This is a genomic window from Pseudomonas sp. KCJK8993 (genome assembly GCF_046230915.1).
Lineage (GTDB): Bacteria > Pseudomonadota > Gammaproteobacteria > Pseudomonadales > Pseudomonadaceae > Aquipseudomonas > Aquipseudomonas piscis.
The window spans coordinates 1-113,801 of record NZ_JBJJLO010000002.1; the positions used below are offsets into that span (position 1 = coordinate 1).

General features: G+C 62.4%; 104 protein-coding genes, 4 tRNA genes and 1 pseudogene. 50 read left to right on the forward strand and 59 right to left on the reverse strand.

Annotated features, from left to right (window positions below; genetic code table 11):
- The 9 genes from ACK6AU_RS01045 to mrcB form a co-directional block, all read right to left on the reverse strand.
- Nucleotides 1-348, reverse strand: a 348-nt coding sequence (locus tag ACK6AU_RS01045) for a ferric reductase-like transmembrane domain-containing protein (RefSeq protein WP_409297288.1), incomplete at its 3' end; no start/stop codon positions are given.
- Nucleotides 348-1,361, reverse strand: coding sequence for a protein-methionine-sulfoxide reductase catalytic subunit MsrP (gene msrP / locus ACK6AU_RS01050; protein ID WP_409297290.1), 1,014 nt, complete (start codon nt 1,359-1,361; stop codon nt 348-350). The genes msrP and ACK6AU_RS01045, both read right to left, overlap by 1 nt.
- Before the next feature lie 63 nt (nt 1,362-1,424).
- Nucleotides 1,425-2,282, reverse strand: a complete 858-nt coding sequence (pssA, locus tag ACK6AU_RS01055) for a CDP-diacylglycerol--serine O-phosphatidyltransferase (RefSeq protein WP_053138721.1) — start codon at nt 2,280-2,282, stop codon at nt 1,425-1,427.
- Between the two features lie 146 nt (nt 2,283-2,428).
- Nucleotides 2,429-3,445: a ketol-acid reductoisomerase gene (gene ilvC / locus ACK6AU_RS01060; RefSeq protein WP_022641000.1), complete on the reverse strand. Its 1,017-nt coding sequence runs from the start codon at nt 3,443-3,445 to the stop codon at nt 2,429-2,431.
- 45 nt (nt 3,446-3,490) lie between these two features.
- Nucleotides 3,491-3,982: an acetolactate synthase small subunit gene (gene ilvN, locus ACK6AU_RS01065; RefSeq protein ID WP_011063488.1), complete on the reverse strand. Its 492-nt coding sequence runs from the start codon at nt 3,980-3,982 to the stop codon at nt 3,491-3,493.
- Nucleotide 3,983: 1 nt separating this feature from the next.
- Complete coding sequence (locus tag ACK6AU_RS01070) at nt 3,984-5,708, reverse strand: acetolactate synthase 3 large subunit (RefSeq protein ID WP_185701819.1); 1,725 nt, start codon at nt 5,706-5,708, stop codon at nt 3,984-3,986.
- A 577-nt stretch (nt 5,709-6,285) separates the two neighbouring features.
- Nucleotides 6,286-6,621, reverse strand: a complete 336-nt coding sequence (locus tag ACK6AU_RS01075; protein ID WP_185701818.1) for a YqcC family protein — start codon at nt 6,619-6,621, stop codon at nt 6,286-6,288.
- Nucleotides 6,621-7,367 carry a M48 family metallopeptidase gene (locus ACK6AU_RS01080; RefSeq protein WP_185701817.1) on the reverse strand — a complete coding sequence of 249 codons (747 nt, stop codon included), beginning with the start codon at nt 7,365-7,367 and terminating at the stop codon, nt 6,621-6,623. The genes ACK6AU_RS01075 and ACK6AU_RS01080 overlap by 1 nt, the downstream gene beginning before the upstream one ends.
- A 16-nt stretch (nt 7,368-7,383) precedes the next feature.
- Nucleotides 7,384-9,708 (reverse strand): penicillin-binding protein 1B, encoded by a 2,325-nt coding sequence (mrcB, locus tag ACK6AU_RS01085; protein WP_409297294.1) that lies wholly within the window; start codon nt 9,706-9,708, stop codon nt 7,384-7,386.
- 115 nt (nt 9,709-9,823) lie between these two features.
- Here mrcB and ACK6AU_RS01090 point away from each other — a divergent pair, with 115 nt between their 5' ends.
- The 4 genes from ACK6AU_RS01090 (at nt 9,824) to ACK6AU_RS01105 (ending at nt 13,126) form a co-directional block, all read left to right on the forward strand.
- Complete coding sequence (locus ACK6AU_RS01090) at nt 9,824-11,380, forward strand: AAA family ATPase (protein WP_409297296.1); 1,557 nt, start codon at nt 9,824-9,826, stop codon at nt 11,378-11,380.
- Between the two features lie 93 nt (nt 11,381-11,473).
- Nucleotides 11,474-11,818, forward strand: a complete 345-nt coding sequence (locus ACK6AU_RS01095) for a pentapeptide repeat-containing protein (RefSeq protein ID WP_185701814.1) — start codon at nt 11,474-11,476, stop codon at nt 11,816-11,818.
- 221 nt (nt 11,819-12,039) lie between these two features.
- Entirely contained in the window at nt 12,040-12,312 is a 273-nt protein-coding gene (locus ACK6AU_RS01100; protein ID WP_022641008.1) for a TfoX/Sxy family protein, read from the forward strand.
- 13 nt (nt 12,313-12,325) lie between these two features.
- Nucleotides 12,326-13,126 (forward strand): Crp/Fnr family transcriptional regulator, encoded by an 801-nt coding sequence (locus ACK6AU_RS01105; protein ID WP_409297298.1) that lies wholly within the window; start codon nt 12,326-12,328, stop codon nt 13,124-13,126.
- A gap of 232 nt (nt 13,127-13,358) precedes the next feature.
- On the opposite strand, the gene ACK6AU_RS01110 is transcribed toward ACK6AU_RS01105, so the two are convergent.
- The 4 genes from ACK6AU_RS01110 to ACK6AU_RS01125 are packed head-to-tail and all read right to left on the reverse strand — an operon-like array spanning nt 13,359 to nt 16,921.
- A complete protein-coding gene (locus ACK6AU_RS01110; RefSeq protein ID WP_409297300.1) occupies nt 13,359-14,222 on the reverse strand; it encodes a ChaN family lipoprotein in 864 nt (287 codons plus the stop codon).
- Nucleotides 14,223-14,244: 22 nt separating this feature from the next.
- Nucleotides 14,245-15,012: a heme ABC transporter ATP-binding protein gene (locus ACK6AU_RS01115; protein WP_409297302.1), complete on the reverse strand. Its 768-nt coding sequence runs from the start codon at nt 15,010-15,012 to the stop codon at nt 14,245-14,247.
- Complete coding sequence (locus tag ACK6AU_RS01120) at nt 15,012-15,995, reverse strand: FecCD family ABC transporter permease (protein ID WP_409297432.1); 984 nt, start codon at nt 15,993-15,995, stop codon at nt 15,012-15,014. Before ACK6AU_RS01120 ends, ACK6AU_RS01115 begins: the two co-directional genes overlap by 1 nt.
- 50 nt (nt 15,996-16,045) lie before the next feature.
- On the reverse strand, nt 16,046-16,921 hold the full coding sequence (locus ACK6AU_RS01125; RefSeq protein ID WP_409297304.1) for a hemin ABC transporter substrate-binding protein: 876 nt from the start codon (nt 16,919-16,921) through the stop codon (nt 16,046-16,048).
- Between the two features lie 218 nt (nt 16,922-17,139).
- Here ACK6AU_RS01125 and ACK6AU_RS01130 point away from each other — a divergent pair, with 218 nt between their 5' ends.
- Nucleotides 17,140-17,457 (forward strand): Rieske (2Fe-2S) protein, encoded by a 318-nt coding sequence (locus tag ACK6AU_RS01130; protein WP_185701809.1) that lies wholly within the window; start codon nt 17,140-17,142, stop codon nt 17,455-17,457.
- Here the strand turns inward: ACK6AU_RS01130 and sfsA are convergent.
- Both sfsA and ACK6AU_RS01140 read right to left on the reverse strand, forming a co-directional pair.
- A complete protein-coding gene (gene sfsA, locus ACK6AU_RS01135) occupies nt 17,454-18,161 on the reverse strand; it encodes a DNA/RNA nuclease SfsA (protein ID WP_185701808.1) in 708 nt (235 codons plus the stop codon). The genes ACK6AU_RS01130 and sfsA overlap by 4 nt on opposite strands.
- Nucleotides 18,161-19,333, reverse strand: coding sequence for a pyridoxal phosphate-dependent aminotransferase (locus tag ACK6AU_RS01140; RefSeq protein WP_409297307.1), 1,173 nt, complete (start codon nt 19,331-19,333; stop codon nt 18,161-18,163). Before ACK6AU_RS01140 ends, sfsA begins: the two co-directional genes overlap by 1 nt.
- Nucleotides 19,334-19,669: 336 nt before the next feature.
- On the opposite strand from ACK6AU_RS01140, the pseudogene dksA reads away from it, so the two are divergent.
- The 15 genes and pseudogenes from dksA to ACK6AU_RS01215 all read left to right on the forward strand — a co-directional run bounded on the left by dksA (nt 19,670) and on the right by ACK6AU_RS01215 (nt 40,111).
- Nucleotides 19,670-20,110 (forward strand): annotated as a pseudogene (dksA, locus tag ACK6AU_RS01145) (RNA polymerase-binding protein DksA).
- Between the two features lie 154 nt (nt 20,111-20,264).
- Nucleotides 20,265-21,152, forward strand: coding sequence for a tRNA glutamyl-Q(34) synthetase GluQRS (gluQRS, locus tag ACK6AU_RS01150; protein WP_409297309.1), 888 nt, complete (start codon nt 20,265-20,267; stop codon nt 21,150-21,152).
- Nucleotides 21,153-21,227: 75 nt separating this feature from the next.
- Nucleotides 21,228-21,404: a hypothetical protein gene (locus tag ACK6AU_RS01155; protein ID WP_003176118.1), complete on the forward strand. Its 177-nt coding sequence runs from the start codon at nt 21,228-21,230 to the stop codon at nt 21,402-21,404.
- Nucleotides 21,388-24,342, forward strand: a complete 2,955-nt coding sequence (locus tag ACK6AU_RS01160) for a sensor histidine kinase (RefSeq protein WP_185701805.1) — start codon at nt 21,388-21,390, stop codon at nt 24,340-24,342. The genes ACK6AU_RS01155 and ACK6AU_RS01160 overlap by 17 nt, the downstream gene beginning before the upstream one ends.
- A 22-nt stretch (nt 24,343-24,364) precedes the next feature.
- Nucleotides 24,365-25,783 carry a sigma-54 dependent transcriptional regulator gene (locus ACK6AU_RS01165; RefSeq protein ID WP_185701804.1) on the forward strand — a complete coding sequence of 473 codons (1,419 nt, stop codon included), beginning with the start codon at nt 24,365-24,367 and terminating at the stop codon, nt 25,781-25,783.
- A gap of 735 nt (nt 25,784-26,518) precedes the next feature.
- Complete coding sequence (locus tag ACK6AU_RS01170; protein ID WP_409297311.1) at nt 26,519-27,916, forward strand: polynucleotide adenylyltransferase PcnB; 1,398 nt, start codon at nt 26,519-26,521, stop codon at nt 27,914-27,916.
- A 3-nt stretch (nt 27,917-27,919) separates the two neighbouring features.
- A complete protein-coding gene (gene folK / locus ACK6AU_RS01175; protein WP_185701802.1) occupies nt 27,920-28,399 on the forward strand; it encodes a 2-amino-4-hydroxy-6-hydroxymethyldihydropteridine diphosphokinase in 480 nt (159 codons plus the stop codon).
- A 390-nt stretch (nt 28,400-28,789) separates the two neighbouring features.
- Nucleotides 28,790-29,590 carry a 3-methyl-2-oxobutanoate hydroxymethyltransferase gene (gene panB / locus ACK6AU_RS01180; protein WP_185701801.1) on the forward strand — a complete coding sequence of 267 codons (801 nt, stop codon included), beginning with the start codon at nt 28,790-28,792 and terminating at the stop codon, nt 29,588-29,590.
- Complete coding sequence (gene panC, locus ACK6AU_RS01185; protein ID WP_185701800.1) at nt 29,587-30,447, forward strand: pantoate--beta-alanine ligase; 861 nt, start codon at nt 29,587-29,589, stop codon at nt 30,445-30,447. The genes panB and panC overlap by 4 nt, the downstream gene beginning before the upstream one ends.
- 106 nt (nt 30,448-30,553) lie before the next feature.
- Complete coding sequence (panD, locus tag ACK6AU_RS01190) at nt 30,554-30,934, forward strand: aspartate 1-decarboxylase (RefSeq protein ID WP_058433573.1); 381 nt, start codon at nt 30,554-30,556, stop codon at nt 30,932-30,934.
- Nucleotides 30,935-31,165: 231 nt separating this feature from the next.
- Nucleotides 31,166-32,830, forward strand: coding sequence for a glucose-6-phosphate isomerase (gene pgi, locus ACK6AU_RS01195; protein WP_185701799.1), 1,665 nt, complete (start codon nt 31,166-31,168; stop codon nt 32,828-32,830).
- A 131-nt stretch (nt 32,831-32,961) separates the two neighbouring features.
- Complete coding sequence (gene acs / locus ACK6AU_RS01200; RefSeq protein ID WP_409297315.1) at nt 32,962-34,899, forward strand: acetate--CoA ligase; 1,938 nt, start codon at nt 32,962-32,964, stop codon at nt 34,897-34,899.
- Nucleotides 34,900-34,950: 51 nt separating this feature from the next.
- Nucleotides 34,951-35,817: an oxygenase MpaB family protein gene (locus tag ACK6AU_RS01205; protein WP_409297317.1), complete on the forward strand. Its 867-nt coding sequence runs from the start codon at nt 34,951-34,953 to the stop codon at nt 35,815-35,817.
- Between the two features lie 254 nt (nt 35,818-36,071).
- The gene (locus ACK6AU_RS01210) at nt 36,072-37,088 is read left to right on the forward strand and encodes a class I SAM-dependent rRNA methyltransferase (RefSeq protein WP_185701796.1); all 1,017 of its coding nucleotides are present in this window, start codon (nt 36,072-36,074) and stop codon (nt 37,086-37,088) included.
- 104 nt (nt 37,089-37,192) lie between these two features.
- Complete coding sequence (locus tag ACK6AU_RS01215) at nt 37,193-40,111, forward strand: DUF748 domain-containing protein (protein WP_409297319.1); 2,919 nt, start codon at nt 37,193-37,195, stop codon at nt 40,109-40,111.
- Nucleotides 40,112-40,313: 202 nt separating this feature from the next.
- Here the strand turns inward: ACK6AU_RS01215 and ACK6AU_RS01220 are convergent, their stop codons facing one another.
- Nucleotides 40,314-40,670, reverse strand: a complete 357-nt coding sequence (locus ACK6AU_RS01220; protein ID WP_185701794.1) for a BON domain-containing protein — start codon at nt 40,668-40,670, stop codon at nt 40,314-40,316.
- 215 nt (nt 40,671-40,885) lie between these two features.
- A complete protein-coding gene (locus ACK6AU_RS01225) occupies nt 40,886-41,302 on the reverse strand; it encodes a pilin (protein WP_185701793.1) in 417 nt (138 codons plus the stop codon).
- Nucleotides 41,303-41,588: 286 nt separating this feature from the next.
- Between ACK6AU_RS01225 and ACK6AU_RS01230 the strand changes: the two genes are divergently transcribed.
- The 4 genes from ACK6AU_RS01230 to yacG are packed head-to-tail and all read left to right on the forward strand — an operon-like array spanning nt 41,589 to nt 44,501.
- Nucleotides 41,589-42,806 (forward strand): type II secretion system F family protein, encoded by a 1,218-nt coding sequence (locus ACK6AU_RS01230; protein WP_409297322.1) that lies wholly within the window; start codon nt 41,589-41,591, stop codon nt 42,804-42,806.
- Nucleotides 42,807-42,808: 2 nt separating this feature from the next.
- The gene (locus ACK6AU_RS01235; RefSeq protein WP_185701791.1) at nt 42,809-43,681 is read left to right on the forward strand and encodes an A24 family peptidase; all 873 of its coding nucleotides are present in this window, start codon (nt 42,809-42,811) and stop codon (nt 43,679-43,681) included.
- Nucleotides 43,678-44,301, forward strand: a complete 624-nt coding sequence (gene coaE / locus ACK6AU_RS01240; RefSeq protein WP_185701790.1) for a dephospho-CoA kinase — start codon at nt 43,678-43,680, stop codon at nt 44,299-44,301. The genes ACK6AU_RS01235 and coaE overlap by 4 nt, the downstream gene beginning before the upstream one ends.
- Entirely contained in the window at nt 44,298-44,501 is a 204-nt protein-coding gene (gene yacG / locus ACK6AU_RS01245) for a DNA gyrase inhibitor YacG (protein ID WP_085597062.1), read from the forward strand. The genes coaE and yacG overlap by 4 nt, the downstream gene beginning before the upstream one ends.
- A 19-nt stretch (nt 44,502-44,520) precedes the next feature.
- Here the strand turns inward: yacG and ACK6AU_RS01250 are convergent, their stop codons facing one another.
- From ACK6AU_RS01250 to ACK6AU_RS01260, 3 genes are all read right to left on the reverse strand, one after another.
- A complete protein-coding gene (locus ACK6AU_RS01250) occupies nt 44,521-44,736 on the reverse strand; it encodes a hypothetical protein (RefSeq protein WP_185701789.1) in 216 nt (71 codons plus the stop codon).
- A gap of 63 nt (nt 44,737-44,799) precedes the next feature.
- The gene (locus ACK6AU_RS01255; RefSeq protein ID WP_185701788.1) at nt 44,800-45,489 is read right to left on the reverse strand and encodes an energy-coupling factor ABC transporter permease; all 690 of its coding nucleotides are present in this window, start codon (nt 45,487-45,489) and stop codon (nt 44,800-44,802) included.
- Nucleotides 45,486-45,953: an FAD/FMN-containing dehydrogenase gene (locus ACK6AU_RS01260; protein ID WP_409297326.1), complete on the reverse strand. Its 468-nt coding sequence runs from the start codon at nt 45,951-45,953 to the stop codon at nt 45,486-45,488. The genes ACK6AU_RS01255 and ACK6AU_RS01260 overlap by 4 nt, the downstream gene beginning before the upstream one ends.
- 141 nt (nt 45,954-46,094) lie before the next feature.
- Between ACK6AU_RS01260 and ACK6AU_RS01265 the strand changes: the two genes are divergently transcribed.
- The 3 genes from ACK6AU_RS01265 to ACK6AU_RS01275 all read left to right on the forward strand — a co-directional run bounded on the left by ACK6AU_RS01265 (nt 46,095) and on the right by ACK6AU_RS01275 (nt 48,443).
- Complete coding sequence (locus ACK6AU_RS01265; RefSeq protein WP_185701786.1) at nt 46,095-46,724, forward strand: DUF1780 domain-containing protein; 630 nt, start codon at nt 46,095-46,097, stop codon at nt 46,722-46,724.
- A 186-nt stretch (nt 46,725-46,910) separates the two neighbouring features.
- Nucleotides 46,911-47,084 (forward strand): DUF3094 family protein, encoded by a 174-nt coding sequence (locus ACK6AU_RS01270; RefSeq protein WP_022641066.1) that lies wholly within the window; start codon nt 46,911-46,913, stop codon nt 47,082-47,084.
- Nucleotides 47,085-47,144: 60 nt separating this feature from the next.
- Complete coding sequence (locus ACK6AU_RS01275; protein ID WP_185701785.1) at nt 47,145-48,443, forward strand: NAD(P)/FAD-dependent oxidoreductase; 1,299 nt, start codon at nt 47,145-47,147, stop codon at nt 48,441-48,443.
- 85 nt (nt 48,444-48,528) lie between these two features.
- On the opposite strand, the gene ACK6AU_RS01280 is transcribed toward ACK6AU_RS01275, so the two are convergent.
- Entirely contained in the window at nt 48,529-49,158 is a 630-nt protein-coding gene (locus ACK6AU_RS01280) for a response regulator transcription factor (protein ID WP_185701784.1), read from the reverse strand.
- A 315-nt stretch (nt 49,159-49,473) separates the two neighbouring features.
- Here ACK6AU_RS01280 and ACK6AU_RS01285 point away from each other — a divergent pair, with 315 nt between their 5' ends.
- Nucleotides 49,474-50,670 (forward strand): EAL domain-containing protein, encoded by a 1,197-nt coding sequence (locus ACK6AU_RS01285; protein ID WP_409297330.1) that lies wholly within the window; start codon nt 49,474-49,476, stop codon nt 50,668-50,670.
- Between the two features lie 105 nt (nt 50,671-50,775).
- Complete coding sequence (locus ACK6AU_RS01290; protein WP_409297332.1) at nt 50,776-54,408, forward strand: ATP-binding protein; 3,633 nt, start codon at nt 50,776-50,778, stop codon at nt 54,406-54,408.
- Nucleotides 54,409-54,498: 90 nt separating this feature from the next.
- Here ACK6AU_RS01290 and ACK6AU_RS01295 read toward each other — a convergent pair.
- The 7 genes from ACK6AU_RS01295 to rluD all read right to left on the reverse strand — a co-directional run bounded on the left by ACK6AU_RS01295 (nt 54,499) and on the right by rluD (nt 59,588).
- A tRNA-Pro gene (locus ACK6AU_RS01295) sits at nt 54,499-54,575 on the reverse strand.
- 93 nt (nt 54,576-54,668) lie between these two features.
- Nucleotides 54,669-54,744 (reverse strand) — tRNA-Lys (locus ACK6AU_RS01300).
- Between the two features lie 5 nt (nt 54,745-54,749).
- Nucleotides 54,750-54,826: transfer RNA gene (locus ACK6AU_RS01305), tRNA-Pro, on the reverse strand.
- Between the two features lie 9 nt (nt 54,827-54,835).
- A tRNA-Asn gene (locus tag ACK6AU_RS01310) sits at nt 54,836-54,911 on the reverse strand.
- A gap of 297 nt (nt 54,912-55,208) precedes the next feature.
- On the reverse strand, nt 55,209-57,773 hold the full coding sequence (gene clpB, locus ACK6AU_RS01315; RefSeq protein ID WP_185698382.1) for an ATP-dependent chaperone ClpB: 2,565 nt from the start codon (nt 57,771-57,773) through the stop codon (nt 55,209-55,211).
- Between the two features lie 130 nt (nt 57,774-57,903).
- Nucleotides 57,904-58,629 (reverse strand): peptidoglycan editing factor PgeF, encoded by a 726-nt coding sequence (gene pgeF, locus ACK6AU_RS01320; protein WP_409297334.1) that lies wholly within the window; start codon nt 58,627-58,629, stop codon nt 57,904-57,906.
- Nucleotides 58,626-59,588, reverse strand: a complete 963-nt coding sequence (rluD, locus tag ACK6AU_RS01325; RefSeq protein ID WP_409297336.1) for a 23S rRNA pseudouridine(1911/1915/1917) synthase RluD — start codon at nt 59,586-59,588, stop codon at nt 58,626-58,628. The genes pgeF and rluD overlap by 4 nt, the downstream gene beginning before the upstream one ends.
- 150 nt (nt 59,589-59,738) lie before the next feature.
- Here rluD and ACK6AU_RS01330 point away from each other — a divergent pair, with 150 nt between their 5' ends.
- The 3 genes from ACK6AU_RS01330 (at nt 59,739) to ACK6AU_RS01340 (ending at nt 62,721) form a co-directional block, all read left to right on the forward strand.
- Entirely contained in the window at nt 59,739-60,761 is a 1,023-nt protein-coding gene (locus ACK6AU_RS01330; RefSeq protein WP_185698379.1) for an outer membrane protein assembly factor BamD, read from the forward strand.
- Nucleotides 60,762-60,889: 128 nt separating this feature from the next.
- Nucleotides 60,890-61,123 carry a PP0621 family protein gene (locus ACK6AU_RS01335; protein WP_409297339.1) on the forward strand — a complete coding sequence of 78 codons (234 nt, stop codon included), beginning with the start codon at nt 60,890-60,892 and terminating at the stop codon, nt 61,121-61,123.
- Between the two features lie 266 nt (nt 61,124-61,389).
- Nucleotides 61,390-62,721: a sigma-54-dependent transcriptional regulator gene (locus ACK6AU_RS01340; protein ID WP_409297341.1), complete on the forward strand. Its 1,332-nt coding sequence runs from the start codon at nt 61,390-61,392 to the stop codon at nt 62,719-62,721.
- Here the strand turns inward: ACK6AU_RS01340 and thiO are convergent.
- Genes thiO through pilV form a run of 6 tightly spaced genes read right to left on the reverse strand, consistent with a single transcriptional unit; the run spans nt 62,718 to nt 66,261 of the window.
- Nucleotides 62,718-63,830: a glycine oxidase ThiO gene (thiO, locus tag ACK6AU_RS01345; RefSeq protein ID WP_185698376.1), complete on the reverse strand. Its 1,113-nt coding sequence runs from the start codon at nt 63,828-63,830 to the stop codon at nt 62,718-62,720. The two genes, ACK6AU_RS01340 and thiO, sit on opposite strands and share 4 nt — an antisense overlap.
- 56 nt (nt 63,831-63,886) lie before the next feature.
- The gene (locus tag ACK6AU_RS01350) at nt 63,887-64,288 is read right to left on the reverse strand and encodes a type IV pilin protein (RefSeq protein WP_185698375.1); all 402 of its coding nucleotides are present in this window, start codon (nt 64,286-64,288) and stop codon (nt 63,887-63,889) included.
- Between the two features lie 15 nt (nt 64,289-64,303).
- A complete protein-coding gene (locus ACK6AU_RS01355; RefSeq protein WP_185698374.1) occupies nt 64,304-64,651 on the reverse strand; it encodes a hypothetical protein in 348 nt (115 codons plus the stop codon).
- On the reverse strand, nt 64,638-65,111 hold the full coding sequence (locus ACK6AU_RS01360) for a PilX N-terminal domain-containing pilus assembly protein (RefSeq protein WP_260497940.1): 474 nt from the start codon (nt 65,109-65,111) through the stop codon (nt 64,638-64,640). The genes ACK6AU_RS01355 and ACK6AU_RS01360 overlap by 14 nt, the downstream gene beginning before the upstream one ends.
- Complete coding sequence (locus ACK6AU_RS01365; protein ID WP_185698373.1) at nt 65,111-65,821, reverse strand: PilW family protein; 711 nt, start codon at nt 65,819-65,821, stop codon at nt 65,111-65,113. The genes ACK6AU_RS01360 and ACK6AU_RS01365 overlap by 1 nt, the downstream gene beginning before the upstream one ends.
- On the reverse strand, nt 65,818-66,261 hold the full coding sequence (gene pilV, locus ACK6AU_RS01370) for a type IV pilus modification protein PilV (protein WP_409297344.1): 444 nt from the start codon (nt 66,259-66,261) through the stop codon (nt 65,818-65,820). The genes ACK6AU_RS01365 and pilV overlap by 4 nt, the downstream gene beginning before the upstream one ends.
- Nucleotides 66,262-66,537: 276 nt before the next feature.
- Between pilV and ACK6AU_RS01375 the strand changes: the two genes are divergently transcribed.
- Nucleotides 66,538-67,062, forward strand: coding sequence for a GspH/FimT family protein (locus ACK6AU_RS01375; protein ID WP_185698372.1), 525 nt, complete (start codon nt 66,538-66,540; stop codon nt 67,060-67,062).
- Here ACK6AU_RS01375 and ispH read toward each other — a convergent pair whose 3' ends face one another.
- From ispH to murJ, 6 genes are all read right to left on the reverse strand, one after another.
- On the reverse strand, nt 67,063-68,010 hold the full coding sequence (gene ispH / locus ACK6AU_RS01380; RefSeq protein WP_185698371.1) for a 4-hydroxy-3-methylbut-2-enyl diphosphate reductase: 948 nt from the start codon (nt 68,008-68,010) through the stop codon (nt 67,063-67,065). It abuts the gene before it with no gap.
- A 123-nt stretch (nt 68,011-68,133) separates the two neighbouring features.
- Nucleotides 68,134-68,586 (reverse strand): FKBP-type peptidyl-prolyl cis-trans isomerase, encoded by a 453-nt coding sequence (gene fkpB / locus ACK6AU_RS01385; protein ID WP_185698370.1) that lies wholly within the window; start codon nt 68,584-68,586, stop codon nt 68,134-68,136.
- Entirely contained in the window at nt 68,579-69,091 is a 513-nt protein-coding gene (gene lspA, locus ACK6AU_RS01390) for a signal peptidase II (protein ID WP_185698369.1), read from the reverse strand. The genes fkpB and lspA overlap by 8 nt, the downstream gene beginning before the upstream one ends.
- On the reverse strand, nt 69,084-71,915 hold the full coding sequence (gene ileS / locus ACK6AU_RS01395; protein ID WP_409297347.1) for an isoleucine--tRNA ligase: 2,832 nt from the start codon (nt 71,913-71,915) through the stop codon (nt 69,084-69,086). Before ileS ends, lspA begins: the two co-directional genes overlap by 8 nt.
- Nucleotides 71,916-71,928: 13 nt before the next feature.
- Nucleotides 71,929-72,873 carry a bifunctional riboflavin kinase/FAD synthetase gene (ribF, locus tag ACK6AU_RS01400; RefSeq protein WP_185698367.1) on the reverse strand — a complete coding sequence of 315 codons (945 nt, stop codon included), beginning with the start codon at nt 72,871-72,873 and terminating at the stop codon, nt 71,929-71,931.
- Nucleotides 72,874-73,002: 129 nt separating this feature from the next.
- A complete protein-coding gene (gene murJ, locus ACK6AU_RS01405) occupies nt 73,003-74,541 on the reverse strand; it encodes a murein biosynthesis integral membrane protein MurJ (RefSeq protein ID WP_409297349.1) in 1,539 nt (512 codons plus the stop codon).
- A gap of 251 nt (nt 74,542-74,792) precedes the next feature.
- On the opposite strand from murJ, the gene rpsT reads away from it, so the two are divergent.
- Entirely contained in the window at nt 74,793-75,071 is a 279-nt protein-coding gene (rpsT, locus tag ACK6AU_RS01410; RefSeq protein ID WP_009050949.1) for a 30S ribosomal protein S20, read from the forward strand.
- A gap of 111 nt (nt 75,072-75,182) precedes the next feature.
- On the opposite strand, the gene ACK6AU_RS01415 is transcribed toward rpsT, so the two are convergent.
- The 5 genes from ACK6AU_RS01415 to rplU all read right to left on the reverse strand — a co-directional run bounded on the left by ACK6AU_RS01415 (nt 75,183) and on the right by rplU (nt 78,991).
- Nucleotides 75,183-75,644 (reverse strand): CreA family protein, encoded by a 462-nt coding sequence (locus tag ACK6AU_RS01415; RefSeq protein WP_068581040.1) that lies wholly within the window; start codon nt 75,642-75,644, stop codon nt 75,183-75,185.
- 20 nt (nt 75,645-75,664) lie between these two features.
- Nucleotides 75,665-76,783 (reverse strand): glutamate 5-kinase, encoded by a 1,119-nt coding sequence (gene proB, locus ACK6AU_RS01420; protein ID WP_185698364.1) that lies wholly within the window; start codon nt 76,781-76,783, stop codon nt 75,665-75,667.
- 185 nt (nt 76,784-76,968) lie between these two features.
- Nucleotides 76,969-78,192 carry an Obg family GTPase CgtA gene (gene cgtA, locus ACK6AU_RS01425; protein WP_185698363.1) on the reverse strand — a complete coding sequence of 408 codons (1,224 nt, stop codon included), beginning with the start codon at nt 78,190-78,192 and terminating at the stop codon, nt 76,969-76,971.
- Between the two features lie 194 nt (nt 78,193-78,386).
- Entirely contained in the window at nt 78,387-78,644 is a 258-nt protein-coding gene (gene rpmA / locus ACK6AU_RS01430) for a 50S ribosomal protein L27 (RefSeq protein ID WP_003228360.1), read from the reverse strand.
- 35 nt (nt 78,645-78,679) lie between these two features.
- A complete protein-coding gene (gene rplU, locus ACK6AU_RS01435; protein ID WP_003228361.1) occupies nt 78,680-78,991 on the reverse strand; it encodes a 50S ribosomal protein L21 in 312 nt (103 codons plus the stop codon).
- Between the two features lie 381 nt (nt 78,992-79,372).
- On the opposite strand from rplU, the gene ACK6AU_RS01440 reads away from it, so the two are divergent.
- The 3 genes from ACK6AU_RS01440 (at nt 79,373) to ACK6AU_RS01450 (ending at nt 81,258) form a co-directional block, all read left to right on the forward strand.
- Complete coding sequence (locus tag ACK6AU_RS01440; protein ID WP_185698362.1) at nt 79,373-80,341, forward strand: polyprenyl synthetase family protein; 969 nt, start codon at nt 79,373-79,375, stop codon at nt 80,339-80,341.
- Nucleotides 80,342-80,459: 118 nt separating this feature from the next.
- Entirely contained in the window at nt 80,460-80,801 is a 342-nt protein-coding gene (locus ACK6AU_RS01445) for a zinc ribbon domain-containing protein YjdM (RefSeq protein WP_103326380.1), read from the forward strand.
- A gap of 187 nt (nt 80,802-80,988) precedes the next feature.
- Entirely contained in the window at nt 80,989-81,258 is a 270-nt protein-coding gene (locus ACK6AU_RS01450) for a hypothetical protein (RefSeq protein WP_185698361.1), read from the forward strand.
- A gap of 87 nt (nt 81,259-81,345) precedes the next feature.
- Here ACK6AU_RS01450 and ACK6AU_RS01455 read toward each other — a convergent pair whose 3' ends face one another.
- The 3 genes from ACK6AU_RS01455 to ACK6AU_RS01465 all read right to left on the reverse strand — a co-directional run bounded on the left by ACK6AU_RS01455 (nt 81,346) and on the right by ACK6AU_RS01465 (nt 83,012).
- Entirely contained in the window at nt 81,346-81,963 is a 618-nt protein-coding gene (locus ACK6AU_RS01455; RefSeq protein ID WP_185698360.1) for an FKBP-type peptidyl-prolyl cis-trans isomerase, read from the reverse strand.
- Between the two features lie 126 nt (nt 81,964-82,089).
- Entirely contained in the window at nt 82,090-82,395 is a 306-nt protein-coding gene (locus ACK6AU_RS01460) for a DUF6482 family protein (protein ID WP_022641097.1), read from the reverse strand.
- Between the two features lie 128 nt (nt 82,396-82,523).
- Nucleotides 82,524-83,012 carry a TIGR00645 family protein gene (locus ACK6AU_RS01465; RefSeq protein WP_031320561.1) on the reverse strand — a complete coding sequence of 163 codons (489 nt, stop codon included), beginning with the start codon at nt 83,010-83,012 and terminating at the stop codon, nt 82,524-82,526.
- Between the two features lie 152 nt (nt 83,013-83,164).
- On the opposite strand from ACK6AU_RS01465, the gene ACK6AU_RS01470 reads away from it, so the two are divergent.
- Nucleotides 83,165-84,997: a hypothetical protein gene (locus ACK6AU_RS01470; RefSeq protein ID WP_409297356.1), complete on the forward strand. Its 1,833-nt coding sequence runs from the start codon at nt 83,165-83,167 to the stop codon at nt 84,995-84,997.
- Between the two features lie 20 nt (nt 84,998-85,017).
- Here ACK6AU_RS01470 and ACK6AU_RS01475 read toward each other — a convergent pair whose 3' ends face one another.
- Both ACK6AU_RS01475 and ACK6AU_RS01480 read right to left on the reverse strand, forming a co-directional pair.
- On the reverse strand, nt 85,018-85,359 hold the full coding sequence (locus tag ACK6AU_RS01475) for a hypothetical protein (protein ID WP_185698358.1): 342 nt from the start codon (nt 85,357-85,359) through the stop codon (nt 85,018-85,020).
- Nucleotides 85,360-85,573: 214 nt separating this feature from the next.
- A complete protein-coding gene (locus ACK6AU_RS01480; protein WP_185698357.1) occupies nt 85,574-88,012 on the reverse strand; it encodes a Lon protease family protein in 2,439 nt (812 codons plus the stop codon).
- 278 nt (nt 88,013-88,290) lie between these two features.
- Between ACK6AU_RS01480 and ACK6AU_RS01485 the strand changes: the two genes are divergently transcribed.
- The 4 genes from ACK6AU_RS01485 (at nt 88,291) to ACK6AU_RS01500 (ending at nt 91,730) form a co-directional block, all read left to right on the forward strand.
- Entirely contained in the window at nt 88,291-88,779 is a 489-nt protein-coding gene (locus ACK6AU_RS01485) for a DUF3015 domain-containing protein (RefSeq protein ID WP_185698356.1), read from the forward strand.
- Nucleotides 88,780-88,871: 92 nt separating this feature from the next.
- Nucleotides 88,872-90,725 (forward strand): DUF4105 domain-containing protein, encoded by a 1,854-nt coding sequence (locus ACK6AU_RS01490; RefSeq protein ID WP_409297359.1) that lies wholly within the window; start codon nt 88,872-88,874, stop codon nt 90,723-90,725.
- 99 nt (nt 90,726-90,824) lie between these two features.
- Nucleotides 90,825-91,181, forward strand: a complete 357-nt coding sequence (locus ACK6AU_RS01495; protein WP_409297361.1) for a hypothetical protein — start codon at nt 90,825-90,827, stop codon at nt 91,179-91,181.
- Nucleotides 91,182-91,250: 69 nt separating this feature from the next.
- Nucleotides 91,251-91,730: a GreA/GreB family elongation factor gene (locus ACK6AU_RS01500; protein WP_409297363.1), complete on the forward strand. Its 480-nt coding sequence runs from the start codon at nt 91,251-91,253 to the stop codon at nt 91,728-91,730.
- A 6-nt stretch (nt 91,731-91,736) separates the two neighbouring features.
- Here the strand turns inward: ACK6AU_RS01500 and gdhA are convergent, their stop codons facing one another.
- Complete coding sequence (gene gdhA / locus ACK6AU_RS01505) at nt 91,737-93,074, reverse strand: NADP-specific glutamate dehydrogenase (RefSeq protein WP_409297365.1); 1,338 nt, start codon at nt 93,072-93,074, stop codon at nt 91,737-91,739.
- Nucleotides 93,075-93,364: 290 nt separating this feature from the next.
- Nucleotides 93,365-95,029, reverse strand: a complete 1,665-nt coding sequence (gene ettA, locus ACK6AU_RS01510; RefSeq protein WP_185698352.1) for an energy-dependent translational throttle protein EttA — start codon at nt 95,027-95,029, stop codon at nt 93,365-93,367.
- A 350-nt stretch (nt 95,030-95,379) separates the two neighbouring features.
- Between ettA and ACK6AU_RS01515 the strand changes: the two genes are divergently transcribed.
- From ACK6AU_RS01515 to ACK6AU_RS01545, 7 genes are all read left to right on the forward strand, one after another.
- A complete protein-coding gene (locus ACK6AU_RS01515; RefSeq protein WP_409297367.1) occupies nt 95,380-96,018 on the forward strand; it encodes an alanyl-tRNA editing protein in 639 nt (212 codons plus the stop codon).
- A 47-nt stretch (nt 96,019-96,065) separates the two neighbouring features.
- A complete protein-coding gene (locus ACK6AU_RS01520) occupies nt 96,066-96,677 on the forward strand; it encodes a LysE family translocator (protein WP_185698350.1) in 612 nt (203 codons plus the stop codon).
- Nucleotides 96,678-96,789: 112 nt separating this feature from the next.
- Complete coding sequence (locus ACK6AU_RS01525; RefSeq protein WP_409297369.1) at nt 96,790-100,638, forward strand: EAL domain-containing protein; 3,849 nt, start codon at nt 96,790-96,792, stop codon at nt 100,636-100,638.
- A 173-nt stretch (nt 100,639-100,811) separates the two neighbouring features.
- On the forward strand, nt 100,812-102,065 hold the full coding sequence (glyA, locus tag ACK6AU_RS01530; protein WP_185698348.1) for a serine hydroxymethyltransferase: 1,254 nt from the start codon (nt 100,812-100,814) through the stop codon (nt 102,063-102,065).
- 353 nt (nt 102,066-102,418) lie between these two features.
- Nucleotides 102,419-103,729 carry a C4-dicarboxylate transporter DctA gene (locus ACK6AU_RS01535; protein WP_409297372.1) on the forward strand — a complete coding sequence of 437 codons (1,311 nt, stop codon included), beginning with the start codon at nt 102,419-102,421 and terminating at the stop codon, nt 103,727-103,729.
- 75 nt (nt 103,730-103,804) lie between these two features.
- Complete coding sequence (locus ACK6AU_RS01540) at nt 103,805-104,518, forward strand: FCD domain-containing protein (RefSeq protein WP_185698346.1); 714 nt, start codon at nt 103,805-103,807, stop codon at nt 104,516-104,518.
- Nucleotides 104,519-104,554: 36 nt separating this feature from the next.
- The gene (locus tag ACK6AU_RS01545; RefSeq protein ID WP_185698345.1) at nt 104,555-105,331 is read left to right on the forward strand and encodes a GntR family transcriptional regulator; all 777 of its coding nucleotides are present in this window, start codon (nt 104,555-104,557) and stop codon (nt 105,329-105,331) included.
- On the opposite strand, the gene yjiA is transcribed toward ACK6AU_RS01545, so the two are convergent.
- From yjiA to ACK6AU_RS01560, 3 genes are all read right to left on the reverse strand, one after another.
- Complete coding sequence (yjiA, locus tag ACK6AU_RS01550) at nt 105,267-106,253, reverse strand: GTPase (RefSeq protein WP_409297375.1); 987 nt, start codon at nt 106,251-106,253, stop codon at nt 105,267-105,269. The two genes, ACK6AU_RS01545 and yjiA, sit on opposite strands and share 65 nt — an antisense overlap.
- 101 nt (nt 106,254-106,354) lie before the next feature.
- The gene (locus ACK6AU_RS01555) at nt 106,355-106,552 is read right to left on the reverse strand and encodes a YbdD/YjiX family protein (protein ID WP_007937254.1); all 198 of its coding nucleotides are present in this window, start codon (nt 106,550-106,552) and stop codon (nt 106,355-106,357) included.
- 16 nt (nt 106,553-106,568) lie between these two features.
- The gene (locus ACK6AU_RS01560; protein ID WP_185698343.1) at nt 106,569-108,635 is read right to left on the reverse strand and encodes a carbon starvation CstA family protein; all 2,067 of its coding nucleotides are present in this window, start codon (nt 108,633-108,635) and stop codon (nt 106,569-106,571) included.
- A 252-nt stretch (nt 108,636-108,887) separates the two neighbouring features.
- Between ACK6AU_RS01560 and ACK6AU_RS01565 the strand changes: the two genes are divergently transcribed.
- Nucleotides 108,888-109,256 (forward strand): PilZ domain-containing protein, encoded by a 369-nt coding sequence (locus tag ACK6AU_RS01565; RefSeq protein WP_185698342.1) that lies wholly within the window; start codon nt 108,888-108,890, stop codon nt 109,254-109,256.
- 14 nt (nt 109,257-109,270) lie between these two features.
- On the opposite strand, the gene ACK6AU_RS01570 is transcribed toward ACK6AU_RS01565, so the two are convergent.
- The 4 genes from ACK6AU_RS01570 to katB all read right to left on the reverse strand — a co-directional run bounded on the left by ACK6AU_RS01570 (nt 109,271) and on the right by katB (nt 113,714).
- Nucleotides 109,271-109,999, reverse strand: coding sequence for a hypothetical protein (locus ACK6AU_RS01570; RefSeq protein ID WP_409297378.1), 729 nt, complete (start codon nt 109,997-109,999; stop codon nt 109,271-109,273).
- A gap of 31 nt (nt 110,000-110,030) precedes the next feature.
- Nucleotides 110,031-111,398, reverse strand: a complete 1,368-nt coding sequence (radA, locus tag ACK6AU_RS01575) for a DNA repair protein RadA (RefSeq protein WP_022641120.1) — start codon at nt 111,396-111,398, stop codon at nt 110,031-110,033.
- A gap of 45 nt (nt 111,399-111,443) precedes the next feature.
- On the reverse strand, nt 111,444-111,992 hold the full coding sequence (locus ACK6AU_RS01580; RefSeq protein ID WP_185698340.1) for an ankyrin repeat domain-containing protein: 549 nt from the start codon (nt 111,990-111,992) through the stop codon (nt 111,444-111,446).
- A gap of 180 nt (nt 111,993-112,172) precedes the next feature.
- Nucleotides 112,173-113,714: a catalase KatB gene (katB, locus tag ACK6AU_RS01585; RefSeq protein WP_409297381.1), complete on the reverse strand. Its 1,542-nt coding sequence runs from the start codon at nt 113,712-113,714 to the stop codon at nt 112,173-112,175.
- Nucleotides 113,715-113,801: the final 87 nt, after the last annotated feature.

Here is a 113,801-nt window from a genome sequence, read left to right on the forward strand (position 1 = left end):
ACTACCCACAAGAATATAAGGCCGCTTGCGCAGCTCCACGCCAAGTTGCGACCAGTCCAACCCCAGTATGAAAACGCCATAGGCAGTCAAATGCAGCACCACATAAGCAAAGCACCATAATCCCAACTGCCGTCGCACAGTTATCCACCCCGACCAACCTGTCAGCTTCTGCAACGGCGTCATGCTCAACGTGAGCAACAGAAACACCAGGGCTCCCACCCCCAGCCGATCGACCAGGACCTTGCCTGGGTCGGGACCCAACAGCGAAGCCCAAGCCTCATACAACCAATACAAGGGCCATATCGCGCCAGCAATGAAGACGCCGATGCGCCAGAACGAATGACGCATCAGTAATCCTTCCCCAGATCCATGCCGCTATATAAATAAGCGACCTCTTCTCCATAGCCATTGAACATCTGCGTCTCGCGGACATTCGGACTGAATAGCCCGCTGGGCAGGCGCCGCTCCCGCGCCTGGGTCCAACGGGGATGGTCGACCGTGGGATTCACATTTGCATAAAAGCCGTATTCATTGGCAGCGATACTCTGCCAAGTCGTCTTGGGCTGCTCACTGACCAAACTGATGCGCACAATGGACTTCACGCTCTTGAAACCATACTTCCAGGGCACCACCAACCGTAGCGGCGCTCCGTTTTGGTTCGGCAACTCCCGTCCATACATGCCCACTGCCAGGATCGCCAGCGGGTTCATCGCCTCATCGAGTCGCAATCCTTCGACATAAGGCCAATCGATCAAGGCGAACCCGGAGCGCTGCCCCGGCATGTGCTCGGGGTCGCGCAAGGTTTCAAAGCGAATGAACTTGGCCTTGCTGGTGGGCTCGACCTGCTGGAGCAGCGCAGAAACGGGAAAGCCGATCCAGGGGATCACCATCGACCAGGCCTCGACACAACGCAGTCGATAGATACGCTCCTCCAACTGGTAAGGCTTGATGAAGTCCTCGAGCGCGTAACGACCCGGCTTGGCCACCTCGCCATCCACTACCACGCTCCACGGCTCAGTCTTCAGAGCTCCCGCATTGGCAGCGGGATCACCTTTATCAGTACCGAATTCGTAGAAGTTGTTGTAGTGGGTCGCATCCTTGAAGGGAGTGATCGCCTCCCCCCGGGCAACCACCGCTTGCCAGCGGGTGGTCGGCAATTTTTCCGTGAACCAGGAAGAAGTCCGTCCCGGGTCCACATCGGCATAGCGCCCCGCCTCCTCCGCCTTGCCCCAACGAGGCAACGCAGCCGCGACAAAGCCCGCAACGGTGCCACCCAGCAGGGCCCGACGCGACAGGTAAAAGGATTCGGGAGTGATCTCCGATGCTTTGCAGTCGGAAGACTTGGGGAACTTGAGCAGCATGGCAACTCCGCAGTATTGGAGGACAGATGCACCAATAGACTGCGGAGTATGGGGGAAATTACATCACTCGATGTGATTGCGTCGACGAAGATGCAGCAGGTACTGGATCGGACCGGAAGCCGCATAGGCCAGGAACACCAGCAGCAGCACCCGGGGCGGATCGCTGAACACCACCGCGAAGACCAAGACCACGGCCAGGATGGCCACGAACGGCACCCGCCCTTTGAGGTCGAGATCCTTGAAACTGTTGTACTTGATGTTGCTGACCATCAGCATGCCGGCGGCCGCCACCATCAGGGCCACCAGGAACGACATCTTCGACCCCTGGATGCCGTAGTCGCTGAAGGCCCAGACGATGCCTGCCACCACACCCGCCGCCGCCGGACTGGCCAGGCCGATGAAGTAACGCTTGTCGGCAGTCCCCACTTGAGTATTGAAACGTGCCAGGCGTAGCGCAGCACCGGCTACATAGATGAAGGCGACCATCCAGCCAACCTTGCCCATGTCACCCAATGCCCAGCCAAAGGCCAGCAATGCCGGGGCAACACCGAACGCCACCATGTCCGACAAGGAATCGTACTCGGCCCCGAACGCACTCTGAGTATTGGTCATCCGGGCTACGCGGCCATCCAGGCCATCAAGCACCATGGCAACGAAAATCGCGATGGCGGCAAAAGCGAAATACTTGCTCGCCCCGGCAGCGTCCCCGGCACTCAAGGCACTCTGAGCACTCATGGAACTGATGATGGAATAGAACCCCGCGAACAGGTTCGCAGTGGTGAACAGATTAGGCAGAAGATAGATACCACGATGCCGGACTTTACGGCCTTCAGCGTCATGCCCTTCTTCGACATGCTCATCGATCGGTAGCAGGCTTTCGGCGTCAGAGGCCTGGTTTGGCTCTTCGGGACGTTCGCTCATGGACATTACCTTGCAACGGTGTGAAAAGTTTCGACAGATGCCCTGGGCCACGGTTTGGCCACAAAGGAGCCTGCTTTATACCAGAACCTATCCCCGCAAACGAAAAAACGCGGCCTAAGCCGCGTTTTCCCTGACAAGACTCGAACTTAGTTCTTGGTTTTGTCGACGATCTTGTTGGCAGAGATCCACGGCATCATCGAACGCAGTTGCTCGCCGATGATCTCGATACCGTGAGCAGCGTTGTTACGACGCTTGGCGGTCATGGATGGGTAACCGGTGGCGCCTTCGCTGATGAACATCTTCGCGTATTCGCCGTCCTGGATGCGCTTCAGAGCGTTGCGCATGGCCTGGCGGGACTCAGCGTTGATAACCTCTGGACCTGTCACGTATTCACCGTACTCGGCGTTGTTGGAGATCGAGTAGTTCATGTTGGCGATACCGCCTTCGTACATGAGGTCAACGATCAGCTTCAGCTCGTGCAGGCATTCGAAGTAGGCCATCTCCGGTGCATAGCCAGCTTCGACCAGGGTTTCGAAACCGGCCTTGACCAGCTCCACGGTACCGCCACACAGAACGGCTTGCTCGCCGAACAGGTCGGTTTCGGTCTCGTCCTTGAAGGTGGTTTCGATGATGCCGGTACGGCCACCACCTACACCTGCGGCATAGGACAGGGCGACGTTCTTGGCATTACCCGAGGCATCCTGATAGATGGCGATCAGGTCAGGAATACCACCGCCCTTGACGAACTCGGAGCGCACGGTATGGCCCGGGGCCTTCGGCGCGATCATGATCACGTCCAGGTCGGCACGAGGAACAACCTGGTTGTAGTGGATCGAAAAACCGTGGGAAAAGGCCAGGGTGGCGCCTTTCTTGATGTTCGGCTCGATTTCGTTCTTGTACAGGGCGCCCTGGAACTCGTCCGGAGTCAGGATCATGACCAGGTCGGCAGCGGCGACCGCAGTAGCCACGTCGGCAACTTTCAAGCCATGGGCTTCGGCCTTGGCAACGGTGGCCGAGCCTTTACGCAGGCCGACGGTCACGTCGACGCCGGAGTCTTTCAGGTTGCAAGCTTGAGCGTGACCCTGGGAACCGTAACCGATGATGGCAACCTTCTTGCCCTGGATGATCGACAGGTCGCAGTCTTTATCGTAGAAAACTTTCATGAACTTCCCCTATGTCAGGCCGTTCCGGCCATTCGCTAATTTGAATTAGATGCTCAGTACTTTGTCGCCACGGGCAATCCCGGTGACGCCACTGCGTACGGTTTCCAGAATCGATGCGGTACCGATCGATTGAATGAAGCTGTCGAGCTTGTCGCTGGTACCAGTCAGTTGAACGGTATACACGCTAGCGCTGACATCAACGATCTGCCCACGGTAGATATCGGTGGTGCGCTTGACCTCGGCGCGCTGGGCACCGGTCGCCTTGATCTTGACCAACATCAGCTCACGCTCGATGTGGGCACTTTCCGACAGATCCACCAACTTGACCACCTCGACCAGCTTGTTCAGGTTCTTGGTGATCTGCTCGATGATCTCGTCATGACCGACGGTAGTCAGGGTCAAACGCGACAAGGTCGGGTCTTCGGTCGGCGCCACAGTCAGGCTTTCGATGTTGTAGTTGCGCTGCGAGAACAGGCCGACAACACGAGACAGGGCGCCCGGTTCGTTTTCCAGAAGCAAGGAGATGATGTGCCGCATATTAAGTACGCTCCGTCTTGCTCAGCCACATATCGCGCATGGAGCCGTCTTTGATCTGCATCGGATAGACGTGCTCGCTGGTATCGACCTGGATATCGAGGAACACCAGGCGATCCTTCATGGCGAACGCTTCCTCCATCTTCGGCTTCAAGTCCTTCAGGTCGGTGATGCGGATACCCACATGACCGTAGGCCTCGACCAATCGGACGAAATCAGGCAGCGATTCCATGTAGGAGTGCGAATGACGGCTGCCATAGCTCATGTCCTGCCATTGGCGAACCATACCCAGCACGCCGTTGTTCAGGTTGACGATCTTGACTGGCAGGTCGTACTGCAGGCAGGTGGACAGCTCCTGGATATTCATCTGGATACTGCCTTCACCCGTGACGCAGGCGACATCATGATCAGGGAAGCTCAACTTGACCCCCATGGCCGCCGGGAAACCGAAGCCCATGGTGCCCAGGCCACCGGAGTTGATCCAGCGGTTGGGTTTGTTGAACTTGTAGTACTGCGCCGCGAACATCTGGTGCTGGCCCACGTCGGAGGTCACAAAGGCGTCGCCCTTGGTCACTTCGCAGAGGGTCTCGATCACGGTCTGTGGCTTGATGATGCTGCCGTCGCCCTTGTCGTAAGGGAACAGGCCGCGATCACCGCGCCACTCGTCGATCTGCTTCCACCAACTGGCGACCGTATCCTTGTTCGGGGTATCGCCGATTTCCTTGAGGGCCGCGACCATTTCGGTCAGGACGCTCTCCACTGGTCCCACGATCGGCACGTCGGCCTTGATGGTCTTGGAAATCGAAGCCGGGTCGATATCGACATGGATGATCTTGGCGTTCGGGCAGAACTTCGGCGCACCGTTGATGACCCGGTCGTCGAAGCGCGCGCCCACGGCCAGGATCACATCGGCATGATGCATGGCCAGGTTGGCGGTATAGCTGCCATGCATGCCGAGCATGCCGACGAACTGCCGATCGGTCCCCGGATAGGCACCCAGGCCCATCAAGGTGTTGGTCACGGGCAGGTTGAGCATCTTGGCCAGTTCGGTCAACGCGGCGGAACCACCGCCGAGAATCACGCCACCGCCGGAATACAGCACGGGACGCTTGGCCGACAGGAGCATCTCCGCCGCCTTGCGAATCTGTCCGGAGTGACCACGAACGGCTGGGCTGTAGGAGCGCAGCTTGGCCTTCTTGGGAAAAACGTATTCGAACTTTTCAGCCGGGTTGGTCATGTCCTTGGGGATATCGACCACCACCGGGCCAGGACGACCCGATTGCGCCAGATAGAAGGCCTTCTTCATGACTTCCGGAATTTCCGAAGCGTGCTTGATCATGAAGCTGTGCTTCACGATCGGCCGGGAGATACCGATCATGTCGGTTTCCTGGAACGCGTCGGTACCGACCATGGTGCTAGGCACCTGGCCAGAAATGACCACCATCGGAATCGAGTCCATGTAGGCGGTGGCAATACCGGTGATGGCATTGGTCGCGCCCGGGCCGGACGTCACCAGTACCACACCGGCCTTGCCGGTGGCACGGGCGTAACCGTCAGCCATATGGGTAGCCGCTTGTTCGTGACGAACCAGGATGTGGGTAACTTCCGGTTCCTTAAACAGGGCATCGTAAACATGAAGGAGAGCACCACCTGGGTACCCGTAGATATATTTGACGCCTTCGTCACGCAAGAAGCGGACGAGCATCTCACCGCCAGATAAAAGCTCCACGTTGTTCACCTCTAAAACGCCAGAATACCGCCCTCAAAAGGGAGCGGGTCTTAATAGGTTTACTTCTCAGCAGAGCATGAGCGACGGTGGTCGCCGACTACGTCAGCACTGACTGAGCAAGCATTGGGAATGCCCCAAAGTGTTGCGGGGTTTTCCCACCCAGCGCGAGGTAACGCGTTGCGGGTGTAGCACTTCGGCGCGGATGTGCACCTCATGATCTGCTGAGCGGGTCTGCTTCTGGCAGTCCCTCTACAGCGGACTTTGGATTCTTCTGTTTCGCCCTCGGCAAGTCAAGCTGTCTATATAGCTAATTCGAACTACGCTCACTAAAACGCAATAAATAGCCCAAAACCAGGGTAAATTTACGCTCCAATTGCGCGTTTTTCCGCAAGAATCTCAGAAATACGAACCTTGACTTTGCCGTTCGAGCACCATCCAAGTCGGACTAGGCAGAGGCTTTGGCTACGGCAGGAACAGAGATCGGGAGCAAGCGACCCAATCATGGGTCGACCCGGCACGGGAATGCACGCAGAAGCGGCGGGCTAGAGGCTGCGAGGAGGTTCCTGGCAGCCTTGTTTCAGCGGGTGGCGGCGATCAGTTGATCGAACTCTTTGAGCAGCACTTGCAACTGCAGATCACGCCCTTGCATCGAGCGATTGGAGAACACCATCTCGGCCATCTCCTGGATCCCGGAAGCATTGGGCAGCGGCAGGTCCTGTTCCAGGATCATCTTCATGCGCGGCAGGAAGATCCATTGCAGCCACTGCTCGAACTCCAGCGTATCCACGGCGAACGGCTGGGTGCTGGCCAGGGCTTCGGCGCTGGGAGACACATCGCCCCATAGCCCCTGAAGCCGCAGTTCACGCTCGATCAGCAGCAACTGTTCGGCGATTTGGGGAAAACGTACGTCCATCACAGCGACACCCGAGCCTTCTGGCGAGCCTGGGCAGCACCCGCGGCATCCCCCTGCTTTTCGCGCGCCTGGGCGATCAATTCCCACAGGCTGGCCTGCAGGTCAGGACGGCCATTGGCGAAGCTCAGGCCGCGGCGGGCGAACTGTTCGGCTTGCGGGGCATCGCCCTGGGCCATGCGCACCTGGGCCAGGCGATACAGCACTTGCGGCTCCCGGGGAGCGACTCGCTGAGCGCGCTCGAGACTGGAAGAAGCGCCGTTCAGGTCGCCACTGGACTGTTGCTGCTGAGCGGTCGTAAGCAAAGCCAGTACCGGTCCATCCAGTTGCTCGTCCGCCGACAGGCCACCGGAACGGGCCGAAGGCATGCCACTTGGAGCGGCTGGCATGTCGTAGCTGCCCTGGTTGCTCGGTGCCGGCTGGTAACTCGAACCATCCACAGGCCCAGGCGTAATGGGGCCGGAAGAAACCGGGCCCGGGGTGATTGGCGAAGTGCTGATCGGGGTCGAAGTGGTCGCGCCACCACCCGGCACCATGACCACCACGCCCGAATCCTGGGGAATGGTCTGGGCTTGGGCCTGCGCTGGACGCTTGATCGTCGTCTGGCGGAAGCCTCCGGAAGCGGAAATCCGCTCATTGTTGGACACTGCGGTACCCGAGTCCACGACGGGAATGGAGCCGCGCTGCACGCTGGCACAACCATTGAGCAACGCCAGAGCTGTAATAGCTGGAACCCACCACTTGTTCACGTCAAATCCTCATCGCTTAGTTCATCCAGCCCTTGACCCAATCCATCACCGACTCGCCACCTGCCGGGCTTTCGCCACCGCAGGAAGCGCCGGGAGGCGGTTCGCTGCCGCGAATATACGGCATCTGCACAGCCCCCGGACAGTTGGCATCGGAGCCCTGTCCGGTGCGTGAATCGACCCAGGCCCGGACCACGTTGTCCGGTTGCGGCATGTCCAGCGGCAGCGGATCGGCCTTGCGCATGAAACTGGTCCAGACCTGCAGGGCGCCGGTGGCTCCCGTGAACGGCGTCTTGCCGTTGTCGTCGCGGCCGAGCCAGATCACCGCCAGCAGGTCCTGGCTGAACCCGGCGAACCAGCTGTCGCGGGAATCGTTACTGGTACCGGTCTTGCCGGCGAGCGTCAGGCTGCTGGGCAGCACGCTGTACACCGAACGCCCGGTACCCTCGCGCATCACTCGCTGCATGGCGCTCTGGATCAGGTAGATCGAGCCCGCATCGAAACGCTGTTGGATCTGGAACGGATAACGCTTGAGCGGCTCGCCCTCAGCGGTCAGCACGCTGCGGATCCCGCGCATCGGCGTATTGAAACCGCCATTGGCCAGGGTCTGGTACATGGTGGCCACTTCCATCGGGCTCATGCCCCCCGCGCCCAGCAGCATGGATGGGAATGCCGGGAACTCCCGGGTTACCCCCAGGCGCCCGAGCGTCTTCAAGACATTCGGCACGCCCACTTCCAGGCCGAGCCGGGCCGTGGAAAGGTTGTAGGAATGCGCCAGCCCCTGGTACAGGAAGACCGTGCCATGGCTGCGGCGATCATAGTTCTGTGGCTTCCATACCTGGCCATCCGCGCCCTTGACCGAGAAGGCCTCATCCGAAAGCCAGCTGGTCAGCGTGTATTGGCTGGGTTTCTCCAGGGCCGTGAGATAGACCGCCGGCTTGATCAGCGAACCGATCGGACGCACGGCATCCAGGGCTCGGTTGAACCCGGCGAAGCCGGCCTGGCGACTACCGATCATCGCCTGAACTTCACCGGTTTCCGGGTTGGTCACCACCATCGCCGCCTCGACCTCATCCGAACCCTTGCGTCCGGCCAGGCGCTTGAAGGTGTCGTTGACGGACGCCTCGGCCTTCATCTGCAAGATCGGATCGAAGCTGGTGAAGATCCGTAGTCCTTCCTCGGTCAAGTCTTCGTCACGATAGTCTTCGCGCAGTTGGCGCTTGACCAAATCAAGGAAACCGGGGAACGAGCTGTCTGCCAGGCTGCCACGCTTGGTCACGCCGAGGGGCATCTTCTTCGCGGCCTCGACCTGCTCTGGCGTAGCGACGCCCTGTTGGGCCAGCAGATCGAGCACCAGGTTGCGCCGCTCCAGGGCACGTTCCGGGTAACGCCGCGGGTTGTAATAGGAAGGCCCCTTGACCATGCCCACCAACAGCGCCACTTGATGCAGCTTGAGCTCGGACAGCGGCTGGCTGAAGAAGAACTGGCTGGCCAGGCCGAAACCATGCACCGCGCGCTGGCCATCCTGGCCGACGAACACTTCGTTGAGGTAGGCCTCGAGGATCTCGCGCTTGTCGTAATGCAGTTCCAGCAACAAGGCCATCATCGCCTCGGTGAGCTTGCGCGACAGGCTGCGCTCGTTGGTCAGGAAGAAGTTCTTCACCAATTGCTGGGTCAGGGTACTACCGCCCTGGCGCATCTGGCCCGACGAAGTGTTGACCCAGACCGCCCGGGCGATGGACTTGGGCGAAACCCCGAAGTGCGAGTAGAAGTCCCGGTCCTCGACGGTCACCAGGGTTTCCAGCAAGTACGGCGGAACCTGGTCGATCTTGATCAGGATCCGGTCTTCGAGGTTCTTGGGATACAGGCCGCCAATCAACAGCGGCTCGAGACGCACCACCGCCAGCTTCGCGCCCTTGCTCCCGGACAGTTCGGCCACATAATCGCCAGAGAAACGTACGCGCACCGGCTGCGCCTGCTCCAGTCCTTCATAGAACTGGAAGCCCCGGGTATTCAAGTCAACGGTATTGCCGCTGACCGAAGCCGCGCCGGGGCCATTGGCAACGCTTTCACGGCGATAGCCCAGGGCGTCGAGTTCCGTGAGGAAATCGTCCTTGCTGAGCTTCTGTCCGACGAACAGCTCCAGCGGACGCGCATAGACCTTGGCCGGGATGGTCCAGCGCTTGCCGGAAAACTTCTCCTGGACCACGGCGTCGAGGTAGACGGCAAAGCCGGCGAGCACCACCAGGCCCACCAGGCTGAGCTTGAGCGCCCAGCCCAGCCAGGGCCGCAGGCCGCCAGAGGTGTTTTTTTTTGCAGAACGGGGGGATCGGGTACGAGTCATGGCGGCGGATTATACGCACTTTGATTCATCATCAACATGCGCCAGCCGAGGTTTGCCATGACGCCCGCAGCGGCCATAATGACGCCCTCGATTTTCCGACCCTGAAGGACCGCCTGTGAGCCAGTCACTGATCGCCGCTTTGCAAAACCCAGCTCTGTACCCGCATCCGGTAGACGGATTCCAGGTCATCGAAACCCATATTTCCTGGGTTATCCTCACCGGTCCCTTTGCCTATAAAGTGAAGAAGCCGGTCAACTTCGGTTTCCTGGACTTCACCAGCCTGGAAGCACGCGAGCATTTCTGCGGCGAGGAGCTGCGCCTGAACCAGCGCCTGACCCAGGATCTGTACCTGGAAGTCCTGCCGATTACTGGCAGCGCCGAGACCCCGGAACTGGGCGGTAGCGGCCCAGTGGTCGACTATGTGCTGAAAATGCGCCAGTTCCCCCAGAGCCAGTTGTTGAGCACCCTGCAAGCCAACGGTGAACTCACCACCGCGCACATTGACCAAATGGCCCGGCAGATCGCTCAATTCCACCTCAGCGCTCCCAAGGTTCCCGCCGATCATGAGGCCGGAACCCCGGACAGCGTGATGGCGCCAGTGCGCCAGAACTTCGAGCAGATCCGTCCATTCCTCAGCGAAAAGGCCGATCTGCAGCAACTCGAGGCCCTGCAAGCCTGGGCCGAAACCAGCTTCGAACGCCTCAAGCACCTGCTGGCCCAGCGCAAGAAAGACGGTTTCATTCGTGAATGCCACGGCGACATCCACCTGGGCAATGCCACCCTCATCGAGGGTGACGTGGTGATCTTCGACTGCATCGAATTCAACGAGCCTTTCCGTTTCACCGATGTGTACGCCGATACCGGCTTCCTGGCCATGGACCTGGAAGACCGTGGCCTGAAGAGCCTGGCGCGGCGCTTCGTCAGTCAGTACCTGGAACTGACCGGCGACTACCAGGGCCTGGAACTGCTCAATTTCTACAAGGCCTACCGCGCCCTGGTGCGGGCCAAGGTCAGCCTGTTCAGCATGCCGGCCGATGCCACCGCCGTGCAGCGTGCTACCACCCTGCGCCAGTACCGCAACTACGCCAACCTGGCGGAAAGCTATAGCACCATTCCATCGCGTTTCCTGGCCATCACCTCCGGTGTCTCGGCAGTAGGCAAGAGCCATGTGGCGATGCGCCTGGTCGATGCCCTGGGCGCCGTTCGGCTGCGCTCCGACGTCGAACGCAAGCGCCTGTTCGGCGAGCAGCAGGGAGCCAACGACCTGCATGCCGGCATCTATAGCAACGAAGCCAGCAACGCGACCTATGACCGCCTGCATGAAATCGCCGAGGTCGTCCTGCGTGCCGGCTTCCCGGTGGTCATCGACGCCACCTACCTCAAGCGTGCCCAGCGTGACGCCGCCGCCAAGGTTGCCGAAGCCACCGGTACGCCATGCCTGATCATCGACTGCAATGCTCCGCAGGCGGTCATCGCCAGTTGGCTCGCCCAGCGTCAGGCCAACCAGGACGATCCGTCGGACGCTACCCTGGCGGTCATCGCCGAGCAACAAGCCACGCGCGAGGCGCTCACGGAAGAGGAACTGCTACGCAGCAAGCGCGTCGAGACCAACGAAAGCGGTAGCCTGGACGTCCTGGTCGCCAACATTCGCCAGCGCCTGCCGGGCCTCTGAGTCAGTATTTCAGCCGTGAAGTGGCAAAGACTTCACGGCTGAAAAACAGTGGCACTATACTGGCGTCATAAATCCATCGCTGGTGACGTCGCCATGAGCCAACCCAAACTTCTCGACACTGCGCTTTATGCTCTGCTGCACAAAGACGACATCACGGGCTTCAACCGTGAGCGCCCCAAGGATCAATCCATCGACATGCGTGGCGGCGACTTCCGCGGTCTCGACCTGCGCGAACTGAACGCCGCCGGCATCGACTTCACCGATGCCTATTTCCGCTCTGCCGACCTGCGCGGCCTGGATCTTCGAAACGCCTCGATGGAAGGCGCAAGCCTCGCCCACGCGCAAATTTCCGGAGCCTATTTCCCCGTGGAGCTGACTGCCGACGAGATCCTCATGTCGGTCAATTTCGGCACCCGCCTGCGTTACAACACCCGCTGAAGCTCCCTTCCGCCTGTCCGGCGCGTCGTCCTGCGTCGGACATTGACCATCCCCGCTCTTCCCCTTCCGTACTGCATCGCGAACTCCCTCGCTCCAATGATGAACTGACCCGCCTTAGAAGCATTTGCGTCGAACCCGACCAACGCACAGCGCGTTTTCTGCTGAGCGCTACACTCCTTTGAGGCTGCCCATTCACCATTCGGCCATCGCCAGGAGGCTTGATGAATGATGAACTGCAACACCTGAAGAACCTCGGCAAGACATCAGCGCAGTGGCTGCATGCAGTGGGCATCCATAGTGCTTCGGACCTGCGTCGCCTGGGAGCGGTGGACGCATACCGGGCCGTACGCACCCGGGGTTTTCGCGCCTCGAAGGTCTTGCTCTATGCCATTGAGGGCGCACTGATGGACATGCACTGGAACGACCTCCCCGCCGAACGCAAGGAAGCCCTGAACAAGCAGCTGGATGCCATTTCCACTCGTCAAAAAAACTGACTGGCACACCTCTATGTATCTATTGGGAGAACAGCCGGCCTACGCCGATGCCTTGATCAATCGCCTGCAGAACATTCCGCCGCAACTGCTCGAAGGCCTGGCGCCCTGCGGCCCGACACTGGAGCTACCGGCCATGGCGGATCTTTCAGGTACCCTGCCCGGCCATCAGATCTACCTGCTGGAAAGTGGCGTGATCCAGGCGAGCGTCGAGGATCGTCCGCTGTTCTACCTGCACGAAGGCGACCTGGTTGGCCTGCGCCGTGGCCTCGAGCAACCCCGCTGGCGGCTTGGCTGCGACGCGCCCTTGCAACTGATTCCGTACCTGAGAGCAGATGTGTTCCGGCACATCCATGCCGATGAACAGCGCTCGGAGTTGCTGCTGCAGTACCTGATCGGCCAGACCGCCCTGCTCTCGGATGCCATTGCCCGCCTGAAACCGCCGGAACTGCGCAGTCACAACGGCTTCAAGCGCGTACAGCAAGGCGAGGTGCTGATTGCCCAGGGCGATGAGGCGGACCATGTCTTCGTGATAATCGAGGGGCATGCCCAGGCCTTCGTCGACGGACACAAGGTCGGCGATGTGCCCAAGGACGAGATCTTCGGCGCCATGTCGGTGTTCACCGGAGAAAAGCGCAGCGCCAGCGTGATCGCCAGCGAACCGACCACCGTCATGCTGATCCCCAGGGATCAATTCCTCAGCCTGACCCAGAGCAATCCGCGAGTGGCCCACAGCCTGATCGAAAGCATGGCCGGGCGCATCGATCTATTGAACCGGGAAGTGATCCGGCTCAAGGCACTCTGCGATCGAGAATAACCCCGAACCCAGAGGCCGATTCAAACGAGCGTTTAGCGAAATATGCAAAAACTGGAAATCACTACGTTGACATCGAAATGAGAATCGTTATGATTACCACAACTGGTCGCGAGATCAGTCGATAACCTGGAAGACCAGTGGTTCGGACTCTCAGATTATCTCCTCATCAGGCTAATCACGGTTATTTGACCCGGCTCTGCCGGGTCTTTTTTTGCCTGCGAAAAGCCTTCGCTCAGCGCCTCAACGGTGCACAGTAATCGCGCTCGAGCCGGGGCGGGGTAAACCAGACCAGGTCGGCGTTGGCCAAGCTCACCGGGTTGCCGCGCTCCGCCAGCATCAACACCAGCACTTCCTGCGGATGCCCGAGGTCAGCCAAGTGCAAGGGCACGCCCAGATCCTTGCGGGCATGGAACGCACCAGCAAACAACCAGGCGGGAGCCGGTGCCGCCAGCAGGCGCTCGGCCATGCGCCGATCACGCTGCTGCTGTACGGCCAGCATCGCCGGTACCTGGCTTTGTGGCAGCAGACCGCAATGGGATTCGCGAATCTGTGCAGCCAAGGCCGTGATTACCCTATCGTCGTTGACCCGGGTGCCGGACAAGGATGGCGCCTTGGCATAGATCTCACGCACTTCCTGGCGATCCAGGTTGGCGCAGAGCAGCGGATAAGGCTGCTTCAAGGCATACCCCACTAACGGGCCATAGAGGCTCCAGTCCCAACCCGGCTGCCAGGCCAGCGCAGCAGGCAGGTCATCGGGCACACGCCCTGCTCCAACCGCCACCTTGCTGGCATCGACCCGGGACTGCTGATCGGGGTTGAGCATTTCCAGCAGCAAGCTGCCCTGGGGCCGTTGCACGGCCATCGAACGCAGCAACCACAACTGTACGGCGTGGTGCTCGGGGTTGTCGTGCTGCTCGCCGACGATCACCCGTGGTGCCTGGCCCAACAGCACCATCAGTTCCTCGGGAGCAAGTATTCGACCATTGCGCAGGTCGACGATGCTGCCCACAGGCGTCGCCACGGGAGGCGACAGGATCGGGGCCGAGGTCTGGCAGCCCGCCAGTGACAACACCAGCAGAAGTAGCAACGAACGCATCGGAACGCCTCCAGGTTGCCCGTCAGCGGGCGATGATCAACGGATGCCCGCGCTCCGGATGCTCCTGCACCAGCACCTCCAGGCCAAATACCGCCTTAAGCGGTTCGGCACGCAGCACGGCGGCCGGAACGCCCATGGAATGCGGTCGTCCACCTTCGAGCAACAGCACCCGGTCACAATAACGAGCGGCCAGGTTCAGGTCATGGAGGATGACCAGCACCGCCACGCCACGATCGGCGAACGCGCGGATGGCCTGCAAGGTGACGTGCTGGTGCAACGGATCGAGGGCCGAGGTAGGTTCGTCGAGCAACAGGATGTGCCCTGGCTCGCCCGGCCACAATTGCGCCAGGACCCTGGCCAGGTGCACCCGCTGGCGCTCCCCGCCCGACAGGGCCAGGTAGCTGCGCCCTCCAAGATACGCGACATCGGCTGCCTCCAGGGCTGCGGTCACTATCTCCTGGTCACGCAGCAGACCACTCTGGTGAGGCAGGCGCCCCAGGCCCACCACCTCTTCGACCCGGAAGGCGAAATCCAGGCTCGATGCCTGCGGCAACACCGCCAGGCGCCGGGCACGCTGGACACCGTCCCACTGCGCCAGCTCGCGCTCGTCCAGCAATACCCGCCCCTGATGAGGCGCCAGCTCACCGCTCAAGGCGCCAAGCAGGCTGCTCTTGCCCGCGCCATTGGGCCCCAGCACTCCCAGCACTTCACCGGGCGCCAGCCGCAGGTCGATACCGGCCAGCACATCCTTGCCGCCGCGCCGTATATGCAGGTTCTCAGCTCGCAACATCAGGCGCGCCCTCGCAGCAACAGATATAGAAAGAAGGGGGCGCCGAGAAAGGCGGTGACAATCCCGATGGGCAGCTCCGCCGGAGCCAATGCCAGGCGCGCGACCAGATCGGCCAGCAGCAACAGGCTGGCCCCCGCGAGGATCGACGCAGGCAGCAAGATCCGATGGTCCGGCCCTGCCAGCAGGCGCACCAGGTGCGGCACCACCAGGCCGACGAAACCGATCATCCCCGCCGCCGCGACGGCAGCCCCCACGCCCAGGGCAGTGCAGAACACCAGCTCACGCTTGAGCCCTTCGACATCGACCCCCAGGTGCTTGGCTTCCGACTCTCCCAGCAACAGGGCGTTCAGGGCCTGGGCCCGGCGCGGCAACCACAGTGCGACGGCCAGGGTCACCAGCAACAACGGCCACAGGCGCTGATAGCTGGCACCGTTGAGGCTGCCCAGGTTCCAGAAGGTCAAGGTGCGCAAGGTGGCGTCATCGGCCAGGTAGGTGAACAGCCCCACCGCGGAACCGGCCAGGGCGGTCAGGGCGATCCCCGCCAGGAGCATGGTCGCCACGTGGGTCTGGCCATTGCGGCGACCCAGGCGATAGACCAGCGCCGTCACCCCCAGGCCGCCAAGGAAGGCACACAACGACAGGAGATAAGGACCGACGACCTCCGGCAAGCCTCCGAACATCGAGCCACCGACAATGGCGACGGCCGCGCCCAGCGCCGCGCCGCTGGAGACGCCCACCAGCCCGGGGTCGGCCAGGGGATTGCGGAACAGGCCCTGCATGGCCACGCCGGACAAGGCCAGGACACCTCCGACCGCCAGGCCGAGCAAGGTCCGGGGCAGGCGGATCTGGCCAAGAATCAGCTCCGCCTGCTCCAGGCCCTGCCCGTCGATCGGCAGGCCGAGCATCCGCAGGGCCGCACGCAAGGTATCGAACAGCGGCAGGCTCACCGGCCCCAGGGCCAGGGACAGCCAGGTGGCCACCAGGCAAAGGCACCCGAGGCCGAGAAACAGCGTGCGCGGTTGGACCAGGCGCCTCATTGGGCCGGCTTGGCCTGTGGATAAAAGGTCGCCGACAGTTGCTTCAGGCTGTCAGGCAGGCGTGGACCGAGCCCCCCCACCAGGAGGGTCGGGTCCAACTCCACCACTCGTCCGGCCTTGACCGCCCTGGTGGCCGCCAGTGCCGGGTTTTCCTTGAACAGCGCGGCGCGCGCCGCTTCACCGCTCAGGCTGCGATCGGAGAACACCAGCACGTCCGGGCTCAGTCCCGCCAGGGACTCCACCGAGAACGGCCTGTAGCCGCTGTGGGCCGCCAGGTTACGCCCGCCAGCCTGTTGCAGTAGCCAGTCTGCCGCGGTGTCCTTGCCAGCGATCAAAGGCTTGCCGCCGGCATGTCCGAGTACCAGCAAGACGCCAGGCGCGGGTTGTTGGGCCTGGGCCTGGGCGATCCAGGCCCGTTGCTGGTCGAGTCGCTGCTGATAACGCTGGAACAGCTGCCCGGCCTGCTCTTCACGCCCGAGTAGCTGCCCCAGGTGTTGCAGGGTGTCCTGCAAGGTGGGCAGGTCCGCCTGAGCGGAAAACATCTCGACCCGGACGCCCGAACTGCGAATCTGCGAGATCACCGGCGGCGGCCCCATTTCCTCGGTTCCCACCAGCACCTGGGGCCGCAGGCTCAAGACGCCTTCCGCCGACAGCTGGCGCTGGTAACCAATGCTGGGCAGCGCCTTGAGCGAAGCCGGATGCTGGCTGGTAGTGTCGACACCGACCAGCTTCGACTCCGCGCCCAGGGCACTCACCCACTCGGACAAGGCGCCCCCGGCACTGACCCAACGCTGCGGCAACTCCTCGGCGGCGGCCCAGTGGCTCACCAGCAATCCGGCACAGAGCGCAAAGGCGCTGGCAGTCAGGCGCATAGAACGTTTCCTTTATAAGAAGTGGGGCCCGGGAAGCGGCTGTCCATGTGACACGCCTGGCTGGCCAGGCATCGAAATGAGCAAGCGCCCCTTAGCGAGCGAGATGGCCATTTGATAATTGTTTTCATTTGACCGTCAAGCGCCGGCGCATTCGCTCCTGTAACCGCAGTAAACCCGTGACAGGCCGCTGCCAGGGCCTTCGGAGCCAGAGGATGAGCATGAAATTTCTTTGCACCGGCAGCGACCTGCCCGAGGCCGGCAGCCGGGGATTCCAGATCGGGGACGTGAAGCTCCTGGCCGTACGCCGTAACCGCCAGGCTTATGTCTACAGCAACCGCTGTCCACATCGCGGGGTCCCCCTGGAGTGGCAACCCGACCAGTTCCTGGACCCCAGCCGCAGCCTGATCCAGTGCGCCACCCATGGCGCACTGTTCCTGATCGAAAATGGCGAATGCGTGGCCGGCCCCTGCGCCGGCCAGTTCTTGCAAGCCATCGACTGCCGCGAGGACAGCCAGGGGATCTGGGTCGATCTCTAGAGCAGCACCTCGAGGCGCCGGTCGATGCAGACTTGCTCGGCCGTCAGGCTGACGCCATAGGCCAGCACCTCGACCCCGGCCGCCACTGCCTCGCGCAGCGCCGCGGCATAACCCGGATCGATTTCCTCGGCCGGGCGCACCGCGTCGATGCCCGACAGGTTGACGCAATACAACTGCACCGCCCGGACACCGTCGCGAGCCAGGGTCGCCAGCTCCCTCAGGTGCTTGGCGCCACGCTGGGTCACCGCGTCGGGAAAGGCCGCGACCGACGAACCATCGAAGCCCAGGGTGACGCTCTTGACCTCGACGAAGGCCGAGCCATGGAGGTAGTCGAGGCGAAAATCGACACGGCTGTTTTCCTGCCCATAGGCCACCTCGCGCTTGAGCCCGGTGAAACCGCGCAACTCCTCGATCACCCCGGCCTGCAACGCTTGCTCCACCAGGCGGTTGGCCCGCCCGGTATTCACGCAGGCCAACCGCCCCTGCGGGGTTTCACTGATTTCCCAGGTCCCCGCAAGCTTGCGCTTGGGGTCGTTGGAGCGGCTGAACCATACCTGTCCGCCTTCGACCATGCAGTTGAGCATCGAGCCGGTATTGGGACAATGGATGGTCATCTGCTCGCCGTCGAGCGTCTCGATATCGGCCAGGAAGCGCTTGTAGCGGCGCAGCAGGCGCCCCTCTTCCAGCGGAGGATCGAAACGCATCAGCCTTGCCAGCTCTGCAGGCCACGGGCGATTCGCTCCACCGCTTCCTGCAGGCGCTCCAGGCTCTGGGTGTAGGCGAAACGCACATGGTGCCCGGCCTGGTAACGCCCGAAGTCCAGGCCTGGGGTGAAGGCCAGGTGTTCGGTCTCCAGGAAGTGCCGGCAAAAGGCGAAGGCATCGCCACCAAAGGCACTGATATCGGCATACAGGTAGAACGCGCCTTCTGGCTCCACGGCGATGCCGAAGCCCAGCTCACGCAGCGCCGGTAGCAGGAAGTCGCGACGCCGCCCGAACTCGGCGCGCCGTTGTTCCAGGATGTCGATGGTCGCGGGCTCGAAACAGGCCAGGGCGGCATGCTGGGCCACGCTGGGGGCGCTGATGTAGAGGTTCTGCGCCAGCTTCTCCAGCTCACCGATGGCAGCCTCTGGCGCTACCAGCCAGCCCAGGCGCCAGCCGGTCATGCCGAAATACTTGGAAAAACTATTCAGGACGAAAGCGCTGTCATCCACCTCCAGGACGCTGGCCGCATCGGTGCCATAGGTCAGGCCGTGGTAGATCTCATCCACCACCAGATGCCCGTTGCGCGCCTTGACCGCGGCGGACAGGCCCGCCAATTCGTCGCGGCTGAGCACGGTACCGGTGGGGTTCGCCGGGGACGCCACCAGGGCGCCGACGCTGTCCTGGTCCCAGTAGCGCTCCACCAGGTCCGGAGTCAGCTGGTAACGCACATCGGGGCCGACCGGGACCAGTTGCGCGGCGCCTTCCACCAGGCGCAGGAAATGCCGGTTGCAAGGATAGCCGGGGTCCGCCAGCAACCAGTGCTTGCTGGGGTCCACCAGCAGGCTGCTGGCCAGCAGCAGGGCACCGGAACCACCGGGAGTGATCATGATCCGCTCGGGATCGATGTCCAGGCCATAACGCTGCCGGTAGAAACCGGAGATCGCCATGCGCAGCTCGGGAATGCCACGAGCCGCGGTGTAGCGGGTCTTGCCGGCACCCAGGGCCGCCTGGCCGGCCTGGACGATCGGTGCTGCGGTGGTGAAGTCCGGTTCGCCGATCTCCAGGTGGATCACATCGTGTCCGGCGGCTTGCAGTTCGTTGGCCCGGGCCAGCAAGGCCATGACATGGAAAGGTTCGATAGCGCGACTGCGCGCACTGTAGGGCAGAGCCATTGGCCTTCCTTCATCCAAGGGGAGCAAAAACCCGATTCTACCCATGCTCTCAAGATAGGGAGAACCCGGGCTTGCCCAAGCGCCTTGTTCCTGGCTTAGCACGTAATCAACGGAACCCGCAGCATTGGCTAAAATCAATGATTGAACGCGGCAGCCAGAGAGCCCTGTAGGACTTTTCCTACCCCTGTAGACCAGGCAGGACAGGGGTTCGACAACCGGGAGTAGCGCGCTCTGATTTGATCTGGTAAGTTCGCCGGCTTGCAGTCGCAGGGCCGGCAACTGTCGGAGATGGAGCAATCCTGCGCAATGGATTACAAGAGTAGAGGCGGTCCATTCATTCCCACCCCAGCAAAGCCACAGATTCAATCGATCAGCGGTTTTGAACCTTATGTTTAGACTGCGGGCGAAGAGTACATGGGCAAGCCCATGCGCGAGCACTTCACCAAGATCCTGAACAAGTGGAAGCAGGACTTGATGCAGGAAGTCGACCGCACTGTTGATCACATGAAGGACGAGGCAGCCAACTTCCCCGACCCGGCCGACCGTGCCAGCCAGGAAGAAGAATTCAGCCTCGAACTGCGCGCCCGCGACCGTGAGCGCAAGCTGATCAAGAAGATCGACAAGACCCTGCAACTGATCGAAGACGAAGAATACGGCTGGTGCGAATCCTGCGGCGTCGAGATCGGTATCCGGCGCCTGGAAGCCCGCCCTACCGCCGACATGTGCGTAGACTGCAAGACCCTGGCGGAAATCAAGGAAAAACAGGTCGGCAAGTAAGCGCCAACCTGGCCCAGAAACGGAGCGTACATACGCTCCGTTTTCGTTTCTGCACTCTCCTTTCGCCTCCCCCCGCACGAGCGATCCCGCTCGCGATGGTGCTCCCCACCGGCTCCATCGCCATCGTGGGGCCAGACCAAGTAACATCCGCACCATGACTGCCTTTCCCTACATCGGGCGCTTCGCCCCCACGCCCAGCGGCTACCTGCACTTCGGCTCGCTGGTCGCTGCCCTCGCCTCCTACCTGGATGCCCGCGCCGTCGGCGGTCGCTGGCTGCTGCGCATGGAAGACCTGGACCCACCCCGCGAAGAGCCGGGCGCCCAGGCGGCGATCCTCAAGGCCCTGGAAAGCTACGGCTTCGAATGGGACGGCGAAATGATCCGCCAGAGCGAACGCCACGACGCCTACGCCCAGGTCCTGGATCGCCTGTTCAACCAGGGGCTGGCCTACGCCTGCACCTGTTCGCGCAAGCAACTGGAGCCCTACCAGGGCATCTACCCGGGGCTGTGCCGCAACCTTGGGCACGCCCGGGATGACGCGGCGATCCGCCTGCGGGTCCCGGAACTCGAATACCACTTCATCGACCGGGTCCAGGGCCAGTTCCGCCAGCACCTGGGCCGGGAGGTGGGAGACTTCGTGATTCGCCGTCGCGACGGGCTCTATGCCTACCAGCTGGCCGTGGTGCTCGACGATGCCTGGCAGGGGATCACCGATATCGTGCGCGGCGCCGACCTGCTGGACTCCACCCCGCGCCAACTCTATCTACAGGAACTCCTGGGCCTGCCCCAGCCGCGCTACCTGCACGTACCGCTGATCACCCAGCCCGACGGCCACAAGCTCGGTAAATCCTATCGTTCGCCGCCATTGGCCGAGGACCGGGCGCCACCACTGCTCCTGCGCGCCCTGCGGGCCCTGGGGCAGAATCCGCCAGCCGAACTGGACGGCGCCAGCGTGGCCGAGATCATGCGGTGGGGAACCCACCACTGGGACGCAACGCTGATTCCGCGCACACTGAACGTGCCGGAAGCGCAATTGACCTGACGCCACTTGCAGCCTGGCACCCATCCGTTACCATCGCCGCACGTTTTCGGGCACGCACAATAAAGAGAGGCCGGGATGTACATCTATCGCTTGGTCCTGCTCCTGGTAGTGGGGATCTATCTGTTTTCCCCCGCCATCATGGATTGGTGGATCGATGCTACTGGCGCCTGGTATCGCCCGTACCTGCTCTGGCTGATTCTGATCGTCGTGACCTTCATCCTGCAGAGTCAAAAAGATGCCGATGAGCTTTAGCCTGACCCAGATGATCCTGATCAGCGCCGCCTACCTGCTGGTGCTGTTCGGGGTGGCCTGGATCAGCGAGCGTGGCATGATCCCGCGCTCGATCATCCGCCACCCGCTGACCTACACCCTGTCGCTGGGGGTCTATGCCAGTGCCTGGGCGTTCTACGGCACCGTGGGCCTGGCCTACCAGTACGGATACGGCTTCCTCTCCAGCTACCTGGGAGTGTCCGGGGCCTTCCTGTTGGCGCCGGTGCTGCTCTACCCGATCCTGAAGATCACCCGCACCTACCAACTGTCGTCACTGGCCGACCTGTTCGCCTTCCGCTTCCGCAGCACCTGGGCCGGAGCCCTGACCACCATCTTCATGCTGCTCGGGGTCCTGCCGCTGCTGGCCCTGCAGATCCAGGCGGTGGCCGACTCCATCGGCATCCTGACCCACGAACCGGTACAGCATCGGGTGGCCCTGAGCTTCTGTGCGCTGATCACCCTGTTCACTATCTTCTTCGGCTCGCGGCACATCGCCACCCGGGAAAAACACGAGGGCCTGGTGTTCGCCATCGCCTTCGAGTCGGTGATCAAGCTGATCGCCATCGGTGGCGTCGGCCTGTATGCGCTGTATGGGGTGTTCGACGGACCGCAGCAGCTGGAGCTCTGGCTGTTGCAGAACCAGACGGCCCTCGCCGCCCTGCACACGCCATTGCAGGAAGGTCCGTGGCGCACGTTGCTGCTGGTGTTCTTCGCCTCGGCGATCGTCATGCCGCACATGTACCACATGACCTTCACCGAGAACCTCAACCCCCGGGCGCTGGTCAGCGCCAGCTGGGGATTGCCGCTGTTCCTGCTGTTGATGAGCCTGGCGGTGCCATTGATCCTCTGGGCCGGCCTCAAGCTCGGCGCCACTACCAACCCCGAGTACTTCACCCTGGGCATCGGTATCGCCGCCGACAATCCCGCTCTGGCGCTGATGGCCTATGTCGGCGGGCTATCGGCCGCCAGCGGCCTGATCATCGTCACTACGCTGGCGCTGTCGGGGATGGCCCTGAACCACTTGGTACTGCCGCTTTACCAACCGCCAGCGGAAGGCAACATCTATCGCTGGCTGAAGTGGACCCGACGGGCCCTGATCGTCGCCATCATCATGGCCGGCTACGCCTTCTACCTGCTGCTGGGGGCCGAGCAAGACCTGGCCAACCTGGGGATCGTGGCCTTCGTCGCCACCTTGCAGTTCCTCCCCGGGGTGCTCTCGGTCCTGTACTGGCCGACCGCCAACCGCCGTGGCTTCATTGCCGGCCTGCTGGCGGGCATCCTGGTCTGGATGGTGACCATGCTGCTGCCGCTGGTGGGCAACCTGCAGGGCTTCTACATTCCCCTGCTGAACATGATCTACGTCCTCGACGACACCAGTTGGCACATGGCGGCCATCGCTTCGCTGGCAGCCAACGTCCTGATGTTCACCTTGATCTCGCTATTCACCAACGCCAGCTCAGAGGAGGCCAGTGCCGCCGAAGCTTGCGCGGTGGACAACGTACGCCGGCCGCAGCGCCGGGAGCTGCATGCGGCCTCGCCCCAGGAATTCGCCACCCAGCTGGCCAAGCCACTGGGGGCCAAGGCCGCGCAGAAGGAAGTGGAACAGGCCCTGCGCGACCTCTACCTGCCCTTCGACGAACGCCGCCCCTATGCGCTGCGACGCCTGCGGGACCGCATCGAGGCCAACCTGTCCGGGCTGATGGGCCCTAGCGTGGCCCAGGATATGGTGGAGACCTTCCTGCCCTACAAGGCCGGCGGCGAGAACTACGTGACCGAGGACATCCACTTCATCGAAAGCCGGCTCGAGGACTACCACTCGCGCCTCACCGGCCTGGCCGCCGAGCTCGACGCCCTGCGTCGCTACCACCGGCAGACCCTGCAAGAGCTGCCGATGGGCGTCTGCTCCCTGGCCAAGGACCAGGAGATCCTGATGTGGAACAAGGCCATGGAGGAACTCACCGGGATTCCCGCCCAGCACGTAGTGGGGTCGCGCCTGGGTACCATCGCCAACCCGTGGAGGGACCTGCTCCAGGGCTTCATCGACCTGCCCGACGAGCACTTGCACAAGCAGCATCTGGCCCTGGACGGCCAGACTCGCTGGCTGAACCTGCACAAGGCGGCCATCGACGAGCCCTTGGCGCCGGGCAACAGCGGCCTGGTGCTGCTGGTGGAGGACCTGACCGAGACCCAGACCCTGGAAGACAAGTTGGTGCACTCCGAGCGCCTGGCCAGTATCGGCCGCCTGGCCGCCGGGGTCGCCCATGAAATCGGCAACCCGGTCACCGGTATCGCCTGCCTGGCGCAGAACCTGCGCGAGGAACGCGAGGAAGATGGCGAACTGACCGAGATCAGCGAGCAGATTCTGGAGCAGACCAAGCGCATCTCGCGCATTGTCCAGTCGCTGATGAGTTTCGCCCATGCCGGCAGCCACCAGCACAACGACGAAGCCGTATGCCTGGCCGAAGTGGCCCAGGACGCCATCGGCCTGCTGGCACTGAACCGGCGAAATTTCGAGGTGCAGTTCTTCAATTTATGCGATCCCGACCACTGGGTGGATGGCGATCCCCAACGCCTGGCCCAGGTACTGATCAACCTGCTGTCCAACGCTCGCGACGCCTCCCCTGCCGGGAGCGCGGTACGCGTCAAGAGCGAGGCTTTCGAGCATACGGTCGACCTGATCGTGGAAGACGAAGGCAGCGGCATTCCCAAGAACATCATGGACCGATTGTTCGAACCGTTTTTCACCACCAAGGACCCAGGGGAAGGCACCGGTCTGGGCCTTGCACTGGTCTATTCCATCGTTGAAGAGCATTATGGACAAATCACCATCGACAGCCCGGCCGATCCACAGAGCCAGCGCGGCACCCGTATTCGAGTGACCTTACCGCGCCATGTCGAAGCGACGTCCGCTGTGAACTGAGACCGTCGAGAGAATTGAATCAATGCCGCATATTCTGATCGTCGAAGACGAAACCATCATCCGCTCCGCCTTGCGACGCCTGCTGGAACGCAACCAGTATCAGGTCAGCGAAGCCGGTTCGGTGCAGGAAGCACAGGAACGCTTCAGTATTCCCACGTTCGACCTGATCGTCAGCGACCTGCGCCTGCCAGGCGCCCCGGGCACCGAGCTGATCAAGCTTGGCCAGGGCAAGCCGGTGCTGATCATGACCAGCTACGCCAGCCTGCGCTCGGCCGTGGACTCGATGAAAATGGGCGCGGTGGACTACATCGCCAAGCCATTCGACCACGACGAGATGCTCCAGGCCGTAGCGCGTATCCTGCGTGATCGGCAGAGCGCCGACCAGGCGCCGGCCGAGCGACCAGCCGGCAAGGCCGCCAGTCCCGACAAGAGCGCGGCCGGCAACGGCGAGATCGGCATCATCGGCTCCTGCGCGCCCATGCAGGACCTGTACGGCAAGATCCGCAAGGTCGCGCCCACCGATTCCAATGTCTTGATCCAGGGCGAGTCCGGAACCGGCAAGGAACTGGTGGCGCGGGCGCTGCACAACCTGTCCAAGCGGGCCAAGGCACCGATGATTTCGGTGAACTGTGCGGCCATTCCGGAAACCCTGATCGAATCCGAACTGTTCGGCCATGAAAAAGGCGCATTCACCGGCGCCAGTGCCGGACGTGCCGGCCTGGTTGAAGCGGCCGACGGCGGCACGCTGTTCCTCGACGAAATTGGCGAGCTGCCGCTGGAAGCCCAGGCGCGCTTGCTGCGGGTCTTGCAGGAAGGCGAGATCCGCCGCGTGGGTTCGGTACAGTCGCAGAAAGTCGACGTCCGCCTGATCGCCGCGACCCACCGCGACCTCAAGAGCCTGTCGAAGATCGGCCAGTTCCGTGAAGACTTGTATTACCGCCTGCATGTGATCGCATTGAAGCTGCCGGCCTTGCGTGAGCGCGGCGCCGACGTCAACGAGATCGCCAACGCCTTCCTCGCCCGCCAGAGTGCGCGTATCGGCCGCACGGACCTGAAGTTCGCCGCCGATGCCGAACAAGCGATCCGCCATTATTCCTGGCCCGGTAACGTGCGTGAGCTGGAGAACGCCGTCGAGCGCGCGGTGATCCTGTGCGAAAGCCCGGAAATCTCCGCGGACCTGCTGGGCATCGACATCGAGCTGAGCGACCTGGAAGACGAGGACTTCGACAGCCTGGCACCGCAATCGGCGCCAACCAGCCATGAGCCCACCGAAGACCTCTCCCTGGAAGACTACTTCCAGCACTTCGTCCTCGAGCACCAGGACCACATGACCGAGACCGAGCTGGCGCGCAAGCTGGGCGTCAGCCGCAAATGCCTGTGGGAACGCCGCCAGCGCCTGGGCATCCCCCGGCGCAAGAGCGGGGTGACCAGCGAAAACTGATACGTGTGGCGGCCTGGTGGGGTAACACCGGGTTTGTGAAAAAAACTGTTACCCCTGTAAGTGGACGTAACAGAAGCCGGGGCTAAAGGTAACGAAGCCCCGGTTTTTTTTGCCTTGAGAAAAGCCGCATATCCCGCCTAACTCCTTGTTTTACTGGGCTTTGCAAAAGTTGGCACGGCACCTGCTATATGTTTGGTACAAGAACAATAACAAGCAATGCACAAGACAATAAAAATAAGACGAATCGACTCACGCATAACAAAAACAACACGGCGGAGGCGCAGCTAACTGATTCTTTTGAAGAGGCGTTGTATTGGGGGCTTGCCCCACAACCAGACTGAGAACAACAAAAACTGCCCTAAAGCAGAGCCTGAACTGGTTGGATCGAAAGATCATTGCAACTCAGCGATCAAAGCAATCCGTTTGCTCTTGGCTCCCGATTGGGAGGGTCACGCTGGGCAAACCAGGTGACAAGGGCGTTAAACAAAAACAAGAAGCCCGAAACCAATAATAAAAATAGAGCACGCAACTATTCTGGGGGAGCTTCGGCTCCCCTTGTGGTTCCTGGCGTTCAGCCATCGCTTCACTTCCATCCCTACTATTCATCCTGATGGGATGTCCTGTGCATAAGTCGCGGCAGCTTCCTACACCATCCTTCGACTAAATGCTAGAATCCCCGCCCATCATGCGGTCATTCTTCGTTTTGGCCGAACATTCCTTCAAACAGTGCATCCCATGCTGAAGAAGCTGTTCCAGTCATTCCGTTCTCCCTTGCGTCGTACGCAACATAAACGCAGCACCCCTGAAGTGCTCAACAGCAGCCAGCATTCGCTGCAGCGCGCCCAGTTCAGCCGGTATGCGGTCAATATCGTCGAACGCCTGCAGAACGCCGGCTACCAGGCCTATCTGGTGGGTGGCTGCGTGCGCGACATGCTGCTCAACATCTCTCCCAAGGATTTCGACGTCGCCACCAGCGCCACGCCGGAACAGGTCCGGGCCGAGTTCCGCAATGCGCGGATCATTGGCCGGCGGTTCAAGCTGGTGCACATCCACTTCGGCCGCGAAATCATCGAGGTGGCGACCTTCCGCGCCAATCACCCGCAGAACGAAGACGAAGAGGACAGCAACCAATCCTCGCGCAACGAAAGCGGGCGAATCCTGCGGGACAACGTCTACGGCACCCTGGAGGATGACGCGCAACGCCGCGACTTCACCATCAATGCCCTGTACTACGACCCGGTCAGCGAACGCATCCTCGACTATGCCAATGGCGTCCACGACATTCGCAACAACCTGGTGCGCCTGATCGGCGATCCACGCAAGCGCTACCAGGAAGATCCGGTGCGCATGCTGCGAGCGGTGCGTTTCGCCGCCAAGCTGAACTTCGGGATCGAGAAGCACACCGCTGCGCCGATCCGCGAACTGGCGCCGATGCTGCGGGAAATCCCCTCGGCACGCCTGTTCGAGGAAGTGCTCAAGCTGTTCCTCTCCGGCCATGCCGCCGACACCTTCGAGATGCTGGTGGACCTGCAACTGTTCGATCCGCTGTTCCCGGCCAGCGCCGAAGCCCTGGAGTACAACCCGACCTACACCCATACGTTGATCAGCGAGGCACTGGCCAATACCGATCTGCGGATCAAGCAGAACAAACCGGTGACCCCGGCCTTCCTGTTCGCGGCCCTGCTCTGGCCAGCCCTGCCGGCCCGGGTCCTGCACCTGCAGGAGCGCGGCATGCCGCCGATCCCGGCCATGCAGGAGGCCGCCCACGAACTGATCGCCGAACAGTGCCAGCGCATCGCCATCCCCAAGCGTTTCACCATGCCGATCCGCGAGATCTGGGACATGCAGGAGCGCCTGCCGCGCCGCAGTGGCAAGCGGGCCGACCAGTTGCTGGACAACCCACGCTTTCGCGCCGGCTACGACTTCCTGCTGCTACGCGAAAGCGCCGGCGAACAAACCGACGGCCTCGGTGAATGGTGGACCGACTACCAGGACGCCAATGATGCCGAACGTCGCGACATGATCCGTGACCTCAGCGGCAAGGACGATGCCAGTGGCGCGCCACGCAAACGCCGGCGCAGCGGTGGTGCCAAGCGCAAGCGGGCCGGCGGTGCCGGCGCGTCGGGCGAATAACCGATGGAGCGCATCTATATCGGCCTGGGCAGCAACCTGGCCGATCCCGAGGAGCAACTGCGCAGCGCCATCGAGGCCCTGGGGAAAATCCCCGAAAGCCTTCTGCATGGTGTCTCGGCGTTCTACCAGAGCGATTCGCTGCTGCCCGGCCAACCGCGCTTCACCAACGCCGTGGCGGCGCTGGACAGCACCCTCGAGCCGCTGCAATTGCTCGATGCGCTGCAAGCCATCGAGCAACAGCAAGGCCGGGAGCGCCACGAACGCTGGGGACCAAGGACCCTGGACCTGGACATCCTGCTGTTTGGCGAGCGACTGATCGACGAACCCCGCCTCAAAGTCCCGCACTATCATATGCAGGCCCGCCCCTTCGTCCTCTATCCCCTGGCGGAGCTGGCTCCGGCCGACCTGCAGTTGGCCGATGGCCGCAGCCTGCGGGAACTGCTCGCCGCCTGCCCATTTGTCGGCCTGGAACGCCAGGCCTGACAGCTGAAACGCATCAGAAACGGCGGTAACCCTACCGCCGTAACAATGCGGTAACACATCTAATTGACTTCCAGAGTTCTCCTCACGACTATAGGCGTCCCGTTGCCGCCATCACGGCGTTAAAGGGCGCAATTCAAGTGAAGCTTGTTCGCGGCGAACCCGGGAAACGCCAGGCAGAGGCAGTGATGCAAGGGCGGAATACCCGCCGGCACGCGAGTTCTTTCAACCATGGCAAGCTGTACAAGACGCCCGAGGGGGCGTCTCCGGGATCGTTCAAATCGCTTGGAAGCAGGCTGTATAAGCACGACAAAAGACCGTGCGCCTGAACAACGAAGAATCACGCGCGTTACTCGCAGTAGTTTCCAAAGCGCCTGAATGAGGACCCCTTTCATGCCAGACATCACCCTGACCACCCTGCAAAGCCTCAAGCAGAAAGGTGAGAAAATCACCATGCTGACCTGCTATGACGCCACCTTCGCCCACACCTGCAACGAAGCCGGCATCGAAGTCCTGTTGGTCGGCGATTCCCTGGGCATGGTCTTGCAAGGGCACGACAGCACATTGCCAGTCACCATCGACGACATGGCCTACCATGTCGCAGCGGTGAAACGCGGCAACAGCGGGGCCCTGATCCTCGCCGACCTGCCTTTCATGTCCTACGCCACCACTGAACAGGCCCTGAGCAGTTCGGCGCAACTGATGCAGGCCGGTGCGCATATGGTCAAGATCGAAGGCGCGGCCTGGCTGGCCGAGCCGGTACGCCTGCTGAACGAGCGCGGCGTGCCGGTCTGCGTGCACATGGGGCTGACCCCACAGACCGTGAACGTCCTGGGCGGCTACAAGGTCCAGGGACGCAACGAGAGCCAGGCCCGGCAGATGCGTGCCGATGCCATCGCCCTGGAGCAGGCCGGTGCGGCCATGCTGCTGCTCGAATGCGTGCCCAGCGAGCTGGCGGCGGAAATCACCCAGGCGGTGAAGATCCCGGTGATCGGCATCGGCGCCGGCAGCGCCACCGATGGCCAGGTGCTGGTGCTCCACGACATGCTGGGCCTGTCCCTCACCGGACGCTCCCCCAAGTTCGTGAAGAACTTCATGGCCGGCAAGGACAGCATCCAGGCGGCGCTGAGCGCCTACGTGCAGGAAGTCAAGGCCGTCACCTTTCCTGGCGTCGAACACGGGTTCTGCGCATGAATACTGTCAAGACCGTGCGTGAATTGCGCGCCGCGGTTGCTCGCGCTCGCAGCGAAGGCAAGCGTATCGGCTTCGTGCCGACCATGGGTAACCTGCACAGCGGGCACGCTGCACTGGTAGCCAAGGCCGCCCAGCGAGTGGACTTCGTGGTCGCGAGCATCTTCGTCAACCCGCTGCAGTTCGGCGCCGGCGAAGACCTGGACAAATATCCCCGCACCCTCGCCGCCGACCAGGAAAAACTGCTCCAGGCCGGCTGCCACCTGCTGTTCGCGCCCAGTGTCGAGGAAATGTACCCCGACGGCATGGCCGGACAGACCCGGGTCAGCGTCCCGCAGTTGTCCGAAGGCCTGTGCGGCGGCAGCCGCCCCGGGCACTTCGAAGGGGTAGCCACGGTGGTCAGCAAGCTGTTCAACATGGTGCAACCCGACCTCGCGGTGTTCGGCCAGAAGGACTACCAGCAGCTGGCCGTCATCCGCGCCCTGGTGCATGACCTGAACATGCCGATCCAGATCATCGGCGAACCCACGGTGCGGGCCGAGGATGGCCTGGCGTTGTCCTCGCGCAACGGCTACCTGAGCGCAGAACAGCGGGCCATTGCGCCGGTGCTGTATCGCAGCCTGAGCCAGATCGCCGCGTCCATTCGCAGTGGCGCGCGCGACTATCCGCAGTTGCTGGCCGAACAGCAGCGCCTGCTGGAGGCCGCCGGCCTGCGCCAGGATTACCTGGAAATCCGCCACGCCCGGAACCTGCGCCCGGCCACCGCCGAGGACCGAGACCTGGTGATCCTGGTGGCGGCCTACCTGGGTACTACCCGCCTGATCGACAACCTGCACCTGGACCTCGACGCGCCGGCCTGATCAGCCGATTGCCCGAACCCCAACCTTCGGGCAAACTGCCGCCCGCCGGGGCCTGCAGCCAGAACTGCAGGCCCCTTTTCGAGGATCCGACCAAGGGAAAACCCCCATGCACGCCATCATGCTCAAGGCCAAGCTGCATCGCGCAGAAGTCACCCACGCCGTGCTTGATTACGAAGGCTCTTGCGCCATCGACGGCGACTGGCTGGACCTCTCCGGCATTCGCGAGTACGAGCAGATCCAGATCTACAACGTCGACAATGGCGAGCGCTTCACCACCTACGCCATCCGCGGCGAATCCGGTTCGCGCATGATCTCGGTGAACGGCGCGGCCGCACACAAGGCCAAGGTCGGCGATCGGGTGATCATCTGCGCCTACGCCCACTACAGCGAAGCCGAATTGCTCAACTTCAAGCCCCGCATGCTGTACATGGCTCCCGGCAACGAGCTGAGCCACACCAGCCACGCGATTCCGGTTCAGGTCGCCTGACCCCTTAGTTTCTTCACACCGCAAGCCCATGCCGCGCGGTCGGTGCAAAATAGTACCGACCGCAAGTCGCAGAAGGCCGAGACAGAAGCCCAGGCTGGAGTTACTGTTGTCGCCCCGGGTGATTAATCGAATCAGCACAGGGCCGAACGCACCAAGTCCGTGAATCCAGAATGGACGTTCCGGGCTTTTCAGTGTCCAAAAGGCAGTTCAAGCAAAAGGAAAACCGCAGCGATGGCGTACTACCGCACTCCTCACGACGTTACCGCTCTGCCCGCCTGGCAAGCGTTGAAAGAACACCGCCAAGCCATGCAGGATTTCAGCATGCGCGAGGCGTTCAATGCCGACCCTCAGCGCTTCAGCCAGTTCACCCTGAGCAGCTGCGGGCTGTTTCTCGACTATTCCAAGAACCTGATCACTGGTCAGACTCGCGACCTGCTGGTCAACCTGGCCAAGGAAGTCGGGCTGGCCGACGCGATCAAGTCGATGATGACCGGCGAACTGGTCAACGCTTCCGAAGGCCGTCCGGCCCTGCACACCGCCCTGCGCCGCCCGGTAGGCGACAAGCTGTCGGTCAATGGCGTGAACGTCATGCCGGAAGTGCACAAGGTGCTGAACCAGATCACCGAACTGGTGGGCCGCATCCACGACGGCCTGTGGCGCGGCTATACCGAGAAGCCCATCACCGACGTGGTGAACATCGGTATCGGCGGCTCCTTCCTAGGCCCGGAACTGGTCTCCGAAGCCCTGCTGTCATATACCCACAAAGGCGTGCGCTGCCACTACCTGGCCAATATCGACGGCAGCGAATTCCATGAGCTTTCGGCGAAGATCCGTGCAGAAACCACGCTGTTCATCGTCTCGTCGAAATCCTTCAATACCCTCGAGACCCTGAAGAACGCCCAGGCCGCACGCGCCTGGTACCTGGCCCAGGGCGGCTCCGAGGCCGAACTGCACCGCCACTTCATCGCGGTGTCGAGCAACAACGCCGCCGCCGTGGCCTTCGGTATCCGCGAAGAGAACATCTTCCCGATGTGGGACTGGGTCGGCGGGCGCTACTCGCTGTGGTCCGCCATCGGCCTGCCGATCGCCCTGGCCATCGGCATGTCCAACTTCAAGGAACTGCTGTCCGGCGCCTACACCATGGACCAGCACTTCCAGAGCGCTCCGTTCGAGCAGAACATGCCGGTGCTGCTGGCGCTGCTGGGCGTGTGGTACGGCAACTTCTGGGGCGCGCAGAGCCACGCGATCCTGCCGTACGACCACTACCTGCGCAACATCACCAAGCACTTGCAGCAGCTGGACATGGAGTCCAACGGCAAGAGCGTGCGCCAGGACGGCACCCCGGTGGGCACCGATACCGGCCCGGTGATCTGGGGCGGCGTGGGCTGCAACGGCCAGCACGCCTACCACCAGTTGCTGCACCAGGGCACCCAGCTGATCCCGGCCGACTTCATCGTGCCGATCGTCAGCTTCAACCCGGTGGCCGACCACCACCAGTGGCTGTACGCCAACTGCCTCTCCCAGAGCCAGGCGCTGATGCTCGGCAAGACCCGCGCCGAAGCCGAGAGCGAACTGCGCAGCAAGGGCCTGAACGAAGCCGAGGTGCAACGGCTCGCACCGCACAAGGTGATCCCAGGCAACCGGCCGAGCAACACCCTGGTGGTCGAGCGCATCAGCCCACGGCGTCTTGGCGCGCTGGTGGCACTGTACGAGCACAAGGTGTTCGTGCAAAGCGTGATCTGGGGCATCAACGCCTTCGACCAATGGGGCGTGGAGCTGGGCAAGGAGCTGGGCAAGGGCGTCTACGGCCGCCTGGTGGGCAGTGACGAAACCAGCGCCGAGGATGCCTCGACCCAGGGGCTGATCAATTACTTCCGCGGTCGTCATCGCGGCTGATCGCCTGCATCCGCGGGGGCCGGCTCGCCGGCTCCCGCTCGCCGGCTCCCGTTCGGGCCCTGGCCCTTGAACCTTGCCCTCACATGCGCGCACCCTTGAGTCTTGTCGCCAAACAAGCACAAGGAGCCGTCATGTTCGATATCAGCATTTTTCCGAAAGCCGATGCCGTCCGCCAGGCAGCCCAACTGAGCCAGGACGACTACCTCCATCTCTATCGCCAGTCAATCGAGCAGCCAGAACTGTTCTGGGCCGGGCAAGCCAAGCGTTTTTTGCACTGGAGCCACCCCTGGGCCGAGGTGCGTCGCCATGACAGCCGCACCGGCCAGGCCAGCTGGTTTGGCGGCGGCCAGCTCAATGTCAGCTACAACTGCATCGACCGCCACCTGGAAACACGCGGTGACCAGACCGCGATCATCTGGGAAGGCGACGATCCCGCCGAGTCCCTGCGCATCACCTATCGCACCTTGCACCAACAAGTCTGCCGCCTGGCCAACCTGCTCAAGAGCCGTGGCGTGAAGAAAGGCGACCGGGTGTGCATCTACATGCCGATGATCCCCGAGGCCGTCTACGCCATGCTCGCCTGCACGCGCATCGGTGCCGTGCATTCGGTGGTGTTCGCCGGCTTCTCCCCGGAGGCGCTGCGCGACCGGATCCTCAATGCCGATTGCCACACCCTGATCACCGCCGACGAAGGCCTGCGCGGCGGCAAGCGGGTGCCACTGAAAAACAATGTCGACAAGGCGTTGCTCAACTGCCCGGATGTCAGCAACGTGATCATGGTGCAGCGCACCGGCGCCGCGGTGAACTGGGTCGACGGCCGCGACATTCACTATGAACAGGCCATGGCCGCCAGCAGCGACCAGTGCGCGCCCGAGCCGATGGACGCCGAGGATCCGCTGTTCATCCTCTACACCTCAGGCAGCACCGGCAAACCCAAGGGCGTGCTGCATACCACCGGCGGCTACCTGCTGCACGTGGCCATGACCTTCAAGTACGTCATGGACTACCGCGACGGCGAGGTTTTCTGGTGCACCGCCGATGTCGGCTGGGTCACCGGCCACAGCTACATCCTCTACGGCCCGCTGGCCAACGGCGCCACCACGCTGATCTTCGAAGGAGTCCCCAACCACCCCAGCACTTCGCGCTTCTGGGAAGTGGTGGACAAGCATCGGGTGAACATCTTCTACACCGCGCCCACCGCGTTGCGTGCATTGATGCGCGAAGGTGCCGGACCGTTGCGCAACAGTTCGCGCGCCAGCCTGCGCCTGCTCGGCAGCGTCGGTGAGCCGATCAATCCGCAGGCCTGGGAATGGTATTTCAACGAGGTGGGCGAACAGCGCTGCCCGATCATCGATACCTGGTGGCAGACCGAGACCGGCGGCATCATGCTCAGCCCGCTGGCCAGCACCCGACAGATCAAGCCCGGTTGCGCCATGACGCCGATGTTCGGCGTGCAACCGGTGTTACTGGATGACCAGGGCCAGGAGATCCAGGGCGCCGGCAGCGGCATCCTGGTGCTCAAGGGCAGTTGGCCCGGGCAGATCCGTACCGTCTATGGCGATCCGCAGCGCATGGTCGAGACCTACTTCGCGCCTTACCCGGGCTACTACTTCACCGGTGACGGCGCCCGACGCGATGAAGACGGCAGCTACTGGATCACCGGGCGCATCGATGACGTGATCAACGTCTCCGGACACCGCATCGGTACCGCGGAGGTGGAGAGCGCCCTGGTGCTCCACGACAGCATCGCCGAAGCCGCCGTGGTGGGTTACCCCCATGACCTCAAGGGCCAGGGCATCTATGCCTTCGTCACGCCGATGCAGGGGATAGAGCCCGACGCTGCCCTCAAGCAGGAACTCCTGGCCCTGGTCAGCCGCGAGATCGGCAGCTTCGCCAAGCCGGAGCTAATCCAGTGGGCACCGGCCCTGCCCAAGACTCGCTCGGGCAAGATCATGCGGCGTATCCTGCGCAAGATAGCCTGCAACGAGCTGGACAGCCTGGGCGATACCTCGACCCTGGCCGACCCTGGCGTGGTGCAGGGCCTGATCGACCAACGCTTGAACCGCTGAAAGCGACGCGGCCTGGGCCGCGCCATTGTTTCCCTATCGTAGCGAGCCGTCATGGAGTTCATCCGCAGCCGTATCGAAAGCCAGGTCATGAGCCTCACCGGCCTGTCCCTGGGCCAGCTCGACCTGGAAAACCCCAAGGGCGATCCCGGTCTATTCGGTCCAGGGGCCGTTTGCTGGCAAGTGCATGCCGACTTCAGCAGCATGCTGATCGGCGGCATCAGCGCCCTGTTGCTGCAAGCCCTGCATCCCCTGGCCCTGGCCGGGGTGTGGGACCATTCCAACTTTCGCCAGGACCTGATCGGCCGCCTGCGCCGCACCGGGCAGTTCATTTCCGGGACCACCTTCGGCTCGCGCCAGGACGCCCAATGGCTGATCGAGAAAGTCCGTGGCATCCACCTGCACATCACCGGCACCGCCCCCGATGGCCGGCCCTACGCGGCCAGCGATCCAGACCTGCTGACCTGGGTCCACGTAGCTGAGGTCAGCAGTTTCCTGGCGGCCCACCTGCGCTACTTCAATCCGCGCTTGCCAGGTGCCGATCAGGATCGCTACTACGATGAAATCGCCTTGGTGGCCGAGCGCCTGGGCGCCCGGGATGTACCCCGCTCACGACAGGCTGTGGCCGATTACCTGCAAGCCATGCGCCCGCAATTGTTGTGCGACCAGCGCAGCCGCGAAGTGCTGCGCCTGCTGCGGGCCGCGCCAGCCCCCAGCCGCCTGGCCAAGCCCTTGGGTTCATTGATGATGCAAGCCGGGATCGACCTGCTGCCGGACTGGGCCGGCGAGCTGCTGGGGGTCGAGCAGAGCCCGCTGCAACGCCAACTGATCCGCGCCAGCATCAAGCGCAGCGCGCCGCTGCTGCGCTGGGCGGTACGCGACAGCTCGGCCCATCGCGCCAGGCGACGCATGGGCCTGTAGAAACCGACCGACCAAGGGCAACGTCAACGACCTGGCCATCGAGCGCTAACCCCGTACACCCATAGGAGCGAGGCTCGCCCGCGAGACAAACGTCATGACACCGCCGTGCATCAGGCACAGCGCGTGTTCGTAGAAGATTTATCGCGGGCAAGCCTCGCTCCTACAGACAACGGAAGCCCCTCACCGCGCGCCCGCCTACAAGCACTAAACGAAGCTGGTAAACTGCCCCGCCCAATCATTCGCAAGGCGCCCGCATGTCTTCCTTGAACCAGGCGCTGCGCGCCGCCCTCGATCATCGCCAGGACCTGCTCGCCGAGCTGCACCAGCAAGGCACCGATTGCTATCGCCTGTTCCATGGCAGCCAGGAGGGCTCCGGCGGCCTGACCGTCGACCGCTACGGCCCGCAGTTGCTGGTGCAGAGCTTTCACCAACCGCTGGAACGCGATGCCTTGCTGCAACTGCAGGAAATCGTCGACCAGCGACTGCAACTGCCCACCCTGCTGGTCTACAACGATCGCTCCCAGGGCAACTCGCGCATTGCCCGCGAGGATTCGGTATACCGCGCCGAAGACGCTGCCCTGCAAGACCTGGTCGGGCATGAATGGGGCCTGAACTATCGGGTCCGTGGACGCCACGCCGGGCAAGACCCGCTGCTGTTCCTGGACCTGCGCAACGCCCGCGGCTGGGTCAAGCGCCACAGCGCCGGCAAGCGCGTGCTCAACCTTTTCGCCTACACCTGCGGTGTGGGCCTTTGCGCCGCGGCCGGCGGTGCCCGGGAGGTCTGCAACCTGGACTTCGCCGAAGGCAACCTGGCGGTCGGCCGGGAGAACGGCCAGCTCAACCCGCAACTGCCAGCGATGCAATTCGTGCAGTCGGACTACTTCCCGGCGATCCGCCAGTTGGCGGGCTTGCCGATCAGCCAGCGGCGAGGCCAGAAGCTACCCAGCTATCCGCGCCTGGAACAGCGCCAGTACGACCTGGTGCTGCTGGACCCACCCGCCTGGGCCAAGAGCGCCTTCGGCACCGTCGACCTGCTGCGCGACTACCAGAGCCTGCTCAAGCCCGCCCTGCTGGCCACCGCCGAGGATGGGGTGCTGATCTGCTGTAACAACCTGGCCAAGGTCTCGCTGCAGGACTGGCGCGAGCAGGTGCTGCGTTGCGCCGAGAAAGCCGGGCGCCCGGTACGCGACTGCCAGGTGCTGAAACCGGCTGCGGATTTTCCCTCCCTGGATGGCCAGCCACCACTGAAAACCCTGATCCTGCAACTCTAAGGACAGCTACAAAATCTGAACAATCCTGAAAACAGGGCTGGTTTCGGAACCGTAAACGCGTGCCATACTCCAAGGCACATTTGATTCAAAAGATGAAGCCTCGCATGACCAAAGGATTGATTCGCGCTATCGGCGCCTTGTTGACCGCTCTGGCCCTTTATAGTCTGCTGGGTTTCCTGATCCTGCCAGGCGTCGCCCTGCGCGTGGCCAACCAACAGCTGGCCAACTACGCCACCACGCCGGCCCATATCCAGCGCATCGAACTCAACCCCTTCAGCCTGGAGCTGACCGTCTGGGGCCTGAACATCGGCGAGCCGGGCAAGGAACAGATCGCCTTCGAGCGCCTCTACGCCAACCTGCAACTGGATAGCCTGTGGACCCGGGCACTGCATCTGGCGGACGTCGAGCTGGACCGGCCCAAGACCCAGATCCTGTTCGACAAGGACGGCCAGCTCAACCTGCTGGGCCTGTTCAAGCTGCCTGCCAGCGAACCTACCCCCAGCGACCCCGAGGCCAAGCCGTTTCCGGTCCGCATCGAGCGCATCAAGCTGGCCGGCGGCTACGTGCATTTCCAGGACCTGCGCCCCAGCGAACCGATCGAGTTCCTCTACGACAAGCTCGAGTTCGAGCTGAAGAACCTCAGCACCCTGCCCGACGACAGCGCCGACATGACCCTGGTGGCCACCGGCCCCGAAGGTGGGCAGATCGACTGGAGCGGTAACTTCAGCATGACCCCGCTGACCTCCGAAGGCACCTTGAAAGTCACCGGCGGCAAGATGAAGGCCTGGTGGCCCTACGTCCGCGATGCGGTGCCGCTGGTACTGGAAGATGGCCTGCTGAACCTCGATACCCACTACAAGTTCAGCCTGGCCAAGGGCACCGAACTGCTACTGGACAACGCTTCGCTCAGCGTCGCGCCATTCGCCATCAAGGCCCCGGATGGCCGCCCGCTGGCGCGCCTGGAACGCCTGGATGTCAGCGAGACCACGGTGGACCTGGCCAAGCAGCAAGTGGTGGTCGGCAAGATCCGCAGCCAGAAGCTCGAGACCTGGGCCGCCCGCGAGGCCGATGGCCAGCTGGACTGGCAGAAGCTGTTCGCCAGCCAACCGCCCAAGCCGGCCCCCAAGCATGAACCGGCCACCGCCGAAGCGCCCAAGGAGCCGGCGGCACCGAGCAAGCCCTGGCAGGTACTGCTCAAGGACGTCGAGCTGCGCAACTACCAGGTGCACCTGGCAGACCGCCAGGTCAAGCCGGCAGTGGCCCTGGAAGTCGGGCCGCTGAACCTGGACCTGAAGAATTTCGACAGCCTCAACCAGTCGCCCTTCACCCTCAAGCTCGACACCGGGCTGGGCAAGCAAGGCCGGATCAATGCCAGCGGCGAGGTCAACCTCAACCCCATCACCGCCAAGCTCAAGGTCCAGACCAAGGACATCGATCTGCGCGTCGCCCAGTCCTACATCAGCCCCTTCATCCGCCTGGAATTGCGTAGCGGCATGCTCGGCAGCGACCTGGCGGTGGACCTGAGCAAAGTCGAGCCGCTGGCCTTCAGCATCACCGGGCGGGCCAACGTGGATCAACTGCACACCCTCGACACCCTCAAGAGCCGCGATTTCGTGAAGTGGCAGCAAGTGGTGGTCGAGGGCCTGAACTACCAGCATGGCGACAGCCTGAGCATCAGCCGCATCAACCTGATGCAGCCCTATGCCCGCTTCATCATCAACGATGACCGCACCACCAACGTCGACGACCTGCTGATCCCGCAACCGCCGAGCAGCTCTGGCAAGCCCGCGGCCAAGCCGGCCGCCGGTTCGAGCAAGCCACTGGGCATCCGCATCGGCGAAATCGCCATCAACGACGGTTCGGCCAATTTCGCCGACCTGACCCTGACCCCCAACTTCGCCACCGCCGTCCAGCAGCTCAACGGCAGGATCGGCACCATCGACAGCCGCCAGGCCAAGCCGGCGGACGTCGACGTCAAGGGCAAGGTCGACCGCTATGCGCCGGTGACCATCAAGGGCAGCGTCAATCCTTTCGACCCGATGGCGGCCCTGGACATCGCCACCAGCTTCAAACGAGTCGAACTGACCACCCTCACCCCCTACTCCGGCAAGTTCGCGGGCTTCCGCATTCGCAAGGGCCGGCTCAACCTCGACCTGCACTACATGATCACCAAGGGCCAACTCAAGGCCGAGAACAAGTTGGTGGTCGAGCAGTTGCAACTGGGGGAAAAGGTCGACAGCCCGGACGCCGTGGATCTGCCGATCCGCCTCGCGGTGGCCCTGCTCAAGGACACCGACGGCAAGATCTCCATCGAGTTGCCCATCTCCGGCGACCTGAACAACCCGCAGTTCAGCGTCATGCCGATCGTCTGGCAGACCCTGCGCAACCTGGTGCTGCGTGCCGCCCAGGCGCCGTTCAAGTTCATCGGCGGCCTGATCACCGGCGGTGGCTCGGAGGACCTGGGCAGCGTCAGTTTCGCCCCCGGCTCCAGCGAATTGAGCAAGGAATCCGAATCGGCCCTTACCACCCTGGCCAAGGCCCTCCAGGAGCGCCCGACCCTGCGCCTGGAGATCGAGGGCACCAGTGCCAAGAGCAGCGATGGACCACTGATCGCCGAACAGCGCCTGGAACGCGAATACCAATACAACTACTACAAGATCCTCCAGCGTCGCGGCGACAAGGTCCCGGCACAGGCATCCTTGTTGAAGGTCCCAGAAGATGAGAAGGCGCCACTGCTGGAGGGTATCTACCGCACCCGCCTGAAGCAGCAGCCGCCAGCAGAATGGAGCCAGCTCAGCCGTGACGAACGCAGCGCCAAGCTGCGCGAGGGCCTGATCCAGTTCTGGAGCGGCAGCGAAGTATTGCTGCGCCAGCTGGGCCAGGAGCGGGCCAGCAGCATCAAGGACTTCCTGGTGGACAAGGCCCAGCTGGCCGATGACCGGGTCTACTTCATCGATGCCAACCTGGGCGAAGCCGAAAGCAACGGCAACGTCATCACCCCGATGCACCTGGACAGCGAATAATCAGGTTTGCGCCGGGCCCACGCCCGGCGCCCTTCGCTTAAACCACAGCGACATTGAATCCCGCCCAAATAGAACAGGCCCCGACACAAGTGCCGGGGCCTGTAATGATCACGTCCTTGTGATCTTCCGCATGAACCCTTGGAGGAAGCGGCAGATCAAGTGCCCGCCACATCCTCCACCTGTCCAGGCAAAAGGCTGGGTCTTACTCGGCCTTCAGGCCGTCAGCGGAGACTGCCTTCACGCCCTTGATCTTCTTGGTGATCGCCACCGCGGTGGCTTTCTGCGCCTCGGTAATGGCCACGGTGGACGACAGCGAAACTACGCCCTTGTTGGTCTCGACCTTGATATCGGTACCAGGAATGCCTTTCTCGGTGACCAGATCGCTTTTCACTTTGGTGGTGATCCAAGTGTCGGAGGTGGCCTCTTTGGCCTTGGTCACTTCACCGGCGGCCACGACCATCGGCGACTGAGTGCCTTGGGCGGGCTGCGCAAGGGCTGCGTTGGCCATGGTCAGGGTCAAAGCGGTAGCGGTTGCAGCAGCGATAGCGAACTTCTTCATACGAGTAACTCCTGTTTTTCTGGAAAGCCTGCGCCGTGTCCTGGCCGCAGGGTTGTCAGAGATATTGCAGGGGCTGTGCCAAATTCATAACTACAAAAATAACTATTAAAATCAATAAGTTATATAAATATGAAAAAATCAGGACCATGCAAAATGCATGATATTCCCTCTCCCTGCATGCAAGTTGCGAGTTTTGCCGGGGGGCTGGCCAGGGCTCACGCCCCCTCGGTCGCGCAGCCCTTGGGAGCATAGTCGGCCTCCACCGTGGTGATGCAGTTCCAACCGGTGGTTGCCGAGCGAATCAGGGTCAGGCTCTTGTCCAGCACCGGGCCCGGGGCGTTGAGGATGGTGCAGCCGATACTCCCCTCCCCCGTGGCGGCCGTGCCACTCGCGGTCATCCGGCAATGGGCTGTCTGGGCCGTGCCTCCGGCCAGTGCCAGGGTCGGGTCGGTGCCCTGGCCCAGCAGATCCTCGACACCGGCCTTGAGCGCCGAGACCTCCGCCAGCGCTGCAATGACCTTGGCTCGCGCTTGATACTGGGCATACAGCGGCATCGCCACCATGGCGAGCACGCCAATGATCGCTACCACCACCAGCAATTCGATCAGGGTGAAACCAGACTGTCGTTTCATGGGTCGCCTCCTGGCTTGAACGAAAGTTACAAGAAAGGCCACAAGGGCCATCAGCTTCGAAGCACGCCCTGTGCCAGGGAACAGAACCCATGAAATACGCGACCTGTGGACCAGACAGACCAGGCCCGGGGAATCAACAGTCGCATTAACTGACAAATCTGGTCAGCACCTGACACTACCCGGCAGTTCGCCACAGCTAGGCTTGGCTAGGCGTGGACACGTCCTGCCGCGGGTTCTGCGGCACGGCGACGTCCGCCTCGACCTGTGTCTGCTCAAGGACCGAACCATGACGGTACAACCACCCGCCACCCGCACCTATGTCTGGCAGGGCACCGATAACCAGGGCCACACCCTGCAAGGCGAACTGGCTGCCACCAGCCCGGCATTGGCCAGGGCCCGCCTGCGCCGACAGGGCATAGTCCCGAGCCGGATCCGGCGCAAGCCCCACGGCCTGCCGCGCCTGGGACAGCGGATCAGGCCCCGGGACATCGCCCTGTTCGCCCGGCAACTGGCGACCTTGTGCCAGGCCGGCGTACCCCTGCTGCAATCCCTGGACATAATCGCCGAAAGCTTCGAACAGCCGCCTATGCGCCAACTGCTGGCCAGCCTCAAGCGCGATATCGAGGCTGGCTCCAGCCTGGCCAGCGCATTGCGCCGGCACCCGCGCCATTTCGACCCGCTGTACTGCAACCTGGTGGAAGCCGGTGAACAGGCCGGGGCCCTGGACACCCTGCTGGACCGGGTCGCCACCTACCAGGAACAGAGCGAACGCCTCAAGGCTCGGTTGTACAAGGCCATGGTCTATCCCCTGGCGGTGATCGGAGTGGCGATCCTCGTCAGCAGCATCCTGCTGCTCAAGGTCGTCCCGCAATTCCAGAGTCTGTTCGCCGGTTTCAACGCCGAACTCCCGCTGCTGACCCGCTGGGTCATCGGCCTCTCGCACTTTCTCCAGGAACATGGCGCAAGCCTGCTGGCTGCCAGCCTGGGGCTGGGTTTCGGCGCGCGCATGGCCTATCGCCGCTCGCCCCGCCTGCGCGATGCCCTGGATATCATCCTGCTGCGCCTCCCCTTGACCGGCACTTTGTTGAACAAGGCCGCCGTGGCCCGCCTGGCCCGGACCCTGGCCACCACCTTCGCCGCCGGCGTGCCGCTGGTACAGGCGCTGGAGTCGGTGGCGGGGGCCAGCGGCAACAACGTACATCGCCGGGCGGTGGAACGGATCCGGGTACAAGTCGCCAGCGGCATGCAATTGAACTTCGCCATGCGCGCCAGCGGCGTCTTCCCCGGGATGGCGATCCAGATGACCGCCATCGGCGAAGAATCCGGGACCCTCGATCATTTGCTGGAAAAAATCGCCATGCATTATGAGAGCGAGGTGGACAACCTGGTGGACAGCCTGACCAGCCTCATGGAGCCTTTGATCATGGTGGTGCTGGGCAGTATCGTCGGAGCCCTGGTGCTGGCCATGTACCTGCCCATCTTTCAACTCGGTACAGCGATCTGAACATGTCCTTGACTGAAGTCTTGAGCCTTTACCCCCTGGCGTTCGTGCTGGCGTCCCTGGTATTGGGATTGATCGTCGGCAGCTTCCTCAACGTGCTGGCCTGGCGCCTGCCGCGGATGCTCGAGCGCGATTGGCGGGCCCAGGCCCATGAAATCCTGGGGCTGCCCACGGAGCCCGTGGCCGCGCCCTACAACCTGTTGCTCCCCCACTCCCACTGCCCGCATTGCGCACAGCCCATAAGCCCCCGGCATAACGTCCCGTTGCTCGGCTACCTGTGGCTGGGCGGCCGCTGTGCCCACTGCAAGGCCCGGATCAGCGTGCGCTACCCGCTGGTCGAATTGGCCTGCGGTGTGCTTTCAGCGTTCGTGGCCTGGCATTTCGGCTTCGGCTGGACGGCCGGTCTGCTGTTGTTGTTGAGCTGGGGCCTGCTGGGCATGAGCCTGATCGATGCCGAGCACCAGTTGCTGCCTGATGTGCTGGTGTTGCCACTACTGTGGCTGGGCTTGATCGTCAACAGCTTCGGTCTGCTGGCGAACCTGGAGGACGCCCTCTGGGGTGCGGTGGCCGGTTATCTATTGCTGTGGTCGGTGTTCTGGCTGTTCAAGCTGCTGACTGGCAAGGACGGCATGGGCCATGGCGACTTCAAGCTGCTGGCGATGCTAGGGGCCTGGGGCGGCTGGCAGGTCCTGCCGCTGACCTTGCTGCTGGCCTCCCTGGCCGGTGCGCTGATTGGCAGCCTATTATTGCGCCTGCGCCAGGCCAAGGGCTCGACACCGATCCCCTTCGGCCCCTTTCTGGCCATTGCCGGCTGGATTGCCTTGCTCTGGGGTGGTCAAATAACCGACTTCTATTTGCAGTTTGTCGGTTTCCAATGACTCGCTCCGTTAACACCCCCTGGATCCTCGGCCTCACCGGCGGGATCGGTAGCGGCAAGAGCGCCGCTGCCCAGCACTTCATCGACCTGGGTATCCATGTAATCGATGCCGATCATGCCGCCCGCTGGGTGGTAGAGCCCGGACGCCCGGCCCTGGAACAGATCGCCCGGCATTTTGGCGAGGGCGTGCTGCAGGCCGACGGCCAACTGGACCGTGCCGCCCTGCGCAAGCTGATCTTCGAGGATCCACAACAGCGACGCTGGCTGGAGGCCCTGCTGCATCCGCTGATCGCCGAGGAAATCGCCAGCCACCTGGCCCGGGCGCAATCGCCCTATGCCATCCTGGTTTCGCCGTTGCTGGTGGAATCGGGACAGGCCCGGATGACCCAGCGCATCCTGGTGATCGATGCGCCCCAACCGTTGCAGATCGAACGCACCCTGTTGCGCGACCGGGTCAGCGAACAGCAGGTCCAGGCGATTCTCCAGGCCCAGGCCAGCCGCGAGGAGCGCCTACGACATGCCGACGACGTCCTGGTCAACGACCGCGACCGTGCCTGGCTGCACAGCGAAGTCGAACGCCTGCATCACTTTTACCTAACCTTGCGTGGAGGCCAGCCATGAGCCAACCCTTGACCGTCGAATGCCCGACCTGTGGCGCCCCTGTGGAATGGACCCCGGCCAACGTCAACCGACCGTTCTGTTCCGATCGTTGCAAACTGATCGACCTGGGAGCCTGGGCGGCGGAGGAGCACAAGATCCCGGTGAGCCCGGACGCCGAGGACGACCTGTTCTCCGAAGAACTGCCGCCCCGCGCCCACTGAAGATTCGCGTGAAGGCCGATCAGGGCCGCATGAAGCTGTAGTCCTGATCGTCGTCGAGGTTTTCCGCGAGGAACTGCAATTCATCCGCCAGGTCCTCGATGCTGCGCACATGCTTGCTCTGCTGTACCACCGCGCTGAGCAGCGCCCGCAGGCTCAGCCCGGGCTCAAAGCCCTCCTGCAGGGCGTTTTGCAGGCTGTCGCGTACTTCCTGCCGGGCCCACTGATAGACACTCATGACCGCACTCCTGGAATTTTTGCCGAGCATGCAGCGCGGCCAGGCGTGCGCAATTGATATGGATCAAGGGCGCGGATCCTCGTCTTTCCAGGGCGCCGAGAGGTAACGGGTGCGGTTGAAAGTCTCCAGCCACTCGGGGCAGAACACCACCAGCGCACTGACCAGCATGCCGTTGATGAAGGCCTCGGGAAAGATGATCAGCCACAGGTAGCCGATGAAGTCTTCCAGCCATTCGGGCATGGCGAAACGCTCGTCGAACCACAAGAGGCCCAATCCGCACAGCAGGCACAACAATGCCGAGAGCGCGGCGGCAAAAAAACCCGAGCAGAAAATATAGACGAACAGGTTGCGCGGCTGGGCCCGCTCCACCAGCCAGGCGCAGGTCTCGGTCACAGCCACCGGCAGCAGCACCAGCAATATCCCGTTGACACCCAGGGCCGCCAGGTCCTGGCGTCCCAACACCAGCAACCCCAACTGCGCGACCAGGCCCCCGATCATGGCCAGGGGCCAATCCAGCAACAAGGTCACCGCGGTCATGCCGATGAAGTGATAGGACACGCCGGTATCGAAATCCCGCCGGACCAACCACAACAGGAACAGAGCGAAGACCGTGCCGAACAGCAAGTGCTGGCGGCGACTGTCGGTGAACAGCTCGACCCAGGGCGCTCGCCATATGGCCCAGAGCAGCAGCGGCACATACAGCAGCCACCCCAGGACCAGCGTCTGCGGCGCCAGCAGTGCCGCGCTGATCATGGCCGGGCTTGCTCCAGGGCCGCAGCTAGCTGCTCGGCACTGGCGTATTCATGGCGCTCGACCAGTTGTCCATCCCGCAATTGCAGCCACAGCACCTTGTCCTCGCTTGCCGGGTAGCGCGGCGCCACTCGCCCCTCACGATCGAGCATCACCCGGTAGGGGTAGTCACGCATGGCCGGTACGGCGAACATCCTGGCGATCAGCGCGGGCATGCGCTGGATATCGGCGACAAAGACGCCACCCCGCTCCTGAAGATAGCCCTTGGGCCGGGCCTTGAGCGCCGCATTCACAAGCTTGGCCGCGTCCATGCTGCGCGCCACCAGCAGGATCCGGGCCTGGCCGTCAAGGCTGTAGGCCTCGTCGAACTGGTCCAGCAGGGTCCAGGGCGCCAACCGCTCCCCGATCTCGAGGGCCTGGGCCCACAACGGCAACAGGACCAGCAACAACATTGACCAGCGCTTCACGGCACACTCCTTATCGTTCGACGGGACGCGCAACAGTCTACACCGCCCCTGGGCAGGCTCCAGCTTGGGCGATCCAGGGCCCGGGGGCTTTTTCCGCGCGGCTGGTTCTTAAGGTCACATTTGGGCGCTAAGCTTGAGGGTATGGATGACTCAGATTTCTTGCGCCTGCTAACCATCCAGGCCGAGCAAGCCAATGCGTTCCTGTCCAATGCCCGCAAATGGGAGCGCGAGCGTTGGGTCTGCCAGCGCCTGCTGCAGGGCTTGAACATTCCCTACCGCAATGAAGAATTCTCCGCCCCTGGGCAAGAGCCGCCGGACGTGCTGTTTCGCGAGGCCAGCTTCGAGGTGTTCTTCGTCCTCGACGAGGGACGTCGGCTCAACGATGAATGGCGCGACGAACTGCAACGTCGGCGCAGCGCATTTTCCCTGAGCCAGTTGGTGCGGCGTGAAGCCAAGCCCAAGCGCATCCCGGCCAACGAGCTACTGCTGCGGCTGGGACCGACCTTGCGCAAGAAGGCCCGCAATTATCAGGAGCGCGGAATGAACCTGGGGGAGCTGGATATCATTGCCTTTGCCGCCCTCAAGCGCGAAGTGCTGGACCTCAATAGCCATTTCCCGCCGCCTACCGAATACCTGCGCCAAGGCTGGCGCTCGTTATCCCTGGTAGGGCCGACCTTCGCCCGGGTACTGTTCGCCCACCCGGATGCTCCGGAGTTCCTGCGCAGCAACCTGGGACGCAGCATCGTCTTCGATGTCGGTATCAGTTTGTGAGGCTCGTCAATCCACCATCGGTGGGCATGGCGCAATCCTCCCCGCAATGGTAAAAAGCGCTCATGCTTGCCGGCCCCGGGGTGCCATGGATCTCCACATGGCAGCATGTGATGCTCCTTTTCATGCCGGATTACACTGCGCTGTAACATTCCTCCCTGTTGCGACGTCTAGCCGACGAGGCCTTTTATGAGCAGCCGCCTGAACCCCGACGACCAACGCCATGTCGAAGAATACCTGCACCTGCCCCAGCACCGAGTCGAGCGCCGGCCCTTCCGGCCGTGGATGCTCCTCGTGGTGGTGGTCGTGGTGACCGTGGCCCTCGGCTTGTTGAGCCGTCTTATCAGTTACCTGACGCTATGAGCCGCATCGCGCTCGCTCGGTCGACTGTCCCGATTTCTTTTAGCCTTGCGAGATATCCCCATGAACCATCGTATTGTCATCGTCGGCGGCGGCGCCGGCGGCCTGGAGTTGGCGACCCGCCTGGGTAAGACCCTGGGCAAACGCGGTACGGCCAGCATAACGCTGGTCGACGCCAACCTGACCCATATCTGGAAACCCTTGCTGCACGAAGTGGCTGCCGGATCGCTGAACTCCTCCGCGGACGAACTCAACTACGTTGCCCAAGCAAAATGGAACCACTTCGAGTTCCAGCTGGGCCGCATGAGTGGGCTCGACCGAGAGCAGAAAAAAATCCAGCTGGCGGCCACCTATGACGAAGAAGGGGCCGAGCTGCTGCCTGCTCGTGAACTCGGCTACGACACCCTGGTGCTCGCAGTGGGCAGTACCACCAACGACTTCGGCACCCAGGGCGCGGCCCAGCATTGCCTGTTCCTCGACACACGCAAACAGGCCGAGCGCTTCCATCAACAATTGCTCAACCACTACTTGCGAGCCCACGCCGGACAGAGCGAGGAGCTGGAGCAGATCAGCGTGGCCATCGTCGGCGCCGGCGCCACGGGTGTCGAGCTGGCGGCCGAACTGCACAATGCCGCCCACGAATTGGCAGCCTACGGCCTGGACCGGATCCGCCCGGAGAACATGCACATCACTCTGATCGAAGCCGGTCCGAGAGTCCTGCCAGCCCTGCCCGAACGCATCAGCGGACCGGTGCACAAGACCCTGGAGAAACTCGGGGTGCGGGTCATGACCAACGCCTCGGTCAGCGAAGTGACCGCCCAAAGCCTGCTCACCGCCGACGGCCAGGTCATTCCTGCCAGCCTCAAGGTGTGGGCTGCGGGGATTCGCGCCCCGGGTTTCCTCAAGGACATCGATGGCCTGGAGACCAACCGCATCAACCAGCTTCAGGTGTTGCCGACCCTTCAGACCTCCCGCGATCCGAACATCTTCGCCTTCGGCGATTGCGCCGCCTGCCCGCAACCTGGCAGTGATCGCAACGTTCCACCACGGGCCCAGGCGGCGCACCAACAAGCATCGTTGCTGGCCAAGTCGTTGAAGCTGCGCCTGGAAGGCAAGGAGTTGCCAACCTACAAGTACACCGACTACGGCTCGCTGATCTCGCTCTCGCGCTTCTCGGCGGTCGGCAACCTGATGGGCAACCTCACCGGCAGCGTGATGCTCGAGGGCTGGTTGGCGCGGATGTTCTACATCTCGTTGTATCGCATGCACCAGATGGCCCTGTACGGAATGTTCCGCACGGCGATGATGATGCTTGGTAGCCGGATCGGACGCGGTACGGATCCGCGCCTGAAGCTGCATTGATCGCCTGGGCCCCGCTATGCAATAGCGGGGCCCAGGTCATCGAGATGGCGCAAATGCACCGGCAGAGCCAGCCCGCAATTTCTCGTCAGGGAATCAACGCATTGCGCTTGGCGAACTCCGCCAGGCTGACCTGGGAACCCAGCCCTAGTTTCTGCAACAGGCGGGTCTTGTAGGTACTTACCGTCTTGTTGCTCAAGAACAGTTTTTCTCCGATAGCCTTGTTCGAATGCCCCTGTGCCAGGTGCTGCAGGACGATCATTTCCCGATCGGTCAGCAAGCCGATCTGCTCGGCCTCGGAACGCTGCTCCACCGTCGAGGCGGACACATCCAGGGCCAGCGACGGGTAGAAGGTGTAGCCTGCCAGTACAGCATTCAGGGCAACCACCAGGTTGCCCAGGTCCTCTTCCTTGTTGACGAATCCCCGGGCTCCCAGCTGGATGCAACGCCGGCAGAAACCTTCCACCGACTGCGAGGTGAGCACCAGCACTTCGGTGGGCAGGCCCAGGGCCTTGATACGCGACAGCACCTTGAGGCCATCGAGCTTGGGAATCCCGATATCGAGAATCACAGCGTCGGGCACATGCTCACGAACCAGCTCTAACGCATCCAGGCCATTATCTGTCTCGGCCACCACGCGCATGTTGTGCTTTTCCAACAACACCTTGACGGCAAGCCGCACGACAGGATGGTCATCCACTATCAATACGCTATGCATATTGTCATTTCACCTTAAGAACTCAAACGTCGGTCAACCATGACCATTGGAAAATACGCCATCGCACTTTGCTCAAGCGCCATTGACTACCGCGCGAAACCATGGCTTCGCGTGAGAAACCTCTTGCTGGTCCAGCGGAAAATTCAGGTTCCAGTCAAATAACCGGCGATACAAGGGATTAAGGAGCAGGTCCTACGGAATCAGATAATTCAATTATCCTTGAGGAAAATTCCTACAAACCATAGAGATACAGCTAGTGGACCCTGCTCTGGAATCTTAAGCAAGATGCTTGGCGATCAATGACTCGAGCCGGCAATGCAACATTTGAACGTCCTGGTTCTGGATGACGAACCACTCCAACGACTGATCACCATCACTGCCTTGAACAAGGCTATGCCCGGACAGGTGCACGAAGCCGGTAATGGCGACGAGGCCCTGGCCCTGCTGAGCAGTTGCGAAAAAATCGATATCGTCATCTGCGACCTGAAGATGCCCGGCATGGACGGCCTGGCTTTCCTGCGCCATGCCAGCCAGAGCGGCAAGCTGCGTTCAGTGATCCTGTGCAGTCAGGCCGATCCGATCCTGCGGCAAACCACCATCGCCATGATCAAGCGCCTGGGCCTGCACTTTCTCGGCGATCTGGGCAAACCGTTCCGTCTGGAACGTCTGGTAGCCATGCTGACGCGCCACCAGAGCTGGCGCCACGGCGGCCCCCTGTCCCAGCCCCTGGCCAGGTCCGGCCTGCCGACATTGGCCGAAGTGGTTCGCGGGTTGGACAACGGCGAGTTCGAGCCCTATTACCAGCCCAGGGTAGCGCTCGAGGACGCCTCGCTGCTCGGCGTGGAGTCCCTGGCACGCTGGAATCATCCCAGGCTGGGTGTACTCCCGCCATCGCACTTCCTGCCACTCATGGAACAGCACAAGCTCCTGGACCGCCTGTTCTGGCAACTGCTCGAACAAGGGCTGGCGCTGCGCAGGAACCTTGCCGGCCAGGACCGCCCCCTGGACTTTTCCTTTAACCTGCATCCGGCGCAACTGTCCTGCCAGGCCTTGAGCGGTGCTATCGCCAACTGGCTCACGCGGTTCCAGGCACCAGCCGCCAGCATCATCTTCGAAATCACCGAAACCAGCCTGATCACCGCACCCGCCTGCAGCCTGGAGAATCTGGTGCGCTTGCGCTTGATGGGTTGTGGCCTGGCCATGGATGACTTCGGTGCTGGCCACTCTTCATTGCAGCGCCTGTGCGAACTGCCCTTCAGCCAGATCAAGCTCGACGGTACCTTCGTGCGCAAGATGAAGTACCAACCCAGGAGCTGCGCAATCATCAGTTACACAGTGGCCCTTGCTCGCTCACTGGGCATGTCACTGATCATTGAGGGGGTCGAGAATATCGAACAGCAAATGCGCCTGCGGGACCTCGGGTGCCAAGCCGCCCAAGGATTCCTGTTCGCGCGACCGATGCCCGAACATCATTTCATAGCCTATTGCCGCGCAGATCCGCCGCCAGGATGACTCAATCGATCGCTCACCAGCCTCCCACGTCCCTGTTCCACATGCCGATGCCGTCCCCTCCAGTCCATCGACCACTTCCTGGCCCCCTATTTTTCTGAAGCAATCATGCATTCCCGACTTTTCTTGCTTTTCATCTGTTTGGCGATCATGGGGCCCCAGCCGGCCGTAGCCCAGGTTCTCCCCCATACGCTGTACAGCACCGCACGCCTAGACCACCACGAGCTCGCGCTCGAGGACGAGGATTGGCACTGGCTACGGCACAAGTTGGAATTGAAGATCGGAGCGGTCGCACAAGAGTCGGCGCCTTTCAGCGTCAGCTATAACGATGGCCGCTACGAAGGCATCACCGCCGACATCAGCGCCCTGCTCGGGCAGTTGCTGGGAGTGCGTATCAAGCTCCTGCCCTTCCAGACCCACGAAGAGGCCGAGCAGGCGCTGCAAGCCGGCACTATCGATTTCATGGGCAGCTACAACTCCGGGCACCCCGATGCCAGTATCAGGCGCACTCGGCCGTTCGCCGAAGGGCGCCTGGCATTGTTCAAGCGCAGCGATGAACTGCGCACCCCGCCCCGGGATCTTGCCGGTCTGCGGGTGGCCGTACCCGAACAACACGCCGCTGAACTGCGAACCCACTTCCCCCTCGCCCAGTTGCTGGTACAGACCAGCCATGAGAACGCTATAGCCGCGACCGCCTTCGGCGATGCCGACGTTTATGTCGACGACGTGCTCAGCGCCTACTTCCAGATCAACCGTTCCTATTACGGTTTTCTGCGGTTCGAGCGTTTCGCCGACCATCCCAAGGGCGACTACGGCTTCGCACTCAAGGGCAATAACGAACGCCTGCAACGGATCCTGGACCAGAGCATCGAGGCCATCGGCCAGGAAAAACTCGTCGTGCTGAGCCGACGCTGGGTGGGCAGTGGTTTTTTGCCGACGGACGAGCGCATCCCCCTGACAGCCCAGGAAGCTCGCTGGATCGAGCGTAATCCAGTGCTGCGCCTGGTGATCAACGATGACTTGGCGCCCGTTGCCTTCTTCGATGCCAATGGCGTGTTCGCCGGGGTCGCAGCGGAACTGCTAGAGGTGATTTCCCAGCGCACGGGCCTGCAATTCCAGGTGACGGCACGCAACGGTGGGTATCCGGAGCAGATCGAAGCCTTGCGCCAGTCCGAGGCGGACCTCGCCATCATGACCGCCAGCGCACAGCGCGAGGAAAATCTGCGTTTCACCCGTCCGTTCCTGGCCAGCCCCTTCGTGCTGATTACCCAGGCTGACAAGACCGGCAAAGCCAAGTCGCCTGGCAACCTGGCAGGCAAGCGCCTGGCCATTCCCACCGGGCATGTCATGCTGCAGCAAGTACGCGAGCTCTACCCGGACACCGAGCTGATAGAAACCCAGACCGCCCTGGACAGCCTGAACAAGGTCTACTCAGGCGATGCCGACGCCACCGTGATGTCGCTGCCCACCTCGCGCTACTACATCGTCCGCCTGTTCCAGAACAGGCTAGCCATCGCCGACCTGATCCATACCAGCCAAAAGACCGCGAACTTCGCCTTGCGCCGGGAAGATTCGGAATTGCAGTCGATCCTCGACAAGGCCCTGCTCAGCCTTCCGGCAGACGATCTCAACGCCATGGCCAACCATTGGCGTTCACCACCGGGCATGAGCAGCGAAACCTGGCGCGACTACACCATCGTCATTGCCGAGATCGTCACCGGGGCCTCGTTGCTGCTACTGCTGTCATTGATCTGGGGCTTGTACCTGCAACGTCGGGTCAGGGTCGAGAAAACCCTCAACGACCAGTTGCGCTTCATCGAAACCCTGACCGAGAACATGCCGCCGGTGCTCTACATACGAGACATCGACGGCGCCATGCTGTCCTGCAATCGCAGCTACCTGCGTAGCGTCGGCTTGAATGCCGAACAGGTGCTGAACAAGACCGTGCGGGAGTTGCCCGAGGCTCATTTCGCTGCGGAGCCAGGGCTACACCAGCGATATCTGCAGGCGATCACCGATGGTCAGACCCTCACCTCGGAGGAGATCGTTCGCTTGCAGGGCAAGGAGGTCTGGATCGAGCACTGGATCCAGCCGTTCCAGGACAGCCACGGCGTCACCAAAGGCGTGATCTGCGGTTGGCTGGATATCACCAAACATCGCCACCTGGTCCAGGAGCTGAAAGAGGCCAAGAACCTCGCCGACGAGGCCAGTCGGGCCAAGACCACCTTCCTGGCGACCATGAGCCATGAAATCCGCACGCCGATGAACGCAGTCATCAGCATTCTGGAGCTGGAGCTCAAGCGCGCCAACAGCGACCAGATCGAGCGTTCCAGCATCGAAATCGCCTACAGCTCGGCCAAGAGCCTGTTGGAGCTGATTGGCGATATTCTCGACATCGCCCGGATCGAATCCGGTCGCCTGAGCCTTTCGCCCAAGCGTGCCAACCTACGGGAGTTGGTGGAGTCCGTCGCCCGGGTATTCGAGGGGCTGGCCCGACAAAAATGCCTGAACCTGGTGCTGGAAATCGACTCCAGCATCAACGGCGACGTGCTGGTGGACGGTATGCGCTTCAAGCAGGTCCTGTCCAACCTGGTCAGCAATGCCATCAAGTTCACCGAATCCGGCTTCATCAAGGTGACCATCGGTGCCGACCTCCTGGAAAACTCGGCGCTGAAGGTCAAGCTCAGCGTGGAAGATACCGGGATCGGCATCTCTCCAGCCAATCAGCTGCGCCTGTTCCAGCCGTTTTCCCAGGTGGAGCGCAACGTGCAGCATACCGAGGGCACGGGCCTGGGCTTGGTGATCTGCCGGAGCCTGTGCGAAATGATGGGTGGGCACATCTCGCTGAGCAGTTCACTGGGGCAAGGTACCCGTGTCGACGTGGAGCTGCTCCTGCAAGCGCTGGAACGCGTGGAAGCTCCTGAGCGCCCTCCGCAACCCAAGACTCGCCCGATGTACCGCTTGCAGGTCCTGATCGTGGACGATCATGCGGTGAACCGCCAGGTCCTGCAGCAGCAGCTGTGCTTCCTCGGGCATGACGTGGTAGAGGCGGAAAACGGCCTGGATGCCTTGAACATCTGGCGCGAACGGGGATTCGACATGATCATCACCGACTATCACATGCCCATCATGAATGGTGCCGAGCTGGCCCGCGCCATCCGCCGCTATGAGCGGGACAGCGTCAGCCCGCCGGTGATGATCATCGGCCTGACCGCCGATGCCCAACCTGAGGAAGTGGAGCGTTGTGTCCAGGCCGGAATGAACGATTGCCTGGTCAAGCCTATCGGTCTGGACGAATTGGAGCTGCGCTTGTTGTCCATCGGCGATACCGATGATAGCGAGGCTGAGCTGCTTCCCTCCCCGGGCGATGCGCCTAAGCCCAATGCCTTCGACCTGGAATCCCTGCAAAGCCTGGTGGGCAGCGAGCCGAAAATGCTTCGCCACATACTGAGCGAGCTGATCGTCAACAATCGCACCGATCAACAAGCGCTCACGACCTGCCTGCAAAAACAGGCGACAGTCGAACTTGCAGAACTGGCTCATCGCATCAAAGGGGCAGCGCGAGTGATCAAGGGAGAGCTATTGGTGGAACGTTGCCGCCAACTGGAGCAGGCCTGCCTCAATCATGTGCCGCTGGAGGAAATCGCTGAGTATGTGGAACAGGTGCAACTGGCCATGACGGCCCTGGAACATGGCTTGCTGGACCAGCCGGACATCTGGGAAGGCTCGCAAGACCTATGATCAATGGCGGCCCAGCCCAGGCAGGGCTGGGGACATTTCCAAGGACAAACGAAGAAGGGCACCTCATTGAGGTGCCCTTCTTCGTGAATATGGTCGGGGTAAGGGGATTCGAACTCCTGACATCCTGCTCCCAAAGCAGGCGCGCTACCGGACTGCGCTATACCCCGGTAAAAAAAAGGCACCTTCAAGAGGCGCCTTCTGCGAACAGCGCTTTTGGCTTCTGCTCTTAAGATTTGATTCCAGCGAACTGGTTTCAAAAATGGTGGGTCGTGTAGGATTCGAACCTACGACCAATTGGTTAAAAGCCAACTGCTCTACCAACTGAGCTAACGACCCAAATATGGTCGGGGTAAGGGGATTCGAACTCCTGACATCCTGCTCCCAAAGCAGGCGCGCTACCGGACTGCGCTATACCCCGATTTGAAGTTGGCTCCGTGACCAGGACTCGAACCTGGGACCCAATGATTAACAGTCATTTGCTCTACCGACTGAGCTATCACGGAACTGATGACTTCAAGCTACAACGTGTTGCTTCATCCTCTTCGACCTTCTGCGTATCGCTACGTTCACGTCTCTGAGGCGCGCCATTTTACAATCTTTAAAACCTCTGTCAACCCCCTAAATTGCTTTTAAGACAATGATTTGCGACTTCATTGCCGGTTTCTTCTGCAGCAGAAAAAACCTGAGGGGTGACTGACTGCGGGGCGCACTTTACAAGCCTTTTCCTTACAGTTCAACGCCCTAGTGAAAAAAAAAAGGCCTCGCAATGCGAGGCCTCTTCGATTTCAGGCTACCAGCGATCAGTTGAAGACGATCTCGTCGTCCTGCACCACCGCCGTGATGGTGCTGCCAGGCAGGAAACCGCCGGACAGGATCAACTGGGCCAACGGGTTCTCGATCCAGCGCTGGATCGCCCGTTTCAGCGGCCGGGCACCGTATACAGGGTCGTAACCCACGGCGATCAGCTTGTCCAAGGCTTCATCGCTCAGTTCCAGACGCAATTCGCGTTCCGCCAGACGACTGCGCAGACGCCCCAACTGGATCTGGGTGATACCAGCGATCTGATCCCGGGCCAGCGGCTCGAAGATCACCACTTCGTCGACCCGATTGATGAATTCCGGCCGGAAGTGAGTGGAGACCGCATCCATCACCGCAGCGCGCTGGGCCTCGCGGTCGCCCACCAGCTCCTGAATCTGCGCCGAGCCCAGATTGGAAGTCATGACGATCACGGTATTGCGGAAGTCCACCGTACGCCCATGGCTGTCCGTCAAACGTCCGTCCTCCAGGACCTGCAGCAGAATGTTGAACACATCCGGGTGTGCCTTCTCCACCTCATCCAGCAGGATCACCGAATACGGTTTGCGACGTACGGCTTCCGTCAGGTAACCGCCTTCCTCGTAACCGACATAACCCGGAGGCGCGCCGATCAGGCGAGCCACGGAGTGTTTCTCCATGAATTCGGACATGTCGATCCGTACCATGGCCTCTTCAGTGTCGAAGAGAAATTCCGCCAGAGCCTTGCACAGCTCGGTCTTGCCCACCCCGGTCGGGCCGAGGAACATGAACGAACCGCTTGGCCGGTTCGGGTCCGCCAGGCCAGCACGGGAGCGGCGCACGGCATTGGATACCGCCACCACGGCTTCATGTTGGCCAATGACTCGCTGATGCAGCAGGCTTTCCATCTTCAACAGCTTATCGCGCTCGCCCTCGAGCATTTTCGACACAGGAATGCCGGTCCACTTGGACACCACCTCGGCAATTTCTTCCTCGGTCACCTTATTGCGCAGCAGCTGGTTCTCGGTCTTGCCATGCTGATCGACCATCTGCAGGCTACGCTCCAGATCCGGGATCACTCCGTACTGCAACTCGGCCATGCGGTTGAGGTCGCCCTTGCGCCGCGCAGCTTCCAGCTCCTGGCGAGCTTGCTCGATCTTTTGCTGGATCTGCGCCGAGCCCTGCACCTCAGCCTTTTCAGAGGCCCAGATCTCTTCGAGGTCGGAGTACTCACGCTCCAGGCGCTCGATTTCCTCGGTCAGTTTTTCCAGACGCTTCTTCGCTGCGTCGTCTTCTTCCTTCTTCAACGCCTGGGACTCCACCTTCAACTGGATCAGGCGGCGGTCAAGGCGATCGAGCACTTCCGGCTTGGAATCGATCTCCATGCGGATACGGCTGGCCGCTTCGTCGATCAGGTCGATGGCCTTGTCCGGCAACTGGCGATCGGTGATATAGCGGTGGCTGAGCTTGGCCGCGGCGATGATCGCACCGTCGGTGATCGCTACCTTGTGGTGCACTTCATAGCGCTCTTTCAAGCCACGCAGGATAGCAATGGTGTCCTCCTCGCTCGGCTCCTCCACCAGTACTTTCTGGAAGCGGCGTTCCAGAGCGGCGTCTTTCTCGATGTACTGGCGGTATTCGTTGAGCGTCGTGGCGCCCACGCAGTGCAGCTCGCCACGGGCCAGGGCCGGCTTGAGCATGTTACCGGCATCCATGGCACCCTCGCCCTTGCCGGCGCCGACCATGGTATGCAGTTCGTCGATGAACAGGATGATCTGCCCTTCCTGCTTCGCCAATTCGTTGAGCAGCGACTTGAGGCGCTCCTCGAACTCACCGCGGTACTTGGCGCCAGCGATCAGCGCGCCCATATCCAGCGCCAGCAGGCGCTTGCCCTTCAGGCCGTCGGGCACCTCGCCATTAATAATCCGCTGGGCCAGGCCCTCGGCAATGGCGGTCTTGCCCACGCCAGGCTCGCCGATCAGCACCGGGTTGTTCTTGGTACGACGCTGCAGTACCTGGATGGTGCGGCGAATCTCGTCGTCACGACCGATCACTGGATCGAGCTTGCCGTCCTCGGCACGCTTGGTCAGGTCGACGGTGTACTTATCCAGTGCCTGGCGCGACTCCTCGACGTTGGCGTCATTCACCGCCTCGCCGCCGCGCAGGTTATTGATGGCGTTTTCCAGGGCCTTCTTGCTCACGCCCTGGCCCAGCAGCAGTTTGCCGAGCTTGCTGTTTTCATCCATGGCCGCCAGCAGCACCAGTTCACTGGAAATGAACTGGTCGCCTTTCTGCTGGGCCAGGCGATCGGCCTGGTTGAGCAGGCGCGCCAGGTCCTGGGACATGTTCACGTCGCCAGTGGGGTTCTGGATCTTCGGCAGTTTGTCGAGCTCTTTGCTCAGTTCCTTGCGCAGGCTGTTGACGTCGAAACCCACTTGCATCAGCAGGGGCTTGATGGAGCCACCTTGTTGTTCAAGCAGGGCCTGCATCAGGTGCGCCGGTTCGATGGCCGGGTGGTCGAGGCCTACCGCCAGGGATTGGGAATCGGATAAAGCCAGCTGGAGCTTGCTGGTCAATCGGTCTATACGCATTAGTCACCTTCCTTTTGAGCAGGCCGGAGCGATGGACACACCTAAATAGAGAAACCTGCCAGATGATTCCCTAGATGCGGTCGATTCTGGGAGATTCAAGCGTCAGCTGCTTGACGCAAGTCAGATTAGTCTAGCGCTCGAGCCAGACGAGGGAGGCGAAACGCCCGGTACGCGGATTGCGCCTATAGGAGAAGAAACGCGGGTCGCTGACAGTGCAGTAACCACCGCCATAAACAGCGGTGACACCACGGGCCGCCAGGCGCAGGCGTGCCAACTGGTAGATATCGGCCATGAAACGCCCGGCATTGATGCTCGGGACAAAGGCCTGCCCGGCCTCGGCCAACTGGGTGACGAACGCCTCGCGCACTTCGGCGCCCACTTCGAAACGCTGTGGACCTATCGCCGGCCCCAACCACACCAGGACCTGGTCGGCGGGCACGTCGAGGTGGTCGAGCGTGGCTTCCAGCACTCCGGCAGCCAGCCCGCGCCAACCGGCATGGGCGGCCGCGACCCGGGTCCCGGCACGGTTACAGAACAGCGCCGGCAGGCAGTCGGCGGTCATCACCGCGCAGGCAACGCCCGGCGTGGCGGACCAGCTGGCATCAGCGGTTGCAACCACGGCGGGATCGGCGTGGGCCACCGCGACCCCATGCACCTGCTGCAACCAGGCCGGAGCGATGGAGAACCGCTCGGTGAGGCGACGCCGGTTCTCGGCGACCGCTTCGGGTTGGTCATCGACGTGATCACCGAGGTTGAGGCTGTCGAACGGCGCCAGGCTGGCGCCACCGCTGCGGGTGGTGACACAGGACTTGACCCCGGCCGGCGCGGGCCAGTCAGGAATCAGCCAGTCATTCATCCGATGAACGCCTCACGGTCTTGCTTGAGCAGCGACAGTAGCCAGACGAAGTCTTCCGGCAACGGCGACTCCCAGCTCATGCGCTTGCCGGTGGTCGGGTGGTCCAGCTCCAGGAAGCGCGCATGAAGCGCCTGGCGCGGGAAGTTCTTCAGCGAATCGACCATGGTCGGGCTGGCGGCCGGAGGGATACGGAAGCGACCGCCGTACGCCGGATCGCCCACCAACGGGAAATTGATGTGGGCCATGTGCACCCGAATCTGGTGGGTACGCCCGGTTTCCAGCTTGACCCGCACATGAGTATGGGAGCGGAAGCGCTCCAACACCCGGTAATGGCTGACGGCCGGCTTGCCACCTTCCATCACCGCCATGCGCTGGCGCTGCTGGCCATGGCGACCGATGGGGGCATTGATCTTGCCGCCTGCGGTCACCACGCCGATCACGATGCATTCATATATGCGGCTGACGGTGCGGCTCTGCAACTGAGCCACCAGTTGCGTCTGCGCCTGGATGGTCTTGGCCACCACCATCAGGCCGGTGGTGTCCTTGTCCAGGCGATGGACAATGCCCGCCCGCGGCACATTGACGATGTCGGGAACATGATGCAGCAGCGCATTGAGCAAGGTGCCATCAGCATGGCCGGCAGCCGGGTGCACCACCAGGCCCGCCGGTTTGTTGATCACCAGGATGTCGTCGTCTTCGTAGACGATGTCCAGCTCGATGTCCTGGGCAACCCACTCACCCTGGGCTTCCTGTTCGGCGGTCAGCTCGAGGACGGAGCCACCATGCACAATGTCACGGGGACGCAGCACCACTCCGTCCACCGTCAGGCGACCGTCCTTGATCCAGGCGGAAAGGCGCGAGCGTGAATGCTCGGCGAATAATTGGGCGGCGACTTGATCGAGGCGTTGACCGCCCAGTTCGGACGGCACCTCTGCGCGAAGTTCTATTTTATCGGACATGCTCGGACTGGGGGTCGGCACAGCCTTTGGTTTCGGCTGCACGCTTGTGGTTAAATACGGCGTCTTTTGCCCCGAGGCTCTCAACGGGGCGCTCATCATAACAGGACGGCCCCGCCCAAGACAGCGGCCGTCATAGGGACGCAAGCCGCTATGCAAGTGAAACACCTGCTGCTGATCGCCATCCTCGCACTGACCGCTGCTTGCTCATCGAAGGAAGTCGTTGACGAAAACCTGAGCGAAGTCGAGCTGTACCAGCAGGCGCAGACCGACCTGGACAACCATAGCTACACCAGCGCCACCGCCAAGCTCAAGGCCCTGGAATCGCGCTACCCCTTCGGTCGCTACGCCGACCAGGCGCAGCTCGAGCTGATCTATGCCAACTACAAGAATGCCGAGCCGGAAGCCGCCAAGTCGGCTGCCGAGCGTTTCATTCGCTTGCACCCACAGCACCCGAACGTCGACTACGCCTACTACCTCAAGGGCTTGACCTCGTTCGACCAGGACGTCGGCCTGCTGGCGCGCTTCCTGCCGCTGGACATGACCAAGCGCGACCCGGGTGCCGCCCGCGACTCCTACAACGAATTCGCCCAGCTCACCAGCCGCTACCCGAACAGCCGCTACGCCCCGGATGCCAAGCAGCGCATGATCTACCTGCGCAACCTGCTGGCTTCCTATGAAATCCACGTAGCCGACTACTACCTCACCCGCCAGGCCTATGTCGCCGCCGCCAACCGTGGGCGCTACGTGGTGGAGAACTTCCAGGAAACCCCATCGGTAGGCGACGGCCTGGCGGTCATGACCGAGGCCTACCAGCGCCTGCACCTGGATGAACTGGCAGCCACCAGCCTGGAAACCCTCAAGCTCAACTACCCTGACCACCCCAGCCTGGTGGACGGCCAGTTCGTGCCGCGGGTAGCCGAGGCCGACAACCGCTCCTGGCTGAGCAAGGCCACCCTGGGCCTGATCGAATCCCGTCCGCCGCTGCCGCCGGGAGAAACCCGCGCCAACCAGGACATCATGAAGCAGTACCAGGATGCCAAGGATGCGATCCCCGAGGAGCTCAAGCCCAAGGACAGCAACGGCGAAGTGATCGAGGAAGAAAATCACCAAGCCGCAGGCAACAACGAAGACCGCTCCTGGTTCAGCTACATGACCTTCGGCGTATTCGACTGATCAGCAGCAGCCTATCCAAGAAAGGGAGACTTCAAGTCTCCCTTTTTCATGCCTGTAATCCTGGGGGCCTGTGCGGCCGGCGGGCGCTTGGCTAAACTGCCGCATCTTTCCTCAAGAAACTGGATGCCATGGTTCGTCTACTGTTCTGGATCGCCCTGATTGCCGCTGCGGTATGGTTCTGGCGCAAATTCAAACGCCCGGCCTCGGCTCCCCGCCCCTCCGCTGAGCCGAGTAGCACGCCCATGGTGCGCTGCGCTCACTGCGGCGTACACCTGCCCCAGGACCGGGCCCTGGGCCTGGCGCAGCAGTGGTATTGCAGCCAGGCCCACCTGGAACAAGGCCCCGGCAGCCAGAACCGCTGATCGCCCCCGCCCTGTGCCTGGCGGCACAGGGCAATCGCCCCATCGCCATAATTGGCGACAAAAAACCTCCGCCCTCCAAGCCGTTGGGCTAATCCCCCCAGCCCCCGGATCCAGTGGCTCTGCTGCCTCCCGAGCAGGCCCGAGCCCCGAACCGGCGCCACCACTTCCACCGCTGCCCTGCCGCTCTTGCCTAGCGGGCCTAGACTTCAACTCTCGGCCTGGCGATACGCCGGCTACCCATTCTTCATGGATGAAAGCGCACTGTCATGAATCCACCGCAAACGGTCCTGGTGGTCGATGGGGCCAAGGAAGTACGCGCCCTTGTGGAAATCACCCTTGGCCGGATGCGCCTGCACACCCGCAGCGCACGCACCTTGCAAGAAGCCCGCGACCACCTGAGGCACAATCGTTTCGACCTGTGCCTGACCAACCTGCATCTGCCGGACGGCAGCGGCCTGGAACTGCTGAAGCATATCCGCCAGGACCATTCCCGTATTCCCGTGGCCGTACTCAGTGACGACGCCAGCCAGCAGGCCGCTGCCAGCGCCTTGCAGGCCGGGGCCTGCGATCTGTTGCACAAACCCCTGGATCTCAAACATCTAAGAGAACTGGTCGGCAACCGACTCAAGCCACCTGTGCCCCGCGAAAACCCGGCAAGCAAGCAACTACTGGGCAACTCACCTCCCATGGCAGCCCTGCGCCGCCAGATCGCCAAGCTGGCGCCCAGCCAGGCAGCGGTCTACATCAGCGGCGAGTCCGGTAGCGGTAAGGAACGGGTCGCCCGCCTGATCCACGACCTGAGCCCCAGGGCCCGGCGACCATTCATTGCGGTCAACTGCGGAGCCATCCCTTCGGAGTTGATGGAAAGCGAATTCTTCGGGCACCGCAAAGGCAGTTTCAGTGGGGCCCTGGCGGACCAGCCCGGGCTGTTCCTGGCCGCACAGGGCGGTACCCTGTTCCTCGACGAAGTAGCCGAGCTGCCGCTGGCCATGCAGGTGAAACTCTTACGCGCCTTGCAGGAAAGGTCTGTGCGGGCGGTGGGCAGCCAGACAGAGGAAGCGGTGGACCTCAGGATTCTGTGTGCTACCCACCAGGACTTGAAGCAGCAGGTGGAGGCCGGGCGCTTCCGCCAGGATCTGTACTATCGCGTGAATGTCATCGAACTGCGGGTTCCGCCCCTGCGCGAGCGCCACGCCGATATCAGCCTGTTGGCCCGGCATATCCTGCAGCGCCTGGCCGTCGACAGCGGCCAGACGGTAGCCCAGCTGAGCTCGGAAGCGCTGCTGGCGCTGGAGGCCCACGATTTTCCCGGCAATGTGCGAGAACTGGAAAACCTGCTGGAACGGGCACAGATTTTCCGCGAAGGACAATGGATAGAAGTGGCGGACCTCGGCTTGCCCTGCGCCAGCCAAGCGGAAAGTTTCTTGCCCCCCGCCGCGATCGCGTTCGACCTGGCGCGGCACCTGCAACAGGTGGAACGCCAGTTGCTGCTCCAGGCACTGGAAGCATGCCGTTGGAACCGCACGGAGGCGGCTCGCCGGCTGGGCCTGTCGTTTCGCTCGATGCGTTATCGCTTGAAGAAACTGGGGCTGGACTAGAAGCGCGCCTCGATGCGTCTGGCAGGAGCATATGGCTGTGGATCGACGATCGGCTGGTTGCCCAACAACAGGTCGCAGAACAATTGACAGGAGGCCGGCGCCAACACCAGGCCGTTACGGTAATGCCCGCAGTTGAGCCACAAACCGTCGAATCCGGGAACCTGTCCGATGTAGGGAATGCCTTCGGGAGAGCCCGGGCGCAAGCCCGCCCAATGCCCAACCACCTCTGCATCCGCCAGGGCCGGGATCAGCTCGACGGCCGAGGCCTTGAGGCTATCCAGGGCAGAAGCGGTCGGAGTCTTGTCGAAACCTTCATGCTCCAGGGTACTGCCCACCAGGATATGCCCATCACGCCGGGGAATCGCATAGCGTCCCTTGGCCAGGACCATGCAGGACAAGAAGTCGGCGGCGCACTTGTACAGGATCATCTGCCCCTTGACCGGTTCCACCGGCAACGCCAGCCCCAGGCTGGACAGCAACTCGCCGCTCCAGGCCCCGGCACAAAGCACCACCTGGTCCGCCCTCAACTCGCCCAGGGCGCTGTGCACGCCCACCACTCGCTGCCCATCCCGGATAAACCCCGTGACCTGGCATTGCTCGTCGATATGCACATTGGGCAGGGCCTGCAATGCCGCCTTGAGGGACTTGACCAGGCGCGGGTTACGCACATTGGCCACATTGGCCATGTAGATCGCCTGCTGATAGCCGCTCCCGAGCACCGGCACCGCATCATGTACGGCGCTGATGTCCACCTGGCTCAACGGGCGTCCTTCACGCCGCGCCCACTCCAGGGCCAGGGCCTGGTCTTCCAGGTCCAGCCAGTAGAGGCCGGTGGTATGCACCTCGGGGTCGATCCCGGTATCGCTGAACAGCTGCCTTGCAAGCTGCGGATAGAAATCCTGCGACCAGTGGGCCAGTGCGGTGACTGCTGGACTGTAACGCCAGGGATAGAGCGGGGAAACGATCCCGCCACCGGCCCAGGAAGACTCACGCCCCAGGTCAGAGCGCTCCAAGAGCCGCACTTGCTGCCCCTTGGAGGCCAGGTTGTAGGCGGTGAGCAGGCCGATCACTCCGCCTCCGATCACCAGCACTTGCTGTTGCTTAGCCATAGATGGTTCCAGTCAATGAGAAAGACAGTGGGCGCCTGGGCTCCCGAAGCAGGTACTCAGCGGCCCCAGCAGTCCTTGGTCGTCACCCCATCGGCCTGGCCTGCCAGGCCGATGGCACCGGCCTGGTCGAGGGTGAAGCTGCCGCACTTGTCGGTCGCCATCAGGCCATCGGCCTTGGGCACCGCCGTGAGCGAGAATCCGCTGTCGGTCAGGGTTGCGCTGAGGCTGTAGTAATCATTGCCCGTGCTCAGGCCGGATGCATTGCTGTAGAGCCCCGCCGTGGCATGATGGCGCTCGAGTAGCTGTGCCTGCTCGGTGAGCAGCACAGTGACCTCACTGCGGTGCGGCTTCCTCATGTACTCGGTGATGCTGGGAAGGCTCAAGGTGAGGACCAGACCGATGATCGCAATCACGATCATGATTTCGATCAGGGTAAGACCTTGGTTGGATCTGCGCATGGTCAAGAATCTCGCTTACTGGATTTGTCGCCACAGGATGCGCCGGCCACCGGCACCGGGGCGCTGCATAGGGAGCTCGATAGTGCCGTCCTCAGTCTCCTGGGAGAGGTTGTCAGAGGGGGCCGGCATCGGGGCGCCGAGCATCTTACCGCCGAATACAGGTGCATCGGGCAAATTCCCGCCATCGATATTGCCGCAGCAAGCCTCCGGTTCCTGGGGCGACAACAGCGTCATCCCTTGCGCCGTCACCAGGTCATCAGCCAGCGCCTGGATAGTAGTCGCTGGGCACAGCACCCACAGCAGGCCGCCCAGGGCCAGCAGGCTGCTGCGCCAACGTCCGCGATCCGCGTCAGTATTTGGCATAGATGCTTTCCAGCACGCTGCGTGCCTGGCCCGCCAGGCCGATGGCCGTCACTCGATACAGGGTGGCCGTGACCTCCTCGGGCAATCGGACCGCCCCCTTGACGAGCCCCAGGTTCTGCACCGCGTAGTAACCATCGACCGTTGCCACCCAACGCACTCCGGAAATTGCGTTCCAGCCAGCATCGACCACCCATGACGACTCGCCAGGGGGAGCGCACTGCACTGGCGTGGCACATGCCGGCCAGGAGATCCCCTTGCGCACTTGCGCCTCGCCCAGGCGCAATGCCGTCTCGGCGGCCTCAAAGGCACGATGCTGCTGGGCCAGGCTGGCGGCCATCCGCTCCTGCAGGGTGGCGTTCTGCATGGCTGACACACCGATCATCGTCAATAGCGACAGGAACAACAGGCTGGCCAGCAACGCCATGCCTCGTTCGAAGCGCAAACCGGGAAGCGATTGCATCAGGACAACCTGTTGCGCAAGGCCGCCACGAGGGTAAACCCCTGGGGCCGGACGGCACCACTCGGGTCGCCCAGGGTCAGGCGCAGCCGTACGCTGAGGATCAATGCGGGGTCGCCAGGCTGACGGCCATAGCCTGCCAGGGCACTGTCCGTAGCCGAGCGGGCCAGGCCAAAACCGATGTCGAAGGACTGGACGTTGTCCAGCAGCACCATCTGTTGTTGCTCGAGGCCGGTGCCGAACAGCAACTGCTGGTTCCTGAAGCGGTAGGACACCCGGCGCAAGGCGAACACCTGTTGCCCGTCCCCTGCTTTCCGAGCCCCCGAATAGACCACTGCCTCCTTCCGGCAGTCGGTGACCAGGCTCCAGGTCGGCGCGCCATCGACCTCTCCTGCATCGACGGTCACCAGGCTCAGTTTCTGCTCCGTGTCACTCCAGTGAATTGGCGTCGCCGCCAAGCGAGAAAAACTCCCACCCTCACTGGCATCGCGAACCCTCCTCAGGCAACCGGAGAATCCAGCCATGCGGATTTCCCGGAGCATCTTGCTCAGGACGAAACGCGCCTCCTCTTGCTGGTAGGCCGAGGCGCCCTGGCTGAGATAGGTCTGCTTGGCCGCCATGAACACCCGACTCGCCCCGAGCACCAACACCAGGCTCAACGACAGCGCCATCATTACTTCCACCAAGCCGAAACCCCGGCTCCAACGGTTCACGGCGTCCCATCCGAGGCTATTGCCATCCGGCTGCCAAGCATCAACTCACGCGGCCGCTCGCCGGAACCCGAGGCACGCGAGTCATCCCAAGTGATGTGAACGATGTAGAGGCCCTGGCCGACATCGACGCGGCCCCGGGCATCGACACCAGCGAAATTCGCAACCTCCCTGGCGAAATCCGCCAGGTCCTGGGCTCGCAGGCTGCCTGAAGCCGCCTCCCCCGGCTTGGCCTGGAGAGCATCCGGCTGGATGCTGGTTCGAATCCGCTCGAGCATGCCATGGGCGATGAAGCTCGCCTGGGTACTCATCCGTGCGCTATCGGTGTACTGCAAGGCCTTGAGCTGTATCGCCGCGGCCCCCAGCAAGCCCAAGGCGAGGACCAGCAACGCCACCAGGACCTCGATCAGGGTCATGCCGAACTCGTTTCCTGCTCCTTTCATCCGAAGCTCCTCCGATCCGTGGAGAACGGCATACCAGGCCCGGTCAGCCTCGCCGCCTCTTGAGGTTAGCCGGCAATGGAGCGCAGTTCGCTATCTGGTACACCCGGCAACACATTGCTGGGGTCGGCCCGGGTCCAGGTGCCAGTGGTCGGCAATTCCTTGTATGCAAATTGACCATCTAGCCTGGGAACGCCCGGGCTATAACAAACGAGCCCTTGAATCACCAAGGGCCGTGCACGGATAGCGTGAAGTTGTGTTTCCAAGGAGGGAGACGCCATGCAACAGAGAGGTTTCAGCTTGCTAGAGCTCTTGATCACCCTGGCCCTGCTGGCGATCCTGCTGCCTCTGTCCGGCAGCGGGCTCGGCCAGTTGCTGCAATCGAATCGACAATTGGATGCTGCTCGAACCCTCGCCAGCGACCTGCGCAATGCTCGGGCGGCAGCCATCCTGCAACGTCACACGGCCCTGGTACACGGGCTGGACGGTGACTGGAGCAAGGGTTGGCGAATCATCCTGGATGCCAGCGGCAAGGGGCCTGACGACCCGCAGAATCCCCTGCTGGTAGAGCGCCGGCAGGCCGGGCACGTGCAGATAATCGGCAATCGTCCGGTGCAGCACTTCGTGCGCTTCGGCGTCCAGGGCAATCCGTTGTTGCCTACTGGCGCCTTCCAGGCCGGCACGCTGCATATCTGCCAGAGAGGCCAGGCAGACAGCCGTCACCAGGTGGTGCTGTCGCGTAGCGGGAGGATCAGCCTGCGCAGCGACATCGCCGAGCAGGCCCTGTGCATGAGTGCAGGATGATCAGAGCAGGGAGCGAACCCGCAGTTCCTTGGGCATGGAAAAGGTGATGTTCTCTTCACGGCCGGCCAACTCGTCGGCACCGGTGGCGCCCCAGGCTTGCAGCTGCTGGATCACGCCGCGCACCAGGACTTCCGGAGCCGAGGCGCCGGCGGTGATACCGATGCGCTCGACACCATCGAACCAGCTGCGTTGCAGGTCCTCGGCGCCATCGATGAGATAGGCCGGGGTGGACATGCGCTCGGCCAGCTCACGCAGGCGATTGGAGTTGGAACTGTTAGGGCTACCCACTACCAATACCACGTCGCACTCGTCGGCCAGTTGCTTGACGGCGTCCTGGCGATTTTGCGTGGCGTAGCAGATATCGTCCTTGCGCGGCCCGCCGATGGCCGGGAAGCGCGCACGCAAGGCGTCGATCACCCGGCTGGTGTCGTCCATGGACAAGGTGGTCTGGGTCACGAAGGCCAGCCGCTCGGGATTCCGTACCTGCAGCCTGGCCACGTCGTCTTCATCTTCCACCAGGTAGATGGCGCCGCCGTTGCTGGCGTCGTACTGGCCCATGGTGCCTTCGACCTCCGGGTGACCGGCGTGGCCGATGAGGATGCATTCCCGACCATCGCGGCTGTAACGCGCGACTTCGATATGCACCTTGGTCACCAATGGGCAGGTAGCGTCGAATACCTTGAGGCCGCGACCGGCGGCTTCGCTGCGTACAGCCTGGGACACGCCGTGGGCACTGAAGATGACGATGACATCGTCTGGCACCTGGTCCAGTTCCTCGACGAAGATCGCCCCGCGATTGCGCAGGTCCTCGACGACGAACTTGTTATGTACCACTTCGTGCCGGACATAGATCGGGGGCCCGAAGACCTCCAGGGCGCGATTGACGATTTCGATCGCCCGGTCCACACCGGCGCAGAAGCCACGGGGGTTGGCGAGTTTGATTTGCATGCTGTGCCTCGTGTCTTGCGCGCAAGGAATAATCATGGCAACCGCTTCGCGGTTGATCGCAAGCAAGCCCGCCCCGGCCAGAACACCGATGTTCTTGCCGGGGCGGGCTTGCCCGTGATGCGGTTAAAGCGCCTTGACGTCGATGATCTCGACATCGAAGGTCAGGGTCTTGCCGGCCAGCGGGTGGTTGAAGTCAACGGTGACCTGGGCATCATCGAAGCTTTTGACCACGCCGGGCAATTCGGTGTTCGCCGCATCGTTGAAAATCACCAGCAACCCCTCCGACAGCTCCATGTCCTGGAACTGCGAACGGGGGATCACCTGCACGTTCTGCGGGTTTGGCTGGCCAAAGGCGTTTTCCGGCTCGATGGTCAGGTTACGCTTGTCCCCTGCCTTGAAGCCAAACAGCGCCGCCTCGAACCCTGGGAGCAGGTTGCCATCGCCAACCTTGAAGGTCGCCGGGGCTTTGTCGAAAGTGCTGTCTACCGTGTCACCGTTCTCCAGGCGCAATGCGAAATGCAAGGTGACTTCGGTGTGCTGGCCGATACGTTGTCCAGCCATTACCTGTTCAGTCATGAACGGTTTCTCCGGTTTTCTTACTCTTGAACATATCCAGGGCCAGCATTACGGCACCGACGCTAATAGCGCTGTCGGCGAAGTTGAATGCCGGGAAGTACCAGCGGTTCTGCCAGTGCACCAGGATGAAATCGATCACATGGCCCAGGACGATGCGGTCATACAGGTTGCCCAGGGCACCACCGAGCACCAGGGCCAGGGCGATGGCCAGCCAGGTTTCGTTACGCCCCAGGCGCTTGAGCCAGACCACCAGCACCGCACTGACCACGACGGCGATCAGGGCGAATAGCCAGCGCTGCCAGCCCGAACCATCGGCCAGGAAGCTGAAGGCGGCACCGGTGTTGTAGGCCAGGGTCCAGCTGAAGTAGTCGGGAATCACCACGATCTGCTGATACATGGTCAACGAGTTTTCGAAGTGCAGCTTGCTGGCCTGGTCGATGACCAGGACCAGCACGCTCAGCAACAGCCAGCCCAGACGACCGAAACGGCCTGCGGCATTAGGCATAGTGACGGACCTCGCCTTCACCGCTGATGTTATCTACGCAGCGACCGCAGATTTCAGGATGCTCAGGATGGACGCCGACGTCTTCGCGGCAGTGCCAGCAACGGGCGCACTTGGCGAAGCTCGACTTGACCACTTTCAGCTTGAGGCCGCTGACCTCGGTGGCTACCGCGTCCGCTGGAGCCTGCGCCAGGGGCGCGACACTGGCGGTGGAGGTGATCAGCACGAAGCGCAGTTCGTTACCCAGCTTGGCCAGGTCGGTCGACAGCCCGTCCTCGGCGTACAGCGTTACTTCGGCCGGCAGGTTGCCGCCCACCGCTTTAGCGGCACGCTGGTTCCCAGGCTCCTTGTTGACCGCGCCCTTGACCGCCATGATCCGCTCCCAGTAGGCGCGATCCAGCTCGAAGCCTTCCGGCAGCTCGCTCAGCCCCTCGTACCAGGTGTTGAGCATCACCGACTCATTGCGCTCGCCCGGCAGGTACTGCCACAGCTCGTCGGCGGTGAAGGCCAGGATAGGCGCGATCCAGCGCACCAGCGCTTCGCTGATGTGGAACAGCGCGGTCTGGCAGGAGCGACGGGCCTTGCTGTTGGCGCCGGTGGTGTACTGGCGATCCTTGATGATGTCCAGGTAAAAGCTGCCCAGTTCCTGCACGCAGAAGTTGTGCACCTTGGAGTAGACGTTCCAGAAACGGTACTCACCGTAGTGCAATTCCAGCTCACGCTGCAGCAGCAAGGTACGGTCCACGGCCCAGCGGTCCAGGGCCAGCATGTCTTCGGCTGGCAGCAGATCGGTGGCGGGGTTGAAGCCGCTCAGGTTGGAGAGCAGGAAACGCGCAGTGTTGCGGATCCGCCGGTAGGCATCGGCACTACGTTGCAGGATCTGGTCGGATACCGCCATCTCGCCGGAATAGTCGGTGGCCGAGACCCACAGGCGCATGATATCGGCACCCAGGGTGTTGTTGACCTTCTCCGGCTCGATGGTATTGCCCAGCGACTTGGACATCTTGCGCCCGCTCTCGTCCACGGTGAAACCGTGGGTCAGCAATTCGCGGTACGGCGCGTGGCCGTCGATGGCGCAACCGGTGAGCAGGGAAGAGTGGAACCAGCCACGGTGCTGGTCGGAGCCTTCCAGGTACAAGTCGGCGCGCGGACCAGTGACGTGGCCGATATCGTGGGAGCCACGCAGCACATGCCAGTGGGTGGTGCCGGAATCGAACCAGACGTCCAGGGTGTCGGCGATCTTGTCGTACTGGCCAGCTTCGTCACCGATCAGCTCGGCGGCGTCCAGTTTGAACCAGGCCTCGATACCTTCTTTCTCGACGCGCTGAGCCACCTCCTCCATCAATTCGACAGTGCGTGGATGCAGCTCGCCGGTCTCCTTGTGCAGGAAGAACGGGATCGGCACGCCCCAGTTGCGTTGGCGGGAAATGCACCAGTCCGGACGGTTGGCGATCATCGAGTGCAGGCGGGCCTGGCCCCAGGCCGGCACGAACTGGGTGCTCTCGATAGCCTGCAGGGCACGCTCGCGCAAGGTGTCACCGGCCACTGGCTGCTTGTCCATGCCCACGAACCATTGCGCGGTGGCGCGATAGATCAGCGGCGTCTTGTGACGCCAACAGTGCATGTAGCTGTGGCTGATGGTCTCGGAGTGCAGCAGAGCACCGACTTCGCTCAGCTTATCGACGATGGCCGGGTTGGCCTTCCAGATGAACTGGCCGCCGAAGAACTCCAGGGAAGGCGCGTACACACCATTGCTCTGGACCGGGTTGAGGATGTCGTCGTTGACCATGCCGTAGCGTTTGCAGGTCACGAAGTCGTCTTCACCGTAGGCCGGCGCGGAGTGAACCACACCGGTACCGGCGCCCAGCTCCACGTAGTCGGCCAGGTATACCGGCGACAGGCGATCGTAGAACGGATGGCGGAAATTGATCAGTTCCAGGGCCGAACCCGGGGCAGTCGCGATCACCGAACCTTCCAGGCCGTAGCGGGCCAGGCAGGACGCCACCAGTTCCTCGGCCAGGACCAACAGGCGCTCGCCGGTGTCCACCAGGGCGTAGTTGAACTCCGGGTGGATGTTCAGCGCCTGGTTGGCCGGAATGGTCCACGGGGTGGTGGTCCAGATCACGATGGCTGCGGGCTTGGTCAGCTTGGCCAGGCCAAAGGCGGCGGCCAGCTTGTCTTCGTCAGCCACAGGGAAGGCCACGTCGATGGTGGCGGACTTCTTGTCCTGATACTCGACTTCCGCCTCGGCCAGGGCCGAACCGCAATCGAAGCACCAGTTCACTGGCTTGAGCCCCTTGAATACGAAGCCACCCTTGACCATTTCCGCCAGGGCGCGGATTTCGCCGGCCTCGTTGGCAAAGTTCATGGTCTTGTAGGGGTTGTCCCAGTCACCCAGAACACCCAGGCGGATGAACTCGGTCTTCTGGCCCTCGATCTGCTCGGAGGCGTAGGCACGGCACAGCTCGCGGGTCTGGTCCGAGGTCAGATTCTTGCCGTGGGTCACTTCGACCTTGTGCTCGATCGGCAGGCCATGGCAGTCCCAACCCGGTACGTAGGGCGCGTCGAAACCGGACAGGGTCTTGGAGCGAACGATCATGTCCTTGAGGATCTTGTTCAGCGCATGACCGATGTGAATCTTGCCATTGGCATAGGGAGGGCCGTCGTGCAGAACGAACTTGGGACGATCCTTGCCAATCTCGCGCAACTTTCCGTACAGGCCAATGCTGTCCCAACGCTGCAGAATCTGTGGTTCGCGCTGAGGCAGGCCGGCCTTCATTGGGAAGGCGGTGTCCGGAAGGTTTAACGTGGCTTTATAGTCGGTCATTTAAGGCTCTTCATTAGCGATTGGCGCTATGGATACGTGCAACTTGGGCACGGGCGGCGGCAACATCCGCATTGATCGCCGTCTTCAACGCCTCCAGGGAGGCGAAACGCTGCTCTTCACGCAGCTTTTGGTGGAAAACCACCGTCAAACGCCGGTCGTACAGGTCACCGGCAAAATCTAGAAGATGAATCTCCAGGTGGGCCTTGCCGTCACCTGCGACCGTGGGTCGGACGCCGATGTTGGCAACTCCGGGCCAGGCCTGGCCATCGATGTCGACACTGACCAGGTAAACCCCGGAAAGCGGTACACGACGGCGCTTCAACTGCACGTTGGCAGTGGGCGTACCCAGCTGGCGCGCCAGCTTCTGCCCATGCAGCACCCGACCGGCAATCCGGAAGGGGCGACCGAGCAGACGCTCGGCAAGATCGAAATCGGCAGCGGCCAGGGCATTGCGGACCTGGGTGCTGCTGATGCGCAACCCATCCATTTCCACAGTGCGGGCCGCTTCGACGGTAAATCCGTGGGTCGCACCGGCCTGCTGCAGGAACTCGAAGTCTCCGACCCGGTCGCAGCCGAAGCGGAAGTCGTCACCGACCTCCAGGTGCCGCACACCCAGGCCATCCACCAGGATTCGCTCGACGAACTCGCTGGCGCTGAGCTTGCCCAGGCGCTGGTTGAACGCCAGGCACAGAACCCGGTCGACCCCGGCTTGCGCCAGCAATTGCAGCTTGTCCCGCAGGCGGGTCAGGCGCGCTGGAGCGGTTTCGGGAGAAAAGAACTCACGCGGCTGCGGTTCGAAAATCACCACGCAGCTGGGTACGCCCAACTCGAGCGCACGCTCACGCAGCCGGTCCAGGATAGCCTGGTGACCACGGTGAACACCGTCGAAGTTGCCAATAGTGGCGACGCAGCCCCGATGCTGGGGGCGCAGATTGTGAAGGCCTCGAACCAGCTGCATAACGCGCTTCTTGCTCATAAAGTGGCCGATTATAACCACACCGGGCGGCTGACGACAGGCAGCACCGCAACCCAAAGTGATCGAACCGACAAAACCTGTGTCCACCCTGCTGCGACGACCGGATCCTCGTCAGCCCAGGGCCTTGCGATTGAAATCCCGCAGGCGGAAGCCCAGCAGGGCCAGCATGCCGAAATAAGCCACCACGCCGGCTACCACCAGAGCGCCCAGGCGCAGGAAACGCTGGAGCATATGCCCCTCATCCCAGGCTGGCATGTAGTGCATCGCGCCCAACAGCACCGCCGACATGACCAGCACCGCGGCCAGCAACTTGAGGATGAACATCCCCCACCCCGGCTGCGGCTGGAACATCCGCTGCTTGCGCAGCTGGTAGAACAGCAGGCCGGCGTTGATGCAAGCCCCGCCGCTGATGGCCAGGGCGAGCCCGGCATGTTTAAGGGGACCGATCAGCGCCAGGTTCAACAACTGGGTGACCACCAGGGTGAAGATGGCGATTTTCACCGGGGTCCGGATGTTCTGCTGGGCATAGAAGCCCGGAGCCAGCACCTTGATCATGATGATGCCCAGCAAGCCGATTGCGTAAGCCACCAGCGCCCGTTGGGTCATGGCTGCATCGAAGGCGCTGAACTCACCATACTGGAACAGCGACACCGTCAATGGCTCGGCCAGGATCCCCAGCGCCAAGGAACAAGGCAACACCAGAATAAAGCACAGCCGCAGCCCCCAATCGAGGATCCGCGAATACTCGTGGCGATCCTGGCTGGCATAGGTCTTGGCCAGGGTCGGCAGCAGGATGGTCCCCAACGCCACCCCCAATACTCCGGACGGCAGCTCCATGAGCCGGTCGGCGTAGTACATCCAGGAGACCGAGCCAGCCACCAGGAACGAGGCGAAGATCGTGTTGATGATCAGCGAAATCTGGCTCACGGACACCCCGAGGATCGCCGGCAGCATCTGTTTCAGGACTCGCCAGACCCCGGTATCACGCAGGTTAAGACGCGGCAGTACGAGCATGCCGATCTTCTTCAGGTGCGGCAGCTGGTACAGCAACTGTGCCAGGCCACCGGCCAACACCGCCCAGCCCAGGGCCATCACCGGCGGATCGAAATACGGCGTGAGGAACACCGCGAAGATGATCATGCTGACATTGAGCAGGGTCGGCACGAAGGCCGGTACCGAGAAACGGTTCCAGGTATTGAGGATCGCCCCGGCCAGGGACGAGAGGGATATCAGCAATATATAAGGAAAGGTCACCCGCAACAGGTCGGCAGTCAGGGCGAACTTTTCCGGGGAATCGACGAAACCCGGCGCCGTGACCCAGATGACCCAAGGCGCAGCGATCATTCCCAGGGCCGTGACCAATGCCAGTACCAGGGTCAGCAAGCCGGATACGTAGGCGATGAAGGTACGCGTCGCCTCTTCGCCCTGCTGGGTCTTGTACTCCGCCAGAATCGGTACGAAAGCCTGGGAGAATGCCCCTTCGGCGAAGATCCGCCGCAGCAGGTTGGGCAGCTTGAAGGCGATGAAGAAGGCGTCCGTGGCCATGCCGGCACCGAAGGTACGCGCGATGATGGTGTCACGCACAAACCCCAGCACTCGGGAAAGCATCGTGATAGAGCTGACGGCGGCCAACGACTTGAGCAGGTTCATGAAAAGCTTTGTGCCTTGTAGATAAACAGCGGGCGAAAAGGCGCCCACTTGTGCGATACTCCGCGCCGCAACAGCACAGAGCCAAAGCTCGCGAGTTTACAGGTCAAGCGCCGGAAATAAATATCCCGCCACTTCCGATCGACCACTCAGCGGAACGCATCAGCTGCCCTTGACAACACACCAACTCATCGGCATGATTCGCGGCCTATTTTGTTTGCTATTTCCCAAAAAGTCTTTCGAGGAGCTCGACGGTGGCCAACTCACCTTCCGCCAAAAAACGTGCAAAACAGGCTGAGAAGCGTCGCAGCCACAACGCCAGCCTGCGTTCCATGGTTCGTACCTACATCAAGAACGTAGTTAAAGCCATCGACGCAAAAGACGCCGAAAAAGCGCAAGCCGCTTACGTTCTGGCCGTGCCAGTTATCGACCGCATGGCCGATAAAGGCATCATCCACAAGAACAAAGCTGCTCGCCATAAAGGCCGCCTGAATGGCCACATCAAGGCTCTGAAGCTCGCTGCTGCCGCCTAAGCGACACGCTTGTTGAAAAACCGACCCAAGGGTCGGTTTTTTATTGGCTGCAATTCAGCCCACCCGACGAGCCAGCCCAACACCCACAGGACCAACTCGCCAGCGATCAGATTATTGGTGCGACCAAGGCAGGATCGGAATCGCCGTCACCGCATTCTGCGGGCTACCCTCGATCAACCGATCGCTATAGACCAGGTACACCAGGGTATTGCGCTTCTTGTCGAGGAAACGCACCACCTGCATGGTCTTGAACACCAGCGAGGTACGCTCCTTGAATACCTCCTCACCATCCTTCAGGTCACCCTTGAAGGCAATCGGCCCCACCTGACGACAGGCAATGGAGGCCTCGGCTCGATCCTCCGCCAAACCCAGGCCACCCTTGAGCCCCCCTGTCTTGGCCCGCGACAGATAACAGGTCACGCCATCGACCTTGGGATCATCGAACGCCTCGACGACGATCCGATCATTCGGCCCGACGAACTTGAAGACCGTGGACACCTGACCAATTTCCTCGGCCGACGCCATGAGCGGCATCGCCAAGAACAAACCCAACAACCCCTTTGCCATGCGCATGCGTTTTTTCCTTATGCGACTCAAACCAGAATCAGATTGTCACGATGGACCAGCTCCGGCTCAGCCATGTAGCCCAGCACGCCGACAATTGCATCGGAAGGCCGACCCATGATCTTCTGTGCCTCCAAGGCGCTGTAGTTGGCCAAGCCGCGAGCGATCTCGCGCCCGTCAGGCGCCACACAGACCACCATTTCGCCGCGCCGGAAGCCACCCTGGACCTGCTTGACCCCCACCGGCAACAAGCTCTTGCGCCCCTCGGACAACGCGGACACTGCCCCCTCGTCCAGCACCAGGGTGCCACGGGTTTGCAAATGACCGGCCAGCCACTGCTTGCGCGCAGCCAGCATGCCGCGCTCCGGAGACAGCAAGGTACCGATGCGCTCACCCGCCTTCAGCCGATCCAGCACCCGCTCCAGGCGCCCACCGACGATGATGGTGTGCGCCCCGGAACGCGCCGCCAGCCGCGCCGCGCGCAGCTTGGTCTGCATACCGCCACGCCCCAGGGCACCGCCAGTACCGCCAGCCACCGCATCCAGGGCCGGATCATCGGCTCGCGCCTCGTAGATCAGCTGGGCGTCTGGATTGCTACGCGGGTCGGCATCGAACATGCCATCGCGATCGGTCAGGATCACCAGCAGATCAGCCTCCACCAGGTTGGCCACCAGCGCCGCCAGGGTATCGTTATCGCCAAAACGGATTTCATCGGTGACCACGGTGTCGTTCTCGTTGATCACCGGGATCACCTTGAGCTCGACCAATGCCCGCAGGGTACTGCGCGCATTGAGGTAACGCTTGCGATCCGACAGGTCATCATGAGTCAGGAGGATTTGCGCGGTATGCCGGCCATGCTCGGCGAAGCTCGACTCCCAAGCCTGCACCAAGCCCATCTGGCCAATGGCCGCGGCCGCCTGCAGCTCATGCATCGCACTCGGTCGTGCGGTCCAGCCCAGGCGACTCATGCCAGCAGCAACAGCACCGGAAGACACCAGCACCAACTCGACACCAGCCTCGTGCAAGGCCACCATCTGCTCGACCCACACTCCCATTGCCGCACGATCCAGCCCCTTGCCGTCCGCCGTCAGCAACGCGCTGCCGATCTTCACGACCCAGCGCTGCGCACCTGTCACCTTGCTCCGCATCTCATTCAACCTTTGCCAGCGAGCGGCACGACCGAGCGCCACTCATGGGGTTATTCGTATTTACGCCGCGCAGACACCAAAACGCCGCTCAGATGAGCGGCGCATTGAAAGCTGGCCCGGCAACGATGATAACACCGCACCAAGCCAGATAAACCGTCTTCACGGGCATGCCCACCAACGACGAATCAGTCGCGGACGTAGATGATTTCCGGGCCATCCTCATCATCCACATCTTCCTCATCCCAGTCATCGTCGCCGATATCATGAACGCTCTTCACTCCACTGCGACGCAGGGCACGCTGGTCATCCAGGGCCTGCAGCTGGGCACGCGCCTCATCCTCGATACGCTGATCGAGCTCAGCCAACTCATCGGCAAAGACCGGGTCAGCCGCCAGACGATCGGCACGCTCTTCCAGGTAGCGCATGATGTCGCGACTCAGGCGCTCGGTACCAACCTTGGAGATAGCCGAAATCACATACACAGGACCGGTCCACTCCAGGCGATCGACGATCTCCTTGATTCGCTCCTCCTGCTCTTCCTCGAGAAGCATGTCGCTCTTGTTCAGCACCAGCCAGCGCTCACGCTCAGCCAGGGACGGACTGAACTTCATCAGCTCGTTGACGATCACCTCAGCGGCATCGGCAGGACTGCTCTCATCCAGCGGCGCCATGTCCACCAGGTGCAACAGGATGCGCGTACGCGCCAGGTGCTTGAGGAAGCGAATCCCCAGGCCAGCCCCATCGGAAGCACCCTCGATCAAACCAGGAATATCCGCGATCACAAAACTCTTCCAGCGATCGACACTGACCACGCCCAGGTTCGGCACCAGGGTCGTGAACGGATAGTCGGCGACTTTCGGCTTGGCCGCGGAAACCGAACGGATAAAGGTACTCTTGCCAGCATTCGGCAAGCCCAGCAGACCAACGTCCGCCAGAACTTTCAACTCCAGCTTGAGGTCACGCTGCTCACCCGGCTTGCCTGGCGTGGTCTGGCGTGGCGCGCGGTTGGTACTGGACTTGAAGCGGGTATTACCCAGGCCGTGCCAACCACCCTGCACCACCATCAGGCGCTGCCCCGCCTTGGTCAGGTCCCCGATGACCTCCTGAGTACCAGCATCGATCACAGTGGTACCAACCGGAACCCGCAGCTCCAGGTCCTCACCTTTCTTGCCAGTGCAATCGGTACTGCCACCATTGGAGCCACGCTCAGCCTCGAAATGACGGGTATAGCGATAGTCCACCAGGGTATTGAGGTTTTCGTCGGCAACCATGAAGACCGAGCCACCATCACCACCATCACCACCGTTGGGACCACCGTTCTCGATGAACTTTTCCCGACGGAAACTCATGCAACCATTGCCGCCGTCGCCAGCCTTTACTCGGATCGAAACTTCATCAACAAACTTCATGATCAAACGCCTCTCGCCGCACGGGCGAGCTGAAGAAACCAAGACATAAGACTCTTGCAAAAATGAGCGCAGCGGCCTCAATCAACGACCGAAAATTCCAACGCTGGCAGCCCGTACAAACAGCTTTGCAAGAGACTCATCCCACAAACGAAAAAGCCCCGTCGCAAGACAGGGCTTTTCCAGCGATCGCGCAATTAAGCTGCGACGACGCTCACGTAACGACGACCGAAGGCGCCTTTTACTTCAAACTTGATCACGCCTTCGATTTTCGCGAACAGGGTGTGATCCTTGCCCATGCCAACGCCGTAGCCAGCGTGGAATTGGGTGCCGCGCTGACGCACGATGATGTTGCCGGCCTTGATGACCTGGCCGCCATACATCTTCACGCCAAGGCGTTTGGCTTCTGAGTCGCGACCGTTACGGGTACTACCACCAGCTTTTTTGTGTGCCATGAGTTCAATTCTCCTAGTGAGGAATTAGGCTGAAATTAAGCCTGAATACCGGTGATTTTGATCTCGGTGAACCACTGGCGGTGGCCCATACGCTTCATGTGATGCTTACGGCGACGGAACTTGATGATGCGGACTTTATCGTGACGACCTTGGGAGATCACTTCAGCCTTGACGGTTGCGCCAGCAACAACAGGTGCGCCGATGTTCACGTCGTCGCCATTGGCGACCAACAGAACGCGGTCAAAAGTCACGGATTCGCCAGTGGCGACTTCCAGTTTTTCGATCTTCAGGTATTCACCTTCAGCGACCTTGTATTGCTTACCGCCGGTAACGATTACTGCGTACATGGTATTTCTCCGATAATCCTGCTCACCCAGCTCTTAATAGGAAGAGGTATTGGCTGGCATGGCTGCTTGGGGCTGGAACGGCCCTGTGCAATTGCGTAAGGCAGGTGCTGCCCAGGAAGTTCAGGGTGCGCGATTGTACGCAAGGCACAATTGCCTTGCAAGTGCCGCTCAGGCGGCGCGGGGCGGAGTCACGCCCCCTCCGCAGACAGGAAGAACCACTGCCTGTGGTCAGGTTTTCATGGCAAACCATGACCATTAACCTAGTGTTCTACCCTGACAAATTACCGCCCGCCGGGGCTTTGGCCACCCGGGAAGGCGCCTTGACACCTGGGGACGCGGGTCCTAGCATGCCGCGCATCCCTTCTGGAGCACCTGTCACTGATGCAACCCCAAGCTTTCTACCGCGCGGTGGCGGAAGATTTTAACGCCGTCGACGGCATCATCAAGAAGCAACTGACGTCCCGCGTACCGCTGGTCTCGAAAATCGGCGACTACATTACGTCGGCCGGCGGCAAGCGCCTGCGCCCCTTGCTGGTGCTGCTGTGCGGCAAGGCCCTGGGCCGCGAAGGCGAAGAGTTGCGCCTGTTGGCCGCCACCATCGAATTCCTGCACACCGCAACCCTGCTGCATGACGACGTGGTCGACATGTCCGGCATGCGCCGCGGCCGCTCTACCGCCAATGCCATGTGGGGCAATGCGCCCAGCGTATTGGTGGGTGACTTCCTGTATTCCCGCTCCTTCGAAATGATGGTTGAGCTGGGCTCGATGCCAGTCATGCGCATCCTGTCCCAGGCCACCCGGGTCATCGCCGAGGGCGAAGTCCTGCAGCTGTCCAAGGTACGCGACGCCAGCACCACCGAAGAAACCTACATGGAAGTCATCCGCGGCAAGACCGCGATGCTCTTCGAAGCCTCGACCCACAGTGCCGCGGCCCTGGCCGGTGCCACACCGGAGCAGGCCGAGGCCCTGCGGACCTTCGGCGACCACCTGGGCGTGGCCTTCCAACTGGTCGACGACCTGCTGGATTATCGTGGTGACGCCGAGACCCTGGGCAAGAACGTCGGCGACGACTTGGCGGAAGGCAAGCCTACGCTGCCGCTGATCTACACCATGCGCGAAGGCACTCAGGAACAGGCCGCCCTGGTTCGCCAGGCGATCCAGAAAGGCGGGATCGAGGACCTGGAAAGTATCCGCAATGCCGTCGAAACCTCCGGTTCCCTGGACTACACCGCGCAACTGGCCCGCGACTACGTCGCTCGCGCCATCGCCTGCCTGGAAGCCCTGCCGGCAAGCGAGTACCGCGACGCCTTGGTGGAGCTCAGCGAATTCGCCGTCGCTCGTACCCACTGACAGGCTCCCGGCCCCTGCGGCAGCAGGGGCCGGCTCCGCTCCATAGCCCTGCCCCCCTCTGCCAGGCAAAACCCTGTACAATGTGCGCCTTTAGCCATCCTGACCTTGAGGAGCTTAAGTGAGCACTTTGCCACCCTGCCCAAAATGCAATTCCGAATACACCTATGAGGACGGCATCCAGCTGATCTGCCCCGAGTGCGCCCATGAGTGGTCCGCCGGCGGCGAAGCCGAAGCCGTATCCGCTGAAACTGTGAAAAAGGATTCAGTGGGCAACGTGTTGCAAGACGGCGACACCATCACCGTGATCAAGGACCTCAAGGTCAAGGGCACCTCGCTGGTAGTCAAGGTCGGCACCAAGGTCAAGAATATCCGCCTGTGCGATGGCGACCATGACATCGACTGCAAGATCGACGGTATCGGTCCGATGAAGCTCAAGTCCGAGTTCGTCCGCAAAGTCTGAATCCTCTCCCTCTCGCGCCGCGCGCGAGAGGCCCCCCCACCTCCTCCCCTTGAAGTAGCCTGCGAAAGCCAGCGCCATTACGCGACAGCACCGCTTGGGCAGAAAAACGCGGAAACCGCCAATAGGCACTTGCTATTCATTGAATAAGAATTATTCTCATTGAACCCCATTCAAGGAGATGAGAACCATGACTTATTTGATCGATGCCTGGCTGGACCGCCCACATCCCTACCTGCGAATCCTGCATCGGGAAACCGGGGAAGTCTGTGCAGTACTGGAAGAGGAAGCCCTGAACGAGCTGCAGGACCAGGGAGACCTGGACCTCAATGGCTTGAGCTCCAGCGAGCCACTGGTACTCAAGGAGTTGGTGCGTAACCTGTTTTTGTTCTGCTACGCCAGAGCCTTGCGACCGACCGGCACCGAAAGCCAGGGCCTGAGTGCAAGAATCCGCGTATGAAACCCAAGCCGATAAAGGAGCCTGCCTGCTGGCGATGAACCATCCGCGGCCAAGCCGCCATCGCCCGCAGGTCGGCTCCCCGGGGAATTACAAAACGTCCAGCAACTCGACGTCGAACACCAGGACGCTATGCGGCGGGATGCTACCTACGCCCTGTGCGCCGTAAGCCAGTTCGCTCGGCACGTACAGACGCCATTTGCTACCGGCGTTCATCAGTTGCAGCGCTTCAGTCCAGCCCGCGATCACGCCACCCACCGGGAACTCGGCAGGCTGGCCACGCTCGTAGGAGCTGTCGAACACGGTGCCGTCGATCAGGGTGCCGTGGTAGTGGGTACGCACGCTATCTTCACGGGTCGGCTTGGCGCCGTCGCCCTGGGTCAGCACTTCGAATTGCAGGCCGGAGGCCAGGGTGGTGATGCCTTCGCGCTTGGCATTTTCAGCCAGGAAAGCCAGACCAGCGCCTGCTGCGGCCTCAGCCTTGGCAGCGGCTTCAGCCTGCATGATTTCGCGGATGACCTTGAAGCTGGCGGACATTTCTTCCTGGCCCACACGGCTTGGCTTACCGGAGAACGCATCGGTGAGGCCAGCCAGGATCGCTTCCAGGCTCACACCTGGTGGTGGGTTGTCACGCAGTTGGTCGCCCAACTGGCGGCCAATGCCGTAGCTGACGCGGGTTTCGTCGGTGGACAGGTTTACTTCGGACATGACGCTGCTCCGCTGTGCGGACGGCTCGGGAAAGGCCGTGCAGACACAGCGCATTCCGGAGCGCCCGGAACCAAAAGGGCGAGCAGACTAGCACAGAAGGCCGGCGCGGATCATCGCCGCCCGGCCTCAACCACCGGAGTGCAGGACGATGGGAACCTTCAGATTGTCCTCGACAGTACCGGACAAGCCGCACATCTCATCATGCACCGAGGTATGGATCAGGTTGAAAGGCAAGTCGGGAAAGGCTTGCAGCACTTCGCGAGCATGCTCCACCGAACGCAGGTGGAACGTCTGGCCGTGGGCATCGCTCAAGGGGTAGGCCGTCCCGCGCATGCGCGCTTCGAGCAGGTAGATCCCGCCCTCCAGGGAGATCAGGTTCAGTTCGTCGAGTTTTCCGGCGATGGCATAGGCATTCATTTCCTGCAGGTTCATGAGCGCACCTCATGCATTGGCCCGTGACACTAAAGGGATATGCCCCGACCAGGAAAAGCACAAGCTACAAACGACGCCGCCCGTCCGTTTCACAACGGCCGGGCGGCTTACAGGCAATCCAGCGTTCTTCAGTGCTTGGTCAGCTTGTCCAGGTAGCCCATGGCAAACGCCGAGACCACGAAGGTCATGTGGATCACCACGTACCACAGCAGGTACTCCGTCGGAGTGTTCTTGGCATCCATGAACACCCGCAGCAGGTGGATCGAGGAAATCGCCACGATGGAGGCTGCCACTTTCATCTTCAGCGACGAGGAGTCCATCTTGCCCAGCCAGCTGAGCTTTTCCTTGTTTTCATCGATATCCAGCTGCGATACGAAGTTCTCGTAGCCGGAAATCATCACCATCACCAACAAGCCGCCCACCAGTGCCATGTCGATCAACGACAACAGGACCAGGATCAGCTCGGACTCAGCCATGGCGAACACGTTGGGAATGACGTGGAAAACTTCCTGGAAGAACTTCAATGCCAGCGCCAGCAGGCCCAATGACAGACCGAAGTAGATCGGCGCCAGCAGCCAGCGTGAGGCATACATTGTATTTTCGATAAAACGTTCCATTGGAATCTCGCAGCCGGTGTGAAAACGGCGGCGAGTATATCAGCGCCCCAAAACCCCATAAACCACAGGTCCACGGGTTTTTCCGGGCGCTTTTTCTGCTAGTGTCGAAGCCACTCCAACCGCCCATCGACCCTGGACAGGAAAACTGGAAAATGGATTTGCGATTGCCTTTGGCGAGCCTCGGCCTTGGTCTGGCCCTGCTGAGCAGCGGCGGCTGTTCGCCCAGCGATGAAAAGCAGGAGGCCAACCTCAAGGACGAGGCCGCGCAACTGGAAAAGTCCCTTGCGGCCATCCAGGACCCCAAGCTCAAGGATGCCTTCGCCGATCTTGGCGGTTCGCTGCTGTTGCTGGAACGAGCCCAACTCAAGCTCGCCAGCAAGCCCATCGAGATCGAGTACGGCGATGACAACCTCGCCGTGCTCAAGCATTACCCCAACCCGCAGGCCCTGGTGGATACCTATGTCAATGGCCTGTTCGTACTGCGCAAGCGTTCTAACTCGGATTACCTGACCGACCTGCAACCGATCTTTCCCTTCAGCTTCAGCGTTCCCGGGCATTTTCCCTTTCCCCATGGCCTGGAGTGGCAGTCGGTCACCTTGAGCAACAAGAAAATCGTGGACTTCCAACCCGAGTGGTCGGAAACCGACCCGGGCATCCAGCTGAGCCCCTCCAGCTCGAACATCACCAACCCGGATGACCTGACCGTCGCCTACCCTTTCGTCGAAGGCCTGGAGATCGACAACAAGAGCCAACCGCAACCTGTCTCCCTGCAAGGCAAGCTCGAAGTGATAGCGCCCGGGCGAGTACTGATTTTCGAACTGGCCAAGGCCGACATCGGCAAGCCACACAAGGACGGCAACATCAGCCTGACACTGCTGGCACTGGAGAAAAACGTCGCCGAAATCGAGATGAACAACAATGCTCCATTGTCCGATGAGGCCAGTGATGCGTCGGTCAACGCCCTGATGGTGCAGGCCCGGGATACCAGCGGCCAGGTTCTCTCCCGATCCGGTTCGATCAACGAGGATGCCGAGCAAATCGCCTTCTACCGGCGCCAGTTGGCTGCAATGCAGAAGCAGAGCGCATGGACCGATGCCTTCGAAAAGCAATTGGAAGATGAACAGCACGCCTTCGACCGCCAGCACACCCGACGCTACGCCAAGGTCTATTTCAACGGCATAGTGGACAAGCTGGAGGTCGCGGTACTGGATTTCTCCAACGCCCAGGTCACACGCAAGGACCTCGACTTGCCAGTGCGGCGCTTCGAACGCAACACCACCGACAAGGCCATCCAGGCACTACCGTTACCGGTGGTGGTCTACGACGACCAGGCGGCCAGTTACCTCAAGGGAGCGCAGATCGACGAGGAATCGTTGAAGAAGTCGGTGACCATCAGCCAGTCGGTGGAGGACGCCAGTGATGCACGCATCGAGTTCAACCATCTGCGGACCTTCAACGACGAACTACTGGGCGGGCAGTTCAGCACGGGCGACACACCACTGACCTTCTTCACCCAGAACGACCAGGGCCAGCGCGGCGAGCCCATCGAATTGCCGGATGAGGCCTTCGAGATCGACGCCTTGCGCGGCTTGATCACCTATGACCTGAACCTGTTCCCGGAAACCCCCGCCTATGCCGTCGGCTCGATCCCGCTGTTCCTGGCCAATATCGAGAAACAAACCCTCGATGCACGGCAGTTGCCCAAGGGCCTGGAACTCAAGGGCAATGCCCTGATCGTCGACCAACAACTCTTTCCCTCGGATGCCTGGCGCTTCTACGCCAAGGATGGAAGCGGCCAGTACCTCAAGGAAATCCTCGCAGTCTCCCACAGCGCCCGGGAATACGGTCCGGCGCTATATGACGTGCATTATTTCTACGGCCAGCCAAGCCAGCTGGAAAGCTACAACCGCACTGAGCTGAACACCGTGGAGTATGGCTTCGAGGTCAAGCTCGACAAGGTCGACGCCGCGCCTGTCGCACCCTAGCCGGGCATTCGGCCCGGCCATCAGCGCTCGGGGTGGAACTGGCAGTCGCCACTGTTGCGCCCCCGCTCCCCATTGATCTGACGCAACTGGGCCTGCAGGTGCAAGCACCAGATCTGCGGGTCGTCAGCAAGTTGGTAGCCATGGGTCGTCAGGCTTTCAACGATGGAATCGAGAATGGACTCGGCCACCACCGGACCGCAGAACGGCCCCTGGGACTTGATTGCCGAGGGTTGTTCACCGGCCATTCCGGCGGCGAAGAGCAGGGTCCACATACCGTTGTCTCCCGCCAGGGGGCGGACGCAGCATTCGATACGGGTGACGAGGCCAAGGCATTGGCGAGTGAGGCAAAGGTTGCGCGACATGGCGGCGACCCTCGGGTAGATCCACTATTCAGCCTTCGGTCGAAGGCTGTTTCGATCCAGCGACGATTGTCGTTCTCCTTGCCCTGAGAATAGAAGAAAAGCCCGATAAACAAAGTTGACCGGTCCAACAGGCGCCGAATGGTCTACTTTGAAAAATTGGCGTCAGCGCATCGACGCCGATGGCGAGAGCCAGTGCCCTCGCCATCGTCCGTCATCAGGCCGGCTTGGTTTCCGCCAATGCCTCCTGCGCCGACTCCTTCTCCGCCTCCTTCAGGTCTTCCTCGCCGATCATCTCGGCGATCACCCGCAAGCGCTCCACCACCCGGGCATTCACGCTGCCCTCGGGAAACTGGCCATCGGCATCCGGCTCGCCGGCAGGTTCGCCCACCAGCAGGCTCAGGGCCTCGTCGGCCTGGCGCACCGCATACACATGGAACATCCCATCGCGCACTGCCTGCAGGACCTTCTCGTCGAGCATCAGGGTGGCGACGTTGGCCTGGGGAATGATCGCGCCCTGCTCACCGGTCAGCCCACGGGCTTCGCACAGGCGGAAGAAGCCTTCGATCTTCTCGTTGACCCCGCCGACCGCCTGTACTTCACCGAACTGGTTGATCGAGCCGGTGATGGCGAAGCATTGCTTGAGTGGCGTCCTCGACAGCGCCGAGATCAGCGTGCAGGCCTCGCCCAGCGAAGCACTGTCGCCATCCACATAACCGTAGGATTGTTCCAGGGCGATGCTCGCCGAGATCGCCAGGGGAAACTCCTGGGCATAACGGCTGCCTAGGTAGCCGGTCAGGATCATCACTCCCTTGGAGTGGATCGGCTGCCCCAGGTTGACCTCACGCTCGATGTCGACGATGCCACTGCCGCCGGGGTAGACCGTGGCGGAAATCCGCGCCGGCACGCCGAAAGCCGAATCGCCCACCTCCAGTACCGTCAGGCCGTTGCACTTGCCTACGGCCGCGCCATCGGTGTCGATGAGGATGATGCCGGCCAGCATGTCGTCGAGAATCCGCGCCGAGACCCGCCCGGTACGGGTGGCCTTGGCCTTGAGCGCACGTTCGATATGCCCGGCATCGGTCATTTCGTCCGAGGCCAGGTGGCGGATGAAGTCGGCCTCGCTGACCAGTTGGAACAGATCGCCGATCCGCGCCGACAAGCGTCCCTGGTGCTCGGCCAGGCGCGCGCTGTAGGTCGCCAGGCGCGCCACCGCATCCGCGGTCAGAGGTGCCATGCCCTCCTCCGAGGTACGGGTCTTGAGCAACTGGGCGAACTGCTCGAGGCTCTCGTCCACCATCGGGATGTCTTCGTCGAAGTCCACCAGCACGCGGAACATTTCCTGGAAGTCCGGATCCAGGTCCTGCAGCGTGTAGTACAGCTGGCGAGCACCGATGATGATCACCTTGACCTGCAGCGGGATCATCTGCGGCGTCAGGGTCACGGTAGCCAGGCGACCCATTTCCCCCAGCGGCGACTCCATCTTCAGCTTGCGCGACTGCAAGGCACGCTTGAGGGCATCCCAGACGAAGGGTTCGCTGAGCATCTTCTCGGCTTCCAGGATCAGGAAACCGCCGTTGGCCCGATGCAATGCCCCAGGGCGCAACTGTCGATAGGTGGTGTAGAGCGCGCCCTGGTCAGTGCTGTACTCGATCCGCCCGAACAGGTTGTCGTAGGTCGGATGGGGCTCGAACACCACCGGGGCACCACCGCTGGCGGGATGACCGACCACCAGGCTCGGGCAGTACTGCTCCTCCAGCAGCTTGCGCGCCACGGCGTCGGTCTTGCTGTCGTCCACCAGCTGCTCGACCACGGTTTTCAGCAGGTAGACCTGCATGGCCTGCAGGTAGCCACAGACCCCGGCGTTCTCCGCGTATTTCTCCGACAATGGCGCCAGCAACGGCTGCAGGGCCAGGGTGATGGTTTCCTCATTGAGCTGGCGCAGCTGGTTGCTCGATTCGCGCTTCCACTGCGGCAGGCTCGCCAGTTCTTCGTTGAGGCGTTCTTCAAGGGCGGAAATGTCCTCGTGGAAACGCTCGCGATCAGCCTCCGGCAACTGGGCGAACTCGGCCTCGTCCAACGCCTTGCCTTCGTACATCGGAGTGAAGGCGATATTGCTGCTATCGCGATACAGCGCCACGTCCTTCTCCAGGGCCAGGCGCTCGATCACATCCAGGGCACGGTCATAGCGCTGGTTGAAGGCCCGGTCGATGGCGCTCTTCTTCTGCTGGTAGGACGGGTGTTCGAAGACCGCCGGAAAGGTTGCCAGCAGGTTGTCGATCAGGCCGTTGATATCGGCGATGAAGCTGCCCGCGGCCCCCGCCGCCAGTTCCAGCGCCCGGGGCTCGCGCGGTTCGTCGAAATTGTTGACGTAGACCCAGTCCGATGGCGTGTGCAGGCGCTTGCCCTCGGCCTTCAGGTAGCGCTTGACGAAGGAAAAGCGCCCGGTGCCCGGTTCGCCCATGACGAATACGTTGTAACCGGGGCGCGGCATGGCCACGCCGAACTGCAAGGCCTCCACTGCGCGTTCCTGGCCAAGCACACCGCGAAAGGGCTCCAGATCATTGGTGGTCGAGAAGCTGAACTGCTCAGCGGAGAACGGGCGGGTCAAGGCCTCAGGCGCGAGACGCAGGCTGGCGGCAACAGGATCAGGCATCGGACTTCCTTACATCAGGCGGGGCGGATGGCGGCATTCTGGCGCTGGCCAGGCCCGGCTGGCAAGGCGCGCCTGCTGGCCGAACAGGGACGGACCGCAGCCTGTCCCCCCATGCCAGGGGCCACCTGGCATATCCAGTATCGCGTTGTAAATACTTACGGAACCGATGGATTCTGCCTAAACTCCAACCTGCGCGACCGGATAAATAACCGGTCCCCTGGTGCCTGCACGGACCAACCTCCCTGTCCATTATTGGTATGCACAAAGAGAACAACGCTATGAAACGGATTCTTCTCGGTACTCTCTTCACCGCCGTCTCCCTGAACGCCATGGCCCAAGCGCCAGGTGGCCCAGACTGCGGTTGGGGTAACATGCTGTTCAAAGGCCAGCGCGGCACTCCTGCCCACTTCCTGGCTTCCACCACCAACGGTACCTCCGGCAACGCCACCTTCGGCATGACCTCCGGCACCAACGGCTGCTCCACCAACGCCGCCCTGACCTACGGTGGCAAATCCTGGTTCGCCATGAACGGCATGATGAATGAGCTGTCCGAAGACATGGCCAAGGGCCAGGGCGAAGCCCTGACCACCTACGCCGTCGTCCTGGGCGTAGCTCCCGAAGACCGTGCGCACTTCGCCGCGGTTACCCATGAACACTTCCAGCAGATCTTCAGCAAAGCCGACGTGACCGCCGAAGACGTGCATGCCAACACCCTGGCCGTACTCAAAGGCGATGCTCGCCTGGCCAAGTACGCCACTCCAGCCTAAGCCGGCCCCCGCCCGCTCCTTTCGGGGAGCGGGTTTTTCTTTCTGGTCCTGCCCCTTCCGGGCTTTTGTATTTCCGACTCAAGTTGCCCACCATGCTCAAACGCCTTGCCTACCTGGCGCTCTGTGCCTGCGCCCCGCTGTACGCCGCGCCCCACATTGACTCACAACGTTTGCAGCAACTGGCCAACGATCCCTTCTGGATCTCCATCGGCCACTACGAGACCGCCAAGCTTGGCGGCTGGCGCAGCTACGTCAGCGATCCGCGCTTCTTCCTCGCCGCCGACGGCGCCCATCATCCCGATGCCGAGCTGAGCGCGACCCTCGATGCGCTCTATGCTCCGGCCAGCGCCGGCGAACGCCATGCCCAGTGCGTCTACCCGGCCCGCACCCGCTGGCTCAAGGCCCAGCTGGGGTTCAACGACCTGCCTGCGGTCCAGTGCAACGAGTTCAGCCAATGGTTCAAGGACGTCGCCCCCCACAGCACGGTGATGATCTTCCCGGCGGCCTACCTCAACAGCCCTTCGTCGATGTTCGGCCACACCCTGCTGCGTATCGACCAGGCAGACGTGCAGAGCAACCACACGGCCCTGCTCAGCTACGCGATCAACTTCGGCGCCTATATCGAAGGTTCGGACAACAGCATCCTCTATGCCTGGAAAGGCCTGATGGGCGGCTATCCCGGGCTGTTCGCCCTGGTCCCCTACCAGGAGAAGCTGGCGGAGTACCGCAGCCTGGAGAACCGCGACCTGTGGGAGTACCGGCTGAACCTGACCCAGGAAGAAACCGAGCGCATGGTGGAGCATGTCTGGGAACTGAAGCAGATCAAGTTCGACTACTTCTTCTTCGACGAAAACTGCTCCTACCGCTTGCTGGAACTGCTCCAGGTCGCCCGCCCGAGCCTGCGCCTGACCGGCCAGTTCCCGCTCACCGCGATCCCCACCGACACGGTCAAGGCTGTCAAGGAGGCCGGGCTGGTGGAGCGCATCGACTACCGTCCGTCCCGCGAGCGCGAGCTGCTCAGCCGCGCCCAGCCCTTGAGCCATGAAGAACAGCAATGGGTACTCAAGGTCAGCGCCGACCAGAAACAATTGCAAGACCCCGGGTTCAAGGCCCTGCCCCGGGATCGCCAGGCCCTGGTCGTCGATGCGGCCTACCGCCTGGAGCGCTATCGGGCCAACGGCCTGGAGCGCGACGCCGAACGTTCGCAGCGCAGCTTCGAGCTGCTCAAGGCCATCAACCAGAACCCGGCGCCCGAGCTGCAGATCCAACGCCCGGGCCTGCCGGAAGACGGCCACCAGTCGCGAACCTGGCAGCTTGGCGTCGGCACGCGGGAGGACAAGGCCTTCGCCGAATACGACCCGCGCATGGCCTATCACGATCTCAACGACAACGCCGAAGGTTTCCCCCTCGGGGCGCAGATCGAGATCCTGCAGATGAAACTGCGCCAGTACGAAGGCAACCGCTGGCAATTGCAACAGCTGGACCTGGCGACCATCCGCTCCCTGACCCCACGCAACGAGCTGCTGCAGCCGTGGTCCTGGCAAGTCACCGGCGGCCTGGAGCGGGTACCGGGCAAGCATGACGACGAAACCCTGGTCAGCCACGTCAATGGCGGTGCCGGCGGCACCTGGCAATTGGGCGAGGACACCCTGGGCTTTGCGTTGGGCACGGTTCGGGTGGAACACAACGCCGACTTCGCCGGCTTCATCGCTCCGGCGGCCGGCTTCGATTCCGGCATCCTCTGGAAAAACCCCTTGGGCAATTTCAGCCTCGAAGCCAAGGGCGACTACTTCACCAACGGCGAAGTGCGCCGCAGCCTGAGCCTCAACCAGCAATGGGAGCTGTCACGCAACCTGGGCCTGCGCCTGAGCGCCCAGCGCGAGTTCAGCCAGCTGGCCAGCCCGGTCAATGAAGTCATGCTCGAACTCAAGTGGTACCACTATTAACGGCAGCTGCTAGCGTCAAGCTCCTAGCGACAAGGTTTTCACGCGTCGCCGACAAATGCCCTTCTAGACTTCACTCATGTGAAGTCTGGGAGCTCCTCGATGTGGCGTTACGCTTGGGCATTGCTGGCACTGGCCCTGATCGGTGGTTGTGAGTCGAACCACGAGTATTTGCTCAAGCAAGGCTATCCACCGGCCTTTGCCGACGGTTTCGACGACGGCTGCGTCAGCGGCCGACAGGCAGCCGGCTCCATCAGTGGAGAGTTTCGCAAGGACGTCCCCCGCTATCTCCAGGATGCGCAATACGCCGAGGGCTGGAGCGACGGTTTCCGCCAGTGCCAGGCCATGCTGGAGAACCAGGACCGCGAACAGTACCGCCAGCGCCACTGGGATGAGCGTGAGCGGGCCTGGCAGCAGGAGAAGGATCGCGATGCCGCCCGGGCCTATCGTTCGCAATAGGTCGCTTTCAGGCAATGCTCCATGCCTGGGGTCTGCCACCATGGCCAACCCCAACCAGGGAGAACCGCCATGAGTCGCGCTTTCGTCAACGAAGACCAGGCCGCCGCCCAAGCCGCACAGCCGGTGGAGCGCCAGGTCAGCAGCCAGCCCAACTACGTTACGCCACAGGGGCTGGTGGAGCTGCAGGACAGGGTTGTGCAGCTACAGCAGCAGCGCGGATTGCAAGATGCCGGCGATCCCCAGCGCCTGGCGGAGCTGGAACGGGACCTGCGCTACTTCACCCAGCGCCTGCACAGCGCCCAGGTGGTACAAGCGAGCGCCAGCGACCGGGTACAGATCGGCAGCCGGGTGACTTATGTGGACGAAGCAGGCGACCCAAAGAGTGTGCAACTGGTCGGCGAGGATCAGGCCGATGTCGCCAGGGGCCTGGTGAACTGGGCCTCGCCCCTGGGCCGCGCCTTGCTGGGCGCGCGTCTCGGGGACGAGGTCTGGTGGCAGCGGCCGGCGGGCGACCGCTTGATCGAGGTCATCGGCATCGAACCGGCCTGAACCGATTCAGACCACGCCCTGGGCCAGCATGGCATCGGCCACCTTGACGAACCCGGCGATGTTGGCGCCCTTGACGTAGTTGATCCGGCCGTTTTCTTCACCGTAGTGCACGCAGGCATGGTGGATCGACTGCATGATGGCGTACAGCTTGCTGTCCACTTCGCCGGCGGTCCACAGCAGGCGCATGGCGTTCTGCGACATTTCCAGCCCGCTCACCGCCACCCCACCAGCGTTGGAGGCCTTGCCCGGGGCGAACAGGATGCCAGCGTCGATGAAGATATCCACAGCCTCCAGGGTAGTGGGCATGTTGGCGCCCTCGGCGACACAGATGCAGCCATTGCGCAGCAGCGTGCGGGCCGCCTCGGCGTCCAGCTCGTTCTGGGTGGCACAAGGCAGTGCGATATCGCAAGGCAGGTCCCATGGTGTCTTGCCGGCACGGAACTCCAGGCCGAAGCGGCTGGCCAGCTCGCTGATGCGCCCACGCTGGACGTTCTTGAGCTCCAGCACCGCTTGCCATTGCTCTTCGCTCAGGCCGGACTCGCAGTACAGGGTGCCTTCGGAGTCCGACAACGAGATCACCTTGCCCCCCAGGTCCATGACCTTGCGGGCAGCGTATTGCGCCACGTTGCCGGAGCCGGAGATCGCCACGCGCTTGCCTTCGACCCGGTCGTCACGCCGCTTGAGCATTTCCTCGGCGAAGTACACGCAGCCAAAGCCCGTGGCCTCCGGGCGAATCAGGCTGCCGCCGTAACTCATGCCCTTGCCGGTGAGCACCGAGGTGAACTGGTTGCTCAGGCGCTTGTACTGGCCGAACAGGAAGCCGATTTCCCGGGCACCGACACCGATATCCCCGGCCGGCACGTCCACGTCCGCACCGATGTGCCGGTACAGCTCGCTCATGAAGGCCTGGCAGAAGCGCATGACTTCGGCATCGCTCTTGCCCTTGGGGTTGAAGTCCGAGCCACCCTTGCCGCCGCCCATGGGCAGGGAAGTGAGGGAGTTCTTGAAGGTCTGCTCGAAAGCCAGGAACTTCAGCACGCCCATGTTCACCGACGGATGGAAGCGCAGGCCGCCCTTGTAGGGACCGATGGCGCTGTTCATCTGGATGCGGAAACCACGGTTGACCCGGACCTTGCCCTGGTCGTCGACCCAGGACACACGAAACACCACGGCACGTTCCGGCTCGCAAATCCGTTCGAGAATCCCGGACTCCAGGTAATGCGGGTTGGCTTCCAGAAACGGCCATAGGCTACGCAGCACCTCTTCCACCGCCTGGTGGAATTCTGGCTGGTCCGGATCGCGCTTTTTCAGGCGGGCGAGGAAGTCTTCGACGGATTCGATCATGGAAAGTCTCGGCGGATTTATTGTCGTTAAGGGGGAGATTTGCCAGGGACTTTAGCAATTCAATCTGCACTGGGACAGAGCAAAATGTCGCAGTTATGAATTTAAATGGTGCAAAAAATATAAATCTACCCAACCTTCAGGCCTCATACGCACTGGATTGGTGACAAAACGCCGCAGCTTTGCACTCACTTTGAACGTCCTCCAAAACCGGCAAATTAGCCCGCCGATCAGTTCTCCAGGCATAAAAAACGGAGCCCAGTGGGCTCCGTTCGTTTCCTGCAGCGAGCCGATCAGGCCAGCTTCTTGTGCCGTACACGGTGCGGTTGCGCCGCGGCTTCGCCCAGGCGCTTCTTGCGGTCGGCTTCGTACTCGGTGTAGTTGCCTTCGAAGAATACCGCCTGGGAATCGTCCTCGTAGGCCAGGATGTGGGTGGCCACGCGGTCCAGGAACCAGCGATCGTGGGAAATCACGATGGCGGCGCCAGGGAAGTCCAGCAGGGCTTCCTCCAGGGAACGCAGGGTCTCGACGTCGAGGTCGTTGGACGGTTCGTCGAGCAGCAGGACGTTGCCGCCCTCCTTAAGGGTCAGGGCCAGGTGCAGGCGGCCACGTTCACCACCGGAGAGGTCCTTGACGAACTTCTGCTGGTCGCCGCCCTTGAAGTTGAAGCGGCCGACATAGGTGCGCGACGGGATCTCGTAGTTGCCGATGCGGATCTGGTCGGAACCGTCGGAAATCTGCTGGAACACGGTCTTGCTGCCATCCAGGTCCTCGCGGCTCTGGTCCACACAGGCCAGTTGCACGGTTTCGCCGATCTCGATGCTGCCCGAGTCCGGCTGCTCCTTGCCCATGATCATGCGGAACAGGGTCGATTTACCGGCGCCGTTACCGCCGATCACGCCGACGATGGCGCCCTTGGGCATGGAGAACGACAGGTTGTCGATCAGCACGCGGTCGCCATAACCCTTGGTGACGTTCTTGAACTCGATGACCTTGTCGCCCAGGCGCGGACCGGCCGGAATGTAGATCTCGTTGGTCTCGCTGCGCTTCTGGAATTCCTGGGACTGCATTTCCTCGAAACGCTGCAGGCGGGCCTTGGACTTGGACTGGCGGGCCTTGGCGCCTTTGCGCACCCATTCCAGCTCTTCCTTCATGGCCTTCTCGTGGGCCGACTGCTGCTTGGATTCCTGGGCCAGGCGCGCCGACTTGGCCTCCAGCCAGCCGGAGTAGTTGCCTTCGTACGGGATGCCCGCGCCGCGGTCCAGTTCCAGGATCCAGCCGGCGACGTTGTCGAGGAAGTAACGGTCGTGAGTAATGGCTACCACGGTGCCCGGGAAGTCGTGCAGGAAGTGCTCCAGCCAGGCCACCGAGTCGGCGTCCAGGTGGTTGGTCGGTTCGTCGAGCAGCAGCATGTCGGGGGCCGACAGCAGCAGGCGGCACAGGGCCACGCGGCGTTTCTCGCCACCGGACAGGTGCTCGACGCGGGCGTCCCAGGCCGGCAGGCGCAGGGCATCGGCGGCGACTTCCAGCTGGCGCTCCAGGTTGTGGCCGTCGCTGGCCTGCAGGATGGCTTCCAGCTTGGCCTGCTCGGCGGCCAGCTTGTCGAAGTCGGCATCAGGGTCGGCGTAGGCGGCATAGACCTCGTCCAGGCGGGCCTGGGCGTCCTTGATCACGCTGACCGCCTCCTCGACCACCTCCCGCACGCTCTTGGTCGGGTCCAGCTGCGGCTCCTGGGGCAGGTAGCCGATGTTCAGCTCCGGCATCGGCCGTGCTTCACCTTCGAACTCGGTATCGACGCCAGCCATGATCTTCAGCAGCGTGGACTTACCCGAACCGTTGAGGCCCAGTACGCCGATCTTGGCTCCGGGGAAGAAGGACAGGGAGATGTTTTTCAGGATTTCCCGCTTCGGCGGAACGACCTTGCCCAGCCGATGCATGGTGAAAACGTATTGAGCCAAAATATGGACCTCGTGAAAAAGGTGAAAACAGGCCTGCTAAGCCTCGTGGTGCGATACACAGCACTCCCAACCTTCAAGGTTAACCTAACTGAGCGACGGCGGGCAGACCGCCGGGAGCTTCAGCCGCGCTTTTTCTTGCTGCAGCCCTTGTGGCACAAGGCCCCCGTCAATAGCCCGAGAACCTGTAGAAGCAAGACCTTGGTCACTCACAAACAAGGCCATGGGCAAGCTCGGGCATGAGCCTGCCATCGGGCCACTACCCGGCCGGCGGTCAGTTTTCCTCGAAAGCGCTCTTCAATGCTTCTACGCTACCTTTCGCCCCTCCCCATGGAACAAGACAGACAAGCCATATGGAACGTGCCTTCTGGAGTACTCCCTATCTCACCTCCCTGGATGCTCGCGTGCTGAGTATCGAAGGGTGCGACGTGACGATCAGCCCGACGATCTTCTTCGCCGAATCCGGTGGCCAGGAGTCGGACCACGGCACCATCAACCGAATCGAGGTTGCCCAAGCCAGGGTGGTCGACGACCGGATCGTCTATCGCCTGGCGGCCGAGCCGGACTTCGCCGTGGGCGACCTGGTCAACGTGCGGATCGATTGGACCCGGCGCTATGCCCTGATGCGCCTGCACTTCGCCGCCGAAATCGTCCTTGAGCTGTTCTACAAGAAATTTCCCGGGCTGGAGAAAGTCGGCGCCCACATCAGCCAGGACAAGGCTCGCATCGACTTTGTAATGGAGGACAACGTCAGCCAGTACTTCCCTGAGATCCTCGAGCAGGTCGAACGCTTGGTGGCCGCGGACCTGCCGATCGAAAGCCGCTTCACCAACGCCGAACATCTGCGCCGCTGCTGGCACATCGAGGGGTTCTCCCAGGTGCCCTGCGGCGGCACGCACCTGCGCAAGACCGGCGAAGTCGGACGGCTTCGCCTCAAGCGCAACAACATCGGGGCGCACAAGGAGCGCGTCGAGATCTATCTAGTGGACTAGCCAGCGCCTGTTGATCGTGGCCCGGCGTGTTTCAGGAGACCGCCTGCATGCTGAACATCATGTCTGCACTTGGATTGCTGCTGTTGATGCCGGGCCCGACCAACACGCTGTTGTTGCGCTCAGGCGTACTCAGCGGCTTCAGGCGTGCCTGGCCCTTGAGCCTGCTGGAATGCCTGGCCTACCTGCTGCAGATCTCCTTCTGGGGGTATCTGCTGGGACACATCGGTGATGGCGCCCCCTGGTGCCTGAAGCTGATGCAATTCGCTTCGGTCTGCTACCTGGCCAAGACCTCGTACCTGCTCTGGGGTCGGTCCGGCAACAGGCCGCAGGCCTCACCGGAAGGCCAGGTATCCCGACGGCATTTCTTCCTCCTGACCCTGATCAATCCCAAGGGCTTGCTGGTGGTGTCATTCATCGTCCCACTGCAAACGTTCGCCGACGCCGAGCTCTACCTGCATTTCGTCTTGCAGTTCACCACGGTGGTGATCCCTGTGGGCTGCGCCTGGGTGCTGTTCGGCGCCCGGATCAAGCGCAGTGGCCATGCCTGGCTGACACCCCACGCCATCAATCGCACGGCCTCGGTGGTGATTTGCTGCTTCGCCGTAGCCATTCTTTCGCGGCTGGCGAATTCCCTGCTCGAGAGCGGGCTGACCCTCTAGTCGGCCAGACGGGTCTGGCACTTTGCCACAACTCAAGGCATGCTAGCCGCCCTTCGGGCGTCCGGCTTATAGTGCACGTCGCGCCAGCCCAGCCAAACCGCAGGATCAAAGCTTGTCCAACGTTACTTCGCCACAGCCAGCGCGCGCTAAAGCCCCTGTGTCGGCCCCTCCTTTGCGCGGCACCCTCAAAGGCGCATTGGCGACCCTGGTGCTGCTGCTCCTGGCCCTGCTGTTCTGGCAGTTGCTCGACCAACTGCAACAGGCTCGCCGCGACCAGCGCCAGCATGCCATCGACTACAGTGCCGACCTCGCCGACCACCTGAGCCTGAACCTGGCGCTCAATGCGCAAATCGCCCTCAACCTGCTGCCAATCGTCGAAGTCCCCCAGAACAGCCAGCAACAACAGCAACTGCTGGAGAAACTCCAGCGCTCCCTGCCGGATGTACGCAGCTTCGCCCTGCTCGATGCCCAGGGCGCAATCATCAGCGATACCGCCGAGGGCAGCCAGGATGTCGTATGGCTCGCCGAGCTGGTGCAGCGCAGCCGCTCGCAGCGCTTCTACTACAGCAACCCCGCCGACGGCTCGGTGGTGCACGTACTGCTGCACCAGGCCAGCGGCTCGACCCGTGGCTACTGGGTCCTGCGGATGGCGCCAAGCTTCCTGCAGAGCCTGGTGCGCCAGAGCGAGGACAGCTTCAAGCCCAGCTGGGTGATCGAGAACCGCCTGAGCCGCCAGGTGATCAAGCGTGACGAGCGCAGCACCCCGACCCCGGGCATGCTCAACCCCGACGAAATGGCCAGCAGCGTGCAGCTGTCGCCCCTGGGCAACAGCGACTGGCAACTGCGCGGCTTGTTCGACCAGCGCGCGGTACTCGAGGAACTGCTGCCGGCCTTCATCGGCAAGTGCCTGCTGGGGCTGGCCTTTTCCCTGCTGCCGGTGATCGCCCTCCTCAACATCCGCCGACGCCAGCGCCAACTGCACGAAGGCCGGCGCCGCTACCAGGACATTTTCGAGGGCACTGGCGTGGCCCTCTGCGTGCTGGACATCTCCGGTCTGCCAAGCCTGCTGGAGAAACACCACCTGCATTCGCTCAACCAGCTCAAGCGCTGGCAGGACGGCCATCCGGAGCAGTACCGCCAATTGCTCCAGGAACTGCGCATCACCGAAGTCAACCAGGTCGCCCTGAGCTTGCTCAACGTCCAGTCCGGCGACGAGGCCTGGCAATTGCTGATCGAAGGCAGCCCGAACCCCGGCAGCGCCATCGGCGGCCAGCTGCTCGAAGCGCTGGTCAATCAGCACAAGCAGCTGGAACTGGAAATCAAGCTCAGCGATGCCCAGGGCAACGACCAGCACCTATGGCTGGTGATGCGCCTGCCGGAACAACCCGACGACTTCAGGGCGGTGATCCTCAGCATCAGCGATATCACCAGTCGCAAGCTGATCGAACTGTCGCTGCTGGAGCGCGAGGGTTTCTGGTCGGACGTGGTGCGGACCGTGCCCGATCACCTGTACGTGCAGGATGTGATCAGCCAGCGGATGATCTTCAGCAACCACCATCTCGGGCAGACCCTGGGCTACAACCAGACCGAACTGCAGCAGATGGGCGAGTACTTCTGGGAGATCCTGCTCCACCCCGAGGACGCCGACCTTTATCACCAACTGCGCCAGGACCAGCGGCATTCCGGGTATGCCCAGCTCCTGCAGTGCCAGTTGCGCTTCCGCCATCGCAGCGGCCAATGGCGGCGCTTCGAGATCCGCGAACAGGCACTGGCCCGTGATCGCTACGACCAGGTGACGCGCATCATCGGCGTGGCCAAGGACATCACCGACCAGATCGAGGCCAGCGAGTCCCTGCGCGACAGCGAACAGCGCTACCGCATGCTCGCCGAAAGCATCAGCGACGTGATCTTCTCCACCGACAACAAGCTCTCGCTGAACTACGTCAGCCCATCGGTGCAGTCGGTGCTCGGCTACGACGTGGAGTGGGTGTTCCAGAACGGCTGGCAGTCGACCATCGCCAACCCGCAGCAGTTGACCGGCATCTATGTGCTGATGGACCGGGTCAGCAAGGCCCTGGACAAGCCCGAGCAACTGGCACAATTGCGCAGCCAGGTGCAGACCCAGCTGTTCCTGTTCGACTGCCTGCGGGCCGATGGCCGCAAGATCCCCATCGAACTGCGCCTGGTGCTGGTCTGGGACGAACACGGTGCCTTCGAAGGCGTGCTCGGGGTCGGCCGCGATATCAGCCAGCAACGCCGGGCGGAAAAAGACCTGCGCATGGCGGCCACGGTATTCGAGCACTCGACCTCGGCGATTCTCATCACCGACCCGGCAGGCTACATCGTGCAGGCCAACGAGGCCTTCAGCCGGGTCAGCGGCTACGCCGTATCCCAAGTGCTGGACCAACTGCCGAACATGCTCACCGTGGATGAACAGCAGGAAGCCCACCTGCGCTACGTGATCAAGCAGTTGAACCAGCACAGCACCTGGGAAGGCGAGGTCTGGCTCAAGCGTCGCAATGGCGAGCACTACCCAGCCTGGGTCGGGATCACCGCGGTGCTCGACGACGAAGGCGACCTGGCCAGCTACGTGTGCTTCTTCAGCGACATCAGCGAACGCAAGGCCAGCGAACAACGGATCCACCGCCTGGCCTACTACGATGCCCTGACCCACCTGCCCAACCGCACACTGTTCCAGGACCGCCTGCACACCGCGCTGCAATCGGCGGAACGGCAGAAGTCCTGGGTGGTGCTGATGTTCCTCGACCTCGATCGCTTCAAACCGATCAACGACTCCCTGGGCCATGCTGCCGGCGACCGCATGCTCAAGGAGATGGCCGTCCGCCTGCTGGGTTGCGTCGACGATGACGATACCGTGGCGCGGATGGGCGGCGACGAGTTCACCCTGCTGCTGCAACCGCGCGCCAGTCGGGAAATTGCCCTGAACCGGGCGATCCACGTCGCCGAGCAGATCCTCGCCAGCCTGGTCAAACCTTTCGTCCTCGAAGGCCGTGAGTTCTTCGTCACCGCCAGTATCGGCATCGCCCTGAGCCCCCAGGACGGCAACGAACTGAGCCAGTTGATGAAGAACGCCGACACCGCGATGTACCACGCCAAGGAACGCGGCAAGAACAACTTCCAGTTCTACCAGGCGGACATGAACGCCAGTGCCCTGGAACGCCTGGAACTGGAAAGCGACCTGCGCCATGCCCTGGAGCAGCAGGAGTTCGTGCTCTACTACCAACCGCAGTTCAGCGGCGACGGCAAGCGCCTGACCGGGGCCGAGGCCCTGCTGCGCTGGCGCCATCCACGCCGCGGCCTGGTGCCGCCGGGCGACTTCATTCCGGTGTTGGAAGAACTGGGGCTGGTGGTGGATGTCGGCGATTGGGTGATCAGCGAAGCCTGTCGCCAACTCAAGGCCTGGCACGTGGCCAAGGTGCGGGTACCGAAGGTTTCGGTGAACATTTCGGCCCGACAATTCTCCGACGGCCAGCTGGGCATGCGCATTGCCACCATTCTCCGGGACACCGGCCTGCCGCCGGCATGCCTGGAGCTGGAGTTGACCGAAAGCATCCTGATGCGCGAGGTCAGCGAAGCGATGCAGATACTCGACGGCCTGAAGAACCTGGGGCTGAGCATCGCGGTGGACGACTTCGGCACTGGCTACTCGTCACTGAACTACCTCAAGCAGTTCCCCATCGACGTGCTGAAGATCGATCGCACCTTCGTCGACGGCCTGCCGTCCGGCGAGCAGGACGCGCAGATCGCCCGCGCCATCATCGCCATGGCCCACAGCCTGAACCTGGCGGTGATCGCCGAAGGGGTGGAGACCCACGAACAGCTGGACTTCCTGCGCGAACACGGCTGCGACGAGGTCCAGGGCTACCTGTTCGGGCGGCCGATGCCGGCCAACCGTTTCGAAGCGCAATTCAGCAACGACGCCTTGTTCATGTTCGACTAGAAGCAGCGGCAGGCTTCAAGCGACAAGCTGCACGAGAAAAGCGATCCGCTTCAGCTTGCAGCCCGTCACTTGAAGCTGTTTTGCGTGCGACATGATGTCCTTTCATATGCCATCCAAAACCCATTGGGTTAGAATGCTTGCCTTTTCTGCCCCCCCGATCCTTGAGGACCGCCATGTTCAGCCGTGATTTGACTATTGCCAAGTACGACGCCGATCTCTTTGCCGCCATGGAGCAAGAAGCTCAGCGCCAGGAAGAGCACATTGAGCTGATCGCTTCGGAAAACTACACCAGCCCAGCGGTGATGGAAGCTCAAGGCTCGGTACTGACCAACAAGTACGCCGAAGGCTACCCAGGCAAGCGCTACTACGGTGGTTGCGAGTACGTCGACGTGGTCGAGCAGCTTGCAATCGATCGCGCCAAGGAACTGTTCGGCGCCGACTACGCCAACGTCCAGCCCCACGCCGGCTCCCAGGCCAACGCCGCGGTCTACCTGGCCCTGCTGCAAGGCGGCGACACCATCCTGGGCATGAGCCTGGCCCACGGCGGCCACCTGACCCACGGTGCTGCGGTTTCCTCCTCCGGCAAGCTGTACAACGCCGTTCAATACGGCATCGATGCCAACGGCCTGATCGACTACGACGAAGTCGAGCGCCTGGCGGTCGAGCACAAGCCGAAAATGATCGTCGCCGGTTTCTCCGCCTACTCGCAGATCCTGGACTTCCCACGCTTTCGCGAAATCGCCGACAAGGTCGGTGCCTACCTGTTCGTCGACATGGCCCACGTGGCCGGCCTGGTAGCCGCTGGCGTATACCCGAACCCGGTGCCATTCGCCGACGTGGTCACCACCACTACCCACAAGACCCTGCGCGGTCCACGTGGCGGCCTGATCCTGGCTCGCGCCAACGCCGACATCGAGAAGAAACTGAACTCCGCCGTATTCCCTGGCGCCCAGGGCGGCCCGCTGGAGCACGTGATCGCCGCCAAGGCCATCTGCTTCAAGGAAGCCCTGCAACCTGAGTTCAAGGCCTACCAGCAGCAAGTGGTGAAGAACGCCCAGGCCATGGCCGAAGTGTTCATCGAGCGCGGTTTCGACGTGGTTTCCGGCGGTACCCAGAACCACCTGTTCCTGCTGTCCCTGATCAAGCAGGACATCTCCGGTAAGGACGCCGACGCCGCCCTGGGCAAGGCCTTCATCACCGTGAACAAAAACTCCGTGCCAAACGACCCACGCTCGCCGTTCGTCACCTCGGGCCTGCGCTTCGGTACTCCAGCCGTGACCACCCGCGGCTTCAAGGAAGCCGAGTGCCGCGAGCTGGCCGGCTGGATCTGCGACATCCTGGCTGACCTGAACAACGAAGCGGTGATCGACGCCGTACGCGAGAAGGTCAAGGCCATCTGCAAGAAGCTGCCGGTGTACGGCGCTTAATCGGCACCGCACCGCAATAGAAAAGCCCGGCCTGGCGCCGGGCTTTTTCATGTCCCCAAAAAACTCCCTCTAGCAGCTACTGCAAGCGGCGACGCGCCCCGCAGGAACCTCCAAGGCTCTGCGACGGCCCTTGCACGTCCCCCGAATACCACAAGACCGAAAGCCTGGATCGGCAGCACAAAACCACTGGTCAGACCGGCAAAGCCAATTTGCCCGATTCCTCTTGTAAACCCAAAAAACCCGAGCGTAGACTGCGCCTGCACTGGACAAACCGGTAAGACCACAATAATTAAGTCCGTCATCCGCCGCGTCTCGAATGCCCGGCAGGCCGGACACCGACCAGGATTCCTCCCATGCTCAAATGGTGCTCGCGTTCGATCTTCCTCCAAGTGGTGCTCGGGCTGTTGCTCGGCATCGTGTGCGGTCTCACCCTCCCCGAATACTCCTCGCAACTCAAACCCCTGGGCGATGCCTTCATCAAGCTGATCAAGATGCTCATCGGCCTCATCGTGTTCTGCGTGGTGGTCAGCGGCATCTGCGGCGCCGGCGACCTGAAGAAGGTCGGCCGCATCGGCCTGAAATCGGTGATCTACTTCGAAATCCTCACCACCCTGGCCCTGGTCATCGGCCTGGTCATGGCCTTCAGCACCGGCATCGGCAGCGGCGCCAACATCCACCTGGAGCAGCTGTCTTCCGCTGACATGGGCGACATCGCCCAGCGCAGCGAGCATATGCTCACCACCAGCCAGTTCCTCATGGGCCTGATCCCCTCCTCGGTGCTCGGTGCCTTCGCCGAGAACAACATCCTCCAGGTGCTGCTGTTCTCGGTACTGTTCGGTAGCGCGCTGAACCTGGTGGGCGAAGCGGCCTCCGGGATCTCGCGCTTGATCAACGAACTGAGCCACGTGATCTTCCGCATCATGGGCATGATCGTCCACCTGGCGCCCATCGGGGTGTTCGGCGCCATTGCCTTCACCACCAGCAAGTACGGCCTGGACTCGCTACAGCACCTGGGCAGCCTGGTGGGCGTGTTCTACCTGACCTGCAGCGCTTTCGTCGCGCTGATCCTGGGCCTGGTGATGCGCCTGTCGGGCCTGCGCATGCTGCCTTTGCTCAAGTACCTGCGCGAGGAGTTGCTGATCGTGCTCGGCACCGCCTCTTCGGACGCGGTACTGCCACAGGTCATGCGTAAGCTGGAACACTTGGGGATCGGCAGTTCCACCGTGGGCCTGGTGATTCCTACCGGTTATTCGTTCAACCTCGACGGTTTCTCCATCTACCTGACCCTGGCTATCGTCTTCATCGCCAATGCCACCGGCACGCCGCTGTCCATGGCAGACCTGCTGACCATCCTGCTGGTATCGCTGATCACCTCCAAGGGTGCCCACGGCATTCCCGGTTCGGCCCTGGTGATCCTGGCGGCGACCCTGACCGCGATCCCGGCGATCCCGGTGGTGGGCCTGGTCCTGGTGCTGGCGGTGGACTGGTTCATGGGCATCGGCCGGGCCCTGACCAACCTGATCGGCAATTGCGTGGCCACGGTCGCCATCGCCCGCTGGGAACAGGACATCGATCTACAGCGGGCCGGCAAGGTGCTCAGCGGCCAGCAAGGCTATGGTTTCCAGGCCCGCAAGGCTGCGAGCGGGAGCCAGCAGGAATTCTGATCCATCCTTGTGCCGGCCCGCGCCAGGCACAGCAATCAGCGCGCGACAACGCGCGCCCCTTACATGGAGTCGACAGTGATCAGCTCGTCAACGGTTGTGAACTCAGTGGTAGAAAAGCTGCGGGCCGCCCTGGCCCGCGGCCAGTGGCGCTCCGGCGACATGCTGCCCGGACAGCGTGAACTGGCCGAACAGCTGGGGATCAGCCGGCCCAGCCTGCGTGAAGCGGTGATCGTCCTGGAAACCCTGGGCCTGGTGCGTTCCATGCCCGGCAAGGGCGTGCTGGTGCTCGAGGCCCCCCTGGACGAGCTCCAGGGCCCGGAAGCCACGCTGGCCGGCGCCAGCCTGGAGGACGTGTTGCAGCTGCGCTATACCCTGGAGCCCTTCATCGTCGGCCTGGTGGCGCAATCCATCAGCAGCCGGGAGATCGGCCAGCTACGCCTGACCCTGATGGACATGCGCGAAGCCCTGGAAGCCAGCGACGCAGAGGCCGGGGCCAATGCCTACATCGCTTTCCATGAAGAACTGTTCACCCTGACCAGCAACCCGATCTTCCAGAACGTGGTGCAGCAGACCAGCAACGCCCTCAGGCAGAGCGCGCGGATCCTGCGCGAATCTCCCCAGCACCTGGCCGAACGCCTGGAGGAAAACGAAGCGGTGGTCCGAGCGATCCGCAACCGCAACAGCGCCCAGGCCAGCGCCGAGATGCGCCGGCATATCCTCCAGGAGGGCCAGCGCATGGGCATCGAACTGAATATCCCGGACGACCACCTGGGCCCGGACGCCCGGTAACCCATCCCGTATCGGCAACTGGACCGGAGACCGGCCATGGCCAGCCACGCCCAGGAAAACCCTCGCTTCACCCCGCTGGCCAACCTGCATCGACGTGGTGCGAAGAAGCTGTTGGTAGACGATGTCTACCCGCAGATCTTCGATGCCATCCTCGAGCAGCGCATCGCCCCCGGCAGCCGCTTCACCGAGGACAGCCTGGGCCAGGCCTTTGGCATCAGCCGCAGTATCGTGCGTCAGGTACTGGCGCGCCTGTCCCACCAGCAGGTAGTGATCCTGCGGCCCAACCACCGGCCCCGGGTGGCGGCACCGGACCTGGAGCAGACCCGGCAGATCCTCCACGCCCGGCGCCTGGCGGAAATCGCCCTGGTGCGCCTGGCCTGCCAGCAGCCGCGCAAGCGCTTGCAGCCCTTGCACCAACTGGTCGCCCGCGAGCGCGAGGCCATCGAACGCGGCTGGCATGGCCCGGCCATCCGCCTGTCAGGGGAGTTCCACCTGCAACTGGCGCAACTGGCCGGCAATGCGCCCCTGGCCCACTTCCTCGGCAGCCTGGTGCCCCTGACCTCCCTGGCCATCGCCCAACTGGCGGGCCAGGCCTTGCAGCATTGCGCCTGGCAGGAACACGCCGCCATCGTCGACGCGTTGCAGGAGGCCAACGCCACGCTGGCCGAGGCGTTGATGCAGCAGCACCTGGAACACCTGCAACTGCTCTTGCTCAGGGGCCTGGAGGAGCAGGCTGCGCAACGCGGTGTCAGCCGGCCAGCATCCGCGCGAAGCCCTGGCGAATCTTCTCTTCCGGCAGGTCATCGGCGATGAACACCATCACGCTCTCGCGAACTTCGTCTGCAGCCCACTCGCTGTCCCAGTCGAAGCCGTAGAGCTTGAGCACGCCCTGGAACACCATGCGCCGGGGTTCGTCGATGACGTTCAGCACGCCCTTGTAGCGCAGCAACTGCTTGCCGTGCTCTTCCAGCAGCTCATTCATGAATTCGCTCAGGCGCGCAAGGTCCAGTGCCTGCTCGGTACGCAACACCAGGCTGGCGATGCGATCCACCGAAGGTGCCTTGCTCACCGGACGCAGGCTGATGCCGCCACCCAGGTCGGCATTGAGATTGAAGCCGCGCACATCCAGCAGCTGCGCCAGCTCGATATTGCCGTGATCCACCACATGGATCGGCGCCCGGCGGTTGATCCGCGTCAGGCGCTGGCAGAGGGCCTCGAAGCTGTCCTGGTCCACCAGGTCGCGCTTGCTCACCAGCAAGCGGTCGGCAAAGCCGATCTGCGCCTGGGCGATGGTCTGGGTCAGGTGGAACTCGGCGTGCCTGGCATCCACCAGGGTGATGATGCCGTCGAGGATATAGCGCTCGCGCAGCTCTTCATCGATAAAGAAGGTCTGCGCCACCGGCGCCGGATCCGCCAGGCCAGTGCACTCGATCACCAGCCGGTCGAAGGCGATCTCGCCGCTGTCCAGGCGCTCCAACAACAAGTACAGGGCCTTGCTCAGGTCGGTGTGGATGGTGCAGCAGACACAACCATTGGACAGGGTCATGACTTGAACCGGCTCGCTGCCCAGCAATTGGCTGTCGATACCGGCGTCGCTGAATTCATTTTCGATCACGGCGATCTTCAAGCCGTGCTCGGCCTTGAGCAGGTGGCGCAACAAGGTGGTCTTGCCGGCGCCGAGAAAACCGCTGAGAACGGTGACGGGAACAGGATTGTGCAAAACAGGGTCTCCCATGCCTGAAAACGCAGGAGCCGGCGGACCTGGCGATAGCGCTCCTTGGAACGCCATCGCCGGGCCCGCCGGCTCCTGCCGGGGTATTGCCTAAACGCAGTGCCTCAACAGCACTTCGGACCACCCTTGCCGCCGTAGCGTGCCTCCTGGCGTTCGCGGAAGAACGCCTCGTACGACATCACCGGCTTGTCCGGGTGCTTGGTTTGCATGTGTTCGACATAGTTGTCGTAGTCGGGCATGCCGACCATCAGGCGCGCGGCCTGACCGAGGTATTTACCGAGGCGACTCAGGTCATTGAACATCGTTGCTATCCTCGGGTCAGGCGTCCGGTACCGCCTGGTACGGCGATTCCTTGTCCGTGCGCTCCTTGCTGCCCCAGGCGGCGACGCCGACCTTGAGCGCGTAGAACAGGACACTGAATACCACCAGCAGGAACAGGCCGGTCAGGGCCGCGTTGGTATAGGCGTTGAAGATCACGTGCTGCATCTGCGTGATGTCCTTGGCCGGGGCGAGGATCTGGCCGTTGGCCAGGGCATCGCTGTACTTCTTGGCCAGGGACAGGAAGCCGATCGCCGGGTTGGCGTCGAACAGCTTGATGAAGCCCGCGGTGGTGGTGCAGATCAGCAGCCACACAGCTGGCAGCAGGGTGACCCAGATGTAGCGCTGGCGCTTCATCTTGATCAGGATCACGGTGCCGAGCATCAGGGCGATACCGGCCAGCATCTGGTTGGAGATGCCGAACAGCGGCCACAGGGTGTTGATACCACCCAGCGGATCGATCACGCCCTGGTACAGCAGGTAGCCCCAGAGGGCCACGCAACCGGCGGTGGCGATCAGGTTGGCGCCCCAGGATTCGGTGCGCTTGAGCGCGGGAACGAAGGAGCCCAGCAGGTCCTGGAGCATGAAGCGCCCGGCCCGGGTGCCGGCATCCACTGCGGTAAGGATGAACAGCGCTTCGAACAGGATCGCGAAGTGGTACCAGAACGCCATGGTGTTCTCGCCCGGCAGCACATGATGGAGGATCTGCGCGATCCCCACCGCCAGGGTCGGGGCACCACCGGCACGGGCCAGGATGGTGTTCTCGCCGATGTCCTTGGCCACCGCCTGCAGTTGCTCGGGACTGATGACGAAGCCCCAGCTGCTGACGGTCTGGGCGACCGCGGCCACGTCACCCCCGACGATGGCCGCCGGGCTGTTCATGGCGAAGTACACGCCAGGCTCGATCACCGAGGCCGCGACCATGGCCATGATCGCCACGAAGGACTCCATGAGCATGCCGCCGTAGCCGATGTAGCGAGCGTTGGTCTCGTTATCCAGCAGCTTGGGCGTGGTCCCCGAGGAGATCAGCGCATGGAAGCCGGATACCGCGCCACAGGCGATGGTGATGAACAGGAACGGGAACAGGCCGCCTTTCCACACCGGGCCGGTGCCGTCGGTGAACTGGGTCAGGGCCGGCATCTTCAGTTCGGGCATGGTGATCAGGATGCCGATCGCTAGGGCGATGATGGTGCCGATCTTGAGGAAGGTCGACAGGTAGTCCCGTGGTGCCAGGATCAGCCAGACCGGCAGCACCGCAGCGACGAAACCGTAGCCGATCAGCATCCAGGTGATCTGCACGCCGGTGAAGGTGAACATCTTGCTCCAGACCGGATCGGCCGCCACTTGGCCACCGAGCCAGATGGAAGCGAGCAGCAGGATCACGCCGATCAGCGAGATCTCGCCGATGCGGCCCGGGCGGATGTAGCGCATGTACACGCCCATGAACACCGCGATCGGGATGGTCGCCATCACCGTGAAGATGCCCCAAGGGCTCTCGGCCAGGGCCTTGACCACGATCAGCGCCAGCACCGCGAGGATGATGATCATGATCAGGAAGCAGCCGAACAGGGCGATGGTCCCGGGAATGCGCCCCATCTCCTCGCGGACCATGTCGCCCAGGGAGCGACCGTTACGCCGGGTGGACAGGAACAGCACCATGAAATCCTGCACCGCGCCGGCCAGGACCACACCGGCGATCAGCCACAGGGTACCGGGCAGGTAGCCCATCTGCGCCGCCAGGACCGGGCCCACCAGGGGACCTGCGCCAGCGATGGCCGCGAAGTGGTGGCCGAACAGGATGTGCTTGTTGGTCGGCACATAGTCCAGACCGTCATTGTTGAGTACGGCGGGGGTGGCGCGGCTCGAATCCAGCTGCATCACGTTGTTGGCGATGAACAGGCTGTAGTAGCGGTACGCCACCAGGTAGATGGCCACTGCCGCGACCACGATCCACAAGGCGTTGATCGCCTCCCCTCGACGCAATGCGACTACGCCCAGGGCGCATGCTCCTACGATTGCCAGCAGCAGCCAGGGCAGGTGGCGTAGCGGGCTATTATTGTTTTTCATTTTTATATTCCAGCCAGGTGGACAGAAAGATAGCGCTTGCGAGTGTAGCGCTACTCCACCCAAAGGCCAGCCCCCACATTGGTCTAGAGCATTCTTTCTCGCTGCGCGGCAGCTTCGCGGGCCGGCTTCGCGCTGGCGGCGAATGCCTCCCAGGCAGCGCTTACGGCGACTGCTTCGCAAGGCGCGACATGGGTTGTAGCGGCGGGCCGGTGCCGGGGTCTATAGTCAGTGCACCACGCAGAGGGCCAGTCCATGAGCGAGCAACACGACGACCGCCGACGCTTCAAACGTATCGCCTTCGATGCCAAGACCGAACTCAGCCAGGGCACCCACCGCTGGCCGGTGCAACTGCTGGACCTGTCCCTCAAGGGCTTGCTGATCGAGCGCCCCACTCCCTGGCTGGGAGATCCCAAGCGCCCCTTCGAAGCCGATATCCACCTGGGCCAGGACGCCGATGTGCGCATGGACGTGCAATTGGCCCATGACAACAACGGCCAGCTGGGTTTCGTCTGCCTGCATATCGGCCTGGAGTCCATCGAGCACCTGCGGCGCCTGATCGAGCTGAACCTGGGCGACCCCGAGGAGCTGGAGCGGGAGCTGGGCGCGCTGATCGATATCTGACCTGCCGCATCCAGTCAGGGAAACAGCGCGGGCTCGGGGAAGTCCTGCTCCAGGTCCCAGTAGCCCGGCTGTTGTCGGGAAACCGCCGTCCACTGTCCATCGACATAGCGGAAGGTGCGATAGGTGGTGATGAACTCATCGTCCACCATGGTCGAGGCCGACGAGACCTGCTGGATGGTTTCGGTCCCGCCGCCGCTGGCGGGCACTATCTGCCAGGCCGCCTTGCCGGTATGGCTGAACATCAGCGGCCGCTTCTCGCCACTCTCGTCCTGGCATGGCACCGGGTCCAGGCGATTCTGCGCCGGTACCAGCACCTCGGTGAGCGGACCGCTGTAGCTGCCCAGGGGCGCGGTCTGGTCGATGGACAAAAAGAAGGCCGGCGATGGCAGGCCGCTGAGCGGGGCCTTCTTCACATTGGCCAGGGGATAACCCAGGGCCCGCTGCGCCAACACCTGGCCACTGTCCGAAACCAGGCGCGCCTGGGCCTCCAACGGCTCCGCCGGCTGGCCGTCCGCGGCCTCTGGGAGATTGTCCGCGTCCATGCCGCTGCCCCAGTTTTCGTCATGGACCTCCTGGGTGATGCGTTGGTCTTCCAGCACCTGCAGCGTCGTGCCATCCCCCACCGGCAGTTGTTGCGCGATCCAGTAGCCTGGCGGCGCCTCGGCCTGCTGGGCCAGGGCCAGGCTGCAACCACAGAGCAAGCCGATCCCCAGCAACCAGTCCTTCATGTTTGTCATGCCCATATCGTGTGCGTCCTTTCAGTAACAGCCCGAGTTATTCGAAAAGTGCGTCCAGCGCCTGCTCCAGACGGGTCACGGCGATGATCTTCAGCCCTGCCGGTGGCTCCTTCGGCGCGTTGCCCTTGGGCACGATGGCCCGCTTGAAGCCATGCTTGGCCGCTTCCTTCAAGCGTTCCTGGCCACTAGGCACCGGGCGCACCTCGCCGGACAGGCCCACCTCGCCGAACACCAGCAGGTCATGGGGCAACGGCCGGTTGCGCAGGCTCGACATCACCGCCGCCATCAACGCCAGGTCGGAGGCGGTCTCCAGCACCTTGACCCCACCCACCACGTTGAGGAACACATCCTGGTCGTGGGTCGGGATGCCGCCGTGCCGGTGCAGCACCGCCAGCAGCATGGACAAGCGGTTCTGATCCAGGCCCAGGGTGACCCGGCGCGGGTTGGCCAGGTGGCTGTCATCCACCAGCGCCTGGACCTCCACCAGCATCGGCCGGGTGCCTTCCCAGGTGGCCATGACCACGCTGCCCGGCACTTCCTCCTGGGCCCGGGTGAGGAAGATCGCCGACGGGTTGGAGACCTCCTTCAGCCCACGATCGGTCATGCCGAACACGCCAAGCTCGTTGACCGCGCCGAAGCGGTTCTTCACCGCCCGCAGCAGGCGCAGGCGGCCATCGGATTCCCCCTCGAAATACAGCACGGTGTCCACCATGTGCTCCAGTACCCGCGGGCCGGCCAGGGCGCCTTCCTTGGTCACGTGGCCGACCAGGAAGATCGCCGTGCCGCTCTGCTTGGCATAGCGCACCAGCAAGGCGGCGCTCTCGCGCACCTGGGACACGCCGCCCGGAGCCGATTGCAGTTGCTCGGTGAAGATGGTCTGGATGGAGTCGATCACCATGACCTTGGGCTTTTCTACCCGGGCCGTGGCGATGATGGTCTCGATGCAGGTCTCGGTCATTACCCGCAACTGGTCCTGGGGCAGGCCCAGGCGCCGGGCGCGCATCGCTACCTGCTGCTGGGACTCCTCGCCGGTGACGTACAACGCCGGCATGCGCGTGGCGATGTTGCACAAGGTCTGCAGCAGGATGGTCGACTTGCCGATCCCCGGATCACCGCCGATCAGCACCACCGAGCCATCCACCAGGCCACCACCGAGCACTCGGTCGAGCTCGCCGGAAGCGGTGGAGAAACGCGGGATCTCCTCGACGCTGACCTCGGCCAGGGTCTTGATCTGCGCCTGCTGCCCGGCCCAGCCGGTACGCCCGGCGGGTGCCGCGGCACCGCCGCTTTCGATCATGGTCTCGACCAGGGTGTTCCAGGCGCCGCATTCACCGCATTGCCCGGCCCATTTGGGAAAGGTGGAACCGCACTCGGTGCAGCCGTACATGCGCTTGGCCTTGGCCATCTGAACCCCCGGCAAAAACCGCGATGATAGCTCAGCTGGCGCCGATCAGCGCGGCGCGGCGGTGCGGATCTGCCCGCTGGCCAGGCGCGTGGGGCTATTGCCCAGCGGATCCTCGGCCTCAAGATCGGCGCCCTTGGCCGCCAGGGCCTGGAGCAACTCGGTACGCTTGAACAGGCCGGCGTACATGGCCGCCGTCTGGCCAGCGGCATTGCGCTGGTCGGGACTGCAATCGGCCGCCATCAGGCGCCGGGCAATCCGTACCTCGCCCTTGAAGATCGCCCCCATCAACGCGGTATTACCGCGCTCATCCTGGGCGCAAGCATCGGCGCCGGCGGCCAGCAGGCGCTCCACCGCCGCCCCGTGGCCGTGATAGGCGGCCAGGATCAGCGCGGTATAGCCCTTCTCGTCGCGGGTATCGAGGGAGTAGCCGGCCTCGATGAAGGTGTCGAGGATCTCGATATCACCGCGGCGGGCGGCATCGAAATAGTAGTTGGCCAGCTGGGCCTTGACCGCTACCGGGTCGGCGGGGATCGGTTGCTCCGCATAGGCCTCCAGAGAGCAGACGGCCAGCAGCAGTGAAATGAACAGGCGCATGGTACGACTCCCGTTGTCTCAAGAAACTCCGTAAGCGCGAGCCTTGCCCGCGATGGCTCCAGCCCGGGTCACAGGGCTCCAGGCAGAACCGGTATCGGGGCCGCTACGCGACCCATCGCGGGCAAGCCTCGCTCCTACAAAGAAAGGCGCGTCACGCCCGGGGCGTCACGCGGGTCGAGGTCAATCCGCCAGCTTGGCGGCCAGGGCCTTGACCCGGGCCAGGTCGCCCTTGGCCACCTTGGCCACGCCAGTGCCGTACTCGGGATCGGCCTTGTAGAGGAACGACAGCATGATGTGCTTGCTCTGGTCGTCAGTGTCGGCCAGGGATTGGCCGAAGCTCTCGATCAGGTCCTGGCGCTCCTTCTGGCTGTAGGAGCGGTACAGGTCGCCGGCCTGCTTGAAGTTCTGCTCACGCTGGATCTTCGCCTGTTGGGTGCTGCCCGCCAGCGCCAATTGGCTGTAGCGCGCCGCCGCGGGCTCTTCGCGTGGCTCAAGACGGCTCGGCTGGTAGTTGACCCCGCTCTGGGTGTGCCCCAGGTTCATGGCGCCGTCCTGGTTGCCATTGTTCACCGCGACCTTCGGCGCATTGATCGGCAGTTGCAGGGCGTTGGCCCCCAGGCGGTACATCTGGGTGTCGGCGTAGGAGAACACCCGGCCTTGCAGCAGGCGGTCCTCGGAGGGCTCGATACCCGGCACCAGGTTGGCCGGAGCCATGGCCACCTGCTCGGTTTCCTGGAAGACATTGGCCGGATTGCGGTTCAACACCATCTGCCCGACCTTGCGCTCGGGAACACCGGGCCAGATCTTGGTGGCATCCAGTGGATCGAACTCAAACTTGGCCAGGTCCTCGGGCTTCAATACCTGGACATACAAGTCCCACTTGGGAAAGTCCCCTTTATTAATATGGGATACCAAGTCATGGGTCATATGGCTGTAGTCGCGCCCCTGGACCTCGACCACTTGTTTAGGATCGAGATTCTTCACGCCCTGCAAACTCTTCCAGTGGAACTTCACGTAGTGCACTTCGCCCTTGGCGTTGATCAACTTGTAGGCGTGCACGCCATTCCCGTCCATTTCCCGATAACTGGCCGGAGTCCCGGAATTGGAATACAGCTCGGTCAAAGTGCGAGTGGCTTCGGGAACATGGGAGAAGAAATCGAAACGCCGCGAATCATCGTCCAGGTTGGTACGCGGATCGGGCTTGAAAGCATGGACCATGTCCGGGAACTTGATGGCATCACGGATGAAAAAGGTCGGGAAGTTGTTGCCCACCAAGTCCCAGTTGCCATCCGCGGTGTAGAACTTGGTGGCGAAACCCCGCGGATCGCGCAGGGTTTCCGGGGAATGGTTGCCATGCACCACCGCCGAGAAGCGCACGAACACCGGGGTTACCTCGCCAGCGGCGAAGACCTTGGCCCGGGTCAGGTCGGTAAGGTTGTTGGTGACGGTGAAGGTACCGTGGGCGCCGGTGCCGCGCGCATGCACCACCCGCTCTGGGATACGCTCGCGATCGAAACGCTGGAGCTTCTGGATCAGTTGCACATCTTGCAGCAACACCGGTCCAGTGGCGCCCGCGGTCTGCGAGTTCTGGTTGTCGCCTACCGCCGCGCCGTTGTCGCGGGTCAGTGTGGCGGCCTGTACGGAAAGGGACAGCATACTGGCGGCAAGCACGCCCAGTACGCCGCGCGGGGAAAGACTCCCCAGGCCGATAGAAACAGTCATGTCGGATTCCTCTAGTTATATAGGGCGTATCTCGATACGCCTGCCAGAGGCTAGTGGCTAAACATTTGAAAGCTAAATAGAAAGCCC

Excerpts from the sequence above, each read along its gene's own strand:
- mrcB (WP_409297294.1), bottom strand. The coding sequence starts at position 9,708 with ATGACTCGTACCCGATCCCCCCGTTCTGCAAAAAAAAACACCTCTGGC.
- panC (WP_185701800.1), top strand. The coding sequence starts at position 29,587 with ATGAATACTGTCAAGACCGTGCGTGAATTGCGCGCCGCGGTTGCTCGC.
- ACK6AU_RS01475 (WP_185698358.1), bottom strand. The coding sequence starts at position 85,359 with ATGTCGCGCAACCTTTGCCTCACTCGCCAATGCCTTGGCCTCGTCACC.
- glyA (WP_185698348.1), top strand. The coding sequence starts at position 100,812 with ATGTTCAGCCGTGATTTGACTATTGCCAAGTACGACGCCGATCTCTTT.
- radA (WP_022641120.1), bottom strand. The coding sequence starts at position 111,398 with ATGGCCAAGGCCAAGCGCATGTACGGCTGCACCGAGTGCGGTTCCACC.
- pssA (WP_053138721.1), bottom strand. The coding sequence starts at position 2,282 with ATGAGCGAACGTCCCGAAGAGCCAAACCAGGCCTCTGACGCCGAAAGC.
- ACK6AU_RS01275 (WP_185701785.1), top strand. The coding sequence starts at position 47,145 with ATGAACCATCGTATTGTCATCGTCGGCGGCGGCGCCGGCGGCCTGGAG.
- ispH (WP_185698371.1), bottom strand. The coding sequence starts at position 68,010 with ATGCAAATCAAACTCGCCAACCCCCGTGGCTTCTGCGCCGGTGTGGAC.
- pilV (WP_409297344.1), bottom strand. The coding sequence starts at position 66,261 with ATGAAAGGAGCAGGAAACGAGTTCGGCATGACCCTGATCGAGGTCCTG.
- ACK6AU_RS01535 (WP_409297372.1), top strand. The coding sequence starts at position 102,419 with ATGCTCAAATGGTGCTCGCGTTCGATCTTCCTCCAAGTGGTGCTCGGG.
- yjiA (WP_409297375.1), bottom strand. The coding sequence starts at position 106,253 with ATGGGAGACCCTGTTTTGCACAATCCTGTTCCCGTCACCGTTCTCAGC.
- ribF (WP_185698367.1), bottom strand. The coding sequence starts at position 72,873 with ATGCAGCTGGTTCGAGGCCTTCACAATCTGCGCCCCCAGCATCGGGGC.
- ACK6AU_RS01500 (WP_409297363.1), top strand. The coding sequence starts at position 91,251 with ATGAGTCGCGCTTTCGTCAACGAAGACCAGGCCGCCGCCCAAGCCGCA.
- sfsA (WP_185701808.1), bottom strand. The coding sequence starts at position 18,161 with ATGCGTTTCGATCCTCCGCTGGAAGAGGGGCGCCTGCTGCGCCGCTAC.
- ACK6AU_RS01075 (WP_185701818.1), bottom strand. The coding sequence starts at position 6,621 with ATGGACGTACGTTTTCCCCAAATCGCCGAACAGTTGCTGCTGATCGAG.
- murJ (WP_409297349.1), bottom strand. The coding sequence starts at position 74,541 with ATGAACCTGCTCAAGTCGTTGGCCGCCGTCAGCTCTATCACGATGCTT.
- panD (WP_058433573.1), top strand. The coding sequence starts at position 30,554 with ATGCACGCCATCATGCTCAAGGCCAAGCTGCATCGCGCAGAAGTCACC.
- ACK6AU_RS01290 (WP_409297332.1), top strand. The coding sequence starts at position 50,776 with ATGCATTCCCGACTTTTCTTGCTTTTCATCTGTTTGGCGATCATGGGG.
- panB (WP_185701801.1), top strand. The coding sequence starts at position 28,790 with ATGCCAGACATCACCCTGACCACCCTGCAAAGCCTCAAGCAGAAAGGT.
- ACK6AU_RS01285 (WP_409297330.1), top strand. The coding sequence starts at position 49,474 with ATGCAACATTTGAACGTCCTGGTTCTGGATGACGAACCACTCCAACGA.
- rplU (WP_003228361.1), bottom strand. The coding sequence starts at position 78,991 with ATGTACGCAGTAATCGTTACCGGCGGTAAGCAATACAAGGTCGCTGAA.
- ACK6AU_RS01485 (WP_185698356.1), top strand. The coding sequence starts at position 88,291 with ATGAAACGGATTCTTCTCGGTACTCTCTTCACCGCCGTCTCCCTGAAC.
- coaE (WP_185701790.1), top strand. The coding sequence starts at position 43,678 with ATGACTCGCTCCGTTAACACCCCCTGGATCCTCGGCCTCACCGGCGGG.
- katB (WP_409297381.1), bottom strand. The coding sequence starts at position 113,714 with ATGACTGTTTCTATCGGCCTGGGGAGTCTTTCCCCGCGCGGCGTACTG.
- ACK6AU_RS01375 (WP_185698372.1), top strand. The coding sequence starts at position 66,538 with ATGCAACAGAGAGGTTTCAGCTTGCTAGAGCTCTTGATCACCCTGGCC.
- ACK6AU_RS01480 (WP_185698357.1), bottom strand. The coding sequence starts at position 88,012 with ATGCCTGATCCTGTTGCCGCCAGCCTGCGTCTCGCGCCTGAGGCCTTG.
- ACK6AU_RS01415 (WP_068581040.1), bottom strand. The coding sequence starts at position 75,644 with ATGCGCATGGCAAAGGGGTTGTTGGGTTTGTTCTTGGCGATGCCGCTC.
- ACK6AU_RS01205 (WP_409297317.1), top strand. The coding sequence starts at position 34,951 with ATGGAGTTCATCCGCAGCCGTATCGAAAGCCAGGTCATGAGCCTCACC.
- ilvN (WP_011063488.1), bottom strand. The coding sequence starts at position 3,982 with ATGCGGCACATCATCTCCTTGCTTCTGGAAAACGAACCGGGCGCCCTG.
- ACK6AU_RS01440 (WP_185698362.1), top strand. The coding sequence starts at position 79,373 with ATGCAACCCCAAGCTTTCTACCGCGCGGTGGCGGAAGATTTTAACGCC.
- ACK6AU_RS01220 (WP_185701794.1), bottom strand. The coding sequence starts at position 40,670 with ATGAAGAAGTTCGCTATCGCTGCTGCAACCGCTACCGCTTTGACCCTG.
- ACK6AU_RS01565 (WP_185698342.1), top strand. The coding sequence starts at position 108,888 with ATGAGCGAGCAACACGACGACCGCCGACGCTTCAAACGTATCGCCTTC.
- ACK6AU_RS01270 (WP_022641066.1), top strand. The coding sequence starts at position 46,911 with ATGAGCAGCCGCCTGAACCCCGACGACCAACGCCATGTCGAAGAATAC.
- ACK6AU_RS01115 (WP_409297302.1), bottom strand. The coding sequence starts at position 15,012 with ATGTTGCGAGCTGAGAACCTGCATATACGGCGCGGCGGCAAGGATGTG.
- fkpB (WP_185698370.1), bottom strand. The coding sequence starts at position 68,586 with ATGACTGAACAGGTAATGGCTGGACAACGTATCGGCCAGCACACCGAA.
- pgeF (WP_409297334.1), bottom strand. The coding sequence starts at position 58,629 with ATGAATGACTGGCTGATTCCTGACTGGCCCGCGCCGGCCGGGGTCAAG.
- lspA (WP_185698369.1), bottom strand. The coding sequence starts at position 69,091 with ATGCCTAATGCCGCAGGCCGTTTCGGTCGTCTGGGCTGGCTGTTGCTG.
- ACK6AU_RS01155 (WP_003176118.1), top strand. The coding sequence starts at position 21,228 with ATGTACATCTATCGCTTGGTCCTGCTCCTGGTAGTGGGGATCTATCTG.
- proB (WP_185698364.1), bottom strand. The coding sequence starts at position 76,783 with ATGCGGAGCAAGGTGACAGGTGCGCAGCGCTGGGTCGTGAAGATCGGC.
- ACK6AU_RS01140 (WP_409297307.1), bottom strand. The coding sequence starts at position 19,333 with ATGGCTCTGCCCTACAGTGCGCGCAGTCGCGCTATCGAACCTTTCCAT.
- ACK6AU_RS01100 (WP_022641008.1), top strand. The coding sequence starts at position 12,040 with ATGAATGATGAACTGCAACACCTGAAGAACCTCGGCAAGACATCAGCG.
- ACK6AU_RS01330 (WP_185698379.1), top strand. The coding sequence starts at position 59,739 with ATGCAAGTGAAACACCTGCTGCTGATCGCCATCCTCGCACTGACCGCT.
- ACK6AU_RS01225 (WP_185701793.1), bottom strand. The coding sequence starts at position 41,302 with ATGAAACGACAGTCTGGTTTCACCCTGATCGAATTGCTGGTGGTGGTA.
- folK (WP_185701802.1), top strand. The coding sequence starts at position 27,920 with ATGGAGCGCATCTATATCGGCCTGGGCAGCAACCTGGCCGATCCCGAG.
- ACK6AU_RS01355 (WP_185698374.1), bottom strand. The coding sequence starts at position 64,651 with ATGCCAAATACTGACGCGGATCGCGGACGTTGGCGCAGCAGCCTGCTG.
- ACK6AU_RS01580 (WP_185698340.1), bottom strand. The coding sequence starts at position 111,992 with ATGCGCCTGTTCATTTCACTGCTGCTGGCCGTCTGCTCTCTGGAGGCC.
- ACK6AU_RS01570 (WP_409297378.1), bottom strand. The coding sequence starts at position 109,999 with ATGGGCATGACAAACATGAAGGACTGGTTGCTGGGGATCGGCTTGCTC.
- ACK6AU_RS01280 (WP_185701784.1), bottom strand. The coding sequence starts at position 49,158 with ATGCATAGCGTATTGATAGTGGATGACCATCCTGTCGTGCGGCTTGCC.
- ACK6AU_RS01515 (WP_409297367.1), top strand. The coding sequence starts at position 95,380 with ATGGAACGTGCCTTCTGGAGTACTCCCTATCTCACCTCCCTGGATGCT.
- msrP (WP_409297290.1), bottom strand. The coding sequence starts at position 1,361 with ATGCTGCTCAAGTTCCCCAAGTCTTCCGACTGCAAAGCATCGGAGATC.
- ACK6AU_RS01110 (WP_409297300.1), bottom strand. The coding sequence starts at position 14,222 with ATGCGTTCGTTGCTACTTCTGCTGGTGTTGTCACTGGCGGGCTGCCAG.
- cgtA (WP_185698363.1), bottom strand. The coding sequence starts at position 78,192 with ATGAAGTTTGTTGATGAAGTTTCGATCCGAGTAAAGGCTGGCGACGGC.
- ACK6AU_RS01360 (WP_260497940.1), bottom strand. The coding sequence starts at position 65,111 with ATGCAATCGCTTCCCGGTTTGCGCTTCGAACGAGGCATGGCGTTGCTG.
- ACK6AU_RS01520 (WP_185698350.1), top strand. The coding sequence starts at position 96,066 with ATGCTGAACATCATGTCTGCACTTGGATTGCTGCTGTTGATGCCGGGC.
- gdhA (WP_409297365.1), bottom strand. The coding sequence starts at position 93,074 with ATGATCGAATCCGTCGAAGACTTCCTCGCCCGCCTGAAAAAGCGCGAT.
- ACK6AU_RS01545 (WP_185698345.1), top strand. The coding sequence starts at position 104,555 with ATGGCCAGCCACGCCCAGGAAAACCCTCGCTTCACCCCGCTGGCCAAC.
- rluD (WP_409297336.1), bottom strand. The coding sequence starts at position 59,588 with ATGTCCGATAAAATAGAACTTCGCGCAGAGGTGCCGTCCGAACTGGGC.
- ACK6AU_RS01235 (WP_185701791.1), top strand. The coding sequence starts at position 42,809 with ATGTCCTTGACTGAAGTCTTGAGCCTTTACCCCCTGGCGTTCGTGCTG.
- ACK6AU_RS01215 (WP_409297319.1), top strand. The coding sequence starts at position 37,193 with ATGACCAAAGGATTGATTCGCGCTATCGGCGCCTTGTTGACCGCTCTG.
- ACK6AU_RS01555 (WP_007937254.1), bottom strand. The coding sequence starts at position 106,552 with ATGTTCAATGACCTGAGTCGCCTCGGTAAATACCTCGGTCAGGCCGCG.
- ACK6AU_RS01450 (WP_185698361.1), top strand. The coding sequence starts at position 80,989 with ATGACTTATTTGATCGATGCCTGGCTGGACCGCCCACATCCCTACCTG.
- ACK6AU_RS01490 (WP_409297359.1), top strand. The coding sequence starts at position 88,872 with ATGCTCAAACGCCTTGCCTACCTGGCGCTCTGTGCCTGCGCCCCGCTG.
- ACK6AU_RS01350 (WP_185698375.1), bottom strand. The coding sequence starts at position 64,288 with ATGCGCAGATCCAACCAAGGTCTTACCCTGATCGAAATCATGATCGTG.
- ACK6AU_RS01230 (WP_409297322.1), top strand. The coding sequence starts at position 41,589 with ATGACGGTACAACCACCCGCCACCCGCACCTATGTCTGGCAGGGCACC.
- yacG (WP_085597062.1), top strand. The coding sequence starts at position 44,298 with ATGAGCCAACCCTTGACCGTCGAATGCCCGACCTGTGGCGCCCCTGTG.
- ACK6AU_RS01460 (WP_022641097.1), bottom strand. The coding sequence starts at position 82,395 with ATGAACCTGCAGGAAATGAATGCCTATGCCATCGCCGGAAAACTCGAC.
- ACK6AU_RS01165 (WP_185701804.1), top strand. The coding sequence starts at position 24,365 with ATGCCGCATATTCTGATCGTCGAAGACGAAACCATCATCCGCTCCGCC.
- acs (WP_409297315.1), top strand. The coding sequence starts at position 32,962 with ATGTTCGATATCAGCATTTTTCCGAAAGCCGATGCCGTCCGCCAGGCA.
- ACK6AU_RS01340 (WP_409297341.1), top strand. The coding sequence starts at position 61,390 with ATGAATCCACCGCAAACGGTCCTGGTGGTCGATGGGGCCAAGGAAGTA.
- ACK6AU_RS01095 (WP_185701814.1), top strand. The coding sequence starts at position 11,474 with ATGAGCCAACCCAAACTTCTCGACACTGCGCTTTATGCTCTGCTGCAC.
- rpmA (WP_003228360.1), bottom strand. The coding sequence starts at position 78,644 with ATGGCACACAAAAAAGCTGGTGGTAGTACCCGTAACGGTCGCGACTCA.
- ACK6AU_RS01470 (WP_409297356.1), top strand. The coding sequence starts at position 83,165 with ATGGATTTGCGATTGCCTTTGGCGAGCCTCGGCCTTGGTCTGGCCCTG.
- pgi (WP_185701799.1), top strand. The coding sequence starts at position 31,166 with ATGGCGTACTACCGCACTCCTCACGACGTTACCGCTCTGCCCGCCTGG.
- thiO (WP_185698376.1), bottom strand. The coding sequence starts at position 63,830 with ATGGCTAAGCAACAGCAAGTGCTGGTGATCGGAGGCGGAGTGATCGGC.
- ACK6AU_RS01335 (WP_409297339.1), top strand. The coding sequence starts at position 60,890 with ATGGTTCGTCTACTGTTCTGGATCGCCCTGATTGCCGCTGCGGTATGG.
- ACK6AU_RS01130 (WP_185701809.1), top strand. The coding sequence starts at position 17,140 with ATGAAATTTCTTTGCACCGGCAGCGACCTGCCCGAGGCCGGCAGCCGG.
- ACK6AU_RS01455 (WP_185698360.1), bottom strand. The coding sequence starts at position 81,963 with ATGTCCGAAGTAAACCTGTCCACCGACGAAACCCGCGTCAGCTACGGC.
- ACK6AU_RS01255 (WP_185701788.1), bottom strand. The coding sequence starts at position 45,489 with ATGATCAGCGCGGCACTGCTGGCGCCGCAGACGCTGGTCCTGGGGTGG.
- ilvC (WP_022641000.1), bottom strand. The coding sequence starts at position 3,445 with ATGAAAGTTTTCTACGATAAAGACTGCGACCTGTCGATCATCCAGGGC.
- clpB (WP_185698382.1), bottom strand. The coding sequence starts at position 57,773 with ATGCGTATAGACCGATTGACCAGCAAGCTCCAGCTGGCTTTATCCGAT.
- gluQRS (WP_409297309.1), top strand. The coding sequence starts at position 20,265 with ATGACTGCCTTTCCCTACATCGGGCGCTTCGCCCCCACGCCCAGCGGC.
- ACK6AU_RS01105 (WP_409297298.1), top strand. The coding sequence starts at position 12,326 with ATGTATCTATTGGGAGAACAGCCGGCCTACGCCGATGCCTTGATCAAT.
- ACK6AU_RS01465 (WP_031320561.1), bottom strand. The coding sequence starts at position 83,012 with ATGGAACGTTTTATCGAAAATACAATGTATGCCTCACGCTGGCTGCTG.
- ACK6AU_RS01160 (WP_185701805.1), top strand. The coding sequence starts at position 21,388 with ATGCCGATGAGCTTTAGCCTGACCCAGATGATCCTGATCAGCGCCGCC.
- ACK6AU_RS01125 (WP_409297304.1), bottom strand. The coding sequence starts at position 16,921 with ATGCGCCTGACTGCCAGCGCCTTTGCGCTCTGTGCCGGATTGCTGGTG.
- ACK6AU_RS01265 (WP_185701786.1), top strand. The coding sequence starts at position 46,095 with ATGGATGACTCAGATTTCTTGCGCCTGCTAACCATCCAGGCCGAGCAA.
- ACK6AU_RS01210 (WP_185701796.1), top strand. The coding sequence starts at position 36,072 with ATGTCTTCCTTGAACCAGGCGCTGCGCGCCGCCCTCGATCATCGCCAG.
- ACK6AU_RS01170 (WP_409297311.1), top strand. The coding sequence starts at position 26,519 with ATGCTGAAGAAGCTGTTCCAGTCATTCCGTTCTCCCTTGCGTCGTACG.
- ACK6AU_RS01495 (WP_409297361.1), top strand. The coding sequence starts at position 90,825 with ATGTGGCGTTACGCTTGGGCATTGCTGGCACTGGCCCTGATCGGTGGT.
- ACK6AU_RS01250 (WP_185701789.1), bottom strand. The coding sequence starts at position 44,736 with ATGAGTGTCTATCAGTGGGCCCGGCAGGAAGTACGCGACAGCCTGCAA.
- ACK6AU_RS01560 (WP_185698343.1), bottom strand. The coding sequence starts at position 108,635 with ATGAAAAACAATAATAGCCCGCTACGCCACCTGCCCTGGCTGCTGCTG.
- ileS (WP_409297347.1), bottom strand. The coding sequence starts at position 71,915 with ATGACCGACTATAAAGCCACGTTAAACCTTCCGGACACCGCCTTCCCA.